The organism is Pseudarthrobacter raffinosi (assembly GCF_023913735.1).
GTDB classification, from domain to species: Bacteria; Actinomycetota; Actinomycetes; order Actinomycetales; family Micrococcaceae; genus Arthrobacter; species Arthrobacter raffinosi.
On the sequence record NZ_JAMXBH010000013.1, the window covers coordinates 57,672 to 148,494 of the forward strand.

The 90,823-nt window shown below is 61.5% G+C and carries 83 protein-coding genes and 1 pseudogene (1 of these 84 running past the window's edge); 25 read left to right on the forward strand and 59 right to left on the reverse strand.

Features of this window, described 5'->3' with window-relative positions:
- The 3 genes from aceB to NG698_RS13475 all read left to right on the forward strand — a co-directional run.
- Nucleotides 1–1,535: the 3' portion of a malate synthase A gene (gene aceB / locus NG698_RS13465; RefSeq protein WP_252610353.1), read on the forward strand. 88 nt of this gene lie to the left of the window's left edge; the window shows 1,535 of its 1,623 coding nt (coding positions 89–1,623); the start codon falls outside the window, past its left edge; the stop codon is at nucleotides 1,533–1,535.
- Nucleotides 1,536–1,599: 64 nt separating this feature from the next.
- Complete coding sequence (locus tag NG698_RS13470) at nucleotides 1,600–2,679, forward strand: branched-chain amino acid aminotransferase (RefSeq protein WP_252610355.1); 1,080 nt, start codon at nucleotides 1,600–1,602, stop codon at nucleotides 2,677–2,679.
- Nucleotides 2,680–2,828: 149 nt separating this feature from the next.
- Nucleotides 2,829–3,470, forward strand: a complete 642-nt coding sequence (locus tag NG698_RS13475; protein WP_252610357.1) for a YitT family protein — start codon at nucleotides 2,829–2,831, stop codon at nucleotides 3,468–3,470.
- Between the two features lie 505 nt (nucleotides 3,471–3,975).
- Here the strand turns inward: NG698_RS13475 and NG698_RS13480 are convergent.
- The 6 genes from NG698_RS13480 to NG698_RS13505 all read right to left on the reverse strand — a co-directional run bounded on the left by NG698_RS13480 (nucleotide 3,976) and on the right by NG698_RS13505 (nucleotide 8,781).
- Nucleotides 3,976–4,437: a VOC family protein gene (locus NG698_RS13480; protein WP_252610359.1), complete on the reverse strand. Its 462-nt coding sequence runs from the start codon at nucleotides 4,435–4,437 to the stop codon at nucleotides 3,976–3,978.
- A complete protein-coding gene (locus NG698_RS13485; protein ID WP_252610361.1) occupies nucleotides 4,434–5,306 on the reverse strand; it encodes an ABC transporter ATP-binding protein in 873 nt (290 codons plus the stop codon). The genes NG698_RS13480 and NG698_RS13485 overlap by 4 nt, the downstream gene beginning before the upstream one ends.
- Before the next feature lie 4 nt (nucleotides 5,307–5,310).
- Nucleotides 5,311–6,078 (reverse strand): ABC transporter permease, encoded by a 768-nt coding sequence (locus tag NG698_RS13490; RefSeq protein WP_252610363.1) that lies wholly within the window; start codon nucleotides 6,076–6,078, stop codon nucleotides 5,311–5,313.
- Complete coding sequence (locus NG698_RS13495; protein WP_252610365.1) at nucleotides 6,075–6,884, reverse strand: ABC transporter permease; 810 nt, start codon at nucleotides 6,882–6,884, stop codon at nucleotides 6,075–6,077. Before NG698_RS13495 ends, NG698_RS13490 begins: the two co-directional genes overlap by 4 nt.
- A gap of 49 nt (nucleotides 6,885–6,933) precedes the next feature.
- The gene (locus tag NG698_RS13500) at nucleotides 6,934–7,953 is read right to left on the reverse strand and encodes an ABC transporter substrate-binding protein (RefSeq protein WP_252610367.1); all 1,020 of its coding nucleotides are present in this window, start codon (nucleotides 7,951–7,953) and stop codon (nucleotides 6,934–6,936) included.
- Nucleotides 7,954–8,040: 87 nt separating this feature from the next.
- Nucleotides 8,041–8,781, reverse strand: coding sequence for a FadR/GntR family transcriptional regulator (locus NG698_RS13505; RefSeq protein WP_252610369.1), 741 nt, complete (start codon nucleotides 8,779–8,781; stop codon nucleotides 8,041–8,043).
- A 195-nt stretch (nucleotides 8,782–8,976) separates the two neighbouring features.
- On the opposite strand from NG698_RS13505, the gene NG698_RS13510 reads away from it, so the two are divergent.
- From NG698_RS13510 to NG698_RS13535, 6 genes are all read left to right on the forward strand, one after another.
- Nucleotides 8,977–9,822 (forward strand): HpcH/HpaI aldolase family protein, encoded by an 846-nt coding sequence (locus NG698_RS13510; protein ID WP_252610371.1) that lies wholly within the window; start codon nucleotides 8,977–8,979, stop codon nucleotides 9,820–9,822.
- A gap of 71 nt (nucleotides 9,823–9,893) precedes the next feature.
- Nucleotides 9,894–10,436, forward strand: coding sequence for a cupin domain-containing protein (locus tag NG698_RS13515; protein ID WP_252610373.1), 543 nt, complete (start codon nucleotides 9,894–9,896; stop codon nucleotides 10,434–10,436).
- A gap of 62 nt (nucleotides 10,437–10,498) precedes the next feature.
- Complete coding sequence (locus NG698_RS13520; protein WP_252610375.1) at nucleotides 10,499–10,927, forward strand: GlcG/HbpS family heme-binding protein; 429 nt, start codon at nucleotides 10,499–10,501, stop codon at nucleotides 10,925–10,927.
- A 103-nt stretch (nucleotides 10,928–11,030) separates the two neighbouring features.
- Entirely contained in the window at nucleotides 11,031–12,545 is a 1,515-nt protein-coding gene (locus tag NG698_RS13525) for a carboxylesterase/lipase family protein (RefSeq protein WP_252610377.1), read from the forward strand.
- 2 nt (nucleotides 12,546–12,547) lie between these two features.
- Nucleotides 12,548–13,429 (forward strand): alpha/beta fold hydrolase, encoded by an 882-nt coding sequence (locus tag NG698_RS13530; RefSeq protein ID WP_252610379.1) that lies wholly within the window; start codon nucleotides 12,548–12,550, stop codon nucleotides 13,427–13,429.
- A 127-nt stretch (nucleotides 13,430–13,556) separates the two neighbouring features.
- Nucleotides 13,557–14,624, forward strand: a complete 1,068-nt coding sequence (locus NG698_RS13535; protein WP_252610381.1) for an MBL fold metallo-hydrolase — start codon at nucleotides 13,557–13,559, stop codon at nucleotides 14,622–14,624.
- 119 nt (nucleotides 14,625–14,743) lie between these two features.
- On the opposite strand, the gene NG698_RS13540 is transcribed toward NG698_RS13535, so the two are convergent.
- The 14 genes and pseudogenes from NG698_RS13540 to NG698_RS13605 all read right to left on the reverse strand — a co-directional run bounded on the left by NG698_RS13540 (nucleotide 14,744) and on the right by NG698_RS13605 (nucleotide 30,525).
- On the reverse strand, nucleotides 14,744–15,451 hold the full coding sequence (locus tag NG698_RS13540; RefSeq protein WP_252610383.1) for a FadR/GntR family transcriptional regulator: 708 nt from the start codon (nucleotides 15,449–15,451) through the stop codon (nucleotides 14,744–14,746).
- Nucleotides 15,452–15,541: 90 nt separating this feature from the next.
- Nucleotides 15,542–15,813: pseudogene (locus NG698_RS13545) on the reverse strand (thiamine pyrophosphate-dependent enzyme); the annotation flags it as partial.
- Between the two features lie 175 nt (nucleotides 15,814–15,988).
- On the reverse strand, nucleotides 15,989–17,023 hold the full coding sequence (locus NG698_RS13550; protein WP_252610385.1) for a PDR/VanB family oxidoreductase: 1,035 nt from the start codon (nucleotides 17,021–17,023) through the stop codon (nucleotides 15,989–15,991).
- Entirely contained in the window at nucleotides 17,020–18,132 is a 1,113-nt protein-coding gene (locus NG698_RS13555; protein ID WP_252610387.1) for an aromatic ring-hydroxylating oxygenase subunit alpha, read from the reverse strand. Before NG698_RS13555 ends, NG698_RS13550 begins: the two co-directional genes overlap by 4 nt.
- A 561-nt stretch (nucleotides 18,133–18,693) precedes the next feature.
- Nucleotides 18,694–19,293, reverse strand: a complete 600-nt coding sequence (locus tag NG698_RS13560) for a TetR/AcrR family transcriptional regulator (protein ID WP_252610389.1) — start codon at nucleotides 19,291–19,293, stop codon at nucleotides 18,694–18,696.
- Between the two features lie 114 nt (nucleotides 19,294–19,407).
- Complete coding sequence (locus tag NG698_RS13565; protein ID WP_252610391.1) at nucleotides 19,408–20,400, reverse strand: amidohydrolase family protein; 993 nt, start codon at nucleotides 20,398–20,400, stop codon at nucleotides 19,408–19,410.
- A 52-nt stretch (nucleotides 20,401–20,452) separates the two neighbouring features.
- Nucleotides 20,453–21,886 carry an aldehyde dehydrogenase family protein gene (locus NG698_RS13570; protein ID WP_252610393.1) on the reverse strand — a complete coding sequence of 478 codons (1,434 nt, stop codon included), beginning with the start codon at nucleotides 21,884–21,886 and terminating at the stop codon, nucleotides 20,453–20,455.
- A gap of 57 nt (nucleotides 21,887–21,943) precedes the next feature.
- Entirely contained in the window at nucleotides 21,944–22,825 is an 882-nt protein-coding gene (locus NG698_RS13575; RefSeq protein WP_252610395.1) for a cyclase family protein, read from the reverse strand.
- Between the two features lie 2 nt (nucleotides 22,826–22,827).
- Complete coding sequence (locus tag NG698_RS13580) at nucleotides 22,828–23,400, reverse strand: nuclear transport factor 2 family protein (protein WP_252610397.1); 573 nt, start codon at nucleotides 23,398–23,400, stop codon at nucleotides 22,828–22,830.
- 162 nt (nucleotides 23,401–23,562) lie between these two features.
- Nucleotides 23,563–24,861 (reverse strand): acyl-CoA dehydrogenase family protein, encoded by a 1,299-nt coding sequence (locus NG698_RS13585; RefSeq protein WP_252610399.1) that lies wholly within the window; start codon nucleotides 24,859–24,861, stop codon nucleotides 23,563–23,565.
- Nucleotides 24,862–24,935: 74 nt separating this feature from the next.
- A complete protein-coding gene (locus NG698_RS13590; RefSeq protein ID WP_252610401.1) occupies nucleotides 24,936–26,039 on the reverse strand; it encodes an oligopeptide/dipeptide ABC transporter ATP-binding protein in 1,104 nt (367 codons plus the stop codon).
- Nucleotides 26,040–26,122: 83 nt separating this feature from the next.
- Complete coding sequence (locus tag NG698_RS13595; RefSeq protein ID WP_252610403.1) at nucleotides 26,123–28,093, reverse strand: dipeptide/oligopeptide/nickel ABC transporter permease/ATP-binding protein; 1,971 nt, start codon at nucleotides 28,091–28,093, stop codon at nucleotides 26,123–26,125.
- A complete protein-coding gene (locus NG698_RS13600) occupies nucleotides 28,090–29,031 on the reverse strand; it encodes an ABC transporter permease (RefSeq protein ID WP_252610405.1) in 942 nt (313 codons plus the stop codon). The genes NG698_RS13595 and NG698_RS13600 overlap by 4 nt, the downstream gene beginning before the upstream one ends.
- Nucleotides 29,032–29,115: 84 nt before the next feature.
- Nucleotides 29,116–30,525 (reverse strand): ABC transporter substrate-binding protein, encoded by a 1,410-nt coding sequence (locus tag NG698_RS13605; RefSeq protein ID WP_252610525.1) that lies wholly within the window; start codon nucleotides 30,523–30,525, stop codon nucleotides 29,116–29,118.
- A gap of 788 nt (nucleotides 30,526–31,313) precedes the next feature.
- On the opposite strand from NG698_RS13605, the gene NG698_RS13610 reads away from it, so the two are divergent.
- Nucleotides 31,314–32,120, forward strand: a complete 807-nt coding sequence (locus tag NG698_RS13610; RefSeq protein ID WP_252610407.1) for an SDR family NAD(P)-dependent oxidoreductase — start codon at nucleotides 31,314–31,316, stop codon at nucleotides 32,118–32,120.
- A 457-nt stretch (nucleotides 32,121–32,577) separates the two neighbouring features.
- Here the strand turns inward: NG698_RS13610 and NG698_RS13615 are convergent, their stop codons facing one another.
- From NG698_RS13615 to NG698_RS13650, 8 genes are all read right to left on the reverse strand, one after another.
- On the reverse strand, nucleotides 32,578–33,237 hold the full coding sequence (locus NG698_RS13615) for a TetR/AcrR family transcriptional regulator (protein ID WP_252610409.1): 660 nt from the start codon (nucleotides 33,235–33,237) through the stop codon (nucleotides 32,578–32,580).
- A gap of 143 nt (nucleotides 33,238–33,380) precedes the next feature.
- Nucleotides 33,381–34,025 carry a GntR family transcriptional regulator gene (locus NG698_RS13620; RefSeq protein ID WP_256471073.1) on the reverse strand — a complete coding sequence of 215 codons (645 nt, stop codon included), beginning with the start codon at nucleotides 34,023–34,025 and terminating at the stop codon, nucleotides 33,381–33,383.
- A 220-nt stretch (nucleotides 34,026–34,245) separates the two neighbouring features.
- Entirely contained in the window at nucleotides 34,246–34,575 is a 330-nt protein-coding gene (locus NG698_RS13625) for a Dabb family protein (protein WP_252610413.1), read from the reverse strand.
- Entirely contained in the window at nucleotides 34,572–35,498 is a 927-nt protein-coding gene (locus NG698_RS13630; RefSeq protein WP_252610415.1) for a VOC family protein, read from the reverse strand. Before NG698_RS13630 ends, NG698_RS13625 begins: the two co-directional genes overlap by 4 nt.
- A gap of 3 nt (nucleotides 35,499–35,501) precedes the next feature.
- Nucleotides 35,502–36,368, reverse strand: a complete 867-nt coding sequence (locus tag NG698_RS13635; protein ID WP_252610423.1) for a fumarylacetoacetate hydrolase family protein — start codon at nucleotides 36,366–36,368, stop codon at nucleotides 35,502–35,504.
- 97 nt (nucleotides 36,369–36,465) lie between these two features.
- Entirely contained in the window at nucleotides 36,466–37,302 is an 837-nt protein-coding gene (locus NG698_RS13640; RefSeq protein WP_252610425.1) for a fumarylacetoacetate hydrolase family protein, read from the reverse strand.
- Nucleotides 37,299–37,952 (reverse strand): VOC family protein, encoded by a 654-nt coding sequence (locus NG698_RS13645; protein ID WP_252610427.1) that lies wholly within the window; start codon nucleotides 37,950–37,952, stop codon nucleotides 37,299–37,301. The genes NG698_RS13640 and NG698_RS13645 overlap by 4 nt, the downstream gene beginning before the upstream one ends.
- Nucleotides 37,949–38,383, reverse strand: coding sequence for a nuclear transport factor 2 family protein (locus NG698_RS13650; RefSeq protein WP_252610429.1), 435 nt, complete (start codon nucleotides 38,381–38,383; stop codon nucleotides 37,949–37,951). Before NG698_RS13650 ends, NG698_RS13645 begins: the two co-directional genes overlap by 4 nt.
- A gap of 653 nt (nucleotides 38,384–39,036) precedes the next feature.
- Here NG698_RS13650 and NG698_RS13655 point away from each other — a divergent pair.
- A complete protein-coding gene (locus NG698_RS13655) occupies nucleotides 39,037–40,191 on the forward strand; it encodes a flavin reductase (RefSeq protein WP_252610431.1) in 1,155 nt (384 codons plus the stop codon).
- Nucleotides 40,192–40,319: 128 nt separating this feature from the next.
- On the opposite strand, the gene NG698_RS13660 is transcribed toward NG698_RS13655, so the two are convergent.
- Entirely contained in the window at nucleotides 40,320–40,802 is a 483-nt protein-coding gene (locus NG698_RS13660) for an Lrp/AsnC family transcriptional regulator (protein WP_252610433.1), read from the reverse strand.
- A gap of 255 nt (nucleotides 40,803–41,057) precedes the next feature.
- On the opposite strand from NG698_RS13660, the gene NG698_RS13665 reads away from it, so the two are divergent.
- From NG698_RS13665 to NG698_RS13685, 5 genes are all read left to right on the forward strand, one after another.
- Nucleotides 41,058–43,409 carry a thiamine pyrophosphate-binding protein gene (locus NG698_RS13665; RefSeq protein WP_252610435.1) on the forward strand — a complete coding sequence of 784 codons (2,352 nt, stop codon included), beginning with the start codon at nucleotides 41,058–41,060 and terminating at the stop codon, nucleotides 43,407–43,409.
- On the forward strand, nucleotides 43,406–44,545 hold the full coding sequence (locus tag NG698_RS13670) for a dihydrolipoamide acetyltransferase family protein (RefSeq protein ID WP_252610437.1): 1,140 nt from the start codon (nucleotides 43,406–43,408) through the stop codon (nucleotides 44,543–44,545). The genes NG698_RS13665 and NG698_RS13670 overlap by 4 nt, the downstream gene beginning before the upstream one ends.
- 71 nt (nucleotides 44,546–44,616) lie before the next feature.
- A complete protein-coding gene (locus NG698_RS13675) occupies nucleotides 44,617–44,976 on the forward strand; it encodes a hypothetical protein (protein ID WP_252610439.1) in 360 nt (119 codons plus the stop codon).
- Between the two features lie 139 nt (nucleotides 44,977–45,115).
- Entirely contained in the window at nucleotides 45,116–45,430 is a 315-nt protein-coding gene (locus tag NG698_RS13680) for a DUF2316 family protein (protein ID WP_252610440.1), read from the forward strand.
- An 878-nt stretch (nucleotides 45,431–46,308) separates the two neighbouring features.
- A complete protein-coding gene (locus NG698_RS13685; protein ID WP_252610442.1) occupies nucleotides 46,309–48,465 on the forward strand; it encodes an amylo-alpha-1,6-glucosidase in 2,157 nt (718 codons plus the stop codon).
- Nucleotides 48,466–48,719: 254 nt separating this feature from the next.
- On the opposite strand, the gene NG698_RS13690 is transcribed toward NG698_RS13685, so the two are convergent.
- The 5 genes from NG698_RS13690 to hxlB form a co-directional block, all read right to left on the reverse strand.
- Nucleotides 48,720–49,622: a glucose-6-phosphate dehydrogenase assembly protein OpcA gene (locus tag NG698_RS13690; protein WP_252610444.1), complete on the reverse strand. Its 903-nt coding sequence runs from the start codon at nucleotides 49,620–49,622 to the stop codon at nucleotides 48,720–48,722.
- Nucleotides 49,619–51,172 carry a glucose-6-phosphate dehydrogenase gene (zwf, locus tag NG698_RS13695; protein ID WP_252610446.1) on the reverse strand — a complete coding sequence of 518 codons (1,554 nt, stop codon included), beginning with the start codon at nucleotides 51,170–51,172 and terminating at the stop codon, nucleotides 49,619–49,621. Before zwf ends, NG698_RS13690 begins: the two co-directional genes overlap by 4 nt.
- A 319-nt stretch (nucleotides 51,173–51,491) precedes the next feature.
- Nucleotides 51,492–51,731, reverse strand: coding sequence for a hypothetical protein (locus NG698_RS13700; protein ID WP_252610448.1), 240 nt, complete (start codon nucleotides 51,729–51,731; stop codon nucleotides 51,492–51,494).
- A 126-nt stretch (nucleotides 51,732–51,857) separates the two neighbouring features.
- A complete protein-coding gene (gene hxlA, locus NG698_RS13705; RefSeq protein ID WP_252610450.1) occupies nucleotides 51,858–52,481 on the reverse strand; it encodes a 3-hexulose-6-phosphate synthase in 624 nt (207 codons plus the stop codon).
- A gap of 50 nt (nucleotides 52,482–52,531) precedes the next feature.
- The gene (gene hxlB, locus NG698_RS13710; protein ID WP_374210094.1) at nucleotides 52,532–53,131 is read right to left on the reverse strand and encodes a 6-phospho-3-hexuloisomerase; all 600 of its coding nucleotides are present in this window, start codon (nucleotides 53,129–53,131) and stop codon (nucleotides 52,532–52,534) included.
- A gap of 208 nt (nucleotides 53,132–53,339) precedes the next feature.
- Here hxlB and NG698_RS13715 point away from each other — a divergent pair, with 208 nt between their 5' ends.
- Complete coding sequence (locus NG698_RS13715; protein WP_252610529.1) at nucleotides 53,340–54,614, forward strand: helix-turn-helix transcriptional regulator; 1,275 nt, start codon at nucleotides 53,340–53,342, stop codon at nucleotides 54,612–54,614.
- 441 nt (nucleotides 54,615–55,055) lie between these two features.
- Here the strand turns inward: NG698_RS13715 and NG698_RS13720 are convergent, their stop codons facing one another.
- From NG698_RS13720 to NG698_RS13770, 11 genes are all read right to left on the reverse strand, one after another.
- The gene (locus NG698_RS13720) at nucleotides 55,056–55,619 is read right to left on the reverse strand and encodes a DUF4913 domain-containing protein (protein WP_252610452.1); all 564 of its coding nucleotides are present in this window, start codon (nucleotides 55,617–55,619) and stop codon (nucleotides 55,056–55,058) included.
- Nucleotides 55,616–57,379 carry a type IV secretory system conjugative DNA transfer family protein gene (locus NG698_RS13725; protein ID WP_252610454.1) on the reverse strand — a complete coding sequence of 588 codons (1,764 nt, stop codon included), beginning with the start codon at nucleotides 57,377–57,379 and terminating at the stop codon, nucleotides 55,616–55,618. The genes NG698_RS13720 and NG698_RS13725 overlap by 4 nt, the downstream gene beginning before the upstream one ends.
- Complete coding sequence (locus tag NG698_RS13730; protein WP_252610456.1) at nucleotides 57,376–58,968, reverse strand: putative type IV secretion/conjugal transfer ATPase; 1,593 nt, start codon at nucleotides 58,966–58,968, stop codon at nucleotides 57,376–57,378. Before NG698_RS13730 ends, NG698_RS13725 begins: the two co-directional genes overlap by 4 nt.
- Nucleotides 58,965–60,530: a hypothetical protein gene (locus tag NG698_RS13735; RefSeq protein ID WP_252610458.1), complete on the reverse strand. Its 1,566-nt coding sequence runs from the start codon at nucleotides 60,528–60,530 to the stop codon at nucleotides 58,965–58,967. Before NG698_RS13735 ends, NG698_RS13730 begins: the two co-directional genes overlap by 4 nt.
- 30 nt (nucleotides 60,531–60,560) lie before the next feature.
- A complete protein-coding gene (locus tag NG698_RS13740; protein WP_252610460.1) occupies nucleotides 60,561–62,441 on the reverse strand; it encodes a hypothetical protein in 1,881 nt (626 codons plus the stop codon).
- Nucleotides 62,422–63,213, reverse strand: coding sequence for a hypothetical protein (locus NG698_RS13745; protein WP_252610462.1), 792 nt, complete (start codon nucleotides 63,211–63,213; stop codon nucleotides 62,422–62,424). The genes NG698_RS13740 and NG698_RS13745 overlap by 20 nt, the downstream gene beginning before the upstream one ends.
- A gap of 74 nt (nucleotides 63,214–63,287) precedes the next feature.
- Nucleotides 63,288–63,623: a hypothetical protein gene (locus tag NG698_RS13750; protein ID WP_252610464.1), complete on the reverse strand. Its 336-nt coding sequence runs from the start codon at nucleotides 63,621–63,623 to the stop codon at nucleotides 63,288–63,290.
- 14 nt (nucleotides 63,624–63,637) lie between these two features.
- A complete protein-coding gene (locus NG698_RS13755; protein WP_252610465.1) occupies nucleotides 63,638–64,858 on the reverse strand; it encodes a MinD/ParA family ATP-binding protein in 1,221 nt (406 codons plus the stop codon).
- A 199-nt stretch (nucleotides 64,859–65,057) separates the two neighbouring features.
- Nucleotides 65,058–65,597, reverse strand: coding sequence for a hypothetical protein (locus NG698_RS13760; RefSeq protein WP_252610467.1), 540 nt, complete (start codon nucleotides 65,595–65,597; stop codon nucleotides 65,058–65,060).
- On the reverse strand, nucleotides 65,597–66,667 hold the full coding sequence (locus NG698_RS13765) for a M23 family metallopeptidase (protein WP_252610469.1): 1,071 nt from the start codon (nucleotides 66,665–66,667) through the stop codon (nucleotides 65,597–65,599). The genes NG698_RS13760 and NG698_RS13765 overlap by 1 nt, the downstream gene beginning before the upstream one ends.
- 14 nt (nucleotides 66,668–66,681) lie before the next feature.
- Nucleotides 66,682–67,053 carry a hypothetical protein gene (locus NG698_RS13770; protein ID WP_252610471.1) on the reverse strand — a complete coding sequence of 124 codons (372 nt, stop codon included), beginning with the start codon at nucleotides 67,051–67,053 and terminating at the stop codon, nucleotides 66,682–66,684.
- 92 nt (nucleotides 67,054–67,145) lie between these two features.
- Here NG698_RS13770 and NG698_RS13775 point away from each other — a divergent pair, with 92 nt between their 5' ends.
- The gene (locus tag NG698_RS13775) at nucleotides 67,146–67,460 is read left to right on the forward strand and encodes an ArsR/SmtB family transcription factor (protein WP_252610472.1); all 315 of its coding nucleotides are present in this window, start codon (nucleotides 67,146–67,148) and stop codon (nucleotides 67,458–67,460) included.
- A 116-nt stretch (nucleotides 67,461–67,576) separates the two neighbouring features.
- On the opposite strand, the gene NG698_RS13780 is transcribed toward NG698_RS13775, so the two are convergent.
- The 4 genes from NG698_RS13780 to NG698_RS13790 are packed head-to-tail and all read right to left on the reverse strand — an operon-like array spanning nucleotide 67,577 to nucleotide 70,591.
- Complete coding sequence (locus NG698_RS13780) at nucleotides 67,577–68,104, reverse strand: hypothetical protein (protein WP_252610474.1); 528 nt, start codon at nucleotides 68,102–68,104, stop codon at nucleotides 67,577–67,579.
- The gene (locus NG698_RS22100) at nucleotides 68,053–69,219 is read right to left on the reverse strand and encodes an alpha/beta hydrolase family protein (protein ID WP_509908526.1); all 1,167 of its coding nucleotides are present in this window, start codon (nucleotides 69,217–69,219) and stop codon (nucleotides 68,053–68,055) included. Before NG698_RS22100 ends, NG698_RS13780 begins: the two co-directional genes overlap by 52 nt.
- Nucleotides 69,204–70,190, reverse strand: coding sequence for a hypothetical protein (locus NG698_RS13785; RefSeq protein ID WP_252610476.1), 987 nt, complete (start codon nucleotides 70,188–70,190; stop codon nucleotides 69,204–69,206). Before NG698_RS13785 ends, NG698_RS22100 begins: the two co-directional genes overlap by 16 nt.
- Nucleotides 70,190–70,591, reverse strand: coding sequence for a hypothetical protein (locus tag NG698_RS13790; RefSeq protein ID WP_252610478.1), 402 nt, complete (start codon nucleotides 70,589–70,591; stop codon nucleotides 70,190–70,192). Before NG698_RS13790 ends, NG698_RS13785 begins: the two co-directional genes overlap by 1 nt.
- A gap of 610 nt (nucleotides 70,592–71,201) precedes the next feature.
- On the opposite strand from NG698_RS13790, the gene NG698_RS13795 reads away from it, so the two are divergent.
- On the forward strand, nucleotides 71,202–71,435 hold the full coding sequence (locus NG698_RS13795) for a hypothetical protein (RefSeq protein WP_252610480.1): 234 nt from the start codon (nucleotides 71,202–71,204) through the stop codon (nucleotides 71,433–71,435).
- A 243-nt stretch (nucleotides 71,436–71,678) separates the two neighbouring features.
- Nucleotides 71,679–73,478 carry a MarR family transcriptional regulator gene (locus NG698_RS13800; protein ID WP_252610482.1) on the forward strand — a complete coding sequence of 600 codons (1,800 nt, stop codon included), beginning with the start codon at nucleotides 71,679–71,681 and terminating at the stop codon, nucleotides 73,476–73,478.
- 92 nt (nucleotides 73,479–73,570) lie between these two features.
- On the opposite strand, the gene NG698_RS13805 is transcribed toward NG698_RS13800, so the two are convergent.
- Entirely contained in the window at nucleotides 73,571–74,023 is a 453-nt protein-coding gene (locus NG698_RS13805; RefSeq protein WP_252610484.1) for a hypothetical protein, read from the reverse strand.
- Nucleotides 74,020–74,790: a ParA family protein gene (locus tag NG698_RS13810; protein ID WP_252610486.1), complete on the reverse strand. Its 771-nt coding sequence runs from the start codon at nucleotides 74,788–74,790 to the stop codon at nucleotides 74,020–74,022. The genes NG698_RS13805 and NG698_RS13810 overlap by 4 nt, the downstream gene beginning before the upstream one ends.
- Before the next feature lie 1,401 nt (nucleotides 74,791–76,191).
- Here NG698_RS13810 and NG698_RS13815 point away from each other — a divergent pair.
- Nucleotides 76,192–77,100, forward strand: a complete 909-nt coding sequence (locus tag NG698_RS13815) for a coiled-coil domain-containing protein (protein WP_252610487.1) — start codon at nucleotides 76,192–76,194, stop codon at nucleotides 77,098–77,100.
- 785 nt (nucleotides 77,101–77,885) lie between these two features.
- On the opposite strand, the gene NG698_RS13820 is transcribed toward NG698_RS13815, so the two are convergent.
- From NG698_RS13820 to NG698_RS13830, 3 genes are all read right to left on the reverse strand, one after another.
- Nucleotides 77,886–78,167 carry a recombinase family protein gene (locus NG698_RS13820; RefSeq protein ID WP_252610489.1) on the reverse strand — a complete coding sequence of 94 codons (282 nt, stop codon included), beginning with the start codon at nucleotides 78,165–78,167 and terminating at the stop codon, nucleotides 77,886–77,888.
- Nucleotides 78,168–78,593: 426 nt separating this feature from the next.
- Entirely contained in the window at nucleotides 78,594–79,622 is a 1,029-nt protein-coding gene (locus NG698_RS13825) for a serine/threonine-protein kinase (RefSeq protein ID WP_252610491.1), read from the reverse strand.
- A 4-nt stretch (nucleotides 79,623–79,626) separates the two neighbouring features.
- Nucleotides 79,627–80,079 carry a crossover junction endodeoxyribonuclease RuvC gene (locus NG698_RS13830; protein ID WP_256471074.1) on the reverse strand — a complete coding sequence of 151 codons (453 nt, stop codon included), beginning with the start codon at nucleotides 80,077–80,079 and terminating at the stop codon, nucleotides 79,627–79,629.
- A 316-nt stretch (nucleotides 80,080–80,395) separates the two neighbouring features.
- On the opposite strand from NG698_RS13830, the gene NG698_RS13835 reads away from it, so the two are divergent.
- The 4 genes from NG698_RS13835 to NG698_RS13850 all read left to right on the forward strand — a co-directional run bounded on the left by NG698_RS13835 (nucleotide 80,396) and on the right by NG698_RS13850 (nucleotide 87,332).
- Nucleotides 80,396–81,361, forward strand: coding sequence for a competence protein CoiA family protein (locus NG698_RS13835; RefSeq protein WP_252610493.1), 966 nt, complete (start codon nucleotides 80,396–80,398; stop codon nucleotides 81,359–81,361).
- Between the two features lie 253 nt (nucleotides 81,362–81,614).
- Nucleotides 81,615–82,601, forward strand: a complete 987-nt coding sequence (locus tag NG698_RS13840) for a DUF2971 domain-containing protein (RefSeq protein WP_252610495.1) — start codon at nucleotides 81,615–81,617, stop codon at nucleotides 82,599–82,601.
- A 76-nt stretch (nucleotides 82,602–82,677) separates the two neighbouring features.
- Nucleotides 82,678–84,741, forward strand: coding sequence for a site-specific DNA-methyltransferase (locus NG698_RS13845; protein WP_252610496.1), 2,064 nt, complete (start codon nucleotides 82,678–82,680; stop codon nucleotides 84,739–84,741).
- Nucleotides 84,738–87,332, forward strand: a complete 2,595-nt coding sequence (locus NG698_RS13850; RefSeq protein ID WP_252610499.1) for a DEAD/DEAH box helicase — start codon at nucleotides 84,738–84,740, stop codon at nucleotides 87,330–87,332. Before NG698_RS13845 ends, NG698_RS13850 begins: the two co-directional genes overlap by 4 nt.
- A gap of 196 nt (nucleotides 87,333–87,528) precedes the next feature.
- Here the strand turns inward: NG698_RS13850 and NG698_RS13855 are convergent, their stop codons facing one another.
- The 5 genes from NG698_RS13855 to NG698_RS13875 all read right to left on the reverse strand — a co-directional run bounded on the left by NG698_RS13855 (nucleotide 87,529) and on the right by NG698_RS13875 (nucleotide 90,631).
- Nucleotides 87,529–88,659, reverse strand: a complete 1,131-nt coding sequence (locus NG698_RS13855) for a helix-turn-helix domain-containing protein (RefSeq protein WP_252610501.1) — start codon at nucleotides 88,657–88,659, stop codon at nucleotides 87,529–87,531.
- Nucleotides 88,649–89,281, reverse strand: a complete 633-nt coding sequence (locus NG698_RS13860) for a hypothetical protein (protein WP_252610503.1) — start codon at nucleotides 89,279–89,281, stop codon at nucleotides 88,649–88,651. The genes NG698_RS13855 and NG698_RS13860 overlap by 11 nt, the downstream gene beginning before the upstream one ends.
- A 111-nt stretch (nucleotides 89,282–89,392) precedes the next feature.
- Nucleotides 89,393–90,064, reverse strand: coding sequence for a helicase associated domain-containing protein (locus NG698_RS13865; protein WP_252610505.1), 672 nt, complete (start codon nucleotides 90,062–90,064; stop codon nucleotides 89,393–89,395).
- A 5-nt stretch (nucleotides 90,065–90,069) separates the two neighbouring features.
- A complete protein-coding gene (locus tag NG698_RS13870; RefSeq protein WP_252610507.1) occupies nucleotides 90,070–90,216 on the reverse strand; it encodes a hypothetical protein in 147 nt (48 codons plus the stop codon).
- Nucleotides 90,217–90,220: 4 nt separating this feature from the next.
- Complete coding sequence (locus NG698_RS13875) at nucleotides 90,221–90,631, reverse strand: hypothetical protein (RefSeq protein ID WP_252610508.1); 411 nt, start codon at nucleotides 90,629–90,631, stop codon at nucleotides 90,221–90,223.
- Nucleotides 90,632–90,823: the final 192 nt, after the last annotated feature.

The window sequence follows — 90,823 nt, forward strand, 5'->3', positions numbered from 1 at the left end:
AGGCGTTGGAATTTATCTCGACATTGCATTGGGCAACGGAAGAGCGGCGGCAGGAACTCCTCAAAGCAAGGCAGAGCAGGCGTACCGCCATTCGAGCCGGGCAGGATCCCCGGTTCCTGTCCGAGACTGCATACATTCGCAATGATCCATCGTGGCGGGTCGCTCCCCCGGCCCCGGGCCTGGAGGACCGCCGGGTGGAGATCACCGGGCCGGTGGATCAGAAAATGACCATCAACGCCCTGAACTCCGGCGCGAAGGTCTGGCTCGCTGACATGGAGGACTCCTCCACGCCCACATGGCGGAACGTGATCAAGGGCCAGCTGAACCTCACCGACGCCCTGGAACGCCGGATCGATTTCACCACCGAGGAAGGCAAGGAATACAAGCTCCGCCCGGCCGGGGAACTGCCCACCATCGTGGTCCGCCCCCGCGGCTGGCACCTGCCCGAAAAGCACATGCTCATCGACGGCGCCCCCGTGGCCGGCGGGATCGTGGACTTCGGCCTGTTCTTCTTCCACAACGCCCGCCGGCTCCTGGCCCAGGGCAAAGGCCCGTACTTCTACCTGCCCAAAATCGAGAACCACCTCGAAGCACGCCTGTGGAATGACATCTTCATCCTCGCCCAGGACCTGCTGGGCATCCCGCAGGGCACCATCCGCGCCACCGTGCTGATCGAGACCATCACCGCGGCGTTCGAAATGGAGGAAATCCTCTATGAACTGCGTGATCACGCGTCCGGCCTGAACGCCGGCCGCTGGGACTACATCTTCTCCCTGATCAAGAACTTCCGGACCCGCGGCCCCCGGTTCATCCTGCCGGACCGCGCCCAGGTAACCATGACGCAGCCATTCATGCGCGCCTACACCGAACAGCTGGTCCGTGCCTGCCACAAGCGCGGCGCCATGGCCATCGGCGGTATGGCCGCTGCCGTCCCCAACCGCAAGGACGAGGCCGCCAACACGAACGCGTTCGAGAAGGTCCGTGCAGACAAAACCCGCGAGGCCAACGACGGCTTCGACGGCTCCTGGGTGGCCCACCCGGACCTCGTGCCCGTCTGCCGCGAAGTGTTCGACGCAACCCTCGGCGAACGCCCCAACCAGCTGGACCGCACCCGCGAGGACGTCATCCCCGACGACCGCGCCCTCATCAACGTGGCCGCCACGACAGGGACCATCACCGAGCAGGGCATCCGGAACAACATCGAGGTAGGCATCCGCTACATCGAGTCCTGGCTCCGCGGAAATGGCGCAGTCGCCATCCACAACCTCATGGAAGACGCCGCCACGGCCGAAATCTCCCGGTCACAGCTGTGGCAGTGGATCTACTCCCGCGCCATCACTGATGAAGGGGAAATCATCACCCGTGACTGGGTGGAGGACCTCCTCGACGACGAATTTGAGAGCCTGGAGCGTTTTGACGGGGACCGCTTTGACGACGCCCGCGACATCTTCGAAGAAGTCACCCTCGCCCGGGACTTCCCAACCTTCCTCACCTTGCCCGCCTACACCAGGTACCTGACCGAGTCCAGTGAGTGAGGCATCGCAGTTACTGCAAGAAGTATGTAGCGGTTTGTTCCGGCCCTTGATAGGAGAGAAGAACATGAACATAGATATTCACCCGTCCCCATCGCCCGTACCCCCACACGTGCTGGCCGATTATTTGGCTGACCCGGGGTTCGGAAAGTACTTCACCGATCACATGGTGGTGATCGAGTGGACCCCGGAATCGGGGTGGCATTCGGCTCGGGTGCAGCCTTATGCCCCCTTCGTCCTTGATCCTGCCGCCGCTGTTTTACATTACGGACAGGAAATCTATGAGGGGATGAAGGCGTTCAGGCACCCGGACGGCTCTGTCTGGACGTTCCGCCCGCGGTCAAATGCCGCCCGGCTGAATGCTTCAGCCCGTCGAATGGCCATGCCGGAAATGGATGAAGAGCTCTTCGTAGCCGCCACCGATGCTTTGATTCGTGAGGATAGCGACTGGGTGCCGTCATCCTCAGGGCACCGTTCTTTATATCTTCGGCCCTTCATGTTTGCTTCGGAACCCTTTTTGGGGATGAGACCGGCCCGCCATCTGACGTTCGCGGTCATCGCAACGCCGGCGGCTCCTTACTTTCCCGGTGACCTGAGCCCGGTCAGCATCTGGGTCAGCGAACACTTCACCCGGGCCGGGGAAGGCGGGACGGGCGCAGCAAAAACCGGGGGAAATTACGCCGCCTCCTTCATCGCCCAAACCGAGGGACAACAAAACAACTGTGACCAGGTCGTTTTCCTGGACAGCGTCCAGCGTAGATGGGTTGAAGAGCTCGGTGGAATGAATCTTTTCTTTGTCCTGAATGACGGCTCCGTCGTCACCCCAGAGCTCACCGGCACCATACTCGAGGGAATCACCCGGGGATCAATCATAGAGCTGCTCAAATCCTGGTCAATCCCTGTCACGGAGCGACGCATCAGCATTGACGAATGGCGGGAGGGCGTCGCGAATGGGCGGATCCAAGAGGTTTTCGCTTGCGGCACCGCAGCCGTGGTTGCACCCGTCGGACGACTCGTCTGGTCCGGCGGAGAGCTGGATTGGGCCACACAGGCAGGAGAACTGACCCGAAAGGTCAGGGACGCTCTCACCGATATCCAGTACGGACACCGCGAGGACAGCTTTGGATGGCTTCACCACGTGAAGTGATTCAGTTCCCACCCTCTTCTCCCCCACCCCGGGAACAAAGAACCATGCCAATTCGCCAGCACTGACCGGAGGCCGCCGGGGCCGGGCAGGAGGTCCATCCCTGCCTGGGCCTGCATGGCGTCAAACATACAGAACCGGAGTGTACCGTCGTGCGCACCCATCGGGGCCAAACCCCAGAATCGCGGAGAAACCAGTCATCCTCATTGCCTCATCGGCCGTTCGAGGACGCTGGCGCACTGATCATCGGATCGCTCATCCTCTCATTCGGAGTGGTTCTTTTAGGAAAAGTCGGTGCCGTCACCGGTGGCCTGGCGGGATTGGCATTCCTTCTGACCTACTCCACTGGGTGGTCCTTCGGGATCATGTTCTTCCTGATCAACCTGCCCTTCTACGTGCTGTCGCTCTTGAGGATGGGCTGGCTCTTCACCCTGAAGACGTTCCTGGTGGTAGGCCTGATCTCCGTGCTGGCCGACTTCCACTTGACCCAGTTCGCCCTCAGCAGCATCGGGACTCTCTACGCTTGCCTACTTGCCGGTGTACTAATGGGGATCGGTTTCCTGGTCCTGTTTCGGCATCGCGCCAGCGCAGGTGGCATGGGCATTATGGCACTCTACTTACAGGAACGGTTCGGCCCCAGCGCCGGGATAGTGCAACTGGGATTCGACGCGCTGATCGTTCTGGCTTCTCTTTTTATCGGCAATTCCGATGTCATGCTGCCCTCAATCACGGGCGTAGTGGTTCTCAACCTGATACTCGCCGTTAACCACCGGCCAGGGCGCTACCAGGCCTGAGTACGCTGCTGCCCCCGGGTTCCGGCTGACGCAACGCCGCCTCCTCTATGTGGGCTGATACCGCCCCTGCTGGGTTCCTTTGGCGCCGGGAAAACATCTGCGGTGCCGACCAGGTACTCCCCCACGCAGGGAGAGGTGTACGTTATCTACTTCTGCGTCCCGGCGCTGGAGGGGGGGCACCCAGAGAGAAGGCTGGCTCGTCCGCAGCGGAAGATCTCGGTCTCAACTGCTTTGGCTTGGGTGAGCAGGCCCCGTGCAGTTCCGTTTCAGAAGTTCTGCGGCAGAGACGAAAGAGGCCGCCCACTCGGATCCGAGGTGGGCGGCCTCTCTGATGACGACGACTGGTTACAAGCTGATGACAATCGCGGGTCGAAAAACCGGATCGTCAGCAGCGTTCGTTGGCGATGTGAGCTAGCCGTTTCCGGGCTGGGGGCTTCCTGTTTCGTGTGGCAGGTTACCTCTTCTGCTCAGCGCTCGAGGAAGGGTGGCCGAGGCTCGGATTGGATTACTTCTGCTCCGCAGGCGCGAAGTTGGCATACAGACGAAGGATGATTCCATCCGGTGTGAAGAAGTCCAGGGCATTCCCGGCCTTCCTTCTGGATATTGGGGAGTGCTTCACGGCGCATGAATCGAGGTGCCTGAGCCAGGCGTTGAGTGCGTCCACATCGGCTACCTCGAAGGTAATGGGGTCATAACCCTTCTGCACGTGGAGTTGGTCGGTCGCCTGGCGGAGCTGGATGACCCCGATGAGACCGGGAATCTTGAGGATGACGGCATACTTGATGCCGCGGTCATCGTAGTGGTCCAGGTTTTCCAGGTGGGACGCGCCCAGAACCCGCCCAAACCAGCCCCGGCTGGCCTCCAGGTCATCGACATCCAGGGTCAGGTGGTGAAGGCCGGCGATGGCAGGAGGTACCGACCTGTTTCCTTCCTGGGTGTCCAGGACCGTGTCAGGGGTTGTGGTCACTTGCTTCCTCCTTTTTGACCCATCGATCGCGAGGCTTCCTGGATGAGGGTGTGGACCGTTTTCCGCAGTTCCGCGAATTCTGGCAGTGATTTGGTGTTGATCTGGTCACGGTTTGAGCCCAGCGGCACAGTCAGCTCAGCTATCACCGACGCCGGTGATCCACCGAGGACTATGATCCGGTCTGCCAGATAGATTGACTCGTCGATGTCGTGGGTGATGAGAATGACTGCTTGTCCGCTGTCTTCACGAACCCGCAGGGACAGGTCCTCCAGTTCTGCCCGGGTCTGGGCATCAACGGAGGCAAAGGGCTCATCCATCAGGAGCAGGGGGGCACCGAAGGCCAGGGCCCTGGCGATGGCTACTCTCTGTTGCATACCCCCTGAAAGCTGCCAAGGCTTTGATTCGGTGTGTTGGTCGAGGCCGACTTCACGGAGGGCTGCGGTTACCCGACGTTCCCTTTCCACCCGGGTGAGCCGCTTGCGCAGTGGTAGAGCGACGTTGTCGGTGACGCTCATCCATGGCATGAGTGAGCGGCTGTAGTCCTGGAAGACCAGTCCAACGTCAGAACTGGGGCCGGTGAGTACCCGCCCGTTGACTTTGACTTCGCCTCGGGTGGAGGGCTGCAGTCCGGCGATGCATCGCAGGATGGTTGTCTTTCCGACGCCGGATGGACCGACGATGCAGATGAATTCTCCGGGGTTAACGTCGAAGCTGACTTTGTCCAGTACGGTGCGGTGGCCGTCGCGGGTGGGGTAGTCGTGTCCGACGTCCCTGATGGTCACCAGTTTGTGGGGAGCTCCCGTTGCTGGTTCTGGGTTCGCAGACGCTCCTGCATGGGTGGACATTTCGTCACTTCCGGTTATAGTCATGGTCTTACTTTCCGGTCCGTTGTGGCGGATAGTTTCTAAGAAGTGCAGCTTCGCCTGCACGGAACGCGAGCTGGAGCAGGTATCCGATGACTCCAAGAACGATCACGCCGCTCCACATGTCGACCACGGCGTAGTCGCGCTGGGAGGCAAGGATAAAGTGTCCGATGCCTTGTCCTGCCCCTTGCATCTCACTGATGACGAGCAACGCAATGGAGATGTACAGCGAAATTCGGGCTCCGGACAGGATCTGAGGCAGCGCCGCCGGGAGCCGGATCCTGAGATATCGGCTGACGCGATCAATCCCGAAAGCGGATTCGACGTCCCGGACCGTTGGGTCTATTCCCCGAACGGCGGCGGTGGTGTTCAGAAGAACGGGCCAAACGGCGCCCAGGGTGATGACGAAAACGCGCATGTTGTCCCCGAGTCCCAGTACGAGAATCGCGATGGGAAGGATTGCGACCGCCGGAAGTGCGCGGGCGAATTCAAGTTCAGGTTCTATCGCGTCCAGGAGCCGGGGCAGACTTCCCAAGATGAGCCCGAGGGTCACCCCGATGGCTACGGCGAGGACGAACCCGGTGAGCATGTTCCTCATGCTGGGAAGCAGGTCACTGACGGCGTGCTCGAAAAGCCACAACCTGCCTACGGCGTCAAGGATGTCGCTCAGCGCGGGGAAGTACAGGGAGGTGCTGCCCACGGACAGGAACCACCAGAGGGAAATAAGGAGAACCGGCAGCCACAGCTGAAGCAGCGCTGTCCGTGCAGACCGAATCATGATTTTCCTTTCGTCCTGATGGAGGGATGCCAGCTGATCAGGAGGCGTTCGGAGGCCCGCATCGCCAGGTTGAACGCGAGTCCCATAACGGCGGCAGTCACCGCGTATGCCTGGACGTCTGCCGCCCGGCCGTCGACCTGGGCCCGCAGGAGCTCTCCCCCCACGCCAGGTGCTCCGCCCACGTATTCGGTTCCGACTGAGAGCAGGAGTGCGATGGTCAGCGAGACCCGGATGCCGACGAGGATCCCGGGCAGCGCGGCCGGAAGGAAGACCCGCAGCCACCGGACGCTGAACCTGATCTTGAAAGCCTCCACCACGTCGTGTTGGACGGAGTGGACGTCCCGCAGGGCATCAATGGACCGGACCAGAAGGGGCCAGCAGGCGCCATAGACGATGACAACGAGCTTCATCGGCATCGTTGAGCCGAACATCAGGAGGGCGACCGGCAGGAAACTGATGGGTGGAATGGAGCCGAGGAAGTCCACGGTGATCCTGGTGCTGGAGGTGGCGAGGCGACTGGATGCGATGAAGAGACCGACAGGAACAGCTATGACAGCGGCAATGGCAAGACCAATGAGCGTGCTTTGTGTTGTCAGCCCCACCGCTGTCCAGAGTTCCGCTGTTGTCAGCAACTTTCCAAGGGCCGTAGCAGTTGCCCAGGGGCCAGGGAGAGAGTTTGGTCCGACCAGCATGCTGGCCAGTTCCCAGCAGGCCAGCAGCCCGAGTGCGGCGACGGCGCGCCAAAGCCTTCTATTCGCGCTGATGCCCAGGGTGCGCGGACGCTGGAGTTGAAGCGGGACAGCCATTACCCTAGCCAGTCCTTCCACCTGGGACTACGCGTGGTCAGGGGATACATCAGGAGCCCGCCGTGGCTTTGATGCTCAGCAGCTTGCCAAGGTCCGGCTGCTTTTTGAGCACGTTGTAGCGGTTGGCCAGATCGATGTACTTGCTGAGGCCGGACGTGTCGGTGACGTTTTCTGCGAACGCGGGAAGGCGGATGGCCTTGAGGACTGCGGGGTCCATCTGAAGGAACTTTGATGCTGTTTCCTTCGCCAGCTCAGGGCTGCTGTTCGCTTCCCGGCCGGCTTTTTGGATTCCGGTAACAAAGTTGTCCATCACAGCCGGGTTTTTCTGCCCGTATGCCTGCGATGTGATCCAGTAGGTGGCCGGCAGACCTGGTCCGCCCGCTGCCTGCGGACGGGTCAGCAGGGTAATGCCCTCCTTTTCGGCAGCAGTAGCGAAAGGCTCATTGAGCAGCGCCCCCGCGACGCGGTCAGCCTTTATGGCTGCCGCCATTTGGGGAGCCTGCATTTCCACGAACTCAATCGTTGAGGAGTCGCCCCCTTCTGCGTCAATGGCAGATTTTGCTACGAGTTCCGCGGCTCCTCCCAGCTGACTGACGGCGAAGCTCTTGCCGGTGAGATCAGATGCTTTTGTGATGGCGGGGGAAGTAAAAATCGCAGTCGAATCCAGCTTGGGATCTGAGGGCTGTGTCGTGGCTACTCCGACGATGGCAATGGGGACGCCGTTGGAGGAGGCGGTGAGTGTGCCGATGCCATCACCCAAAGCGATATCCATCTGCCCGTTCAGGAGCATAGGGATGGCTGCCGCGCCTGAAGTGACGTCCATGAACTCGACCTTGAGTCCCGCATCTTCCAGATACTTCTTGTCGACCGCAAGGTGTGCGCTGATGGCGTTCGCGTTGGCCGGAACACCAACTCTGACGGTCGTTATTTCTTTCGGCCCACCAGTGCTTGCGCTGGTGGACGGACCCGGCGCAGGTGCCGCCGGGGTGCTGCCACAAGCCGCGAGAAGCGGGGAAATCAATGCCAGGGCGACGACGCCCTTGGACCAGGAACTCGATACGTGTACCACTAGGGCCTCCTTGTGCGTGAGTCACATCACTCTAAAGAGATCAGTCCCCAAGTGTCAAGGTCTCTTGGTGACTTTACGGCGAAGGGCCTAGGAGACTTTCTCCAGGTTCAGGCGCACGAGTTCCTCCCCATGCTGCATGTAAGTCAAAACAGCCGCCTGCGCAGCGTCGCCATCCCGGGCCTCAAGTGCGGCCACAATTGCTTCACGCTCTTCCACCAGGTCGCCGGCGATCATTCGCCAGCTTGACGGCGCCCGCTTCGCGACGTCCCGCACCAGCGCGATCTGGGCGTCAATGAGGAAGCCGGACAGTCCGGTGAGCAAGGGGTTGTGCGATGTTGCCACCAAGGCTTTGAGGAATGCGGCCAGGAGCTCGTCGGGGTGGTCGGTTCCGGCAGTGGCGGCGGCGTTCAGCGCATCAACGGCCCGACGGAGTGTCGATAGGTCCTCCTTCGTTGCCTTGGATGGCGCCAGTCGAACTGCCTTCAAATGCAGGGCTTCGGAGATGTCCATGATGCTCAGGATGTCGACGCTCTCCAGTTGCACAATGGCTGCCATGGCCGATGACAGCAGTTTGTCTGTTTCGGCGCTGACGTAGGTGCCCGAGCCGTGACGGACCTCAATCAGACTCATGGCGCTCAGGGCGCCCAGGGCTTCGCGGATGGTGGGTGAGCTGACGTCGTATTGCGCAGCCAGTTCCTTTTCGGAGGGCAGTTTGGAGCCTCGTTGGAGGCGACCGGAGAGAATCTGGCCCCGCAGATCCTCTGATACCTGATCAGCTACGCGGGTCCTGTCTCTCCGGTAAGGACCCTTGGTGAAGACATCGCTCATTTCAAACCTTCCTCTGCGCGGACTCTCCGCACTCCAAATGTAGTCACCTGATGACCCGGTCACCAATAGTCAAAAATTGCGAAAGCATAGAGACATCTGGTCACTTGTTATGTAGGCGTCTTGATGTTAGCGTGACTTAAGTCACGAACGGCAGGTTTTCGAAAGCCTCCCGTCGCTCTCCCGAAAGGACACGCCTTGTACGAGCGAAACCGCCTGATCACCATGATTGAAAACCAGCAGGTTCCCCTTGGAATGCAATGCTTCACGGGCAACCACGCACTCATTGAAGTCCTGGGCAACACCGGCTTCGACTTCGTGATGCTGGACAGCGAGCACTGCGGCATCAATCCACGGGCCATCGAAGACGCAGTTCGGGCCGCCGACGGAGCCGGCCTTGTGCCCATGGTCCGGATCCCTGAACTCCATGACGAAACCGCCATCCGGCGTTCACTCGAGGCCGGGGCCCAGGCCCTGATGATTCCGATGGTCAAGTCCGCTGCGGACGTTTTGACCGTTGCGGACGCCGCGTTCTTCCCGCCACTGGGCAGCCGAGGGATCTGCCCCGCAGTCCGCGCTGCCGGCTACTCTTTCAGGACCTTCCCCGAATACGCCGAATGGAACAACGCCAACGCCCTCCTCGTGCCCCTCATTGAGCACCCGGACGCCGTGGAAAACATCGATGAGATCTGCGCCCTCGAGCAGGTCAGCATCATCGTCTTCGGCCAGGGTGACCTTGCCTTCGCCATGGGCGAAGGCAACCAAATGCTCAAGAGCCCGAAGGTTCAGGAAGCCTACCGCCGCGTACTGGATTCAGCGGCCCGCCACGGAGTGGCGGTCATGGGCGGGCCTGTTCTGGAACCCACGGCCGAGGGCTGTTCCAAAGCCTTGGAGGACGGCATCAAAGTGTTCTGCCTGGGCCTGGACATCATGGCCTTCCGCAGCTTCTGCGAAGACACAGTCGAAGCAGCAAACAAAGCCGTCACCGGCACCTCGAACTACTCCCGGCCAGCCGCCCCGGACAGCGGCTTTCCCGGCCGCTAACCCAGGACATGGCCCGCCCCCTAGCCCAACTCCCTCTCGGCAACCAAGCACACCAAGGAAAAGGACAACCAATGTCACGATGGAAAAGAATCGTCGTCGGCCCCGACGCCGAAGGCCGCTCCGCCGTTCTGGACACAGAACAGACGAACGTCCAGTCAGAAGAAGGCTTCTTCTGGCGCGCCACCCTCTGGGGAACCCAGGAAACACCAGCCAATAACAGCATCGAAGGCGACCGCTCCCTCGATGTGAAAACCCGGGAACCCTTCCCCAACGGCATGATCTGCCGCGCCGTGGAAATCCCGCCGGACCACCACGACGCCGACAAGCACCGGGAAGTCTTCGCCGATCTGAACAAAAAGGTCGGCCAACGCTTCGAAGCCACCGAAGCTGAATCGGTGCGGCACCCCACCATGCACCGCACCGAAACGCTTGACAGCATCACCTGCGTGATCGGGGAGATCTACCTTGTCACCGACGTCGAGGAAGTCCTCATGACCCCCGGCGACACCGTCATCATCCGCGGCACCAACCACGCATGGAGCAACCGCAGTGACTCCCCCTGCCTGCTGGTCGGCACCATGATTGACGCGCGGCCAATCCCGGCAGGATCCTGAGGATTCTCCGTGCGGACCACGACGAATGCCCGGCACTACTCCCCCGAGGTGGAAGACGCATCATGATCCCACTGAACCAGGCCCGCCTCATCGTTGATACTGCCTTGGAGCATGCGCGGGCGAACGACTACCCGCCCATGACTATTGCGGTACTGGACGCAGCCGGGCAACTCGTGGCCTTCGCGAAGGAAGACAATTCAAGCCTCCTGCGCCCGGCCATAGCCTCCGCCAAAGCCCTGGGAGCACTGAACATGGGTGTCGGCAGCCGGTCCCTGGCCAAGAAGGCCGAGCAGCACGCAGCCTTCATCAACGCCGTCACCATCCTCGCCCAGGGCAACCTGGTGCCGGTCCCCGGAGGTGTCCTGATCAGGAACACCGGGGGAATTGTTATCGGAGCTGCCGGAGTCAGCGGCAACCTGCCCCAGCACGATGAAGAATGCGCCGTCGCAGCCATCGAAGCAGTCGGGCTGCACGCAGACCCCGGAGAGTAAACGGCCGTTGGAATCCGCAGCACCAACCGATTGTGACCGGCAGGCGCCGGACTACTGTTAAACAGGGGCTCAGGGCCCCCACCTTTGAATTGGAGATATTCAAGTGAGCACAATCCGCGTGGAACAGGGCCTTCTGGAAGGTTCAGTCAGGGACGGAGTCCACTCGTTTCTGGGCATCCCGTACGCAGCACCGCCGGTAGGCGAACGCCGCTGGTGCCCGCCGGCACCGGCTGAGCCGTGGGACGGCGTCCTGGACGCCACAGCCTTCGGCAACGCAGCCATCCAGACCGCAGACACGGGAATGGACCTCGGAGCCCCCCAAAGTGAGGACTGCCTGTACCTGAACGTTTGGACAACCCAGCCTGAGTCGGACAACAAGCAACCGGTGATGGTCTGGATCCACGGCGGCGGGTTCCTCAACGGCTCGGCGTCGCTGAAGATCTGGCCAGGAGAGCAGCTGTGCCGCGACGGGGTCACCGTCGTCTCGCTGAACTACCGCCTCGGCGCTTTCGGGTTCCTGACCGACCCTGAGGTTGGTGCCAATTTCGGTGTCCAGGATTGGGTCGCGGCACTGGAATGGGTCCGGACCAACATCAGCGCCTTCGGCGGAGACCCGGAGAACGTCACCATCTTCGGCCAGTCAGCAGGTGGAGCCGCCACCCGGGCATTGCTGTCCACACCATCGGCACGGGGCCTGTTCCACAAAGCAGTGATCCAAAGCGCCGGTTTCGAAGACTACGCCGTCGTCGACTCCCCCTCCCTTGAGCGCTCACACACGGCCACCGACCGGCTCTACGAGCGTCTGGGCAGCACCGACATCAACGAACTTCGCCAGATACCTGCTGAGAAAGTCCGGGAAGCCTCTTTGGCCCTGTCCGGCATCTTCCCGCCGGCCGGGCAGGTGCACACCCCGGCCAACCTTGTCTGGTACCCCGTGCCGGACGGTGGCGTCATCGACGATGACTTCGGCGGCTGGGAGAAGAACGTCCCGGTCATGCTCGGCTGCACCGAAGATGAAGCACGCATGTTCGTCCAGCCCACCATGCTTTACGCGCACCCTGAGGTACGGCCCGAGGACGCCTACACCCCCGAAACGCTGGCAAACATGGCCAAAGCCATGGGCGGAGACCGCTACGCCGAGATCCTCGAACACTTCGCCTCCACCGGAGCCGGAGACTATGAGGCCATCGCCGAGGTCATCACGGCAGGTGTGTGGCACGAGCCGGCACGGGCCACCCTGGAACGGTTCGCCGAGCTCGGCCGCACTTGCTACTCCTATCACTTCGCACGCGTCTCACCCGGTGCCCGCAGCACCGGGCTTCTGGCAAAACACAGCGCCGAGATTCCCTACCTGTTCGGCACGCTGAACCCCCCGGAATACTACGAGGAAATAGACACCCAAATCTCACGCGGTGTGCGCCACGCATGGGCGGAATTCGCCCGGACCGGGGTCCCTGCTTGCCTCAACGGGGCTCCGTGGCCGGCGTTCCAGCCCGAAGATCCCCAGACCGCGTGGATCGGGGACACCATCGGCCCCAGGACATTGGAGCCAACCCCCGTCGCGCGACTGATCAGCGCCTCCCGCACACCCCAGCCAGCCATCCCCTCCAGGGGCTGACGATGCAGACTTTCCGCACCGCGGACTCCCGCACTCTTTCCTACACGCTCAAGGGTGCGGGACCCCTGGTGGTCCTGCTGCCCGGCGGTCCGGGACTGGACCCGGAAATCTACTTCGGTGGCCTTGACCTGCCCGGATACCAGCTCCTGATCTTCAACCCCCGGGGGACCGGCGCCTCCGATCCTCCCGCGGCACCAGATGGCTACCGCCTCGCCGGGTACGTCGAAGACGTGGAGGCCCTGCACCGGCACCTCGGCCAGAAACGGCTCTGCATCTACGGCAGCAGCCACGGGGCAACGACAGCGCTGGCGTACGCGACCGCCTACCCGGGGAACGTGAACTCCCTGATCCTGGCCAGCGGACCGGCGAGAATGGATGAAACCTTCATCCGGGAGCTGGAGAAGATCCACCAAGCGTTCGAACTCTCAGTCCCGGACGGCACCAGCCGATTGAATGGGTCAAGGCAGGCGGGCCCGAGGATGCGCAGTGCCAGCACCGATCAGGACCGGCGGACCGCGATGCGGACCATGATGGACACCTACATCGCACGCCCGTCCCCTGAAGACAGGGCCTTCCTTGACCGCCTGGCCACGGCGCCCCTGAACTTCGCCGCCCCCGCCACCATGGCCGCGGAAATGAGCGCAGGGCTGGATCTCCTTTCCGAGGCACCCAAAGTCACTGCCCGGACCCTTGTTCTTGGCGGGGACCTGGATGTACGGGTGCCTCCGCAGCACCTCGAACAGATCGTGGAGGCCATACCCGGGGCCCGGCTCCACCGCTTCCCGGAAAGCGGGCACCTGCTCCACATCGAAGCACCCCAGGAATGGGCGGAGGTCGTCACCGGATTCCTCAACGAAGGTGACTTCAGTACTTCGAACCACTGAAGCGCCACAACCAGTAGCAATATCGGTCGCAGGGCACACCAGGTAGGCAAAAGGCAGCACAGGTAGGCATGGTTACCTGTGCTGCCCCTTGCCTTTCGAGGACCCATGACCCCGAGAGGACCAAGGGATGAACACTCAATACGATTGGGACGGGATCCAGCGCGGACAGCACATCGTCCTAGAAGACCCCCGCGGAAACCGCCAGACAGCCGTCATTGACGACTACACCGAAGACGGCGAGATTCTCTGGGTCCGAGGCACACAGAACGATCGGCGCCTACTATGCCGCGAGGACGGATACAAACTGATCGCAGCAACCTGGGATGAGCAGTCCATAGAGAAGCTGATGCAAACGAGAGACTGCACCAACGACACCAACAACGGGGGCACGGGTGAAATGCGGTGTGCACCTTTCGCCAGCAGAGTTGGCGCCGTTCTGGTAGTAGCCCTGTTGATCGTTTTGTCAGGCTGCAGCCAACTACCTGATACTCGACCCTCTGCGCAGACAGACGCAGTCGAGCGCGGACGGGACAGAACCGCTCGTGGCCAAATACAGATCCAACAATTCACCAACTCTGAGGGTTTCTCCTCGTGGCTATATGTCGTTAGTGTCGAGGACAAAACCATTGTCATCGACCCTGGGTTCTACAGCGACGCAGTCTCCGAATACCTCGAGCGCGTCGGCGGAGCGGACGCGGTACTGCTGACTCACGGTCACTGGGATCACCTCGCTGGACTTGACGCTCTGAAAGCTGAATATCCCGATGCGCAGGTATTCCTCCCTGCACCTGACGCCGAATTTCCCACGAACCCCGACCTAAACCAGTCGAAAACGGCCGGCTTCGAACTCAATATTCAAAGCCCGATTATTCCCCTCGACGAGGGTACGCATGAGATCGCAGGTTATTCGATAGTTGTGACGCATACGCCGGGACACACAGTGGGATCAAGCCTTTACTACTTCACCGATTACAATGCACTCTTTACCGGAGACACAATTCTCGCTGACAGCGTAGGCCCAACCTTTCGACCCACGGGCAGCGAAAAAGATATGCAATCAAGCATAGACATGTTCTTGGCGATGTCTTTTGACGCAGATTTGTTGGTGTTTCCCGGGCACGGGCAAACGACGACCTACAGGCGGCTAATTGAAACGAACCAAGAACTCCAGGCACGCTCAAGGGCCGTCGACTGACTTGCGCCCAGAAGATACAACGTACAAAGAAGCCCCGGCCCTCCCCAACGACGGCCAAATTGTTGCAACGCCTGAATGGGCTGAATCCGGTTTGAATACCGGATCAGGCTCTGGAATGTCTAGGTGGTGAGCAGCCCTGCGTGTTTTTCGGTAGCTTTCTTCACGCGCGGGACGTCGCCGGCGATGATGGCGGCGACCAGTTCCTCGTGAATCTCGAACCGGACCTGCAGCCCCGAAGTCTCTGACTTGGGGTCCTCGTCGTGGGTGGCGGTGACGGCCTGGTCGCGCACGAATCGTGTCATCGAAAGGTACAGCGCTGACGCCGTCTGGTTTGGTGAGATGAGGGCAATGCGCTCGTGCAGATCCCAGTTGGCTAGCAGGAACCCGGTCCGGCTCCGGATGGCTGCTGTCTTCAGTCGCCCAAGAAGCTTTCTTATGTCGGCGACGTCGGCGGGCGTGCGGTGCTCCGCGGCGTCCACGTCGATCAGGACCTCCAGCGCCTCGCGGACGGCCACTGCCTCAACGACCGAAGCAGGGGCGTCGCTGACGGCCAGCAGGGTGTGACGGATGCGCACCACAGGTCCGGACGCGGTGGCGTAGAGCCCGCCGCCGCGTCCGGGGCGGATCTCAGCGAGCCCGCGATCCGTCAGGAGCCGGATGGTCTCACCCACTGTCGAGCGGGCAAAGCCCGTTCGAGCCTTGAGCGTGTCAATCGTGCCGATCAGCTCTCCTGGCTTGAACTCACGGTCGAAAATTTGCTGCTCTATATCGCTGGCCAGGATCTGAGCGCGCGTCTGGGCCACTAAAGAGGTTTTATTGTAAGACATTAGTACTTTCTTGCGACGGGGTCAGGACGCCGGGACTGCCTTCAATCAGGACGGACAGTGTGTGACGGCTCACGGTCAGTCCCCTTCTTCCTATTCCGGGGTCATGTTGCGGCCAATCTGGATCTGGTCGTTACTCACCCCGGGCACCATCTGTTAACACCATCGGCCACACCATGAAGTCCGGGCTCAATACAAAATCGATGACCACGGGGCGGTCATTGATTTCGGGCCTTCTGGATGGTCGCATCAATGTCCTCGTCACGTTCGCATCGGAACGAAGCGCAGCCGTACGCATTCGCCAGCTTGACGAAGTCCAGAATCCGGACGGTTTCGTGGCCGGCGTTGAGGTCCGTGTTCGACCATCCTGTGCCTCAGGCGACGAGGGTCAAGCCGCTTGCGCATTCAAACAGAGGCCCCGGCTACCCGTCATATGGAGCTCCCTCCGCACCCGCCTATGAAGTGACACTTCATCAGACTTGCGGCCCGAATCGATGATGGTTATATAGTCCATCGAGTCTTCTGCGGTGCGGAATGCGATCACGTAATGTCGATCGTCACGATGGCCGACTCTCTCGAAGCCGACTGTCCGCTAGTCTCCACGTCCGACGAGACAGGGCGAACCACTCGTGACACGCAGGCGCACATCTTGCGCGAGGCGTTCTTTTGCTCTTCGCTGAAGAACACGTCGCGGTGATCTATGCAACCGTCCAGTCCCAGGACTTTGACCTCGCACAGTCCGCATTCACCTTTCAGGCAGTCGAACATCATCTCAGCGCCTGCTCCTTGGATGGCCTCGAGCATGGAACTGTCCGGTGCAACGGCCGTTTCGATCCCGAGACGCGGAATCCGCACAATGAACTCTTCCGGGTCGAACCAGCCGCTGTTGCCGAATGTCTCGAATCGCAGATTGGTCAGTGGAAGCCCGGTATCGCTCCATTTGCGGCGCACTGCGTCCATCAGCCTGATGGGCCCGCACATGTACGCCTCGATGGCTGGGCTGAGGTCGTCGTTGGCAATCTGATCGACGAGTTGTGCCACGTTCAGACTGGTGTCCTCATCGTCGACACAGGCCCGCAGGCGATCGCCATGCTCGAGCTCGAGCTCGGCAAGGAATGCCATTCGTGCTCGCGTACGACCGACGTAGACAAGGGTGTAATCAGCACCCAGCCGACGGAGCATGCTCGCCATGGCCACCATTGCCGTGATGCCGATACCTCCGGCGATCAGTGTGTAACGAGCCGCACCCACGCGCAGAGGGAAGTTCTGCAACGGCCTCGTTGCATTCAACTCATCCCCGACCCGCAACCTGTGCATGAACTCGGAGCCGCCGCGCGACTGCGGCGCGCGGTGCACTGCCAGGGTGTGCCGTCGTCCGTCCTCACTAGTGTTCACCACCGAATATGAGCGAACTTCGGAACCCCCCTCGATCGCAACCTCGACATCCAGGTGCGATCCGGGGGCCGCCCGCTCGACACGCGAGGATTCCAGCACGATCCGCTGGATTCCGTCAGCGACCGGGCCGCATGCAACGACACGGACCGCCTGCCAGCCCATCGAGTTCGGGGCCGTCATTTTTCACTCATCCGAACCGGATCAGCGTGGCCGGCCGCGTTGCGTTCGTCCTGAAGCATGCGTTCGACGATGCGACGCGCCCACATGCCGCCCGCGTCGATGTTTAGGCTGTAGAACTCATAGTCGGGGTTGGCGTCAATGGCCTGCTGCTGCGCGACGAGCATGTCTTCGTCCTGCCTGAAGACACGGGCGACACCCTCGCGCATCCGGGTTGTCGCCGATTGCATGTCCAGCGCATAGTTGCGCGTGATCGCCCAGTAATAGGCGCACGACTTGCTCGTCACAGGGGTGATGGTGTTCATGACGTAGTTCTCAATGCCACGACTGCGATCACCTTCGGGCGCACCCGTGCCGGCTTCGGCAACGCCCACGTCGATGCAGATCGTCGAGGGTGCCTCGTACCGGATGATCTGCCATCGGTCCACCTTGCCCCGGAAGCCCGGAAATTTGTCCTGCATATTCCTGGCGAGAAACGGCGGCGCATCGATGTTCAGCATCCAGCGACTCAGAGTGACACTGCGCTCTTCCCGTGTGACCTCGAAATCGGACTCACTGAGCTCTGCTTGGCCAATGCTGCCGGCATGCACGAATTCCTCGTGAGTGAGATCCATCAGGTTGTCCAGTACCAACTGGAAGTTGGCATCGACCTCGATCCGCAGCCCGTCACCCGCCCATTCGGCCGAATCCATTTGATGCATGTCGGGGATGCTGGCGGGGTCTGCGACAGTCGGGTCGCCCAGCCATACCCAGAGGAAACGATGGCGCTCGACGATCGGAAAGGACGGCACCATGGCGCTCGGGTTGATGGTCTCTTGCGCCGGCATGAAGGTGCAGCGTCCCGCTGAATTGAACTTCAGGCCGTGATACGGGCACTGCACGCCATCGCCGTCGACCCGTTTGCCCATCGACAGCGGCGCGAGACGGTGCCAGCAAGCGTCTGCCAGTGCAACGGGACGCCCGTCGTCTGTGCGGTATAGAGCGAGTGGTCGCTCGGCCACGGTCCGGGAGATGATGGCGGTGCTTGTGACCTCATGATCCCACGCCGCCACATACCAGGCATTGAGCGGATGCTCCATCGTCTTTTTTGTCGTTGATGCAACAGTTGTCATGAGATTCTCCAAACAGTGCTTGAGAGGTTGTGAAGTTGTGCGCTGGAGTGACGGAGCGCAGTGACCGAATCAGGTCCCGATGCGGCCACCGTCCCGCGGGCAACCGACTCAGGTCTTCGGATCAGGGTCGGTCGGCGAAACCGCATCGCCGGGTGTTTGACAGCAAGTATCGACCGCGGCCAGCACGCTGCGGCGAGCTGCGTCCATGGTGTACCTCGACCAGCAAATTTCATCATTGAACCCTCTCCTATTCAGGCAACGGCCCGCCGATCACCTTCGGTCGCCCAAACAACTTCCTATGCGTTGGCTTGAACGCCGATCAAGATGACGCTACGAAGCGTACGTTGGTGTTTGATCTGAAATTACGGTCTGGCAGCATATTATACGAAGGAACTTTCATAGATAAAGCTTACTCAAGACATAGGGATTTGTCTTGAATCTGAATCAAGAGATTTAGGAAGGTTTCGCGCAAGATGGATGCTGGGGGCCGACCGCAGCGCACCTGAGACGTGGCGCACGCGGAAGGGGACAGCGGTGCAATGCACCTCAAGCCGAGTACCGCTAGGCCGAGGAGGATTGCGCCTTATCATTTTTCACTAGATCCGTCGGATCTGAATTAGGTGCCCCAAAGGCTCCCAGCGACTTCAGGAGGAACCTGATCATCTCAGTCGCTGGCCGCGACGCGGGTTCAGACACGTTCGCACCCTCGAAGAGAGAGACAACGATATCGATGATCATCCTCCTCTCCGCGGTCTCCGGCTGCTCATCGACTACCCGTCCAACCAATGCCCTGATCCAATCGAGAAAACGCTCGTGTGCCTCGCGGACCGCCTCCGATTTGAGCATGCGCGTGTGCATCTCCTGATGCAAGCCGCGGAACACGCGCATGTCACCCAGACCTCGCACAAGTGCCGTGAGAGGATCGAGGTCCTGCCTCCCGTAGTCGAGCTCGCGTTGTAGCATACGGTCCATCACTGCGGCGAAGAGCTCATCCTTCGACTGAAAGTACCAGTAGACATTGGCGGGCGCGACGCCCGCCGCAGCGCTGATGTCGGCTATGCTCGTCTGCGCATAGCCGTGCTTCAAGAACAGCGCCGTAGCCTCCGTAATGAGTTCGAGGTAGCGCTCGTCGCGGGGGATCTCCTGTCGATTGCGTGCCATGAGAACTCCCCTGCTTGGTTCGGGCGACTTATGGTAGGTCTGCCCATTGTGATCGGGGACAAGGAAGCGCCCGCTACGCGGGTTCTCCTCGCCTTCCGCTGCGACTTGCGCGATTCACTGATTGATGGATGAAGACGAAAGCATGTTGTCCGCGTTGCGCCAGGTGATCGCGCAGTGTTGTTCCTCGCTCAGCAGGGCGCTGTTGTCCAGTGCGGCGGTGAACTCCTCCGACTTTCCTGCGGCGTAGGGGTAATCGCTGCCGAACAGGATCCGTTCCGGGTCAGCGAATGCGGTCAGAGACGGAAGGACCAGTGAGCTGGTGGAGAGAGCGGTATCAAGGTAGAAGCACCGAAACTGCCTCATCAGCGTTTCCTTATCGGGAGCACCCGGCAGCATTGAGCCGCCTGTTGCGAACCTGTCCGCAGCGTACGGGAGGAACCCGCCCGCATGGGAGAGCACCCATCGTACATTGGGGTATTGCGCGATCACGCCATGGAACACCAGGTCAACCGCTGCCCGGGTCGTGGCGAATGGGAAGTCCACCAGGGACGCGGGTATTCCTTCCAGACCTGGAAGGGTCGTGCTGTCGGGGTGGATCAGAACGACGGCAGAGCGTCGGTCGAGTTCCTCCCAGAGCGGCTCGAAAGTCGGGTCCCCGAGGAACATGTCGCCGTAGTTGGTGAACAGGATCACCCCGTCGACGTCCAGGTGGTCGTACGCATGGTTCAGCTCGGTCAGCGCGGCCTCTACATCGGGCAGTGGCAGTGTGGCGAGATTTCCGAATCGGTCCGGCCATCGCTCGATCAGGTGGGCAGTGTACTCGTTAGCCCGCCTCGCCGCTGAAGCGCGCTCGTCCTCCGGCCAGGGCAGCACGCCCGGTACGCTCAGCGAGAGGTAGGCTTTCGATATTCCCTGCCTGTCCATGCTGGCGATCGCCGCTTCGGGCGACCACTCCGGCAGTCGGTGCGGCGAGGGATGCTCGCGGAGATGATCGACCCAGAACGGCGGGAGAACGTGCTGATGGATATCGATCTTGGGTTTCGGTGGGGTCTCTGACATGGATTGGTTCACCACGAGGATGCCTTCTTTCGTCGTATTGATCTTCACGCACCTGTTATCCGTCGGGCCCCCGCGTAGGGACCCGACGGAACGTGGGTGCTCAGGCGCGCGGGATCGACTTGGTGAGCTGGTAGCGGGAGACTAGATCCATTCCTCCGCCGAGCGAGCTGTGCTTATAGAAGCTGCGGACCAAGTCGACGTTCGGAGCCCCGTGCTTGCCGTTGATGAGGACCTCGCCGGTACCGAGGCGCCTGGCGAATTCGGTGGCGTGCTCTATGTCGCGGCTGAAGACGCTGCCGCTCAGCCCGAAGTTGGTCGCATCGTGTAGTGCGGCGGCCTCGTCCTCGGTGTCGTAAACGGCCACGCACAGCACTGGTCCGAAGATCTCCTCGGTGAAAATGCGCATCGAGGGGTCAGTATCGGTGAATATTGTGGGCTCGATGTAGTAGCCGGAGTCGAAACCTTTGGGTCGGCCGCCACCCAGCACGAGTCGGGCACCCTCCTGGACACCGAGCTTGATGTACTCCTCGACTCGGTCCCGCTGGGCTGCCGTCGCGAGCGGACCGAGCAGGTTGTCCGGATCCGAGGTGTCGCCGTAGGACAGGCTGGAGAGCTTTTCGACCATAGCGTCGAGCACCTCCTGATGCCTCGAACGAGGCACGATCACCCGTGTGATCGCGTGGCACACCTGACCGGAGAACGGCAGGCATCGCCACGGGATCGAGTCGGTGAAGACCTCGATGTCCGCGTCCTCGAGAAGGACTGCGGCGGACTTGCCGCCGAGTTCGGCTGTGAGGGGTTTGAGGTTCTCGGCACACGAGATGGCGATCGCCCGGCCAGCCGCGGTAGAGCCGGTGAAGGAAACCTTGTCGATACCAGGGTGGGCGACGAGGTTGGCCCCCGTCTCGGCGGCTCCGGTGACGATGTTGATCACGCCGGGGGGGACCTTTGCTTCCCGGATCGCTTCGGCGAGCAGATAAATATCCAGAGAGGTTTCTGGGGATGGCTTGACCACGACGGTGCAGCCGGCGGCCAGGGAGGCGGCGATCTTCATCGACAGCAACGCCTGCGGGGAGTTCCACGGAACGATGGCCGCGACGACTCCGAGAGGTTCCTTGCGTACGACGGTGCCGTGCTCGCCACCGGGAAGCACTTCCTCGGCGAGGATCGCCGCGGCGTTCTTGGCTCCATTGCGATAGATCGCTTCCGTGATGCGCTTGTTCTGGTTGACCCACCACTGAGGTGCACCGTTTTGCCGGGAGACCAAAGCGGCGATGTCGTCGCCCCTTGCGGCGAAAGCGTCGGCGAGTCTGCTGAGGACCTCGGCGCGCTCGGCGCCTGTGGTCTGACTCCACGTGCTGAACGCCGTTCGGGCCCCCCGCACGGCACGGTCGATGTCCTCGGCGTTGCTGATCGGGACTGTTCCCAGCACTTCTTCGGTCGCTGGATTTATGGCGGTGAAGCGGTCCTTGGAGGCTGCTTCGACGAATTCACCGTCGATGAAGAGATCATCGTGATTGATCGGGGTGTTCACTGGCGTACTACGCCCTTTCATGTTCGGTATGAGGCAATCGCTTATTCGGTTGGGGGATCAGAAAATCGCCATTGGGTTGATCGGGAGACCGGTCGCACCCTCGAGGCGTTGAGGCGCCAGGACCAGCATGAAGCTGTTCCGGCCTTCCTCACGGCACACGCGTACGAGTTCGGTCGGGTCGGCGCTGTCGACCAGCGGCATTCCCATTCGGACGATGCCGACGTGGTGCAGTGGCGAGCGGATGCCGGGGTTGTGGGACGGACGGACGTCGCGGATGTCGCCTAGATAGACGGAGACATCGTGGCGATGCATCCAGGCCACCGCGTCCAAGGTCATACCCGGAAACGTACCGCCGGTATCCTTGGACAGGTCCCATCCACCGTGCACCACGAGGGCATCGCCCGGCAGAAATTCGGTGCCGGTGCGCGCCAGCGCGCCATCGAGATCGGCACCCGTCACGCCGTAGTCCACCGGGAGCGGCCCGTCTTCGGCCAGATCGATCAGGACGCCGCGAGTCAGCACGCCTCCGGCGAAGATCGAGGATGAACCCCGGGATATCCCTGCCGCGTTTCCGCGTTCGCTGAGAGGGACCCCGGGATAGACCATCCCGTCCACGACCGTGTGGGTGAGCGCATCGATGTGGGTCAACTGCGGGTGATGTGTAGTTATCACCAGCAACTCGGCCATCGCCATGGACGGCGAGCCGGTGAACATCATGGCCTGTTGCACAGCCGCCGATCCGCCGAAGATCGGGGTGGGGCCCGCGATAAGGGGGGTGGGCTTTATCGCGTGTGCGAGTGAGACCGTCCTGCCACTACGTGCTTCCGTGACGGCGCGGGCACGAACCTCGTCGGTGATGAGGTTCAACGTACCCCGGTCATCGTCCGGTCCCCAGCGCCCATAATTCCCGGGGAGCGCGTTGCCTTCCGGCGTTGCCATGCTCATCCCTCCAGCCACGCGGCGGCGTCGTCGTAGAGCGCTGTCAGCTCTTCCGGACGATCGATGCCGTAGAGATCCTGGCTGACCTCGATTCCCTCGAGCACCCGGGTGTAGGCCAGGAATCGATAGGAGTGACGCAGTCCCGAGAGCGAATCGGGGTCGATGCCGAGGCTGGTGCCCGACACGGCGGGATCGAGCGTATCACCTTCGTTGACGGCATGCAGCGAACTGATTTTCCAGGTACCGCCGCGATTCTCGACCCGGTAGAGCAGCCGCATGAAGGAGACGAGGACCGCTTCGGTGCCGTTCACCGGTATCCATCGGGTCGTCGTGGACGGCAGCTCGACGAAACCACGCCGCCCGCTCACCCGGATCACGGGCGGACCCACCCGATTGAGGATTGGGCCGCTGTCGGCTGACCGGGTCGCGGCGCCCGCCACGAATGCGGCGGCGCTGCCCTGCGACCAGCTCGTCTCAACTGTGGCGTCCTCGTGGAAGCAAGCCATGAGTTCGTCCGACAGCATTCGCACTCGGCTCTGGCGCTCCCGGAGCACCACCTCGCTGATCTCTGTCACGCTATCCATTTTTCTCCTAGTCTCATTTAGCCGTCTCACTAGCCGCTCAACCTTGGCCACCAGTTCCTCGAGACGGGCCCCATTAGGCAGGGTCGGGCAACCTTTTGAACTCGTCACGATCGGGGCAGCAGATCTTGACACTCTCGGACCCCGGACTCCTCGTCAGAGAAGCCTCGTGATGTTCTCCTCCAGGCTGAATCCCAACAATGCCTTGCCGTAGATTTCCCTCGATGCCGGCGGGACAAGCGTCCCGTGCCGGCCCGCAATATTGGAATCACGCCACATACGCTGCATCGGGCTGGATTCGGCAAAACTTCCGGCCCCGTGAGCTGTGAGCAGAGTGTCGATCGCCTCTTTCACGCAGGTAGCTGCGCGGGCCGCATCCGCCCGGATGCGAGCACGTGCCACATAACTCGGATATTCATCCCTCTTAGCGGCCTCATCGATATCCGCGGCGGCCCTATAAACATGGAAGTGCGCTGCATCGATCAGCATCGCCGCATCGGCGATTTGCAATTGAAACCCTACAGACTCGCGCTGCTGGGTATATATCGTGTTGGGAATCGTGCGCTTTTCCGCCTGGTCAACGGCAAGTCTCAACGCCGCCCGTCCCAGCCCGAGCTGAGCACCCGTGAGCACAAGCGTGAAGGCAGCCTGAAACGCCGAACGGTAAAGGGGCTCATCAGTATATTCCGTGGGGTAATCCCCGCTGAGAGCGCGGGCCACTGAAAGGATCCGATGGTCTGGAATGAATGCATCCTCCACCACGATCGCATTGCTTCCCGAACCGCGCATGCCTACGACATGCCACGTATCTTCAACGATGTAATCCGGACGGGGGATGAGACCGAGCCCAAAATCAATGGTCTCTCCGCTCTCATCCACCAGGGGGAATCCGACCATCACCCAATCTGAATGCAGCGTTCCGGAGCCGTAGTACCACGTTCCGTTGACCCGGAAGCCACCATCGACACGACGCGATTCCCCGCGGGGGGAGAAAACGCCGGCTACTCGAGCATCCGGATTGGCTCCGAAGACCTCGTCCTGGGTCTGCTTCGGCAGCATCCCGACGCCGATTCCCACCGTATTGATAAGTGTGACGACCCAGGCCGTCGACCCGCAGCTCTCAGCCAGAGTAGCGGCCACGTCGATGATCGTCCGGATATCGGCCTCATGCCCTCCGTAACGTTTGGGGACCCCAAGCTTGAAGAGACCGGCGTCAGCCAGCGCCTCGATCACATGCTCCGGAACTCGCCGTGTTTCGTCGATTTCCCGCGCGCTTTCGCGCAACATGTCCTTGAAAGACGCTGCGGTCGCAATGAGATCGTTGCGCTTTTCGTCCACCTCATAGGTAACCGTGTAATTGCGTTCGCCATAGTCGACGGATCCAACGGCTACCGACGGGTCCACCCCTCCGTCTACGACCATCGACTGGTAGACCGAACTAAGTGAGTCAGCCATTCCTTTTCTCCAGATTCTGTTGATTCGAAATAAGATATTTATGTGCGGTACAGGTAGGCCGTGTATCTGGCCGTTTACGCCGTGTTGTGGGCAGTCCACTCACTGCCGGCAGGCGATCGATTCAGATCCCGCCCATCCCTCGTCGGCGACAGCGGGGAAGCCGACGACGGATCGACGATCTCAGGATGGCCGGATTCAGGGTCGTAGAGATGGCACGCTACCTGGTTGGTGCCGGTCTCGATCAGCCGCGGACGGGTGTCGTGACAGACGTCCGCGACGTGGGCACAGCGGGAGGCGAAGGGACATCCGGACGGTGCCGCAGTCGTCCCGACGACCCCTGTGACGGCGGCCGTGCTGGCCCCCAATTCATTCTGGCGCTGTTTGCGGCGTTCCGCCTGACGACCGGGATCGGGCACCGGGGAGGCTCCGACAAGGACGCGGGTGTAGGGATGAAGCGGCTTGTCAGCAACGTCCAAGGTTCTCCCGGTCTCCATGATCTGGCCCCGGTAAAGCACAACAATGCGATCGCTAATGTAGCGGACGACGTCCAGATCATGGGAAATGAACAGGTAACTGACGCCATTGCGGTCATGCACCTCGCGCAGCAGATTGAGCGTCTGAGACTGAGTGGAAAGGTCCAGGGCGCTGGTCGGTTCATCACAGACGATCAACTGGGGAGAGAGGACCATGGAGCGAGCGATCGCGACACGCTGGCGTTGTCCACCGGAAAGCTCTCGGGGCAGCTTCGCCGCGGTCTGGGGGGCCAGGCCCACCAAACCCAGCATCCGGATCGCCTCGCCCTCAGCCTGTTTTCTGCCCATGCCCTTGTGCAGCCGTAGAGGCTCGGCGACGCTGCGCCCGATCGTCCACCGGGGATTGAGAGAGCTGAGCGGGTCTTGGAAGACGACCTGGATCTTGCTCGCCAGCGGACGACGGCGACGGCCTCTCAGCCGGGTGATGTCCTGGCCATCGAATGTGACCTGGCCGGCGGTGGCGTCGGTCAATCCAAGTACCGCCCGCCCGATGGTCGACTTGCCTGAGCCTGATTCACCCACGAGGCCAACGACCTCGCCCGCACCGATGCGGAACGAGACCTTGTCCACCGCACGAACCCGGGCGCGTCCTGACCGGAACTCGACTTCGAGATCACTCACCGTGAGCAGATCGGGGGATTCCACCCCTACGCTCCGGCCTGCCGGGCCCTCCTTATTAGCAGAATCTCTGCCCGGCCCGTCAGGACCTGGGCTCAGAGGCTTGGTGTTCATATTCGCTCCGTGACATGTTCTTCGTCGGCGAACAGGCAACGACTGAGATGCCCGGGCGCTGGCGTGGCCAGTTCGATGGTCTGGGTCGTGCACGCGGACACGACACGGGGACAACGGGACGCGAAGTGGCAGCCGCCCGGCCATTGGCCCGGGGAGGGGACCACTCCCGGAATAGTGGGCAGCTCCTGGTCACGATCGACATCGTGCGGGGTCGCGGCGAGCAAGAGCTTGGTGTATGGGTGGCTGGGTGCGGCGAAGAGCTCGGCAACCGGTGCCTGCTCAATCACTTGACCCGCGTACATCACCACTGCACGACTGCAGAAGTCGGCCACCACACCGAAGTCGTGGGTTACCAGCAGAACAGCCATCCCCGTTTCCGCCTGCAGACCGCGCAGGAGATCCAGAATCTCGGCCTGGACGGTGACGTCCAGAGCCGTGGTCGGCTCATCGGCGATCAGCAGCCTGGGAGATCCGGTGAGAGCCAATGCGATCGCGACGCGTTGCGCGGTCCCCCCTGAGAGCTGGTGGGGAAAACGCTTCAACATTGACTCCGGGTGCGGGATCCCGACCCTGGCAAGCAGTTTGATCGCTTCCTCTCGCGCCTGGGACCGGGAGAGCTTATTGTGTCGGCGCAACGCCTCGATGAGCAGGCTCTGCACGCTGAAACAAGGATCCAGGGCCACCAGCGGCTCCTGCGCAATGTAGGCGATCTGCGAACCACGGATCGACGTCCATTGCCTCTCGGAGAGCCGGGCCACGTCGCGTCCTTCCAGGAACACTTGGCCCCCGCTGACTTGGGCTCCCTCCGACAGCATCCCCAGGACGGCTCGGGAGGTCACGCTCTTTCCACAGCCCGATTCCCCCACCAACGCGACCGACTCCCCTGGCCTGACCGCAAAGGAGACCTCGTGCAACAACTCGACGTCCCCGGAGGGGCCCGATGCCGTCACCGTCAGCCCTTCCACAGCCAGTAGCGGCGCCGGCCCGGGCTCAGAACCAGCCAAGGGCTCCACCACGGGCGTCCGCGAGTTGCCCGGTGTGCCGGCCCGCCGCGGGGTCGACCGACGGCGGGGAATGCGCTTTACAGGTCGGTCTGTGAGGGCATCACCGAGGAAGTTGAACGACAGGACAGTCAAGATGATCACAAGTCCGGGCGGGACCATCTGCCACGGTGCGACCACGAGGACCTGCGTGGCGTCAGTGACCATACCACCCCACGTCGGAGCCGGCGGCGGTGGTCCCAGACCGAGGAAGGTCAATCCGGCTACCGCAAGACAGCCCAGCCCCAGGCCCAGCGTTGTCTGCACGACCACAGGGGTGAGAATGTTGGGCAGGATGTGCCGCAACGCGATCCGAGAGGACGATAACCCCTGTACCCGACCGGCGTCGATGAACAACTCCGAACGAATCGCCTTGGTCGAAGCCCGTACCAGCCGGATGAACCCCGCCGAGATGATCACACCGAAGACGGACATCGCCATCGTCAGGTCGTTGCCGAACAGACTTGCCGCCGCCAGCACGATGATGATCGCCGGCAAGGAGAACAGTCCGTCAGCGATGCGGGAGATCACCGTGTCCCAGGCCCCGGATGAGTATCCTGCGATCAGCCCGAGAGGTAGCCCGATGAGCACCGCGACGGCCACAGCAGTGACGGTGGCGATCATCACCGCACCGGTACCGAAGATGACCCGGGACAGCATGTCGCGCCCCAGCCGGTCGGTACCTAGCCAATGCTCCCAGGAGGGACTCTGCAGACCCATTGGAAGGTTCTGCGTCAGCGGGTCCTGGGGTGCCAGCAGTGAGGGCGCCACGCTGGCGATCACCAACAGGGCGAGCCACACGAGTGCCACCACGGCCGTCGGCTGTCGCAATCGGCGCAGGAGATCCGACCCCCGACGGGGTGCGGACGCTTGTTCCGGCGTTACCGGGGCAGCATCCTTCATCTCTTCTTCGGTTGCCTGACTCACTGGTCCCTCACCTTCGGACTCAACCACAAATAGGACAGATCCACGAGCAGATTCACGATCAGCACCATCGCCGTGGTGTAGATGACCATTCCCTGCAGCACCGGGAAGTCACTCGATGCAGTCGCCTGCACCGTCAGCGCCCCCAGCCCCGGAAGTGCGAAGACCCGCTCGACCAGGACCGCACCTCCCAGCAACGAGACGAACTGCCACCCGACAATGGTCACGACCGGGATCGAGGTATTCCGCAACGCGTGCTTGAAGATGATCGAGCGGCGCGGCAGCCCCGCTCCACGCAGCGTCTGCACGTACTCGCTCTGCAGCGCTCCCTGCATCGCAGCGCGCGCCTGGCGCGCGATCGCGGCGACGGACGCCGCCGCGATCGCCGTGATAGGCAGAATCATAAAGTACAGCCATTCACCCGGGGACTTGGCGAACGGGACGTACCCGACCGAGGGAAGCCACCCCAGCCCCACGGAGACCACCACCACCAGGGCTGACCCCAGCCAGAAGTTCGGCACCGCCACGCCGACACCGGTGACTATCCGGATCACCCGATCCAGCCAGCCGCCGAAGACAGCCGCGACCACGCCCAACACGGTCCCCACCGCGAAGCTGACCAAGACCGCAGTGATCGCCAACGACAACGTCACCGGGGCTCGTTTGTTCAAGATCGACAGGACCGACTCGCCCGACATCGTCGATTTTCCGAAGTCACCCGTCAGCAGCGACCCCATCCAGTTCAAGTACTGCGTCAGAACGGGGTCATTGAGTCCCATCTGCCCGCGCAGCGCCGCCACCCGCTCCGGCGTGGCCCCCTCACCGAGGATCGCCACCGCGGAATCACCGGGCACGAGTTGCAGCAACACAAACATGAACGTTGCCACGACCCACAACATCGGGATCGCCAACAGGACCCTGTTTATGATGATTCGACGCATTGCCCTACCCTCCTCCGATTGTCCATCGTTCTACTCCATCTTGACTTTGACGTCACCCGGGTCTCGGGCCGCAAGCTCATAGGTTTAGGTGGCTGGTTGCCAGTTGTAGAAGAGTGGGGTGTTTTCGGAGGTGAGCATCTCAAGGCCGGTCACCTTTTTGGGGTTGAAGAAGTAGTACTGGGCGTCGAATCCCGCGCTGACGTACCATCCCATGTCGAGCAACTGTGCTGACGCATCGCGCAGGGCGGTCTCGTCGCCGCCGGCGGCTTTGCCCATGTACTCCGAGAACTCCGCGTCCGTGGACTTGAACGTGTTGAAGTTCGCGTTCGGTCCGAAGAACTTGTTCAGTATCGAGTACGGCGGGGCGCCCTTCAGCGGGTAGACCGTGGCCGGGTAGTTCGTCTTCAGGACTTCGGACAGGTAGGTACTCGGGTCTTTCACTTCCTGGGTGACGTTTACGCCGATCTCTCCCCAGTAGTTGGCCACGGCCGACAGGAACGCGTCGAACTGGTGCACCGTGGTGGTCAGAACCGGCATCGAGAAGCCGTCGGCGTACCCTGCCTCGGCCAGCAGTTCCCGGGCTTTGTTCGGGTCGTAGGGGTAACGGTCATTAAGTGCGGAGTCGTAGCCCGGCACGCCCTCCGCGGGAATCTGCGGAGTGGGAACACCGTTCTCACCGAACAGCGTCTTGATGACCGCGTCACGGTCGACCGCGTAGTTCAGTGCCTGGCGAACACGCTCGTCCGCCAGTGCCGGCACGAGCTTGCCGGCACGGTCGTTCAGCAGGATGCTGAACGGGGAGACGTTACCGAGGACGTGGGCCATCCCCGCCGATTCCGCCTGCGCAACGCCCTGGAAGTTCCCGGGAACGATGTCAACCTGGCCCGACACCAGCGCGTTGATCATAGAATTGTTATCGGGGATCACGCTGAAGGTCACCTTCGAGAACGGGTATGCCTCGGAGTTCCAGTAGTTGTCCTTCTTATTGAAGACATAGCTGGAGGCGGCGATGCTCGCGTCCGCTTCGAAGTTGTACGGACCCGTGCCGTTGACCTCGTTCACCATCCGGTCAGGGGCGGCAACAAGATCCGGGTGCGCCATCATCCCACCGCAGGAGGAGAACAGGAAGGGCAGGTCAGGGTCCGGGTGATCCAGATCGATCGCAAGTTCAAGATCCGAAATGACCGTGATCTGCGGCTTGTTCGCCGCGAACTGCGACGTGATTCCCGTCGGCGTCGCAACGGAGCGCTCCAGGTTCGCCTTCACAACGTTGGCGTTCAGCGGGGTTCCGTCTTTGAACGCGACCCCGTCGCGCAAAGTCATCACGAACTTCGTCGGCGTCTCGTACTCCCACGACTCGGCCAGAGCCGGCTCGAAGGTACCCTCCGGCGTCTCCCGGGTCAACGAATTGTAGACCGCAACGAACATGTTGCTCTGGGCACCGGTGCACTTGTACGGGTCCCATGACTGCAGGGGCGTCTGGATACCCTTCACCAACTCGGCAGGCGCACCACTCCCGCCTTCCGTCCCGTCTTCAGGACCAGAAGCACAACCAGCAGTCACACCAGCAACCATTGCCAACGAAGCAACGAATGCTAAGACACGTCTGGGATTTTTTATCATCTCTTAACTCCAGTTCATAGCCGTCCGTGGGACCGCTCCGATCGCCACAATGCGAACGGATCTCGGTCAATCACGGACTCCGCGTAGTCGGGTCAAGCGGACGCAAACTAACAGCCTTATCTTGGGGGCTCAAGCAGTTGTTTCTGCACAAAGCCGTACCTCGCTGTACGCTCCACACCCTCTTGTATTCCAATCAACATACGCCTCGGCACCACTTCGGTCAACAGTAAAGATTTTAAGTGTGCCCGAATCATGCCTGGCAGGAATACAAGCGACGCCATTTCTCTAACGGGTGAGACGGACATTTACCCGCGCGAGGTCAGCGGCCAAAATTGGCGGAATACCGGGGTTAAGTGCCAGTCTGGGCGATGGTTCAGGAGCCCCATCGACTCCAGGCTGAAACCGGACCCGGGACTTCATATGAGGTGCTTGATGCCCTTACGGCCTCAGCGCGACCATTGACGGATGGCGGTCAAGAGTTTATGTTGAGTAGCATTCAAGAAGAGCAGGAAAGGGTAGGCAAGGCCTTAGCGTCGACCTCGCCGCGCACACGCCTGCATCACTCAAGCGAGCCCCAAGCACACCCTTCAGGCAGCATCGTCTCTCGTGACCGGTGGAGTCTTCTGCCGCAACCAATTACAGAACGAATAGGAGAAGAAGTGCTGGATTTCAACGGAAAGACTGTGGTTATCACCGCGGGTGCAAGTGCCATGGCGCGCTGTATCGCCCGGCTCATGGGCGGCCGTGGTGCGAACCTTGTGATCGCCGACATCGACATGGCGGCGGCCGAGGCGCTGGCGGCGGAGCTGCCCTCTGCAGTGGCAGCAAAGTGCGACGTACGGTCGCCCGAAGATATCGAGCGCGTCCGTGACCTCACGATCGATCGGTTCGGCCCCGCCGATATCGTCATGAGCCACGCGGGGATCGGTTCCGCAGGGCTCGTGCAAGATATCTCTGACGAGGACTGGACCCGGCTTCTCGATCTCAATGTCATCGGCATGGCACGTGTCATCAGGGCATTCCTACCCGACATGCTGGCCCGAGAATCCGGTCACCTCATCTTGACAAGCTCCAGCTTGGCCCTGCTTCCGGGCCATCCCGTCAGTGTGGTCGCCGCACCGTACATCACGTCGAAAGCCGCAGTTATCGGGCTGGCTCAGGCCATCGCGACAGCACACAGAAGCCAGGGCATCAAGGTAACCCTTTTCGCTCCCGATGCGACGGATACTGGATGGGCTCCCGAGCCTGCCCGCGACGCAGGACGCGATAAAGTGCGCGAGATCGTCGCAGGTCTACCGCAATATTCCAGGCACACACCGGAGCACGCCGCGGAAGTTCTGATCGCAGCGCTCGATGAGGGCAGGTTCCTTGCCTCAGCGACGCCGAATCACGAGCAGCTGCTTCGCCTTCAAGCTGATGCGCTCCTTGACCCGTCTGCCTTTGCTGCCGTATATGTGCCGGCGTAAGAAGTCCGTGGAAATCTGACCGTGCTTGGTTATGGTCCGCGTACCGATCCTCCGCCGCCAAGCAGGACACTGGACGACGTTGAACACTTCCTCGGACACCCCGATGGAAATGGAACACCCACCGCGCACGTGGCCTTGGACGATTTGAAAAGCAGCGGGTCCGGCCAAAATGCACGTATTCTCTGCGGGTCTCCCGTACCTTCAGAGTGACCCCAACGGTATCTTTCGAGGCACGATATAGACGTACGACTTGCTCGCTCCGACGTTTGACCATCCCCCGGAGGGGCGCTTCCGGCGCCGCGCAATACGTTTGCTTGAAGCCGCCAGGGTAGTTGCCGGGGCCTACTCAGAGGTCGTGCCCGCGTCCGGCAGACTGCGGCTGAAGTTCTGCAGCCGCGCCGTGCTCACCACAGCGCCTGACTCGGAATGAAAACCATCTTGTCGGTGGCCATGTACATCACGGCTTCGCTGTGTCAGCAAAGTGCTGATCCAATACGTGTGGCGCAGGGTCTGCCACCTGGCGGGAACCGTTGTGGCTTTCCTGCTTGCCCCCGAGACTTGCCTGTGCCGGATAGGGCTTGAGGAAGGACTGCAGAACGAAGCGGATCATCTCGGGTGCCGTCCGTAAAGGTGGGTCGAACGCATTTGCCCCTTCGAACAAGGACACGACGATGTCGGCCACCAATTCGCTGTCAGCGATGCCAGGATTTTCCTGGATTACCTGGTCCACCATTTTCCGGATCCAGGCCAGGAACCGGTCGTGGGATTCCCTTACTGCATCGGAGTCCTGCATCCGGTGATGCATGGACTGGTGCAGGCCCCTGAATGGACGCATGTCGACCAGGCCGCGGATGAGGAACGATAACGGGTCGAGCCCGTTGAGTTCGTGTTCCAGTGCTCGTATTTCCCGTCCCAGCATACGATCCATCACCGCTGCAAAAAGCGCGTCCTTGGAGGGAAAGTACCAGTAGACGTTGTTCGTGCTGACGCCTACTGCCGCACCGACCTCGGCCATCGTGGTACCGGCATACCCTCGTTCTAGAAAGAGTTCAGTCGCTGCAGTCAGGACTTCGCCACTTCTTTCCTCGCGCGGGATCGCTAATTTGTTCTTCGGCACGCCGGCTACCTTCTTCGTCAACGGTCTAAGGCGGCAAGCCCGCCCTCTTGAACGTAGTTTACTGAATAGCGGCCCACAAAACAGCGTCGAGGGTCTCTTAGTCAGCTTGCAGGAAATAAACGGCGCTTAAGACCCAATCACCTTCAGGCATGACCCTTGGCGGGACCTGTCATGCTCCCCCCTGAGAGTGCGGCGTTCGTTTGCTGGCTATAGGCCAGTAATACCGCTGTGGCCCGCTCGAAATGTTCTTTCAAGGCAGCAGCCGCGCCTGTACCGTCGCGGGCTACGGCAAGCTCGGCAATGGTCCTGTCCTCGTTGACGGCATCACGGTATGGATCTTGTCCGCTCGGGAGGGACCAGTGACGGTACAGGAGTGAACAGTCCCGCAGTTTCGTCGCGGTTGACTCAAGGCGGGGGCTCCCGGCTCCTTCAAGCAGTGCGCGGTGGAAGGCATTGTGCGCCTGAGAACAGGTGCCGTGGAACTGTCCTTCACCTCCCGTGTATGTCGTTTTCTGAAGGGTGTGATGGGCGGCGATCACCGCTGATTCCCAGGCGAGATCGCCTTGGTCGGTGGCCTTACGGAGCGTCACCGTTTCGATCAGCACTTGGGAACGGGTCAAATCCAACAGATCTTCAGGAGACAGCGGACTCACGCAGAACCCGCGTTGCGGAAGAGCTTTCACCAACCCATCTCCCGCCAAGCGGATCATGGCCTCACGCACGACGGAAAGATTAACCTGATATCGCGTGGCGAACCCCGTCATTCTGAGCTTGGTGCCTCCTTCCATGCCTGCCAGGACCTGTAGTTCAAGTCCGTGGCTGGTGAGGCAGCCTACGCGGGCGCCGAGCACCGGGACCGTGTGCCGACGGCGCCGTTCGATCCGAGTCTTGTTGTCCGGAAGCCGGACAGTTTCTGGTCCAGTGGGGTGGTGGACTCAAAATTCGTGTTGATGGCGGATGTGCGCGGTTGATCTCCTGCTGCCGGTGCTGGGGCACCGGCAGCAGGGTTCAGGCGCCGGTGCCGAGGAACTGGACTCCGTGTTTCTCGGCTATCATCGTGGCCGCGTGTTCGGCCACGATCTGCTGATGCTGTGGGTGGGCGAGATAGTTTTGCAGTGTCTCGGCGCTGTCGAAGGTTGCTGCCACCGCGAAGTCGCCGTTGCCCTCCCGCATTCTCAGGTCCGGCCCGCATTGAAAGGAAATCAGCCCGGGTAGCGTGCTGACCAGTGTGCGCAAGGCTTCGTCGAGACGCCGGACTGCGGCCTCATCGACGTTTGGCTTCCAGCGGAAGACCACCACATGGTGGTGCCCTTGGCCGTTATTCTGAGTGCCGCTCATTGGATGCCTGGGCTGTGCTGGCCAGCCATCAGTGCGGTCAGGTCTTCGGGTTCGAGGAACGACGGCGGTGGCGGCGGTCCCCAATTGAAGAGTCCCTGGGCGCCGAAGAAGGTTTCCGGGGTCCAGATTTCGTCCTCGGGGATGCAGTCCATGTCCGAGTAATACTCGGAGAAGTTCCCGGCTGGGTCCTTGAGGTACCAGAAGAAGTTCGAGCCGGCGTGGTGGCGGCCGAGGCCCCAGACATGGCGGTGCGGGTTGCCCTCCAGCATTTTTTTCACACCCCTGCCGATGTCGTCGATGTCATCGACCTGCCAGGAGGTGTGGTGCAGGAAGTTCACCGGCGCGGCCAGGGCCAGTACGTTGTGGTGATCTACGGAGCAGCGCATGAACGCGCCTTTGTCCCCGATGTAGTCGGAGATCTTGAAGCCCAGGCCCTCGGTGAAGAACCCCATGGTGGCTTCCAGATTTGTGGTGCCCACTACGCAGTGTCCCAGCTTCTTTGGCCTTACTGGTGTCTCGCGCACGACTCCGGGCGCCCGACCATAGCGATCGATTCGGCCCGGCCCGTTGTATAGGGTAGCCGCCACCGGCACTTGCACGATCCGTGGCGCCACCTCGATCCGTGCGGTGAAACCAGATACCGGTTCGATGGCCCGCAGGGTATTCCCATCGAAGGTCCGGGGCACTCCGAGTCGCTCCAGGCGCGCACTGATCTGGGCGATGTCGTCGGGACCGTCCGCCCCTACACCCAGCTCCACGAGGCGCCGGGTGGGCGCATAAACAACGCGCAGCTGTTTTCCGCCATCACGGGTGGCGAACGAACCCTCGCCGAGGTGTTCCAGGCCGAACTCGCTGTAGTATCCAATCGTTTCGGTGACGTTGGGCACGCCCATTGTCACGCTTGTCAGACGGTGCAGTGCCATTTCTCAGCCCTCCGCTTCCGGAGCCTTGGACACAAAGGTTTGGCGCATCTCGCCGAGACCCTCGATCCGGCTGACCAGCTCATCACCGGGCTGGAGGAATTGCTGAGGTGTGCGGCCGACGCCGACACCGGCCGGCGTGCCGGTGAAGATAATGTCGCCCGGATAGAGCGTGATCGTTTGTGAGAGTTCCGATACCAGCCTGGCGACCGGGAAAATCAGATCTCTCGTGCTGCCGTCCTGCATGGTCTGGCCGTTGACCGCGCAGGACAGACTGAGTTCGTCACGGTCCGGGACAGCATCCGGTGTCACAAGCCACGGCCCGACCGGCGCGAACTTGGGAAATGACTTGCCTAGGCTGAACTGGGGTGCCGGGCCAGCCAGCTGTGACACCCGTTCGGAGATGTCCTGGCCAATCGTAAGACCGGCAACGTAGTTCCAGGCCTCGTCCTCTTTGACCCGGGTAGCGGTCCGCCCAATGATGGCGACCAGTTCGACTTCCCAATCAGTGTTTCCGCCAGCCGGCAGCACGACTTCGGCGTCGGGGCCGGTCAGGCTTGATACGAATTTGGTGAACGTGGGCGGCAGGCGGTCAGGAGCCGCGAAACCGGACTCGGCCGCGTGTGCGCTGTAGTTCAGGCCAATGGCGACAATCTGCTTCGGCTGCGGCGACGGCGAGCCGAGTTGGTCCCGGGTGAACGTGACCTCTGCCGTGACCGCGGCGTGGTCGGCCCAGACCCGAAAGCTGTCCCAGTTCTCAAAGATGGCGGACAGTCCAGGACCAAACTTTCCATCCGACGAGTGTTCAACGTCGATGCCGGCGTCATCGCTGGCAAGCAGGACCGCACGGCCCTCCACATTAGCGAGTCTCATGGTTCTTCCTCTCGATTTCTCCGGCAACTCGCCGGCAGTTGTTAAGTAAGGCGGGATGGCCGGCAAGCGTCTGTTGAGCCGGCTCCACGCGGCCCCTTCACTGGCAGGTGTTCACCAGCTCACCGACGCCGTCGATGGCAATACGGACCGATTGGCCGGGCCGAAGGAATTTGCCCTGTTTGTGCCCCACTCCTGCGGGGGTGCCGGTGAGCACGACATCACCGGGTTCCAATGTGGTTTGCTGTGACAGATAGGAAACTATTTTCGAGACCGGGTAAATGAGGTCGCTGGTACGGGCATCTTGCCGGAGTTCGTCGTCGACCCAGGTGCGCAGCCGGAGATCATCTGGGTCCGGCAGTTCGTCGAGGGTCACCAGGTAGGGGCCCATCGGCGTGAAAGTATCAAAGCTTTTTGCCGTCGATACATCGGCTGGGCGGCCGGGTACCCGGCCCTTTTGGACATCGCGGGCGCTGACGTCGTTGCAGATGGTGTAGCCGGCGATCCCGGCCAAGGCCTGTTCCTCAGTGACCTCGGACAGCCGCCGGCCGATTACAACACCGAGTTCGCCTTCGTAGTCCACCTCGTTCGGCGCCACCCGCGGGAACCGGATCGGCTTCGAAGTGCCGATGACCGATGATGGAGCCTTTAGGAAGATCATCGGTTCGCTGTTATCAGATGTGTGCCCCACCTCGGCGCGGTGATCTGCGTAGCCAAAGCCGACGGCCCAAATTTTCGATGGCCGCGGGATGGGCGCCAACAGTTCGACCTCGCTGAGCGTCGTGCGTCTGCGCACGGGGGCTGTCGCGATCTGGTCCACGGTGCAGCCGCCGAGCAAAGCCTCACCGAGGTCGCGAAAGTCGATGTCCAACAGGTCGACAGTGTTGCCGTCGTACATCCGGCCGACACCCACGCTGGTACTGACCAGACGGGTCATGACGCCTGTGCCTTCGGTTCCAAGCTCAGGAGGCTTTCGCGCGGTTCTCCAGCGTGGAAGCGGGCCGAAAACTCCTTGGCATCAAGCTCCAGGCCGGACGGGTTAGCCGCGAAGGTGTCACTGCGCATGAAGGCCAGCTCCTCCTCAGCTGTTGCATAGTTCGAGCAGGAGAACTCGATAATATTCCCGTCAGGATCGCGAAAGTAAAAGCTGGTGGCTTGGCCGTGGTTGGCGGCACGGTGAGGTATCGCCGCGATGGCACCCATGTATTCGTATTGGCTTATCAGCTCTTCCAGTGAGCCAACACTGAACTGGAAATGATGCAAACCCGGGCCCGTGGGGGCGGTACCGGCAAGGCTGTCAATGCCGAACAGAGCGAGCACCTGGTGGTGGGGATGCCCGTTGTCGTGAATCTTGAAGAACGCCAGGTGAACATCGACTGCCCGTTCCGGCGTGCCTGCCGGCCGCGGCGGGGCGTCCGCATCGGGTGTGCGATGGAAGAAAGGCGTGCTTCCCAGCAGATGCGAGTACCAGGTGAACATTTCATCGAATCGTCCGGTCTTGAGGACGAGCTCGCCCATCTGCAGCGGCACCGCTTGCGCGCGGACCTCTCGTGGGGTGTCCTGGCCGGTAATTGATTCGGTTGTCATTTGTGCGCTCCTGTCGCTTGAAGGGTGGGTGAGTCGTGCAGAGGTGTTGACGTTCGGGCAGCGATCTTCCAGCCAGCCGCAGTCAGCCGGAAGTGATGGACGGTGTCCAGCACACGGTCGAGGGCATAGCGACCGTCGGGATGGCGAACATGAAGCATGACCAAGGCCGAAATAGCGACCTCGGCGTCGGACACCTGGCGCACCAGCGAATTCGCGATGAGATGGACGGTATGCCGGTCAGTTCGGCCCTCCCGGGCCGTAAGAAACCCGAGGATCTCTGCTCGTCCATGCAGTCGCTGGCCGTGTGCTTCAAACTGTGCGTCGTCTGCGAAGTGGGCAATCGCTGCCGTCGCTCTCCCCCGATCGATGTCACCGTGATACTCGACGATAATCGCGTGGCACTCTGCCCCTGGATCATTCTCTGTTTCCATTTGTGATCTGAGCCTTTCTACGCTCTTGAATGTGATACAAGATATACGGAGCAATCGATGCCAGTCAATAGCCCGTAGTCGTCTTGACTAAGCCAGGTAGACTTCAGGCCAATTTCTATCGGATGCAGATGCCCCTCGGCGCCGTCACCACTAGCGAGCGAGCCACCGGCCGCTAGGGAGCGCATCGGTTAGGCAGCATCAAGGTTCCACCGCGAGATTGTTGTTGGCTTGGACCTTCCGGATTCTGAACTTGCCTCAGGTGTCGCTGATTCCGTCGGCTTGTGCCAGTGCAGTTCCGTACCGGCCGCGGGCCGCAGCGGCCCCAAGGGGGTTGATGTTGGGATGCTCGCTGTCGTTGCCGAATGCAGCAGCAGTGCGGAGGTAATCGGTAGGTTCGGGCAGGTTGCAGCCGTAGTTCGGCCATAGGGGCCTTGTGCCGCACGGGCGGGAAGGAGGATCCTGCCCTGGTTACTGGAGGCCGCTGCCGTGGGGCGAAGGTTTGCCGGCTCTTCGATTGGTCCCGTTGTGCCGTTGACGGGGTTGCGGAAAGCGATCTATGATGAATCAGGTTCAAGAGGATAGGTGAAGCGCACCTTTTACCTCAGCGGCGCGATGTCTGTCGCCCGCGACTGATTTCCAATGGAGGAATTACCATGTCGCTTCCGTTCGACGCCCGCTTGTTCCGTGAGGCTCTTGGGCATTATCCGACTGGCGTGGCAGTAATCACCGGCATCGGCGCTGACGGCAAACCGGCCGGAATGGTTGTTGGCACGTTTAACTCGGTATCGCTCGATCCGCCGCTTATTGCATTTTTTCCGACTAAGGATTCACCGAGCTTCGCCTATCTCAGGTCGGCGGATGCGTTTTGCGTCAACGTGCTTGCCTCCGATCAGGAGGAGCTGTGTCGCCGGTTTGCTACAGGCAAAGACGCAAAATTCGATGGCGCAGGATGGCGCCCTAGTCCACTTGGCGCTCCCATCCTCGACGGTGTAGTGAGTTGGATTGAGTGCACGTTCGACGACATTCGCCCGGCCGGCGACCACTTCGTAGCCCTCGGCCTCGTGCAGGACTTCGCCGTTGACCGGTCGACGTTGCCGCTTCTGTTTTTCCAGGGCGGATACGGACGATTCACGCCCAGGTCGCTGGCCGCCGCGCCAGAGCCGGACCTGATTCAGGCGGCGCACCTCGCAGAGGCAATACGAGGCGAGGTTGAGGCGGTGAGCTCTCGGTTTGGCGTCAACTGCAGCGTCCTGGCCAAGATCGGCTGGGATGGCGTCCATGTGCTCACCGCTGACCGCGGCTCTGTGCCTAACCCTTTTCAGCTTGGGCAACGCATGCCGATTATTCCTCCAACGGGAGTTGCCTTCATGGTCGACTCCTCACCCGAGGAGATCGAGGAGTGGCTCGGACGAGCGCCGTTCGTGGGAGATGACCGCAAGGAACTGTTCCGTCAGGTGCTGGACCGGGTTCGTGACCGCGGCTATTCGGTGCTCGCCGCAGCACCAGAGGTGTTCCAACACCACCGTGAGGTCGTCACGGCGTTCGAAATGTCCGATCGGCTGCCGCGCCAGCGCGGGATCGTGCAGCAGGCCACGGCTGAGCTTGCGGATCTCTACGAGCCTGATCTCGTGAAAGGAAAGCAGTATGAGATCGAGTCAATCGTCGTACCTGTCAAGGCGATCCCTGGCCATCCGCAGATCGCCATCCGAATGACGGGAATCGCCGGATCGGTGTCTTCGGAACAGGTCGAGATCTGGATCGAGGCGCTCCAACTGGTCGCCGCGACTGCAGCGGAGCGACTTCGGTAAGTCCGGTCAGGTGCCGTAGGCCCTACAGACCGCACGTCGCAAACAGCGGCACTCCCCCTGGCCAGCACTGCTAGGTGGCCGCTCTGGATGCCCCGAGTCATCACCAAGGTAGGCGTCAGGGGTGCCGTTCAGTTTTTGGCGTCATCTGCGTTCAGCAGTTGCGCGATGCGGTAGCTTACGAGTTCACGCATGACAAGTCCGGTATTTGTTCGTTTGACGCCGTCAGTGCCAAGGATTCGGCCGGCTATGCGGTACAGATCGTCCGCGTCGCGGGCGACCACGTGGACCAGCAGGTCGCTGACTCCGCTCAATCCCTGTACTTCCAGGACCTCCGGTATCTCGCCGAGGGCCTTGCCTACAGAGGCCAGCTTGCGTTGCGTGACCTTGGTAACGATGTAAGCACTCAGCGGGTAGCCAAGGAATGCAGGGTCGATCCTGCGCTCGAAGGACCGCAGCGCTTCTTCTTCCGCATATCGGGCGAGCCGGGAACGCACGGTATTGCGGGCAAGTCCCGTGGACTCTGCAACGGCGATGTTCGTGGCGTCAGGGTCTGCGATGAGCGCTTTTAGCAAAGCCGCATCGATGGGGTCGGCCTTCCGGTGGGTGGTCATTTTGTTTAGTCTCCTGAAACGGCTCGGGTAATCAAATGCGCATAATGCTCATATTATGCCTCATCGCTTGTGCAGAGTGTTTATGCGTGGTGGACTTATGAGCATTCCCCACCGCGGTATGAGCGATCACTGGCTATCTGCCACCGGTCAGCTGGGGGCAGCTTCACGAGAGCTGCCCCCTCCCCGTCCACCCCATGACGGGTCTTTCAACCCCCCCCTCGATTTCCCCCGAAATTATTAGTTGAAGGCACTCTTATGAACTTGAGCCCTGTCAGTGACGGCGTGGCGGCGGATGCTGCTTCGTTTTACGGCGATCCGGATTTGGATGCCTTGGCCGCGATCGAGCGTCGCGTGTTGTGGCTTTCGACCTCGATCATTCATCATGCGAATCGGGTGCGGCCGAACGTGTCCGGGATTAAGGTCGGCGGGCATCAGGCCTCGAGTGCCTCGATTGCCACGATCATGACGTCGCTCTGGTTTGGGCAGCTTCGGGCGGAGGACCGGGTGTCTGTGAAGCCGCATGCTTCCCCGGTGCTGCATGGGATCAATTATCTGCTGGGCAGCCTGGAGGAGAAGTACCTCACGACGCTGCGGGAGTTCGGCGGGCTTCAGAGTTACCCGAGCCGGTCCAAGGATCCGGACCCGGTGGACTACTCCACCGGTTCGGTCGGTATCGGTGCGACGGCGCCGATCTGGGGTGCGATCTCGCGGCGTTACACCGAGACCGTGAGCGGGGTCCCGAGCCGGGGGCGCCAGTATTCGCTCGTCGGGGACGCCGAGCTGGACGAGGGGGCCGTTTGGGAGGCTGTCCTGGATTCCAATGTTGCCGATCTCGGTGAGATCGTGTGGATTGTTGATCTGAACCGGCAGTCCCTGGACCGGGTCGTGCCCAACATCGCTGCGGGCAAGATCGAGCGTCTGTTCGCGGCCGCCGGCTGGCAGGTCATTACCGTGCGATTCGGGCGACTCCTGGAAAGCCTCATGGCCCGGACCGGAGGCGATGCTCTGCGGGAACGCATTGTGGAGATGTCCAACCCGGAGTACCAGCGGCTCCTGCGTTGCTCCGCCGAAGAGCTGCGCCGTCGCCTCCCGGGTGAGGGCGCAGGGAGTGAGGCCATCGCCGGCCTCATCGCGGGCGTCGAAGATGAGCTGTTGATCCGGGCAATCAGGAACCTGGGCGGCCACGACCTGGCCGCGCTGCGGGAGGCCTACTCGCAGATCGATGACACCAAACCGACCGTCATCATCGCCTACACCGTTAAGGGCAACGGCCTGCCCACTGAGGGCCACCCGCAGAACCACTCCTCGCTGCTCACCGTTGAGCAGTACCGCCAGCTCGCAGACCGGATGGGTGAGAACCCTGATGCCCCCTGGACGCGTTTTGACCCCTCAAGCCCCGAGGGGCAGCTGGTCCGGACAACGGCTGAGGCCCTCCATCGCGAGAGCGAACCGGTCGTGGCACCGCCGACAGTTCCGACTGATTTTGGCAGGACTCCCTCGGGCACGGCAACCACGCAGGCCGCCCTCGGGCGGGCGCTGCTTGACCTCAAGCGGGCCGCGCCCGAGGTCGCCCGGCGCGTCGTGACCGTCAGTCCCGACGTGAGCTCCAGTACCAACCTCGCCGGGTGGGTGAACAAGGTCGGTGTGTGGTCAGTTGAAGAGCGCCAGAACTGGTTCAGTGACGACGCCGAAACCGTCATGCACTGGCGGGAAAATCCCACCGGACAACACATCGAACTCGGCATCGCCGAAGTCAACCTGGTAAGCCTCCTGGGCGAGCTCGGCGCGACTTGGAGCCGTTGGGGCCAGCCGCTTTTCCCGATCGGTGTGCTCTATGACCCGTTCGTCGAACGCGCCCTCGAACCCTGGTCCTACGGTATCTACGCCGGCGGGCAATCCATCCTCGTCGGCACACCGTCCGGTGTTACGCTCGCCCCCGAAGGCGGGGCACACCAGTCCATCAAGACCCCTTCCATCGGGTTGGAACAGCCCGGGTGTACCAGCTACGAACCGGCGTTCGCCATTGATGCTGAATGGACGCTGCTCGCCTCCATGTCCCAGCTCGGACGACCGGATGGCAAGTCCGCATATCTGCGGCTCTCCACCAAACCGGTCGATCAGCAGCTGGCCGCCGTGCCGGAGGATCCGGCTGCCCGTGAGCGTCGCCGCCGCCAGGTGGTTGCCGGCGGGTACGTGCTGCGCGCAGCTACCGATCCGGCCGCGACGATCGTCACCATGGGAGCCCTGGTCCCGGAAGCGCTGGCAGCCTCCGAGCGGCTCGCTGCCCAAGGCACCCCGGTGGACGTCGTATGTATCACCAGCCCGGGCCTGCTCTATGAAGCACTCCAGGGCCGCAACGGACAGAACCAGGACGCACCGTCCTGGATCCTGGATCAGATCCTGCCACCGGAGCGTGCCGTTCCCATGGTCACCGTGCTCGACGGACACCCACACACACTCGCGTTCCTCGCCGGCGTGCACCAGGTCAAAAGCCGCAACCTCGGCGTGGACAGCTTCGGTCAGGCCGGCGACATCGAAGACGTCTACCGCTACCACGGAATCGACACCGACAGCATCGTCCGCGCCACCCTGGACGTGACCCAATGACAAACACCACGACAACAACCTTCACCCTGCCGCCAATAGGAGCGGGCGGAACGGTCGCGACCCTTTCACGCTGGCTGAAAAACCCAGGCGACCCGATCACCGATGGCGAGCCTTTACTCGAGGTCGCAACAGACAAAGTCGATACCGAAATATCCGCCCCCTTCTCAGGCACCCTGGTCCGTATCCTCGCCAATGAGGAAGACACCATCGAAGAAGGCGCGGAACTCGCCGTCATCGAACACCTGACGACCGCACAGCCGGCTCCTTCTCCCCACCAGCCGCCCGTAGTCGTCGCCTCGCAGGACAACCCGGCGGCCACAGCCGGGGCGGTTGCCCCGGCAGCCGCCCCGGGAGGTGGTGGTCCTATCGGCGGCCCCTCCCGGCGCGTACCGGTTCCGGCATCCCTCGCGCCTGCGGTGCCTTCCGTTTCTGCGGCGGTCCGGCCCGGGGAGCGCCGGGAAAAGCTCACACCGATCCGGCGCGTGATCGCAGACCGGATGATGGAGTCGCTGCAGTCAACAGCACAGCTGACCACTGTCGTGGAGGTCGACGTCACCGCGGTTTCCAGGATGAGAAAGAGCTATAAGGCCGAGGGTCGCAAGATCTCCTACCTTCCGTTCTTTATCAAGGCCGCCATCGAGGCTCTGCAGGTCTATCCGGTGTTCAACACCACGACCGCGAACAGTGGCACGGAGCTCGTTTACCATGAATCGGTCAACTTGGGCATCGCAGTTGATTCGCCCAAAGGACTCATGGTTCCTGTGGTGCGCGATGCCCAGACGAAGGGCGTTGACGAGATCGCTACGGCCGTGGACGATCTCGCCGGCCGGGTGCGTACCGGCAGGATAACTCCCGGTGACATGGAGGGCGGGACGTTCACGATCACCAACACCGGCAGTAGGGGCTCGCTGTTCGATACCCCCATCCTTAACTACCCCCAGACAGCTATCCTCGGCACCGGGGCAGTTGTGGAACGCGTCGTGCCGCTCCCCTCAGAGGAGGTCCGTATCGGCATCAGATCCTTCGTCTACCTGGCCCTGACCTACGACCACCGGATCGTCGACGGAGCAGACGCCGCCCGATTCCTCTCACAAATCAAGACACACATCGAAACCGGTTCGGCCGACAGAATCTAAGCTGTGATCCGGTGTCGGCCAACGAGAGGCTATGGATTAAGCCAGCCGCCAGAGCGAAAAGGAGCGCCGGCATGAGCCTGAACCAACAGTCCAAGGAAAGCGTCCCCCTCAACGGGCGGGGCTACAACCGCGTCGTCGAGGCCGCGGATGAAACGTTGTTAGCCCTGACCGTCCAAAATCCGACGGCTACCGAGGCAAGCCAAAGGCTCCTTACGAAGCAGTGGAAATACCTCTGGCCGCAGGATTTCGTCGAGCTACGCCGCGGACTTGAGGTAATCGGCACCGGATTGGTCGATGAAGTCGCCCGGGACGGCAGTATCGTCTGGATCCATCGGAGCGGCGGATGGGGTCGGGTGATGATCCACGCGGACGACGGGATCGACATCTGCCGTGCGGATCCCCGGATCCGCCAGAACCGGGGCGCGTCCTAAGTATCTGATCGTGTTGCCCATTCACAGGCCGCGACGGGGGGAGGCCAACGACGATCACGGATCGTCGCCTATCGCAACAACTGCCGTCCCGCCGCTCATACTAGGGACACCCCCGCACGACGTAAGTAAGGAGTTCTCCATGTCACTCAGTCACTACCAACGCGCCGCAACCCGCGAGGAGCTGAGCGCAAATCTCGCCTTGTCCGGTCTATCCGTGGCGGATGCCGCCGCGGCCGTCGGAATCGGTAGCGCCCGCGTACAGGCGGCCCTCGACGTGGCCGGCGCTCAGCCGCAGGACGTGTGGCTCGTCCGTGATTACCTGGACCGGGTGATCCGATCCAACGGCGGGACGCCGCGAACGTATTCTTCGCTAACTGAACAGATGCGCGCCGCTGCACAGGCGTGGTTTCCCCTGACCGACGTCGATGACGTTATGAACAGAACCCGCGGATGACCGGCCACACCATTTAGGGCACCAGCTGCGGTACTCCCGAGGCGCGGTCCCCTTGCGGGCAAGCCGACAGCCCCAATCGGTTACGGCATGAGGCCAGTAACCCGGAAACCCGAAGATGCACAAGGACGCGCGAAAGCCGCGAATCTCCTGGGCTAGGCGTTCGGTTTGGGGTCGCCGACTCTGAGGTCATTCGAATCTTCGAGAACCCTAATGGTTCGCCGGCTTTTCCGACTGTAAGACCTCTGAAGCGTTAATAGCGCCGTAGATACTGGATATTTTGAATCCGGGCTACAGCAGGGTTGGGCGGGGACTGGCCATTTCTCGCCGCACCTAGTGGACTGGAAGGCCGAGGCCAGGCCCTTGGCCACGCGTAAGTGAGTGTCCTGCTGGTTGGAGGCCAGTTTATGGCCGGCGACATCGGGCGAGGATCGGAGCCTGGGCAAACTTCGTGGCAGACTACCATTCGAGGTTGCTGGCAGCCGGCCTCATAGTGCTCCCGCCGTCAACCTCAGTTTTGTAGAACTGCGGGGACCGGTCCCAGGGCGCTGGCAATGTTCAGGGCGTGCCTCGCCATGAGCGCAGAGTCACCGGCAACGACGCGCGGTTCCTCAGGTTCGTTGGCCTGTCCCGGACCTACCAAAGTACAACATCAGACCCGCCTTCGGTCGCCCTGCGCGATAGGCCGCAGTTGAATGGGCAGTCCTGTGCCTGGTGCTGTACCTCAGCTGAGTTGCCAGGCCACCGGCTCTGGTAACCGGGGGGGTGGACCGGCGTAGCGTCGGGTGGAACGATGAAGGTGGCGGCCGGTGCTTGGTCCACCCTCTTACGGTCCAATGCCTGCCCACGGCGCCTCGGTCAATCCGGTGAAGGAGCAGGGGATGGCTGGATGGAATGCTGATACTGCGGCCGGGCCGTTGGGTGTCGGGACGATTACTTTAGTGGAGGGGACGTCCTTCTGTATTTCGCTGCCAAACGGCGACATCCGTCCCGAATATCCGCACGGGGTCTTCTTCCAGGACACCCGCATCCTGTCGGGCTGGAGCCTGACCGTTAACGGCCAGCCGCTGGAGCCGCTGGCGGCGGAGACCAAGGAGCCGTACCGGGCGCTATTCGCCTGCCGCGTTGCCCGCTTAGACGGTTATGCAGACAGCCCGCTGCTCGTGGAGCGGTTACGCGAAGTGGGAGCCGGCATCCAGGAGCTAATTACGGTAAGAAACTATGGCCTGGATCCTGCAGAGTGTGTCGTTTCCGTGAGCATCGAGTCCGATTTCGCAGATCTTTTCGAGGTGAAGGAAGCCAGGATCCGCCGGCGGTGGGACGAAACCCGCGAGCCGAAAGATGGCTCGTTGGTTATCCGCGCCGTCTGGCAGGATGTCCGGAAGGGCGTCGTCGTCAAAGCCCCTGGAGCCGACGTCAGTGCTGACGCCCTGACGTACCGGATGGTTGTTGCTCCCCAGGGCCAATGGACCACTGCGCTCAGCCTAGTACCCCTCGTCGATGGAATCATTCTTGGGGAGCCGCTTATTCATCCTGGCGCCGGTGACTTATCCGCAAGTGACCGGCGTCGGGAGGAATGGGTGGCCAAGATTCCGGTGCTGCAGATGGGAAACCGCTCCATTGAACGCACGTTGCGGCGCAGTTATGACGATCTGGGTGCCTTGCGAATTGAGGATCCGAACCATCCTGACCGGGTGGTGGTGGCCGCAGGAGCGCCTTGGTTCATGACCTTGTTCGGCCGCGATTCGCTGTGGGCCTCTGCCATGGCGCTTCCGGTGGATCCGTCGCTGGCCCTAGGTACATTGCAGACGCTGGCGGACCGCCAGGGCAGCGTGGTGGATCCGATGAACGAGGAGGAGCCGGGCAAGATCCTGCACGAGATCCGGTTGGACGTCTCCAGCGGACTTTCCCTGGGCGGCAGGTCGGCCTACTACGGCAGCGTGGACGCGACCCCTCTGTTCGTGGGTGTGCTCGGGGCAGTTAGCCGCTGGGGGTTCGCCGCGGATATCATCGCTGCCCTGTTGCCCCATGCGGACCGTGCGCTGGACTGGATCCGGGACTACGGGGACAAGGATGGCGATGGGTTCGTCGAATATGAACGCCTCAACGACCAGGGGCTGATCAACCAGGGCTGGAAGGACTCTTGGGACGGAATCAACTTTGCTGACGGGCGCCTGGCGGAGCCGCCCATCGCACTCTGCGAGGTGCAGGCATACGTCTACACCGCATACATGGCACGCGCCTGGATGGCTTACGACGCCGGCGACGTGCCTCTGGGAAACGAGCTCGCCGGCCGAGCGGCGCATTTAAAGAAACAGTTCAATGAGCAGTTCTGGATGCCCGATCGCGGCTACTACGCCATCGCCCTGGATGGCAAGAAGCGGCAGGTCGACGCCTGCGCGTCCAACATGGGTCAGTGCCTCTGGTTCGGAATCGTGGACGACGACAAGGCTCCCCAGGTGGCCGAACGGTTGATGTCACCGGAGATGTTCAGTGGGTGGGGCGTGAGAACCCTGGCAAGCGACATGCGCGCGTACAACCCAGCCAGCTACCACAACGGCTCTGTCTGGCCGCACGACAATGCCATCATCGCGACCGGCTTGCTCCGCTACGGCTTCGTTGCTGAGGCACAGCGGATCTCCACTGCACTGCTGGAGGCGGCCGAGTACTCGAAAGGCCGGCTGCCCGAGCTGTTCTGCGGCTTCAGCCGGGACCAGTTCGCGGCACCCGTCCCATATCCAACTGCGTGCTCACCCCAGGCGTGGGCAGCCACCACACCAATTCACCTGGTAACGAGCCTGATGCAGTACGACGTGCATGTTTCCCGCGGCGGCCTCTGGATGGATCCCATCCTCCCGGATTCATTTGGCGACGTGCACATTACCAACGCACCCTTGGCCGGTGGCAGAATCACCATCGACGTCGCTAATTCGGTACCGTCCGTCCAGGGATTACCCAAGGGCATGGCGTTCCATCGCGGCCACCGGCCACTGCTGGCCGAACTCGTGCAGCAGACCAAACCAGGCCGGAAGGCGTAGCCGAACCTCAGGCAGTGCGGTACACCGCGGGCAGAATCGCGTCGCCCAGCTCGGCAGGCGAGGCGATTGGACCAACGCCCCGTCGTCTGACTCTGGTGTGCGGAGTCTTCCGTAAGATCGGCCGCGTCCATCTTCTTACCTCGTTCTTCGATCGCCTCGCAGTTGCTCCCCGCCCGGTCTGTCGCCGCGCCAGGCGACGCTCGCTTCGAAGTGTCCGGCAATAGGCTCATACCACGGTGTAATGCCCTCAAAATTCAGTGATTTTGAATTACTTGTCCGAAGACTTCGTCGGGGTCGAGGCGGCGGAGCTCTTCGGCGAGGCAGTCTTTGAGGCTGCGGCGCGGCAGCGAGATGCGTTGTGCAGGCTGGCCGGGCTGGGTGAGTTCCGCGACGGACAGTCCGGGACGGAAGAGCTGCACGTCGCCGGTGTGGCGGGTGAGGCGGACCCGGCGGATGCCGGTGCCCGCTGGATCCGCAACGATTGTCACGGGCGCGTCCAGGGCCAGGGTCAGCCAGGCCGCGAGCAGGATGGTGGACGGGGAGTCGGAGGCGCCTTCCACGGCCACGGCGGTGACGGGGGAGGAGTCCACCTGGTCCAGGACTGCCGCGAGCTGGATCCGCCAGTTCGTGAGCCGGGTCCAGGCGAGGTCGGTGTCGCCGGCCTTGTAGGTGGCCCGGATGTTCTCCAGCGCCATTTGAGGATCGGTTTCGTTGGCGGAGTCGGTGATCCGGCGGTGCGCGATCCGGCCCACGGAGGTTTCGGCCGCGTTCTCCGGCGCTCCGTGCGGCCACCAGGCCACGATCGGGGCGTCCGGGAGGAGCAGGGCCGCGACCAGGGATTCGCTTTCGTGGGCGAGCTCGCCGTAGCCGCGGAGAACGATGACCTCGGACGCGCCGGCGTCACCGCCCACCCGGATCTGCGCGTCCAGCCGGTTCGGGGCGGTGGCCCCGGCGTCGGCGAGGACGATGATCCGGCAGGGGTGTTCGCGGCTGGCCTCGTTCGCGGCCTCGATCGCTTCTTCCTCGACGAGCCCGGACCGGGTGAGGACCACGAGGGTCAGGACCCGGCCCAGCGCAATCACACCGCCCTGCTCGCGAAGGGACATGATCTTCTTCGAGATCTTCGAGGCGGTGGTGTCCGGCAAATCTACAATCATGGCCTTCTCCAGGTTCGTCCGTCGCGGGCCAGCAGTTCATCGGCCGAGGCAGGCCCCCAGCTCCCGGGAGCGTAGGGCTCCGGCTGCTCAGCCAACCCGGCCCAGTAATCTTCAAACGGGTCCAGGATCTTCCAGGACAGCTCCACCTCGGCGTGCCGCGGGAACAACGGCGGCTCGCCCAGGAGCACATCCAGGATCAAACGTTCGTAGGCTTCGGGGCTGGACTCGGTGAAGGAGTGCCCGTAGCCGAAGTCCATGGTCACGTCCCGGACTTCCATCTGCGTGCCCGGGACCTTGGACCCGAACCGGATCGTGGCGCCCTCATCGGGTTGGACCCGGATCACCACGGCGTTCTGGCCGAAGTCATCCTCACCGTGGTCACGGAACAGCAGGTTCGGGGCCCGCTTGAACACCACAGCGATTTCGGTCACGCGCCGGCCCAGGCGCTTGCCGGCACGCAGGTAGAACGGCACACCGGACCAGCGCCGGGTATGGATGTCCACCCGGATCGCCGCGAAGGTTTCGGTTTTCGAATCGGCCGGGATGCCCTCTTCCTCCAGGTAGCCCTGGACCTGTTCCCCGCCCTGCCAGCCGCCGGCGAACTGCCCGCGCGCTGAATGGGTAGAGAGATCGTCCGGGAGCTTGACCGCGGCGAGGACCTTTTCCTTCTCCGCGCGCAGGTCATCGGCGTTGAAGGAAATGGGCTCCTCCATCGCGGTCAGGGCCAGCAGCTGCAGGAGGTGGTTCTGGATAACATCGCGGGCCGCGCCCACACCGTCGTAATACCCGGCCCGGCCGCCCGTGCCGATGTCCTCGGCCATGGTGATCTGGACGTGGTCCACGTAGTTCGCGTTCCACAACGGTTCGAACAGCTGGTTCGCGAAACGCAGCGCCAGGATGTTCTGGACCGTCTCCTTGCCCAGGTAGTGATCGATCCGGAACACCGCGTCCGGCGGGAACACCGACTCCACAATGTCGTTCAACTGCCGGGCCGACTCAAGGTCATGCCCGAACGGCTTCTCAATCACCACCCGCCGCCACTTGTCCCCATCGGCCTGCGCGAGGCCGTGCTTGGACAGCTGACGGCAAACCTGCTCGAAGGCCTTCGGCGGGATCGAGAGGTAGAACGCGTGATTCCCGCGCGTTCCGCGCTGCTCATCGAGCTCATCGATGACCTCACCGAGCCGCTCGAAGGCGTCATCGTCGTCGAACTCGCCCTGGACAAAGCGGATCCCCTCAGCGAGCTGGTTCCACACCGCCTCATCAAACGAAGTCCGTGAGTACGCCTGCACCGAAGCCTTCACCTCGGCCGCGAACTCCGCATCAGTCCACGGACGGCGGCCGAAACCGACCAACGCGAAACTCGGCGGCAACAGCCCCCGGTTCGCGAGGTCATACACGGCCGGCATGAGCTTCTTTCGGGCGAGGTCACCGGTCACTCCAAAGAGCACCAACGAGGACGGACCGGCAATCCGGTTCAGACGACGGTCACGCGGATCCCGGAGCGGATTACGGCCCAGGCGACGGCGCTGTTCAAGGTGCGTGTGCATGGTGCTTTCTTTATTCGTTTTGATAGGTCAGGAGTGCGAGTGCTCGTGCGTTTCGCCAAAGGGGACAGGGTCGACTCAGCGCGACCGTGTAACGGCGTGGATCAGGCCGGGTGATAAGAATCCGGACGGTACTTTGAGCAGAGGCAACCGGATAATGGCTGCCTCTGCGCCGGTCAGCAAATCCCGAAGATGCCTCCTCACAGTTACTACTACTGCCACCTGTTCGCTTGCTGTGCTCGGCATACCTGAACGCTTTCGCATAATTCGGATTAGCACTCGCGGATACACGCCCGGCAGGCCTCCAGCACGCCGCCGATACCTAAGCGGGGTACAGAGTGACCCCGTCGCTTCGAAGGAACAGGCGGCGCATGCCGGTGCGTTCTTCGATGACCCATAGAACCTCTCCATCATCGGTGCGGTCATCCACACGTGCGGAAAAAAGGAACAAATTCTCGGCCCAGATTTCAACCCGATCCCCCGGTTTGAAAAAACTCCACTGTCGGTACATCCCGGGCGGTCTTGCACGAACATCCGAAACAATTTGCGATTGTCGACTCATGAAATTTCCCTTCCAGCCACCACAGAGAGCATCATCATGAAAGACGTAGTTTCTGCTGCCACGCAAACACGGCGGCGGCGGCCGCCCAAGGGTCGACCGCCGCAGCGCGCAGAAAATTGACGGTACTTAGGCGATAGCTGCCTTGAGTTCCTTTGCAGCCAGGGCGGGGTCGGCGGCACTGTAGATGGCGCTGCCGGCAACTGCAACATCAGCGCCGGAGCGCTGCACTGCCTGGATTGTGGATGCGTTGACACCACCGGCCACGGAGAACGGGACTTTGGCTTCTTCACCGGCGTGGAGCAGACCATTCAGGTCGTAGCCCGGCTGTGCCTGCTCATCGAGGCCGGCGTGGAACTCGACGAACTTGGCGCCGAGGGCCCGGGCTTCCTTGGCGCGGGCCACCTTATTGGGAACACCAATAAGGTCAACAACGATGCCCTTATTGTGGGCCTTTGCTGCCTTGACGGCGCCCGCGATGGTGGAGTCATCAGCGCTTCCGAGCACCGAGACGAGGTCTGCGCCAGCTTTGAAAGCAATCTCGGCTTCCAACTCTCCGGCGTCCATCGTCTTCATGTCCGCGAAGACGATCTTGTCCGGGTGCGCTTCCTTCACTGCAGTGACAGCGGAGAGGCCAGCGGCCTTGATCAGAGGCGTCCCAAGTTCGATGATGTCGACATATTCGGCAACCTTGCCGGCAAGTTCGAGGGCATCTTCGACGGTGAGGAGATCCATAGCAACCTGAAGTTTCATGGTGTTGTTTCTTTCTGTAGTGAAACGCGGTGAGTTGAAAATTAAGCGGTCTATTCGAGGTTTGCGTGCCTCAGCCAGAGTTGCTCGGCCTGTTCGTCGGTCTTATTCCAGAGCGTCTGGAAGACGGATTCCGTAGCGAGGAACAGGACCTGTTCGAAAAGGCTTCCCGAGTACTGGCGCGAAAGAGCGGATCCATGATCCGTCTTCTGCGCAGCAGGAATGATCACCAATGCGTCGCACAGGTTCGCCAGCGGTGATCCCTGGTTGGTGGTGAACGCGGAAATTCGCGCACCCGCCTTGGCTGCGGTCTCCGCTGCTTTGACCACACCGGACGTGGTTCCGGAACCGGACGCAACGAGAAGGAGGTCTCCAGAGGAGATCGCCGGGGTCGTGGTATCACCGGCGACGTACACGGTGTGACCTAGGTGCATCAGCCTCATGGCCGTCATTCGAAGCACCAGGCCGCTGCGGCCAGCTCCGGCGACGAAAATCCGGTCAGCCTTTTCAACGAGGGAGGCCAGAGAAGCCAGCTGAGTGCGGTCAATCCCGGCAACCGTTGCAGCGATTTCGTCCCTGACCAGGGTCAAGTTCTGTGCCAGGGACCTTGCCGTCTCTTCCAAGGCGGTTGGGGCGGTGGATGTCGGGCTCACGATTTGTATCCTTCGATTCGATCCTTTGCCAGCCGGTGGCTAGTTCGGATTTCTATCCGAACTTATGTCCATCTTCCCTGATCGAATGGATGGGCATAACGCTGTTTTGTGACGGTTCTAACTACCCTTTCGGATAGTCGCTCGGTCCACGACTGGCTAGGCTGTATGGATGAGCGCTCTCGTAGAACACCAGGAAACGGCGGCGGTGATGACACTTCCAGATGTGCAGGGCACGTTTCTGCAGGCAGTCTCAGCTTTGGCTGACGCTCCCCTGACTCAGATTGCGGAGCGGCTCCGCGACGCCTTATCCCCTTATGTGTGGAGTAGCGCACTGGTCATTTTCACCGAAGACTGTACTGGCCGTCCGCAGAAAAAAGCCGGTGACGACGTCATCATTTCAAGGGTTTCCATCGCAGAGCTGGAACGACTGCGGGCCTCCCTTCACAACGATGGCCCATGGCAGGGGGATGCAGAGGTAGCCGGTACGCCGCGAAGGGTGCTCGCCATCAAGTTCGCGCCAAGTAACGCGCTCCTCGTCATCACCGAACCCAATCCAGTTGAAGCAGATTCTGCACAAGGATCGCCCGTGGCATTGGTGGAATACCTGTGGCAGATCGCGGCGCGGCGAATACAAGAGAAAGTCGCTGACGCGCCACCGTCCTATCTGATGGAATCACGGGCAGCCTCCACGGAACGTGTCCGGGTGACAGCAGAACTCGTGGACATGCATTCCACCACACTAGAAACGCTGCTGGCGGCACTGCGCGCGTCATCCCTTGATGACGCCTCAGCGCGCTCGACCGTCAGCGACCTGACGGCCAGAGCTCTCGTGGCCCTTCGCACTGTCAGCGACCGCACCACAGACCTGGTTGAAGAACCCGTCGCCATGGCCTTTGGACGACTCCAAGAGGACCTGCGCCCGTTGACCCGTTTCAGCGGCGTTAATGTTCAGTTCATTGAGCCACCGCTGAACGGGAGGGCGCTGCCGGGCGAAGTCGCTCATGCGGCACGAGCAGTCGTCCGCGGACTGGTTCTGGCCATGATGGAACAACCGGAAGTCAGGAGGATCCGTGCGCAGTGGGACTGCGACGGGGATAACCTCCTGGTCAATGTCCGCGACGACGGGCAAGGCGCACTTTCGGCCGACGCGACCACTATCGGCCGCTTAGAGCGACGCGTTCAGGCCCTTTCCGGAAATATGCAGATTGACGTCATGCCAGGATGGGGCGCCGACGTTTCGGTTACGCTCCCATTGGACGCCCCGACTGGCCCGATAGGGGACGTCACGGGCTGGAATCTGGCTGCACGTGAACTTGAAGTCCTTCAACACTTGGCGGCAGGTCAACGGAACCGAAGCATCGCATTGGCGCTCAATATCAGCGAAAACACAGTCAAGTTCCACGTGCGTAACCTCTTCAAAAAGCTCAGTGTCAGTTCGCGCACAGAAGCCATTGCCCTGGCGCATAGCCACGGAGTTCGCTGACCATCAACGTCCTCCTTCCGTCGCCTGCAGCAATCATCTGCGCCTAACGGCGCGCCATCCGGACTAAGGTCTACGATTTGGGAAATCGGATGCGAACGGCGCTGCCCGGCCTTTTGCGGCGCAAGCGCAGAAAAACTTCCCACGCCCAATCTCGATGCTGGCTTTCTCATGACTATGGCTGATGCCGGACTGACACCCTGCCCCAACCTAAGCAGGATTACCCACAAGCGCTAGAGCGGCACATGCAGCCCGGCACCACAGCCAGTTTTATGTACACCCCAGTTAGGCGTCAGGCTTCCACTCAAACACCGTCAGGATAGGGTCCGAAAGGTGTTTCCTGCAGCCTCCTGATGAGCAGTCCTAGATTCCAATCTGACATCTGTTAGCGGGTACGCCCTGCCCCGGTGCTTGGCTTCGATGAGCCGCCCTTTGTGCTGCGGTCTATCCGGTTGCTGCTGTCGCTCCCAGTTCGGCAAGGAAGTCGAAGAAACCGGGATCGGTTGATGGCCTGAAGGAGGGCCGGTGATCGACGTGGCTTCCTTCGTTGATGCACTCACTAAAGCCCCAGGGTTTGGACCTGATGCGTTCGAGCATGGGCCAAAATGTTCCGTCGTGCCAGGTGGCCGCGTCCGTCACTGCATTCTTGTGACCGTAGTATGCGGCCTGCCATGCCACCCATGCGGCCGTGAGTTCTTCAACGACGGCTGTATGGAGGTACCAGCACCCGAGGATCCGGGAATTGTCCGTGACACCGTAGCGTTCGTTGATCCAGTCCACCCAGGCGCCCAGAGCCTCCATCAGCTTCGCGGCGTCGGGTCCGGTCAGCTCTTTCCAGTTCCAGGGCGCAGGTTTGTTCTTGGGCGGGACAGCAAGAAGATCGTCCATCATCTCCACCAGGGCCTGCATGCCCTCCTGGAGGGCACCTATCTGGCCGACGTGGGACAGGACGATATCTTCCACGGAAGGAACCTCAACACCGGCCCCTTCCTCAGGTGTGGTGATCATGCCTTATCCCCTGCTGTGCCGCCGGCGACGGCGGCTTCAGTGAGCTGGTCGTGCTGGTATTGGTTGGCTGCGTTCGCTTCCTTGAGTGACTGCGCCGCTTTCTTGTCTTTGGTGATCTGGTCGGCGTCGGGACGTTCCCACCAAGGGGTGAGCTTCACGCGGGCCGGGGCCACGTTGCTGTAATGCATGAAGGCCTCCCCCACGGGCAGTTGCTGAATCTCGTAGCCGCGGATAACCGGACGTTCTTCCTCACTGGTGGTCCGTGAGGACCCGTTCCTGCCATGGGAGGTCGAAACCCGCTGGTGCCGGGTGGTTCCCGCGGCACGGGCGATCTTGTCGAGTTCATCGAGTTCTTCCAGGCCAGGCAGGAACAGCCGGATCGAGGACGTTCCACGGATGGCCGTGGCGGCCTCAGCACCCCACCGTTGACGGTTCTGGGCAAAGGACTGGCTGAATCCGATGATGCGGATCCCGCGGCCACCGGAGTCTGAGAGCGCGCCGGCCATGTCCGGGATGGCGGCAACGTTCGGTGCCTCGTCCAGGACCATGGTCAGGACCGGCCACAGCCGGCCCCCTGGCGCGCCTTGGGAGATGCGCTGGGCCTTGCGGAACATGAAGTCAGCGAACATGGCCACCAGTGGTGCCACCGGCGAACGTTCCCCGTCGGTGAGCAGGTACATGGTGTTCGGCTTCTCAAGGAACTTCTCCATGGTGAATCCTTCGCACTTGCGCGGGCTCAGGATGTGCATTGCTTTGGGAGAGGACAACGGTTCGAGCAGGCCCGCGAGGGTTTCCTGGATGGAGTCCACGGTCTCACCGGCGCGTGAGGAAATCAGCGCCTGCAGCCGGGAGGTGAACGCTGCGGGTGCGTTGTGCCGGCGGAGGATATCCAGCGGTTCGGTGTTGGAGAAGTTGTTGGTCCACTTCACAATGTCCTCGACACTTTTCCCGCCCAGCGCTGCTGCGTGAAGGAACCGGCCGAGGACGGCGGCTGCTTTGGAGTTGAAGAAGTCCCCGTTTTTGACGTCCCCCATGGGTTGGGCGCCGGCCCAGGCCTTCCCGCGGGCCAGGGCTTCGTCGGGGTCCTCGCACCCGTCGATGACGTTCCAGCGCACTTTGTTGTCCCAGCCGGAAATGTCCTGGAGGTCGAACACGGAAACCTCACCCTTGCGCTGTCGCGCAACGGCGGTGAGCATCGGCAGGTCATTTTTGGTGGAGGTGGCGATGACGGCACCTGGTGCGTCCAGGACGATGCCGACGGCCAGGAACAGGGTTTTGCCGGAGCGCTGCGGGGCGAACACCCACATCGAATCCTCGTGCTGGACGTAAAGAGTCTGCCCGTCGAGCTTGCACAGCGCGACGATCATCTCATCCTCGGTGGCCTCCGCAGGGAGTTCCAGGGACTGCTTGGCTTTGGCCAGGGCAGCTTTCTTGCCCATCCGCTTTTCCAGGTCCTTGTAGCTGGGCAGGCCATCATCGCGATGGCGTGTGGAGCCAAACTTCGCGCTGAGGAATGCCGCCCCGACGATGGACAGGATGGCCAGGACGGCGAGAATCCAGGTGGCTGCGCCGGGCCAGGCGAATTCGCCGGCCTTGATCTTCGCCCAGAGCGCTTCAAAGTCCGTCCACGGCATCCCGGTCGGCGTGATCAGCTCACCAAGGAAAGCGGACACCCATCCCAGGACGATCAGGACGCCAATGATGATGGCCAGGCCGATCTTCATGACCGAGTCTGTGGACATGCCCTTGCCGGTGCTCATGCTGCTTCCTCGTGTGCGCTGGCCTCTACGTCGTTCAGTGTTGCGGTGGATTTCATGGCTTTGTCCGTGTCGGTCAGTTCGATTTCGAGGGCGCTGCGGACGTGGATGGCGATGAAGGGGTCCTTGGCTCCGATCCGCATCATGCAGGTGCCTTTGGTCAGGGATGAGATGTCGGCCGCGGACCCTGACGGGAGGTTGAACATCCGCTCACACGCCCAGGCGTCATCGGATTTTTGCTGCTTGTACAGCAGGACGGTGCCGCATTCTTTGAGCATGGCGATGGCGGGGCTGTCTTCGGGAATGTCGGAGATGTGGTGGAAGGCGAACATGCATGAAAGGGACAGGGCGCGGGAAAGTTTGGTGTTCCGTCGGGTGACCTTCGCGACCGAGCCCTGGACGGTGTGCCAGGCTTCCTCGATGACCAGGACCGTGGGGACCGGTTCGGTCTGGCGGTAGAGGGTGTTCGCCAGCCAGGTGTTGATGATCGTCATGACGATGGCCAGTGCCGGACCGTCTTCCGGGAGCAGGGACACGTCAAAGACGGTCAGGCCTGCGTTGAGGGTGATTTCCTCGCTGGTTGGACCGTCGATCAGGCCGGCCAGGTCGTCTTCAATCATGCGTTCGAGTTCGAATGCGGGGTCCTGGCCCCACTGGCGCAGTTCCTCTACCGTCAGGTTTGAGGCTTCTGCGGTGTCCTTGTCCGGTGAGTACAGCGCGGTGAGCACGTGCCGGACGTGCGCGATTTCCCCGGCGGCCGCTGCGGCCCGCAGCGCCTGCTTGTGGGCCATGCGGACGGCTTTGCCTTCCTTGGGCAGCAGCGGCCGGCCTAGGGCCTCTTCCACGACGGCGCGGACGAGCATGGACTGTCCTGCCGGGGTGGAGAGTGCTGTGTCGTCGTGGTTGTCTTCGTGGAGGCGGGCTGCGATCCGGGGGTCCAGGATGTTGATCCTTGCCCCTCCCCCGCCGACCATGAACTTCACCGGAGTAATGTCCAGCCGTTCGGCCAGGGAGGTGTATTCGCCGCCGTTCTGGTCCAGCTGGTATTTCTTATCGATCACTACGACGCGGCGGCCGAGGATCAGCTGACGCAGGACCGCCCAGGTTTTGATGCCCGAGGACTTGCCTTGGCCGAGGTCTCCGATGAAGCAGACGTTCGGGGATTCGAGCTCGTTGCCGTAGGACGTGAAGGGATCGTGGACGATCATCCACCCGGAGCCGGCGTCGATCCCGAACGCCAACCCGCGGTGTGAGGTGGGTGGGGAGGCGATGGCCATGTGTGAAAATTCCATCTGCCGGGTGGAGGACAACACGCCAGGTGCGGCAGGGTCGTAGAACCCTAGCTGTGAGGCGCGGACGTGTCTGCGCTCATGGTGCCAGTGGGTGGATGCGGCCGCCTGCGCTTCTGCCCTCTGGCGGAGGCTGTCCCTTTTCTGGTCTGCCTTTTTCGTGGAGCTGGACCGGCGTTTGGCCGCGAGGGCATCTTCGGTGGCCGCCGCTGCCGCGTTGTGCTGGGAGGCCCGTGCGCGGCGGGATGTGGGGGTCAGGGCCCAGGGCATCCTCAGGCCTTTGATGAGTTTTTGCGTGTTCATCGGATTCCTCTCGTGAAAGGCATGGTGGTGATCAGGGCCAGATCGTTGCGGTGATCCATCCAGTCAATGAATTCGATCCCGGCGTCCGCGGCGGCCGCCTCGATCAGGTCAGCGGTGGCCAGCAGCTCATCTTCTGATTCGACGGAGTAGGAGATGTAGAGGGCGTAGGAGGCTCCGTGGTGACCGGAGCCGGGCCGCAGGTCAAGGAGCCGCTGCCGGGAGGCGCCCATCAACACCTCTTCGGAACCGTCAGAGAGTTTCCCGGATTTGCGGACGTCGTTGTCCTTGGCGATATCCATGGCGGCGTCCGTGCGGGCCTTGCCTCGTGCTTTGCGGGCATCCTCCAGTTCCATGACCATGGACACGGAATGCACGACCGCCGGCTGGATACCGCTGACCAGCGCCTGGAGCGCCGAGACCGGGACGGCTTCGGGGCTGAACGCTGAGGCCGGGACGTATCCGGTGCGGGTATGCCAGCGGCCGTTGACCACCACTGAGGATTCAGAGCTTTCCCCGTCCAGGTGCTGCCAGCAGTCGGCCAGGTCAGCGCCTTCGTAGTCGTCGATGTCGTAATCGGGGTCCTGTAAATGTCGCAGCAACCCGGCTATCTGTCCTGGTCCCAGGGTCCGGTAGTCCTGAATGGAGCCCATCATTTGCGCCTGGGACAGGGCCGAACGAATCTCCTGATAGATCGCCAGGCCGAGCCCGGTGTCACCAGCTCCGAGCTTGTCTGCTTTCAGTGACAGGGTGGCGGACTTGGGAATCCGGAACGTTTCGTAGGTCCGGTGTTGTTCAGAGCGGGACTGGAGTGTTTGCACCAGATCCCCGTAGGAGGCCAGCAGAATCTTCTTCACTCCCGGGGCCTGGCGGTCCCTGATCCAGATCAGGTGATCCGTGGAGTCCATCGGCACCGCACGGGAGAGCGACTGCACGTGCGTGACCAGGGACTGCCGGCGGGCCAGACGTGCCAGGAACTGGCCCCTGGCCACGTAGGCGGAATCCTCCCGGGTTTCCTCGCGGATACCGGAGGAGGAGCCCATGACCTCGACGGTGACGGTGTAGTACGGGACTTTGATGGCGCCCTGGTGCCGGAACACTGTCATGGGCCCGCCCGGGGTTATGACGGTGAAGGCGCGCACGTCCCCGACCATGAGCGGGACATTGTTCTTGTGCCGGACCGGGACCTCGATCATGCCGTTCTCGTCTGCCTGGGCACGGTCGGCCTTGCCTGCCTTAACCATTCGCGTCTGGTCCCGGAATTTCACGGGAACGAACGTTGCGGTCTTGTTCTTCTTCCGTGCCCGCTGATGCCTGGCCTCGACGTAGAGGGCGCCCAGGGAGCGGTGTCCGGTCATTTTGCTTGGTGTCGTCAGGGCTACCCCGGCAAAGACCACGACGGCCGCGATCAGGAGTCCCACCCAGATCATTGCCGCTGAGGCGGCAATGGCGAGGACGCCAAGACCGACCGAAATGCTTAGGCCAATCCATTCCGGTCCGGTCCTGTTCCCACCGAACAGGCCACGGCGTGAGACCTCACCGCCGACAACGACCATTCTTCCCATGATTGCCTACTCCCTTGGCTTTTGTACTGCTTACCGGCCACTGATGTGGTCGGTATCGGGTGCCATTGAGTTGACGCCCTGGCGGCCGCGCATCGCGGCCTGTCGTGCGCTCTCCCGGCCTGCGAGCAGGAACGCTGTCGCCCCGCCGGCGGCGATCTTCGCGGAGCCCCGCGTCACCGCTGCCGTGCCTCGGCCGACAGCTGCAGCACCACCGCGCAAGGACTGAGCCGCCTTTCCTGAGGCAGTGCCCGACCGGTCATCGCGCTGCATCTCGCCGAGGGTGCGGGTATCCGGTGCCGGTTCGTCTCCGGATCCCTGGGCGGCAGAGCTCTGCCGTGCGGCTGCGCCGGAACCGCGCTGACCGCCGGCGCCGACACCGGCACCGGCAGCGGCCGTACCGCCGTCCGGGCTGGTCGGACCGGACCGTGAGGACCCGCCGGGGTGGTTGCTTCCGCCGGGGCCGGACTGGTTCTGTGCTGTCCGGCGTTTGCGGATCATGGAGCTCATGGCAGCGCCCGCGCCGGCGACCATGGCAGCGCCAGCGATCGAGGGGCGGTTAGCTCCCAGGCTGGTCGCCGAGGACGGCAGGATCGGTACGAACTTGAACAACAGGGCCGGCGAGAACGCCAGCACCACCATGGCCGCCGCTGCAATGAACACCGACGATGCGTTGATCAGTGCGTCATCCGTTCCCTCCCCCTGGAACGCGGGGCGGTTACTGATGAAGCTGAACAAAGCACCCATCAGCAGGAGGATCAACGGCTTGGACAGTGCAATACCAAGCCACAGCGACCCGGTCTTAGCCACGCGTGCACGGTACTGCGGGTGGATCATGAAACCGATCATCAAAGCCAAACCCACACCCAGCAGATACAGGGCCAGCGGCTGGAGAGCGAACAACCCCAGCAGCGCCCACGCCCCGATAAACAACAGGCCGAACAGCAGAACCGCGGCCAGCGGGCCGAACACGCCGGTGGACTCGTAAGAGGCGAACCGGGAAATCGTGGTCGCGAAATCCATGATCTGGTTCGAGGTCCACGGGCTAATGGCCCCGGTGAGGCCCATCAGCGCGTTATTACCCACATACGCCAGCGCCGGACCGAAGATCGCCAACAGAATCGACAGCGGCCCGAACCAGAACAACGACTGCCGCACCGTATCGAAGTCGATCTTCTCGTCCGAGAGGTCCTTGAACAGCTTGAAATACATCAACGCCAGGATCACGATGCCGATCCCCGAAAAAATCCCCCACATGTCCCTAAACGCATCATCAACCTGGAACTCGGAGACCCTCAGAAGGTTCATCAGAACCTCGTTCGTGGCTGTGACGCCGGCTTCCTTAGTCGAGTTGGCGAACTTCTCAAACCCGTCCTTGGCGTTGGCAATGAACGCGACCGTGTCCACTGCACCCAGAACAAACTGTCCGCCAGGCTGCATGCCAACCGCCGTGCGCAATGCAACGCCGGCGAGGGGTGAAAATTCTTTCCATGCCGTCGAGACAGCACAGACGCCCAGGGCTGCCCGGTTGGCCCCTTCCTGGGCCAGGGCAGCGCAGAACTGGCCTTGGCTGGACTCTGGTTTGTAGTCGAGGGATTGTTCCGGTGTGGTCAGGAAGCTGTTGAAAGCCCTGGAGGCCATGCCGTCGCAGTCCTGCCCGATCATCGTTGCACCAAGGAATTGAGGTGCACAGGCACCCTCGGCAAGCTTCTGATTCAACCGGTCCCGAATGCCGTCCCGTTCAGAAGGAGGTAATCCGGCCAGACGTTTGAGCTGATCCGCATTCAGCTTCTCGGATGCGTTGACTTCGTTTGTTGCCTGGGCAGCTCCCGCGGTGACAACGCCGACGCCCAGGAACAGCGCCAGGATCGCGGCCGCGAGCCGCAGGCGGGTGCTAGCGCGTAGCGTTCGCATATTCGACCCACCCTTCCTTGCTTAGGTCTTCGAAATACCGCGCCACCAAGGAGTCATCAAGCCTCGGCATGTTCCCAGTGGGGGTGCCCCCAACACCACCAGCCGGGCCTTCGTCTTTCAGCCGTTGCTTGAACTCGGTGTCATCAATCCGAGTCAGCGTGTTGGATATTTTCCAGTCGTCCTTCCACGTCAGTTCCACGGATGCGGTGCCAAAATATCCACCAGGCAGTGTGTCGCCGACTCTGCGGCCTCCGTAAACCACCTGCACCAGTGCGCTCTTCTTTGGCTCGCAGGAGACCATCCGGTAAAGGCCGCCGGCGCTCACGTTGACCTCATCGAGCCAACCCCCGTCAAAGCTTGAAAGGTTTCCCTTTGCGGCAGCATCGGCCCAGGTGTCGCCCAACAGGGTTGCGTCCTTGGTCCACGAACCAGGAATCGCGAGGGAATTCAGAGTGGCTTTCTGGGCCTCCCACGTTTTGGCGTTCACATTGAAGAGCGCCGGTGTGTAGTTGGCGGCGGCCTGGGCGGCGGAGTCGCAGGTGCCGTTGTATCCGATGGGGGTCCTGCCGTCATCGGCGGTCTTGGTGCCGCCCTCTTCGATGTTGATTTTGGAGACGGGGAAACCGAACTTGCCGGCCACCATGCCGTTGTCGGCACTTGGTTCGGGCTGTACAGCCTGGTCACTTGGCCGGAGGTTGATGAGCACCACGGCAACTGCCACGATGATCATCACCGCGGCGATGGCCACCAGGGCTTTCCAGTTCTTTTTCATGAGTCGCATTCCATTCAGTGTCCGAAGTTTGGCGAGACGCCAGCTGGAGCCCAATGACGGGCTCCAGGCTTTGGCTAGGCTCCTGCTGCGCCTGCCACGGCCAGGAACGCTCCGAGGATGACACTGACACTAGCGACGCAGCCGAAGGCGATACCGCTGCGTTTGGCACCGGTTGCACCATCGGAGATATCGTCCACGCGTCCGCCCTTGCGTGCGATGCCCCACTCGGCAAGGTTCCAGATGAACGCTGCCGTGACTCCCAGCAGTGCCAACGCCCACAGGCCGCCCATGACGAGCTGAATGGCGCCTTTGAACTCGATACCGAACACGTCAATGCTGGGTGTAACGCCGTCCAGGGGGTTGTCCGGGGCGGTTGCGATGGTGATTTTGGTCAGGATGTTGCTGAGCATGATGAGTGGTCCTATCAGCTGGTGGTGTGAGTGGAGTTGGGGCGGTTGTCTACCTCGAGCAGGCCGGCGGCGATTTCGGCCGTGGCACGTTCGAAGGCGCGGCGGGCGGGATCCCCGACCAGCTGCCAGTCGATGATCGAGCCGGTGTCCAGGGCACCGTCATAGGGAATGTCGATGATCGTCCGAACAGCGGAACCGAGCTTTTCGCGTAGGTCCGCCTGCTCTGCGGCCGAGACCTTGGCCCCGCCGCCTTGAGTGACAATGACAACGGCGTTATCGACCAGGTTCTTGTAGTGGGTGTTGGCGGTGCGTTCGGTCATGGATTCGAGCTGCTCGATCATGCGAAGCGCTGAGACAACGGCATTGCGTTTGAGCGTTGTGGGGATCACGAGCTGGTCCGTAACCTCGATGGAGGCCAGCCAGTTTGCGGAGCGGGTGTTGTTGCCCGTATCCACAATGATCGTGTCGTAAAACCGGCTGACCACGGTGTGGATCCGGTTGAACTCATCCGCTCCGATGGACTTCATCCGGTCCGGATCTTCGTCCGAGGCCAGGACGGAGAACTGGTTCTTGCCCTGATGCCGCGTGTAGTAGGTGAAGTCACCCTTGCGGGCGGAGATGGTTTCGAACTTCGCCAACACATTCAGCAGATCCCACACGGTGCGGGTGGACTCGTTCGCGTTGGTCCGGACGCCGAGGGTGCCCATCATTTCGTTGATATCCCACACGATGGCGTGCTGGCCCGAGTGGATCCCGAATGTGGAGCCGATCCCGACGCTGCAGGTGGTTTTACCGACCCCGCCCAGGGGCTGGGCGACCATGATCTGCATCGGGCGCGAGTACACGCGCTGGATCGCGGACAGATCCGTCCGGCGTGCCAGTTCGGCTGCGCCGACCTTGGGCTTGACCATGCCGAAGGTGATCGCCCGCAGGAACGCCTGCCAGCCGGTAGCTGGCGGCAGCTGGTCGTTGACATTTTCCTTTCGCAGCACCGATGCGCTGCGGCGGCCACTGACCAGGGGGCCGTGCTCTCCCTCAGCAGAGGGCTCCTCAGCCGCCGCCTGCGCTGGCTCCCTGGACGGCTGAGCAGGCCGAATCGCCTCCGCGTCCGGGACAGCGCTGATCACAGGCTCAGGAGGCTCCTGTGCAGTGTCGTCAGAGGCTGTTTCTGTGGGATCGAGAAGGCTGACAGGGGCACGGGACTTTCGCTCCGCACCTGACCAGTTGGTACTCATGAATTCTTCCTTTCACTCGTGGTGTGCCCACTTCGGGAAACATGCGTGGGCGGGAGGGACAGTGCGTCCAGGAACAGGACCGGGCCGGGCCCGCCATCCCTTGGGGCTGCCGTGCTGGTGGATGTTTCGGGCGGGGCCAGCGGGTCCGTGAACAGCGGTGCTTTGCCGAACTCGTCAAGGCTCACGCCGTGGTGCCCGTTCACTGGCTGGCCTTTGAGCTGATGGAGGTCACAAGCCAGGGATCGTCCTGGCCCATGCGGTGCAGCATCATGTCCCAGGGGCCGTCGTTGGTGTAGAAGGACGCCGTAACGGTCATCGGGTTCTCTGCCTCACGGCTGATCGAGGGGCCGTCCGTGATCGTGGTGATCGGCACCCGGGCCTGGTCGATGTACCTGGCATCTTCGGCGTATTCGGCAGCCAACAGTGGCTCCAGATCGGAAAACCACTTCGTCTCAGGCACGTCCGGGCGGCCGAAGAGCTTCATGGCCTTCGCCGCGGTCTCTTTGACCTTGATCTCAGCGTTGGCATCCCACGTGACGTTAGGGCCGTGATACTGCTCCATGGAGTGGTCGTGGCCGTCGTCGACCGAGTGCCCGCCGGTGGCCTCTCCACCGCCCGTGGTAGCTGTCTCGGACGCGGCAGGGGCCGCGCCGGCAGTGTTTGAGGCTGGTTCGCCACCACAGCCAGCCAGCAGGAGCGTGCCAGCCATGAGGGCCGGGAAAACCGCGAGTCTACGCATCAGAGGATGCCTTTCTCTTTGAGGATCGGTGTCGGATCGATGGTGGCGTTGATGGGGATCATCGGATTCGGGAGCGCCCCGGCAAAAAACTCCATGTGCAGGTGCCGGCCGGTGACATTGCCGGTCGCGCCCTCTGTGCCCAGCGGGGTCCCGGCGGCAACGGTGTCGCCCTCCTTGACCCGGACCGAGCCAGCCTCCATGTGATACATGCCGACCGTGAGCTTGCCGTCCGTGGTCTGGCCCGTCACGCCCGTGCCGAAGAGGCCATCGAGATTCCGGACCTTCACGATTTTCATGTCCGTAATGGCGACGATGGTTCCGGCATGGCCTGGAGTGGCGAAATCGATCCCGTAGTGGAAATTGGCCAGCACTCCCCCAGCCGTACCCGCCGGAGCTGCACGCGTCCCATAGCCGCTGGTGTTGATCGCGTCAGCCATCGGCCTGACCCACTTACCGGCCAGGTCCCCACCGACCTCGTTACCGGCGGCGGGGCACACGCCCGAAGGATCCACCAGGGCAACTGCTTCGCCTCCGAGGGCTTTAACGATTTCCGTAGCCTTGGGACGGAACTGGGTGTAATGGTTCGGATCGGAGTTCCGCTGTGCCCGGTGGATAGCGATCGTAGGCTCCAGCGACTCCCAGCCCTCCAAACGCTGCAACGCCTTGAAGAAGTTCGTAGAGCTGATGTGAGGATCCATGCGGTCTTCGTAGGAACCCCACGCCCCGTTGGCGCGCTGCTGGAACAAACCGCGGGAATCCGGGCCGGCGCCGTCACCGAAATCCATGACACGCAGCGTGGACTCACCAATGGACGCCTGAACACCCATCAACTGAGCCGCGACCGGAAGACCCAGATCCGAGGCCGCTTTCATGATCGCCGCGGCGTTCTTCATCTGCTCCGCATCGAACCCAGCCACCGGACTGCCCGCAACAGGCGCAGCAGATGACGTCGCCCGGGTGCCCGGAGCTACGCACGCCGAGGCGGCCTGCGCCGGTGTTCCGCCGTCGTCCAGGACCACGACAACGAAACCCAGCGCCAAAGCCACTGCGGTCCCAGTTGCAACAGCCATACCTCGGAGGGTCACTAGATCTGCCATCGGCTGCCGCGGCGGACCCAGGAATTAGCCATCCACAGAGGGCCAGCAGATTCAACGGCCAGGACAACATCGGGTCGGCGGAGACGGAAAACCAATCCCAGGCGCTTAGCTACAAAGACCTCGGCGGCCTTGTGGGAGGTCAGCAGGCCGATGCCGATCAGGTCTTTGAGGACACCTTCCATGGAGTCGCCCAGCCCTGTCCGGCGGGCGAGCTCAGCCTCATAGGTAACGCAAGCAGCGCGTCCCTCAAGGAACTCGCGCTCATCCATCAATTCCATAAGCTCATTCAGTACCCGCACCTGCCCGCCAGGGGCGTCCAGCTTGGCCACCCAGGAGACCTTCGACTTCATGAGAGCCACAGAGACGGATCGCTTTGAACTCTATGTTTTAGTAATAGAGTGGGGCCGCACAAAGGACAGTGATTCTCCACGGCCTCAGACAAGATGGAACTATGCCAAGCCTGATTCGACCAATACTGCCGCCCGAAGTCGAGGAGGCAATCGGCCTCATGGGCAATCGGGCCAGGGTAGAGATTCTGCGTCGCCTGTCGATGCTCGGCCCGTCGACCATTGGGCGCCTGCAGGCTGCTGTGGATATCAGCCGACCCAGCCTGAATCGACACCTCGATATTCTCGCTCAGGCAGGTTTGGTACTCACCGATCCTCCGGCAGGTATGCGGCACGGCAAGGACGTTGTCTATGTCGTGCAATCCGCGCGGGTCCGGGAGTTGACTAAGCAGTATGCCAGCTATGTCGTAGGTGCGTAACCGCGACTGTCTCAACCGGGGCCGAGGGCCAGCTGGCGCTCGTTCGCGGTTCGTAAAACTCATCGTTGTGGGCACCTGACCACGATAGCAGGACTGAAACATGTTTCAACCATGGTTCAAGCGTGTCCAGGGTCGTCGCTTTCGTAGGAATCAATTTCGTCCAAGAGTGCGTTGATCGCCTCGAGCGTCCTAATGTCGATATCGCCGAGAGTCCGGGCCGCGATATTCTTCAGCTTGTTCCGGCGCATCTTCTTGAGGAGCTGCAGCTCCCGCTCTATCCGTTCCGGGAGTTCTCCGGATTCATCGGTTAGGTATGCGGGTTCCACCTTGAAGAATTTGGCCATCGCGACCAGAGCTTCTTTGGGGGCGGTGTCAGGCGACTCACCGGAGCGAATTCGCCACCAGCGCGTTCGAGAAAGCTCGTAACCGTTTTCGCGCACACCTGCCTGGATATCGGCGAACTCATAGGGTTCTCCGCCTTCGGCCACCACGACGTCCAAGAGGAGGTTCACCTTGCGAGCAAGGGTCTCTGCCCGCTCCAGCCGATCGCGGGGACTGTCACCGCCAACCATGAATTCAACCCCATTCAATTTCATTCGCTGTTTGCCGCCGCTTTTTCTCCGGCCGGGCTCGGCGGAAACCAATGTTGATACCAGCGGCGAACAGCCAGATCCCAGCCTACCGGGTCGGAATTCCATTCTTGTGTGTGTCCCGAACAGTCGAACTCCACGAGTTCTATCCGGTTCTTATGTGCTTGCGCGAAGCGAGCGGAAATTTCAAAGGGAACGGACCAATCATTCCTATTGTGGAGGATCAAGACCGGGATACTCAGAGCATCATGGAATCTGGTCCGGTCGGGACCGCGTACGTCCAGCGGACCATCGAGGCCGACAAGTCTGCTGAATCCGTTGAGCGCTAGTAGTCGGGCTACAAGTGAGCCTAGGACTTGCGGACACCGTTGATGGCTGGCGTTGGCACGCATTACGTCCTCCCAGACCAATACCGGTGAGACCATAACGATTCCCTTGATTATCTCCGCAAATGATGACCGCTGCACGGCGTTGAGAGCCATCGTTGCCCCGAGGGACCAGCCAAACACCACACATTCAGTTCCGCCGCACTCCGCGACAAACCGAAGCGCTGCTTCTAGATCGCGCCACTCCGATTCGCCCAAATGCGATCGAGCGTCCCTCGATGGAGGGCCGTCGCCGTCATTTCGATATGAGATGACCAATGAGCTGAGTCCCATACGCGATGCGGTGTCCACCCCGCGCAGCGTCTGTACTCGGGTGCTCCCTTGCCCGTGGACATGAATGGCCCAGCGGCAAGTTCCCCGGTCGACCATCCAAGCAGGGGCTGGGCCGAGAGTTGTCTCGACGAAGGTCTCGACCACGTCAGCTGCAGCTGACAATGGATCGACCGAGACAATGCCACTCCATCTGCCTCTTGACTCCAGGGTTAGTCCAGCAGGCCTATGAAGGAGGCGCCGCGTGACTTTGCCCTCACGGGTGGAAATGATCGGACCGACAACGGCCGGGGGGCCACCTGCCGAGAGCTGCAAGCCGAACTGACCGGGAGCCAGCGTATGTCTCGTGGCTTGGAGCTCGATCTCATTATTGGAAATTGCCAAAGGAACGATGTCATAGCGGTGCTTGTACGTGGGTGAAGTCGCCTGACGTGCGGCCCATAGCGCACTGGCTAAGGCTCCTGCGGCGCCAAGTAACCCGGTCCAGACAGCGGCCTTCAGCGGGGACGCCATGAGAGCCTTTCGAGGTGACCGGAGGCGATGGCCAGTTTTCCAAGGCCCTTGGTACCGATTCTTTCTCTTGCTTCGGGATCCCGTGCCAAGGAGTCCTGGATCTCCACGATCATGCGGTGCAGCTCGCGGCGCCGGCGGTCTGGGCGTTTCTGAACCACACCAAGGTCCAGGGTCAGCCCCGTATTCCCGGCTACTGCCTGTCTCCAGACGGGTTGCAGGCCCGCAAGTACAGAACTGGTTCGTGCTGTTTCGTAGATGGCAGTGACTTTGCGGCTGGCGGGAGGCAGGGCCATGCCGGTGCAAAGAAGAACGAACGTAGCCGAATTCATCACCGTATAGATTCCGGACAGGGCCGTGAGCGCCCCAACCATGCCGAGAACGTTAAGTGCATCGAGTACCAGCACATCAACGACGAGCAAAACGGCTGACAGACATCCCAAGCCGATGAGTGCAAACGCAACGGTATAGATTCTCGTGGCCCAAGCCTTTCGAAAGCGCACGCATGTCCAGCCGGCGCTGGCCATGACTGCGCCTATGTAAAGGTACTGGGTCGCCGAATACAGACCTGCCGCCCACTGCCCGCCGTAGTCCCGCATGAACGATGTCGACGTAACCGGAGCATCGATAAGAAGGAATAGGAGGGTCGCCGATGTCGCAGCGCCCGCAAGCCCGGCTTTGGCCAATACGTCGTACGATGATTTCCGGCCGTAGGATGCTGGCCGTGCAGCCCGACGAATGGCCCGGGCGAGAAAACAGACACCAGCCAGCAGGAGAAGGTTCGCTCCAAGGTCCGCGTAGTTCTTCCCGCCTACCCACACGTCCGTGAGAAGGTAAACAGCATTGATGTTGAGGACCATGGACACGGAAATAAGCACCGAGGCCCATAGGATGCTGGTGTCTTTTCCTTGGCCGCGTGACGCGATGACGATCATCGTCAGACTTACCATCAGCCCCGCTGCGATGAACTCCATCAGCCGAATACCTCCTCGAAGGCGCCCGGTTCACCAGGCCCTTCTCGAAGTGCCTCAGCCATGAGGTCGGCGAGGTATTCGGCTGTTGCCTCTTCTAAAGTCCGGAACTCGGTCCGCATGAGGGCCCTGCTCACAATCTCCGGAGACAGGCCACGAAAGGCGCTCTTCAAGACGGTGCCCGCGCCGGCAGTAGTGTCGTGGCCCAGGACCATATGAGCAAGTTCGTGAAGAATGAACTGCTGACGCTGCAGCTCCCAAGGCGTTGGGGGGTGAAACACCCACTCGACCTTCGCCCCCGGTAGCCACAGGCCACAGATGGATGTGCCGACCAGCTTCTCAGTTGCCCGAATCCTGATCTGCTTGCCGCGAATGTCTTCGATAACACTCAGAAGCAGACTCAAAGTCAGGCCTCCCGGGAGCCCCAAGGCAGCGAATGCACTGGATGCATCGTTGAAAGCCTGCCCAGACGTCGTAACAGACAGAGAACGCAGAGCTTGCGTCACAACAACATGACCCTTCAATAGCTTCAGTGGGGATAGGCTAGGTTGAAACATGTTTCAAACATGTCTTAGCCTGGTTCAGGATCCAGTTTATCCCGAGCGGAACGGGCCCAACCATACCAAGCGGATCTTTAGAAGCACTCGTCATCGCCAAGGGAAGGAAGGATGCACATGATTAACGGCCAACCCGCGAAAAGCACGATGTGTCCGACAGCTCCGTCAGCTTTCCAGTTCGTCGGGGCGAAGGGGAGGGACACTCATGTCGACTCGTATCGCTGCCACCCCACGAGGAAAATAGAGATTCAGGCCAGATATGAGAAGGCAAACAAAAGTGCGGTGCGACACGCGGGGTCGTTTTCTGTAAACAAATCCCCGGACACCCCTCAAGGAAGTGCTACTTTCGACTGAGTCGATAGCTGTAAACAGAAACTCGTTAGCGTCGACATCGAGTAGGGCCAGCGATGAAGCAGTCACGACCTATCGGTTTGTGCGAGATTCAAAGGACATGACAATGAGCGCAGTAATCAATCGTGGAGGCGGACGACCCAGCAAGGGGCTCCGCGATTACATTGGCTTCCGGACGCCGGCTAAGACCGCGGAGGACGTTAAGATGATCGCCACCGCCAAAGGCATGACCGTTACTGACTACGTTTCCGCTGCCGTCGACCGGTCGCTACGCGAAGACTTGGCAATGCTGGATCATTTCGCGCACCAGGAGGAACTTCCTATCCGCATAGCCTCATAAACAGAAGAAGGCCCGCACTAGGCGGGCCTTCGAAGCTGAAGATTCACGATCCGGGAAGCTTTGCCGGCGATCAGATCGTAAATCGTATGGAAGACCTTCACAGGCCTTCATTTGTGCTGCAAAACCGATCTTGCAGGATCGGCCCTTAGCCATTCCCTCGACAGGAACAGAATCATCGTACAACAACACGCTCTCGGGCTGCCAGCACTAAACGAAGCTGGCGTGTCTCGCCAGCAGCCTTCCTTGGCCAGCGCCGCTCAGACCTGGGCCGCCCTGACGCCTCTTCTCGCAGGTCAGCCACGCATACGTCTCTCCAAGGACGGCGGAAATACGTACCCACAGAAGTACGAACGGGCACTAACTGTGGCGCTCCCCACGTTCCCTGCCGCGGTACGGATCTTCGGAAAAGACGGCACCTGCGCCGCGATCTTCCTCGACTTCGACTCCTCCGTCGCCGGCGTCGACTGGGTGCAGGCCGACGTCCGCGCGGTCCAGGCCTGGCTGCACAACTGCGGGGCCCGTTGGATTGAGGACTACTCCCCCAACGGTGGCCGCCACATTTACATCCCGCTGGCGCAACGAGTTACATTCTCCGAAGCGCGTGATCTTGTCGAGGCTCTGGGCACCCGGCACCGGACCCTGGACAAGACCCCGCACCAGAACCTCCTCCACGGCTGCATGCGCACGCCGGGTTCCCAGCACAAGCGAGGCGGCCACCAAGAACTCGCAATGAGCCTAAATATGGCCTACGACATTGCCCGTCGGCCCAACTCAACATCCGTGTGGACTGCGATGAACGGTGAACTAGCAGGCGAGATCGGCGCCGTCCGGGCACTCCGCCTCGAGCAAACGTTCACGTCGGAGGCCGGCGAGACACCCGAGCTCCAGCATCCGGGCGGCCGAATGTCCAGGGTAATGCAGCTGATGGCTCAAACCGGACTGTACGACTCGAACCGGTACGCGTCTGACTCGGAGGCTCGCCAGGCAATCATCACGGGGGCTGCGGCCGCCGGGATGGAAGTTACCGATGTGGAACGTCGGATGCTACAGGGGACCTGGCCAGGGCTTGCCTCCTTTTATGCCCGTTATGCCTCCCGGCACAGGGTTCCTGCCCTGCGCCGGGACTGGCTGAATGCGGTCAGCTACTTGAAAGACCCAGGATCCAGGGACGGGAAGAACAATGATCGTAAATCCCCCACAAGCCAACCAAATACACAGCCCCCTGGGATACAGCGGACTTCGATCTCTACGAATCCCGATGCTGAGCATCGGTTTATCAGGACTTGGCGAAATGCACTCAGACTTAGAGAGCACGCCTACACCGATTCGAGGACAGGGCTGGCGCGAAGAATGGTGCTGAGGTCACTGGGGGAAGCTGCACACATGACAGGCTCCCGGTTCGTTGAATTCGGTGCCCGGTCCATTGCGGTTGCCACAGGACTCGACCACACGACTGTTGGATCCCACTTGAGGGCGTTGCGCAGCGAGAGCGACACGTTGGTGACTCTGGTCGAACAGGGCCGCGGCACTAAAGGGGATCTCTACATGCTTTCCGTGCCGGAGGAGATGAAGGCGGCGGCCGAAGACCTAACCTGGCGGAAGGGGAAGATTCATGCCTTGAGGCCGGTGTTCCGGGAGCTTGGACTGCCGGCAGCATTTGTCTACGAGGCGCTGGAGAACTCCCCCGGACTTTCCACGGCCGAGCTCGTGAAGTTGACCAGGCTCTCCCGGACAGCTGTCAGTGAAGCGCTTGAGGTGATGGCCGCGTGGAACATGATCGCTCGGGACATCACACGGGCATGGTCGGTGGTTGCTACTACGTCGTTGAAGGATCTCGCCGAGCACTTCGGCGTGCTGGAAGCCGTCGCGGTGCAGCTGCAGCGCTACCGGATCGAACGGATCCTGTGGAAGGAGTGGTTGTCGAAGAACGTCAACACTGTCGCGGAGCTTCTCTCCCCCGGTGAAGACTATCCGTGGGAGGCATATGAGGGCCCACCGGATGAGTGGGCCCTCGCAGACATGGCGTTCACCAGGGGCGGGTAAGGGTTCGGGCCCGTAGGGCCAGTACTGTCATGCATTCATGCATGACAGTACTAAGAGTTCTTGTCGCGGGGATCTCGGCCACTCCCCTAGCTCTAGCCCCAGCGGGACTTGATAGCCTGCTCTATCGCTTCACGGACGGAGATGCCTTCGTCCTCCGCGGCCGCATACAGCACGTCAAGGACTTCCTGGGATAGGCGCGTGCTCAATGGAAATGTCACCTCGCGGCGCGTGGTTTTCCGGTTCGCGGCCGGCTTGGATGCCTTAGCGGGCTTGGATGACTGGCGCGCTGGAGCCTTCGTCGGGAGGGCAGTTGCGGCAGTCGGGACTAGGGACTCGGTCACAGAGTCCTGGAAGCGGCTGGAGGCCGGTTCTTCAGTCGGGGCCCCTGCGTCCCTTCCCCCGCCTGTCGGGGCCGGTTCTTCCGCCTTCACGATTGCCGGCGCCACAGCTGCAGGTGAATAGTCGACCGGGTCGACCTTCTCGTCAGGTGCCGGACGTGGCATACGGCGCAGAACGGCCGGGCGGTCCTGCAAGTCTTCGGTCATCGGACGATCTCCTTCATCAGCTCGTTGTAGGCTTCCACGACGGGCTGGCCCTTGCGGTACTCCCCATACCATTCCTGCGTCATGCGCATTTCCTGAACGATGGTCCGGTGCGGCACCAGTGGGGTGAGAAGCATTCCGGTCTCTCGGAGTTCGTCGATGCTGGCCACCGCGATCCGGGACATAACGGTCGAGGCGACGGCGCCGACGACAATGCCGGCCTCGTGCAAGTTGTCCGGCGCCCCTAGGCGCTTACGGGACATCCGGAACTGCTCGACGCTCTTGCGTGCACCAGCCACACCGTCCACCCCATCGACGGTGGCGCCAGCGGCGTACACGATCGTGTCGGCGGCGTTCAGGGCGGAGAGAGTCAGTGGCCCGCCCTGGCGGTTCGGGCAGTCGATGATGACGACGTCGGCGTCAATCCCTATGAGGGACGTGCGCAGGCGGAGTTCGGCATGGTCGGCGCGGTCTGCTTCGCGGTTGGATACGCTGCGGGCGGAGGGAACGACACGAAGGTTGGGGAACCAATTGGACTCCACAGCGAGGTCCTGGGCCCAGCCTTCCGGATCGGAGTCGCCCAGGATAGCGCCGACGTGGAGGCCGTCCTCTTTCGGCTCGATTCCGATCCACTTGCTCGCCGCAGCGCGCGGATCGAGGTCGACGAGTACAACTTTGCGTCCTGAAGCGGCGGTGACAGCTGCTAGGGACACGGCAGTTGTCGTCTTCGTGGCACCGCCAGACTCGCTGTAAACCATGATTGTTTGCATGCTTGAAAGGATTCCGGAGCCATCAGTGCGTTACAAGGAGCCACGCCGATCACTTCCCCATTGTGATCAATCTTGCATGCATTCTTGCCTGCTGCCATGCATGCTGTCTTTCATGCATGAATGCATGAAGTGATTCGTCGAGTCTCCTGGCTTGCGGTCGTTGGAAACCCATTCTGCGGTCGCTGGTGGGGGACGTTACCTGTCTGATTGATGCCTAACTGACGTGGGCGGATTGCATGCATGCATTCTGTCATGCATGCATGAAAGCATGAATGCATGAAGTGATTCGTCGAGTCTCCTGGCTTGCGGTCGTTGGAAACCCATTCTGCGGTCGCTGGTGGGGGACGTTACCTGTCTGATTGATGCCTAACTGACGTGGGCAGATTGCAGACTTGCTTTCATGCATGCATGCATGCATGCATGCATGCATGCATGCATGCATGCACGCAAGTAAACAAGAAAGAATGCGTGCATACATGCACGCACGACCCCATGGCTCGATTTTCGTAGTTCAAGAAACTTCCGCGCGGTGTGGTGCCGTCTGCCGCGGGCCAGTATTCCTAGGAGCTCTCATTCATGCATGAAAGAAAGCAAGCGGGCGGTCGATAAAGCACGCATGCATGCATGAACGAACGAAGCTGGCTTCTCGACAGTCCATCCGACGCGCGTCAGAAACGACCGTTTGATACCTGGTGGCCGCATGGGTCTGCAAAACCGAACAGGGTGCCGGGTCGTGCCGTCAGAACTCGTTGCCGGAATCAAAGTGGGTCAGTGGCGGGGGAGAGGACGTTTTGACCATTGGTGGGGGAGTGAGCCGGCGACTACCGACTACGACCGATGGGCCGCCCGCAAAGCGTCCGATGGAGGATCCGTGGTCGCGCTCGAGTTGGGCGAACGTGGCCCGGCCCATCGTCCCCGTTGTGCTGGTGCCTTCAGTGACGCTGCGGAAGTGCAGCCCTCGGTGTTCCAGTCAGCGATGAGAGCCAGCAGGTTGCGGGTGTTGCGCTGGCCAAACTGCTTGCCAGCATCGCGGGGCCCCCGCGCGCATCCGGGTCAGCGGTGCCTCTGCGGCGGGACGACCGTGCGCCGCCGGGGCCGACTCCCTACACGGAAAGGCGCGAGATCACTCACCGACGACGAAAAGTGTTGTTACGTTTCGTCCGCAGTTTCGTATTTCATATTTCGTTATGTTTCGTCTTTCATTCCACAACGAAAGTCGATATCGTTAGAGTCATGAATGAAAATATGGTCGAAGTCTCCGAGCGGCTCTGCCGCTTCCCGGGGTGTCGGCGGCCCGCGATGGCATCGGATGCGGGCACGGGCCGGCCGCCTGAATACTGTGATGACCCCGCTCATAACCGCGCTTCGGCCTGGCGTGCACGTCAACGCACCAGTGAAGATATGACCGGTGTGGCTGAGGCGCGCCCGGTGGATTCTGCGCGCCAGCGGGCCAGTGAGATCACCGGCCAGGTGAGCGGGATGATTGAGCACCTGGGCCAGCAGTTGACGGCACTCGTGGAAGAGCTGCGAACGGTGGGGGACCCGGGGGCAGCGGAAGCCCAGATCGAATCGGTGGCAAGTGAGGCGGCCGAGCAGGTCGCGGCCGCGAACGCGAGGGCCACGCGGGCCGAGCAGGCTCAGCGTCGCGCCGAGGCCGATAAGGACGAAGCCGACGCGGCCGCCGAGGAGGCAGTCCGAACCGGCGAGCAGCTCACCCAGGATCTCGCGGGCGTCCAGGAGGAGTTGGCCGCTGCGCAGACCAGGGAAGACCAGCTGGCCCGGGACCTTGAGCACGCCCAGACAGCGGCTGCCACTGAACGACAGCAAGCGGAAACAGAGATCGCTGGTCTGCGGACCGATACGGAGTCTGTCCGTGTGCGACTGAACCAGGTTGAGCAGGAACGTGACGCCGCAGTCGAGCGGGCCGGTGCAGAGGAACGGGTACGGGTTGAAGCAGAGCGGCGTGCCGCAGCAGCGGAAAGCCGTGCGGGGTCGCAAACCGAACGTGCTGAACGTGAGGAAGCCGCGGCCTCGGAGGCACGTGACCAGCTGGCCGGCGCCCGGGCCGACGTTGAGGCAGCCCGTGAGGCTGTAGCCGAGATGCGCAGCACCGCGGCAACACTGACGGCCGAGCGTGATGCTGCGAGAGCCGACGTGGAACGCGAACGCCGCCACGGGGAGCAACGCGTCAAAGACCTCCACGACACCTACAAGGGCCAAATCACTCAGTTACGCGATGAACTAACCCAGGCCCGCGCGGCAGGAACCAAACAACCAAGGCCCCGACCACGAGCCGACGGAGAGAATTAGCAGGGCCGAGGTAGCGCCAGCGGCCAGTGTTGTCGGCCAAGTTTCGGGCCCGATACCGGCGCCGCACTTAGATTGAGACCGGAGCGGCCAGTGCAACCGACAGCCTGCAGCGTCAACCGCTTTTGCCGTGTTGGGGCAGTCATCGGTGTGGAGCAGCTCTATTCTCAAGCCCGGTCATTGTCGCCCGTTCCCATCGACCCAAGCCGCGGCTGTCTTCTATGCGTTCAGTCACGACCGAGGAACGAAGAAAGCCCACCGATGGGGGACCGGCGGGCTTTCCGGTACAGACGCTACCGGCAACCAATTCAGACATCGAGTGGAGCATTCAACGGTTGATGGAAAGCGGGGTCCAGGACCGAAACACGTTTTGCATCCTCTGTTGAGGCTGGCCCCGAAGTCAGCCGGGACGGACGACCGTCAGACAGAAGGGGTGACCGGCCGGGTCCAGCAGCACACGCCATTGCCCAGGCGCCGGCTGGTGCGTCGTCCTCGTCAGACCTGGTCGTCGCTTGCCAGGCTGAGGTAACGGTAGACGGTAGCGCGGCTGGATCCCATGATCTTTCCAATATCGGCCGGCGTGAGTCCCTGGGCCTTTAGGGCGCGGGGCGCGCTTGACCTTCGCATGAGCGGCGGTGACTTCCCGCCGCCCGGCCTTCCGCCCGTGTTCGGCGGCCGCGGCCATGCCAGCTCTGGTCCGCTCGGCCAGCTGGTCGCGCTCGAGCTTGGGCGAACGCGGACATGACTGTGAGCATAGCCCGGCCCATCGGCCCCGTTGTGCTGACACCTTACGTGACGCTGCGGAAGTGCACCCCTCGGTGTTCCAGGTCATCGATGAGAGCCAACAGGTTGCGAGTGTTGCGACCCAGCCGGTCCAGCTTCCAGACCACGACTTCGTCACCGTCCCGCAGGTGCTCAAGCATTTTGTCCAGCTCAGGGCGGCTCGCCCTCGTTCCGCTCACGACGTGGTCGGTGAAGATTCGCCGGCAGCCCGCGGCATGCAACGCTGCATGCTGCAGAACCGCGTTCTGGTCCACGGTGCTGACCCTGGCATAACCGAAACTTCCCATGCCGCCCCTACGCTCAACAAAGGCTAAATTACCTTTTGTTGAGAATAGCCACGTGAGACACATTGATAGGACAAGGCTGGGTCTCGGGAGACTCCGGGAATTCCGGCTTTGACCAGCTGGCGCCGGGCCGGGCCCTCCGGTCTGGATAAAGGATCCATAGATGAGACAGCGAACTGCCTAGGCACCCGTCATTACGGTCGTTCAGTGGGTGAGACGTCTCCTATCCAAGGGTTCCGAGACATAGGTGCCCCTGTGGCAAACCGCCACGGTCTACCGATACCTTCAATAATCCGTACGGAGATTGGTCTCGACAGCCAGATGAGGAGATCAGACAGGGCGGGCAAGGGCAGACCGCGAAGCGACTCCTGATCCTTGGCGCACTACAAAAATAATCGATCGTTCTTGCGAAGCAGCTTCTGCGGTGGGTTACACGCCATCCTGTGCAATCCGTTGAAGGACCCGGCCGGCATGTTTCAGGGCATCCTGGATATTTGAGGTCTTTATACGGTCGCCGCGGACTTCGCGCAATGCTAGCTCGTTTTTTCCGCGTCTAACGGTGAAGCTGAACTCTGTGTTAATGCCTTCAATGGCTGCATCCCAGTGGGTTTGATTGGGGCCTCGTCCTATCCAACGGTGGGGCACGCCGCCAGCGCGCTCCGCCCAAGACACAACTGGCCGGGCCTTCTCCAGTGTGTTCCTTAGGAGCGTCGCCGTCCCCGGTCGTTTTCTTGGATCAACGTGCATGGCCGAGATGATCGCCTTCCGTAGGCGCAGATGAACGTATGGTTGCCAGAGCTTCCGATTCGGGAATGTGCCCATCTGAGTCGCTTGACCTATGTTCCCGTCTGCAGGGATCGAACTGTGCATCATTTCATCGCCATTTAGCAGCCGGTAGGCCGTGCCACCTAACGCATAGATGTCGCCTGCGACAGTGTCGATGAACGAGTCACTCGTCCAGGCCTCCGGCGGGAGTAGCTTGAGGTAGCCCATGTTGGGAAGAGTTTCCGGGTCATTGGCCATTCCTGAAAGGCCGAAGTCGCTGACCTTTACGCGCCCGAATGCGTCGAAGAGAAGATTTGCAGGTTTGATGTCTCTGTGAAGCAGCCCCTGTGTATGGAGATGTTGTACTCCGCGGCAGGCGTCCTCGACTATTTGGATGGCGGTCTGGACCGGAACCGCAGCCCCGGAGAACCTGGATTCCACGCTGCCATCAGGCAGATACTCCATTCTGATCACTGACTGGCCATTAACGACGTCGGCTGCAAAGACGTCCACTACGTGCTCATTCTTAGCCAGCAGCATGGCTTTTGCTTCTTTATGGTCGTCAACACCTCCGGACAGAGCATCAGCGCGTATGTACTTCACCGCACAAAGCCGATCCAGACTCAGGTCCCTCTCGAGTTCAACTACACCGAAGTGGCCGCGCCCTAAGGTCCTGATCCGCTGATACGCCACGGGATCACGCGTCCATGGTCGCTATAGCTGCAACGACCGGCGTTAGGCGACTTTTGGGAATACCCTCCGCGACGGCGAGCTCGGCGACGTAGGCCAATATCTGCTCCTTCGCACCCACCTTGAACCGTGCTCGCAATGTTGCCCACTTGAAGGTGTGTATCGGTGTTCTCGACTGAGCGGCCGCGGCGAGTACGATGCCATCGACTTGGGCCCGTTCCAGCGTCGAAGCTTTCATGCTCTGACCGGCCTCAGCCTCGCTGAGGTGGATCACGTCTGGAGCGTGCGTCGCGATCATTTCGCTGATTTCCTTGTAAACCCACAGGAGCTGCTCTGACCGGTCGTCCGAGGGTGGCCCCGAGCTTCCGGCCCCCAAAAGGCTGGCCGAGGCGCGTGTTGAACCGGACGCTACCGCCCAAATGATTCGGTTTTTTTCGCATTGAAGGCCCAGTACGTTCAATTTTCCCCCAAGGTAAGTCGTGGCAGGGTGCCAGTGTTGCCGCTAGCGTCCCGGCATCACATCCTATCGAGTAGCCACTGCGGACGATGGTGCATCGTCCCGAAAGCTTCAGCTGTGACGGATCATTGGCGTGGGACTTGTGGGACAACCTGCGGGACAGCCAGGTTACGAGGAATTCCGCGGATTCCGGTTAGTGAGGGAGCATGCCACTGGGGTGTCCCGGTTCCAAGGAAGTGGGACATGTCCGATTATCCGTTGAGCCTTTCCACCAGCGGTTTGCAACAGAAATGTCAGTCCGTCGGCTCATACTGTGCGCATGATCGAAATACGTCCGCTCTTCCCGCGCGACTGGGAACCTTCGGAGCCTCTCGTCGCGTACAACAACGCAGACGGGCGTGTTGTCGTCGCGGCGGCGATGCGCCGCGGGGATGGCTCGTACTACGACCGCTACGGTTACCAGGGCTCCCAGGACATCGTGTGCATCGACTGCAAGGAGGCAGGCCGCGATGTTCCGGTCATTCTCGTCGAGGCGGAGAAGAGGTGCATTCACTTCCGCCACAAGCAGGGGGAGGCTCCGGACGGCTTGGGCCGGCACGGGGAAACTGCTGAGCACCTGCACGGCAAGCAGCTCATCATGGACTGGGCCCGCGACCAGCACCACGTCCTCCCCTGGTCCGTCGAAGAGGAGTTCTGGGTGCCCGGCGCCCGGCTGCGCAGCGATGTGAAGGCTGACCTTGCCGGCGGCCGGCAGCTTGCGTTCGAGGTCCAGCGCAAGCCAGTGGAATTGCAGGACTGGGACCGCCGCCACGGCGGGTATCAGAACGGAGGCGTCCGTGACGTATGGCTGTGGTCTCCGGACGTTCCCCATCTGGTCCTTGACCTGCCGCTGACGAGCGTCGTCCTGGACGTGGCGCATGAGTCGATAGGTGTCCTCGTCGCGAACTACGCGGGAGACTACCGCCACCCCACGGGTGAGGGCCACATTCTCAGCCCTACCCATTACGCGTCCGCCCCGCTGACGGAGTGGGGCATCTCTGCCTCGGGAGCTCTTGTGCCGCCATCCGAGATGGCCGAGTACATCGGGGAGAAGCCTGAACCGGCCCGGGTTGCCCAGATCAAGGCCCGCCGGGAAGCAGCGGCGAGGCCGCCAAAGCCACAGTGGCAGCCGCCGGGTGCCTCGTCCGACCACTACAAGAGCAGCGCCAGCGGGTGGCGCCCCAGCGAACGCGAGCAGCAGCGGCAGAGGGAGGCCATCGCACTCATCTTCGGCAGGAATCGCTAGGCGTGCGCGACGTGTACGGGGCCTTTGGTGCCCGGCAGCTGGCGGGTGTAGAGGACTTCTGACATTCCGTGTAGACGATTTTTGAAAGTGACGTCCGTGCGACGGAGGAGTGTCCCCATATTGAGTGTCCCGGTTCTAAGGAACTGGGACGGGTGGCCTGGTAGGCCTTTTGGCGTGGAGGGTCAGCTGGCCAGGTGTAGCGAGAATCGTTGGAATCCGCCGTGACATACTCACCCCCGCCTATTCTTGGCGGATGAGCCCGTTTCCTATTCAGCCTGACCTGGCCAACTCACCTGACCTGCTATCACCAAAGAACTGGCCGAAAAGTACCGTCTGGCACTACACGAACGCCGCGGGCCTAGCCGGGGTCATCCAGGAAAACGTTCTCTGGGCAAGCTCGACGGCGTTCATGAACGACCATCATGAGCTGCGCACCGGTGCGGACCTGTTTAGGGATCTTTTTGAGCGTCATAAGGTGACCCTTGACCCCAAGATCCTTGAAAATGTCCAGGCTATGGCGGGCATTGCGCTAGTTGACCGGTACAAGACGTTCGTCGCGTGCGCCTGCACAGATCCAAACAACCTGACCATGTGGCGCAATTACACCGGACCTGAGGTCGGATTTGCCGTGGGGATCGACTCGACAAAACCTCTCTTCATTCGGCGGCAAAAGGCCATGACCCAACAGATGGTGGACCAGATGGGTTTCCTGGATGAAGAGAGCAAGCAGGAGGTCTTCATCAGGGCGCGTGAAAATCGGTGGTCCTTCAAGTGGCGGGAAGCTGTCTATGACCCCGGCAAGCAGGTCAAGCTTTCCTGGGGCCGATTGTTGGAACTGGAGAGCACTGCCGTCGCACGCTCGGAAGGGCGAGAATCCGAGAACATCCACGTCGTGGCGGAAATCTTTAACGAGCTACAAACCTTCAAGGATCACGGGTTCAAAGACGAACGGGAGATGCGCATCGTGTGCTCAACCTCCCTTCATGCAGACCTCGTGTCCGTGAAGTACCGGCCCAGCCGATACGGCATAGTTCCGTACGTCGAGCTCTGCCTGCCAGCAGGTCCGAATGGCGATCCACCCAAGAACCCGGAGCCGGTCGAGGAGCTTCCCATTGTGGGGATTGCAGTCGGTCCGACGCCTTACCCCGAGGAGGCTGCCGCAGGTGCGCGAGAATTTCTCAGGTCCGTTGGGCGCGAATCCATACCGGTGGTCCCAAGCAAGATTCCGTTCCGCTGGTAGAAGGCTCCCCGCGCATGCGGGGTCTGTAGGCAATCGGGGCAGGCTTTGCGGAGCGGCTGAGTGCCAAAGTGTCAGAGTGTCGAAGATTTTGCTGATAGACATGAGGCTTGGTGTCCGTGCGCGCGGCGATTTTCAAGGAGTTTTCATGTCCAAAAGCATGTTCGAGGTCTACTTGAACGAGGTGACGGACGAAGCTCTGAGGGCGAAGTTGAAGGCCGAATTCGAGCGTACAACGAAGAAGTTCGGACTCGTGTTTGAGCGGCATTCTCCTGAAGGCATTCGGATGCCACAGTCTCCGGTTCGCCGTGGTCGCACCGTCATCCGTGAAGCCGACGGCACATTCCATAAGGTCCGTGCCATCAGCGGCGACTCTCTGACTCTTGCGGACGAGCACGGAAACGTGATCGAAGAGAAGCTCTCGAACGTAACCGCTGCTCGGCAGTTCGGTGAAGTGGTCTTCCCTGGTCTGAAGACCGTGGGTTCCGTGCGCACCGGCAACCCGGAAGATCCCGCCCATGTGGTGATCAACGGAGAGAACTTCCATGCCCTCGAAATGCTCGGATACACCCACCCTGAATCGGTGGATCTGATCTATATCGACCCGCCTTACAACACAGGCAACAAGACTTGGCAGTACAACGACCACTACGTCGGTGAGCAGGACAGCTTCCGACACTCGAAGTGGCTGAGCTTCATGGAACGCCGGCTGACGCTGGCCAAGAAACTTCTGAAGCCCACCGGCGTCATCATCGTGGCCATCGGTGACGATGAGCACCACCGTCTGCGCATTCTTATGGATGAGATCTTCGGAGAAGCCAACTTTATTTCTGATGTGGTCTGGCAAGGCGGGCGCAAGAACGACTCGCGCTACATCTCTAACGGCGCGGATTACATGCTTGTGTACGCCAAGAGCGAGCCAACCTTGAATGAGGTCGGCGTTCGCTGGCGTGAGAAGAAAGTCGGCGTCGATGAAGCTCTGGCGAAGGCTGAAGAAATCTGGGGTCGGCACAACGGTGACACAGAATCTGCAAACGCTGAGTGGAAAGTTTGGCTAAAGGGACAGAAAAATGTTGGTGCTTCTACTGATGCGGTCAACCGCTATGATCGCCTCGAACCACTCACCGGGCGACCAATACACACATACGGAGATCTGACTTGGCCTGGTGGAGGTGGTGGGGACTACGAAGTACTGCACCCAATTACACAGAAGCCGGTAAAAAAGCCAGTACGTGGATGGCTCTACAAGGACCCATCTCGTATGCAGGAGGAAATCGAGAAAGGTCGCGTTTTCTTCGGCTCTGATGAGTCGATGATTCCTCGTGGTATTAGGTTCTTGGATGAACTGGACAGCCAGGTTGTGATGTCGGTCTTCTCATACGACAGGAAGGCCACCAACGGCTATTTGCGTGAAATCTTTGGTGAGAAGCGGTTCCCCAATCCTAAAGACTTCAACGTCCTCATGCGCTGGATTCGGCTCGCTGCCCCCAAAGATGCCGTGATCCTCGACTTCTTTGGTGGCAGCGGTACTACGGCCGAGGCAGTTATCCGGCTGAACACTGAAGACCACGGCACCCGACAGTGCATCCTGGTCACCAACAATGAGCTGTCAGCCAAAGATGACGCGGCCTTGCGCAAAGCCGGTCACCAGCCAGGCTCCACCGAGTACGAAGCAAAAGGCGTGTTCCACAACGTCACCAAGCCGCGCATCGAGACAGTCGTTACAGGTGTGCGCCAGGATGGCTCTGCCTACTCTGATGGTCTGCCGGCCAACGTGGAGTTCCTTGATCTCGCTTATCTTGAAGAAGGACGAGTTCATGCGGGCCTGGAGTACGAGCGCCTCGCACCACTTTTCTGGCTGAAGGCCGGTGCAGTGGGCCCCGTGGTGCAACGCACCGCGGATTCTGTTGACTATGAATGGAACGAACAGTCTTCAATGGCGGTGCTGTTCAATGCCGGTAAGGCAGCAGAATTGGCTGAGCTCCTGGCCACCAAGCCAAATCAGGTCAAGCACGTCTTCATCATCACCGCCTCTTCCGAGCAGGGGGACCTCGCCGGGGAGGCGTTCGGCGACGAGATCACCGTTGAGCCCATCTATGGCTCTTATCTTGACGCCTTCCAGATCAACCGGAGCGACTCGTGAAATTCACCCTTGCCGACTACCAGGCCGACGTCGTTGAGGAAACTCTCAACGAAATCAGCATCGCCACCCAACGGCTCCGCTCCAACAGTGAGCGCAAGACCGCGATCGGCATCAGTGCTCCGACAGGCGCGGGTAAGACTGTGATTGCCTCGGCTGTTCTGGAGGGATTGTTCTTCGGAACGGAGGACTCCGATCCGCGTCCGGAAACCACCATCCTGTGGCTGACCGATGACGGGGAACTCAACGAGCAGTCCCGCAAGAAGATCCGGGCGTCCTCGGACCGGATCAACATGAACATGCTCCGGACCGTCGAAGCTGACTTCGACCAGGCTGAGTTCGATCCCGGGCTCGTCTATTTCCTGAACGTCCAAAAGCTTGGAACCGGCGCCACGCGCCATATCCAGACCGGTGACGGGCGCAGGTATTCGCTCTGGGAAACCATCGGAAACACCGTCAAGCAGCGCGGCAGCGGCTTCATCGTCCTGGTCGATGAAGCCCACCGGGGAGCCACGGACCGGAGCCGGCCGACGATTCTGCGCCGAATCCTCGACGGGTCAACCATCGAAGTGCCAGGTGGCAACGACACTTTCCGCACCATCGTGAATCCGCCGGCGCCCATCGTGATCGGGCTTTCAGCAACACCGAAGAAATTTGAAGAGGCCATGCGCGGTGCCTCCGGGCGTTCCCTGGTACAGGTCGTCGCCGATGTCCAAAAAGTGCGCGCCTCCGGTCTCATCAAGGAGCGCATCAACGTCAGCTACGCGGTGGACGACCAGCCCAGCGATGACACCCTGATTCGCCAGGCCGTAGCTGACCTGGAACGTTCCGACCGACAATGGCAGGAGTGGGCCCGTGCCACCGGCGCTTCGTCCTATCCGGTGCCGCTCTTGGCAATTCAGGTTCCGGACCTTACGTCGCCCGCCAAGATCGGCGAGATCGTTCGGACGCTCACCGATGCCTCGGACGCCTTTGATGACGCTGACTCTGTAGCTCACGCGTTTGGTGTACACGCCCCTATCACGACGACCACCTGGTTGAGCGGGGTGGAGATGCCCCGGGTAGTCCAGTACATTGCCCCGACCTCGATCTCGCAGTCAGGGAACTTGCGTGCCGTGATCTTTATGCAGGCCCTGACCACCGGTTGGGACTGCCCCCGAGCCGAAGTCATGGTGTCCCTTCGCACCGCCCAGGAGCACACGCAGATCGCCCAGCTCATCGGGCGGATGGTCCGCAATCCCTTGGCCAAGAAGATCGAAGAGCCTGAATTTGATGATCTGAATGCAGTGGACCTGTACCTGCCGCACTTCAACAAGGTTGAAGTGGCGCAGGTCGTGAAGTCCTTCATGGATTCGGCGGACATCGAGGTTCCGGTGCAGTTGAATCCCAAGCGCATGACGCGGAACCCGGATGTTCCAGCAGCTGTCTGGGATGCCATCAGCGGGCTGACACGGGAGCAGAAGCCGGTGCGCCGGTTCAACTCGAACGTGAATCGCCTGGTGCGACTCGGCACCCTGCTGGACAACTCCGACTTCGAGCACCCCGGAGGGTCTTCCTACACCGAGGAATCACGCAATGTGGTCGTGGAGACCCTTGCCTCTGTGTATGGCCAGAACAAGGTTGCCATCGACAAGGTTGCTGATTCGCTACTCGAAGTGAGCTTTGAAATGGCCACCTTCGACCAGTACAGCGGTGCCAATACAGGGACCATTGCGCGTACGGCCGCTACCAGCCAGAAGAATCTCCGCCAGCTCCTGGAGGAGGCCAAACGACGGCTCCCCGACGCCGCCGCAGCTTGGTACAGCACTTCCTTGGTCATTGCCGGGGAACTGGAATGGGATGAAGTGGTCGTCCGGACCGTTGCCCTGGCACGGTCCGCCGAGGCCCGGGAAGCGCTGGAAGCCCAGTGCGGCGCGCGCGTGGAATCCTGGCGGCGGAACACAGCCGGATCGGTGGCACGCCTGAAGCCGACGCAACGCCAGGAATTTGAAACCATATTCGCCCCCATCGGTTCGGCCCTATCTAGCTCCCTCGGTATGCCCGAGACGATCTCGCAAAAAACAGAGATCCTGAACAAGGACACCGGGCTGGTCGAGGAACTCCCGTTATATGCGGGTCATCTCTACGCGCTACCCGACACCAAGCTGTTCCCCGACACCTTCACCGGGTGGGAGGAGAGCGTCCTTGAAGCCGAACAAGCTTCTGGCTCGCTGTTTGGCTGGTACCGGGATCCTGTTGGAGGCAGCCACGCGCTGTCTGTGCATTATCTGGATTCCGAGGTGTCCAAGAACCTCTACCCGGACTTCCTGTTCTTCCACGATGACAGTGATGGCGGGGTAGCCATCGACCTGGTGGACCCGCACAATCACTCGTTGGCGGACACTGCACCAAAGTGGGCTGCCTTGGCGCGGTACGTCCGAGAGCACGATAGTGACTTCCGTCGGGCCGCGATTGTCATCAAGGACGCTGGGGGCGTCCTGCTGGCGATCCAGCTCTCTGGTCAAACCGACGACAGCCTGGAGAAGAAGTTGGCCGAGGCAACATCCAAGGAAGCTATCGAGCAGCTATTCCGTGAGCTGGGCGGAGCTTACTAAACGAAGGCCAGTCCCCTTCTGTGTCCGCCGCATGCAGCGCGGCGTCCATCAATTCCTAGAGCTGCTCGGGAAGCTTGTCCTTGTTTGAGAGAAGCGCAAATTGAGTCTGCCGGCCCGGCCTCAGGAAGGAGCAGTATCCCAAGCAACGCTAGGGATACTGCCCTTGCCGTTTCTTGGATCTTCTCAGGCACTCCTTTCAGAGGCCTTGAGGGGCATGATCAAGCGGCACTTCTGCTGCCTGTCCCTCAGGATCCAGCGGAAGTGTCGGTTCAAAAATCCCGGCGATAGCTTTCAGGTCGTCGAGTGAAACGCTAACTTCATTTGCTAGATCTTCGATGGGCCGCCCTGTAGAACAAATCAGGTTGATGGCTGACTTCAAGAGTTCTGGTTCTTCTGATCTGCGGAGCGGGAATGGCTCTTCCCTTCGTCCGTAATTTTTGTTCATTGATACAACAGCCCTGCGATAGGCCGCATCAGATATAACTTCTAGTTTTTTGGATCGGTACAGTAGCGCTGCAATGGATACACCCCACTCATGTTTGAGTCTGGCGTAGGCGCCTAGATCGAATCGTCTCGGGAGTGCCTGGAGCATGTACTGACGGGGCATAAGGAGTTCAGCGGCGAAGGCGTGTGCCTGGTGCTCTTGATTACCCCCAGGATCAGCTTCCGGATGGCATATAAGGTGGCCTAGTTCGTGTGCTGCGTCGAATCGGCTTCGCCCGGCATCTTTACCCCGGGGTCCCAGGACCACGACTGGGCGGCGACCTTGGAAATGACTAAAAGCATCTACGCCTTCCGCTTTGGTCGGAGCTCTGGTTACGACGATGCCGTGCGCCTCCATGTGGCGCACGAGATTGCCAACCGGGCCTGCGGGCAGCTTCCATAGATCTCGGAGCATCGCGGCAGCATCGATTGTGGCCTCGTCGTTGTCTGCAGGAGTCAAAGCTCTTTCCGGGAGGCTGACGGCTGGAAAGCGTACGTATCGCTCTAGAACATCGCACACATCGAGGGCAATTTCCGACCAAGCCCAAGCGGCGGAGCGCACGATCTTGGTGGTTGAGCGAAGACTCCGGAAATGCGTGCCGTCCAGTCCTGCCGACGAAACGGGCCTGCGGTCGAAAGCGAAGAAGGACGGGGTTACGCCGGTGGCCATCGCTAGTTTTGCGAGGGTCGCATACGTTGGCCTAGTTCGGCCCGTTTCATACTGGGAGACGGCCGAGTGTGTTACCCCAACATTTTCAGCCAAGTCCTTTACGGTCAGTCCGGCGCGGAACCTTGCCAGCCGCATTCGATCACCGGAAAAGGCGGCCGCAGCATCAGTTTTCATTGACCTTTTCATCTGTTACGAGCCCCAGTTCAAAGATTGGCTCTGGCTGCTCTTCGTATGTGGGCATAGGTATGGCTTCGGAAACCAAGTTATTTAGGGAAAGTTCGGCCCCGGTGCTGTCTACTCGTCTCAAGTCTTCCCACTGAAGGTGCTGTCCAGAAGAGGAAACGAGCTTCCCAACGTAAACGGCAGTTAGGCCAGCGTCGACGTCGCCGCTCCAGATCACGTGAATGATTTGGGTTGAGCTATCACCAGTCATGCCGTCGAAGGCGCTTTGCACGAACACATTCGCTTGTCCTGCACGGTGACGCGCAGGCGAGGAATCGATGTCGAAGTGTGCCCGGTTTGTCAGGTCGGCTCCCCGGGCTGTCCCGAAATGAAGCTCTAGGTCATCCCTCTTGGCGCGGAGGCCGGCACCCTTACGACTGACGCGGAAATCGTGGTCTTGAAGGGCAGGTGTCACGAGTTCAGTTGCGCGGTGGTAGCGGTCACCTCCGAAGGTGAAGCCGTTCGACCCCGGGTCTAGATGGTGTGCCTTTGCTATCTCGTGTGCCTCGTCACCACAGCGTACGAGCTCTTTGATGAGGGAATCTTCGATCTCTAATCCGTCGCGCATAATCATGACGTAATGGTAGCAGAGGGTAGCGAAGTATGCATGGAATGTAAGTGGTCTACCCTTTCGCCCTTATCCGGTTCGGAAAATGGCGAGTGCAGGGCCAGCCACGAGGGACAATCAGACCCGTTGGATGTTGGGGGATCCGGGCGGCCGGCCGCGGGTCCTGCCGTCCCGCCAGCCGGGAAGGAGCGTGTTGAGCTGTGTTTCCTTTTCCTGGTCCAGTCCGGTGCGGCGGTATTTCATGCGTTGGATGTGGAGCCACATGCCGAGGACCCGTTCTTCTTCGGTGTCTGTCCTTTTGTGGCGGGGCCAGTCGTTGCCCGCCGCCATGTAGGCGGTGAGTTCTTGCAGGCGCTGGCTCCAACGTGCTTCGTCGTTGGTTTTGCGGGTGCGCAGTTCCCAGCCGGGGATTTGTTTCAGGCCGTCGCTGTAGGTGGCGGAGAGGGTTCCCCGGTCGTGGTCCTGGCGTCGTCTGACCAGCCATATGGCCAGGGCCCGTTCCCGGGCGGAGGGCGAACTGCTCGAGGGGAGTCGGTTTTCGGCCCGGTACAGGGCGACGGTGTCGTCCAGGTTCCGCAGCCCGTCCGCGGTGATGCGGGTGACCGGCGGTGTACGGGGTGCGTTGCGGTGGTCGTCCCTGATGGATGATTCGGTCGCGGCGGCGAGGGTCAGGTGGTAGCGGACGGTGCTTTGGCCGACGCCTGCCGTGGTGGCGATTTGGGTGGTGGTGAGGCCTTGCCGGTACATCTGGACCCATTCCGGGTGCGGGGCTGTCCTGTGTTCGGGCATCCTGGTCAGCTGCCTTTGCGGATGGCGATTAGCTTGGTGCCTTCGGGGATGACGGCTTCAAGTGCGGCCTTGGCATTGTCGTAGTCGTCGCCTTGGGCGGTGATGTGGTCAATACTGCCGTCGGCCATTTGGATTGTTCCGGTGAGTTCCACCGGATCATCCTAGTTGGGCTCTCCGGGTTGCCGGCGGTTGTGCGGCGAAGCCCTCCAGAGCGCGGTGCAGCTGCGCCGCACGAGGGAGACTGTCCACGGGCCGCGCCCCGTTAAGGTCGTGGGCGACGGTGATCATCCAGACAGTGAAGTAGTTGTGCGCGATCCGCAGTTCCAGGGCGTGCCGGTACAGGGACGCCACGGTGGGGTGGACCTGGCCGCCGGGGAGGAACTGAAATCCAGGGCAATACGTGTCCTCGCCGATGACCCGGACGAGCTGCCGCATCACCGGGTCAGTGTCTTCCATGAGTTCGGCGAGCCGGCGCCGGACCTGCTCAAGGGTGGGAAGGGCGAATTCGGTCCTGACGGACTCCCAGACCTCCTCGGACACGGGTCTGCCGATGATGGGGGAGGGCATCAGCTGCCGTCGTCGATGGACTCGAGCAGCCACTGCGTGGCGAGGGGCTGACGGCGCAGTGTGAAGGTCCGCAACGGGCTGTTGGGGCCGTGTGTGTGATCGACTATCTGTAGGCCGTTTCAGCCAGGAAATCCTGCCGAGTTGGTGGCTGGTTTCCTGCCAAATGAGCGCTAAGAATCAGGCCAGGCAATT

Bases quoted from the DNA above. Each gene is read 5' to 3' on its own strand.
- NG698_RS13810 (WP_252610486.1), bottom strand. From the start codon at position 74,790: ATGCAAACAATCATGGTTTACAGCGAGTCTGGCGGTGCCACGAAGACG.
- hxlA (WP_252610450.1), bottom strand. From the start codon at position 52,481: ATGAAACTTCAGGTTGCTATGGATCTCCTCACCGTCGAAGATGCCCTC.
- NG698_RS13690 (WP_252610444.1), bottom strand. From the start codon at position 49,622: ATGATTGTAGATTTGCCGGACACCACCGCCTCGAAGATCTCGAAGAAG.
- NG698_RS13600 (WP_252610405.1), bottom strand. From the start codon at position 29,031: ATGCGTCGAATCATCATAAACAGGGTCCTGTTGGCGATCCCGATGTTG.
- NG698_RS13795 (WP_252610480.1), top strand. From the start codon at position 71,202: ATGAGCGCAGTAATCAATCGTGGAGGCGGACGACCCAGCAAGGGGCTC.
- NG698_RS13680 (WP_252610440.1), top strand. From the start codon at position 45,116: ATGTCACTCAGTCACTACCAACGCGCCGCAACCCGCGAGGAGCTGAGC.
- NG698_RS13630 (WP_252610415.1), bottom strand. From the start codon at position 35,498: ATGGCACTGCACCGTCTGACAAGCGTGACAATGGGCGTGCCCAACGTC.
- NG698_RS13750 (WP_252610464.1), bottom strand. From the start codon at position 63,623: ATGCTCAGCAACATCCTGACCAAAATCACCATCGCAACCGCCCCGGAC.
- NG698_RS13765 (WP_252610469.1), bottom strand. From the start codon at position 66,667: ATGGCTGTTGCAACTGGGACCGCAGTGGCTTTGGCGCTGGGTTTCGTT.
- NG698_RS13620 (WP_256471073.1), bottom strand. From the start codon at position 34,025: ATGGAAGGAGGCACCAAGCTCAGAATGACGGGGTTCGCCACGCGATAT.
- NG698_RS13685 (WP_252610442.1), top strand. From the start codon at position 46,309: ATGGCTGGATGGAATGCTGATACTGCGGCCGGGCCGTTGGGTGTCGGG.
- NG698_RS13775 (WP_252610472.1), top strand. From the start codon at position 67,146: ATGCCAAGCCTGATTCGACCAATACTGCCGCCCGAAGTCGAGGAGGCA.
- NG698_RS13490 (WP_252610363.1), bottom strand. From the start codon at position 6,078: ATGATTCGGTCTGCACGGACAGCGCTGCTTCAGCTGTGGCTGCCGGTT.
- NG698_RS13540 (WP_252610383.1), bottom strand. From the start codon at position 15,451: ATGTCTTACAATAAAACCTCTTTAGTGGCCCAGACGCGCGCTCAGATC.
- NG698_RS13875 (WP_252610508.1), bottom strand. From the start codon at position 90,631: ATGCCCTCCCCCATCATCGGCAGACCCGTGTCCGAGGAGGTCTGGGAG.
- NG698_RS13745 (WP_252610462.1), bottom strand. From the start codon at position 63,213: ATGAAAAAGAACTGGAAAGCCCTGGTGGCCATCGCCGCGGTGATGATC.
- NG698_RS13865 (WP_252610505.1), bottom strand. From the start codon at position 90,064: ATGCCCGAACACAGGACAGCCCCGCACCCGGAATGGGTCCAGATGTAC.
- NG698_RS13755 (WP_252610465.1), bottom strand. From the start codon at position 64,858: ATGAGTACCAACTGGTCAGGTGCGGAGCGAAAGTCCCGTGCCCCTGTC.
- NG698_RS22100 (WP_509908526.1), bottom strand. From the start codon at position 69,219: ATGGCGTCCCCGCTGAAGGCCGCTGTCTGGACCGGGTTACTTGGCGCC.
- NG698_RS13860 (WP_252610503.1), bottom strand. From the start codon at position 89,281: ATGATTATGCGCGACGGATTAGAGATCGAAGATTCCCTCATCAAAGAG.
- NG698_RS13515 (WP_252610373.1), top strand. From the start codon at position 9,894: ATGTCACGATGGAAAAGAATCGTCGTCGGCCCCGACGCCGAAGGCCGC.
- NG698_RS13555 (WP_252610387.1), bottom strand. From the start codon at position 18,132: ATGACAACTGTTGCATCAACGACAAAAAAGACGATGGAGCATCCGCTC.
- NG698_RS13730 (WP_252610456.1), bottom strand. From the start codon at position 58,968: ATGAACACGCAAAAACTCATCAAAGGCCTGAGGATGCCCTGGGCCCTG.
- NG698_RS13655 (WP_252610431.1), top strand. From the start codon at position 39,037: ATGTCGCTTCCGTTCGACGCCCGCTTGTTCCGTGAGGCTCTTGGGCAT.
- NG698_RS13585 (WP_252610399.1), bottom strand. From the start codon at position 24,861: ATGGCTGACTCACTTAGTTCGGTCTACCAGTCGATGGTCGTAGACGGA.
- NG698_RS13725 (WP_252610454.1), bottom strand. From the start codon at position 57,379: ATGAGCACCGGCAAGGGCATGTCCACAGACTCGGTCATGAAGATCGGC.
- NG698_RS13520 (WP_252610375.1), top strand. From the start codon at position 10,499: ATGATCCCACTGAACCAGGCCCGCCTCATCGTTGATACTGCCTTGGAG.
- NG698_RS13855 (WP_252610501.1), bottom strand. From the start codon at position 88,659: ATGAAAACTGATGCTGCGGCCGCCTTTTCCGGTGATCGAATGCGGCTG.
- NG698_RS13640 (WP_252610425.1), bottom strand. From the start codon at position 37,302: ATGACCCGTCTGGTCAGTACCAGCGTGGGTGTCGGCCGGATGTACGAC.
- NG698_RS13675 (WP_252610439.1), top strand. From the start codon at position 44,617: ATGAGCCTGAACCAACAGTCCAAGGAAAGCGTCCCCCTCAACGGGCGG.
- NG698_RS13645 (WP_252610427.1), bottom strand. From the start codon at position 37,952: ATGACAACCGAATCAATTACCGGCCAGGACACCCCACGAGAGGTCCGC.
- NG698_RS13485 (WP_252610361.1), bottom strand. From the start codon at position 5,306: ATGACTATAACCGGAAGTGACGAAATGTCCACCCATGCAGGAGCGTCT.
- NG698_RS13760 (WP_252610467.1), bottom strand. From the start codon at position 65,597: ATGCGTAGACTCGCGGTTTTCCCGGCCCTCATGGCTGGCACGCTCCTG.
- NG698_RS13670 (WP_252610437.1), top strand. From the start codon at position 43,406: ATGACAAACACCACGACAACAACCTTCACCCTGCCGCCAATAGGAGCG.
- NG698_RS13535 (WP_252610381.1), top strand. From the start codon at position 13,557: ATGAACACTCAATACGATTGGGACGGGATCCAGCGCGGACAGCACATC.
- NG698_RS13635 (WP_252610423.1), bottom strand. From the start codon at position 36,368: ATGAGACTCGCTAATGTGGAGGGCCGTGCGGTCCTGCTTGCCAGCGAT.
- NG698_RS13650 (WP_252610429.1), bottom strand. From the start codon at position 38,383: ATGGAAACAGAGAATGATCCAGGGGCAGAGTGCCACGCGATTATCGTC.
- NG698_RS13665 (WP_252610435.1), top strand. From the start codon at position 41,058: ATGAACTTGAGCCCTGTCAGTGACGGCGTGGCGGCGGATGCTGCTTCG.
- NG698_RS13815 (WP_252610487.1), top strand. From the start codon at position 76,192: ATGACCGGTGTGGCTGAGGCGCGCCCGGTGGATTCTGCGCGCCAGCGG.
- NG698_RS13560 (WP_252610389.1), bottom strand. From the start codon at position 19,293: ATGGCACGCAATCGACAGGAGATCCCCCGCGACGAGCGCTACCTCGAA.
- NG698_RS13740 (WP_252610460.1), bottom strand. From the start codon at position 62,441: ATGCGAACGCTACGCGCTAGCACCCGCCTGCGGCTCGCGGCCGCGATC.
- NG698_RS13495 (WP_252610365.1), bottom strand. From the start codon at position 6,884: ATGGCTGTCCCGCTTCAACTCCAGCGTCCGCGCACCCTGGGCATCAGC.
- NG698_RS13505 (WP_252610369.1), bottom strand. From the start codon at position 8,781: ATGAGCGATGTCTTCACCAAGGGTCCTTACCGGAGAGACAGGACCCGC.
- NG698_RS13735 (WP_252610458.1), bottom strand. From the start codon at position 60,530: ATGGGAAGAATGGTCGTTGTCGGCGGTGAGGTCTCACGCCGTGGCCTG.
- NG698_RS13840 (WP_252610495.1), top strand. From the start codon at position 81,615: ATGAGCCCGTTTCCTATTCAGCCTGACCTGGCCAACTCACCTGACCTG.
- NG698_RS13700 (WP_252610448.1), bottom strand. From the start codon at position 51,731: ATGAGTCGACAATCGCAAATTGTTTCGGATGTTCGTGCAAGACCGCCC.
- NG698_RS13785 (WP_252610476.1), bottom strand. From the start codon at position 70,190: ATGGAGTTCATCGCAGCGGGGCTGATGGTAAGTCTGACGATGATCGTC.
- NG698_RS13805 (WP_252610484.1), bottom strand. From the start codon at position 74,023: ATGACCGAAGACTTGCAGGACCGCCCGGCCGTTCTGCGCCGTATGCCA.
- NG698_RS13470 (WP_252610355.1), top strand. From the start codon at position 1,600: ATGAACATAGATATTCACCCGTCCCCATCGCCCGTACCCCCACACGTG.
- NG698_RS13715 (WP_252610529.1), top strand. From the start codon at position 53,340: ATGACACTTCCAGATGTGCAGGGCACGTTTCTGCAGGCAGTCTCAGCT.
- NG698_RS13575 (WP_252610395.1), bottom strand. From the start codon at position 22,825: ATGGCAACGCCGGAAGGCAACGCGCTCCCCGGGAATTATGGGCGCTGG.
- NG698_RS13550 (WP_252610385.1), bottom strand. From the start codon at position 17,023: ATGACGGCCCCGAACTCGATGGGCTGGCAGGCGGTCCGTGTCGTTGCA.
- NG698_RS13835 (WP_252610493.1), top strand. From the start codon at position 80,396: ATGATCGAAATACGTCCGCTCTTCCCGCGCGACTGGGAACCTTCGGAG.
- NG698_RS13625 (WP_252610413.1), bottom strand. From the start codon at position 34,575: ATGAGCGGCACTCAGAATAACGGCCAAGGGCACCACCATGTGGTGGTC.
- NG698_RS13720 (WP_252610452.1), bottom strand. From the start codon at position 55,619: ATGATCACCACACCTGAGGAAGGGGCCGGTGTTGAGGTTCCTTCCGTG.
- zwf (WP_252610446.1), bottom strand. From the start codon at position 51,172: ATGCACACGCACCTTGAACAGCGCCGTCGCCTGGGCCGTAATCCGCTC.
- NG698_RS13660 (WP_252610433.1), bottom strand. From the start codon at position 40,802: ATGACCACCCACCGGAAGGCCGACCCCATCGATGCGGCTTTGCTAAAA.
- NG698_RS13530 (WP_252610379.1), top strand. From the start codon at position 12,548: ATGCAGACTTTCCGCACCGCGGACTCCCGCACTCTTTCCTACACGCTC.
- NG698_RS13820 (WP_252610489.1), bottom strand. From the start codon at position 78,167: ATGGGAAGTTTCGGTTATGCCAGGGTCAGCACCGTGGACCAGAACGCG.